At 66.3% G+C, this 115343-nt stretch carries 102 protein-coding genes (2 of these 102 cut by a window edge); 20 read left to right on the forward strand and 82 right to left on the reverse strand.

From position 1 onward, the window contains the following. Nucleotides 1-240 carry the 3' end of a DEAD/DEAH box helicase gene (locus WC815_07610; protein ID MFA5908626.1) on the forward strand. It extends 879 nt beyond the left edge of the window, so 240 of the gene's 1119 nt are visible here — the last part of the coding sequence; its start codon lies beyond the left edge, outside the window; its stop codon occupies nucleotides 238-240. Beyond that, nucleotides 221-472 (forward strand): hypothetical protein, encoded by a 252-nt coding sequence (locus WC815_07615; protein MFA5908627.1) that lies wholly within the window; start codon nucleotides 221-223, stop codon nucleotides 470-472. Before WC815_07610 ends, WC815_07615 begins: the two co-directional genes overlap by 20 nt. A 9-nt stretch (nucleotides 473-481) precedes the next feature. On the opposite strand, the gene WC815_07620 is transcribed toward WC815_07615, so the two are convergent. Genes WC815_07620 through WC815_07630 form a run of 3 tightly spaced genes read right to left on the reverse strand, consistent with a single transcriptional unit; the run spans nucleotide 482 to nucleotide 7153 of the window. Continuing rightward, complete coding sequence (locus tag WC815_07620; GenBank protein MFA5908628.1) at nucleotides 482-1666, reverse strand: tetratricopeptide repeat protein; 1185 nt, start codon at nucleotides 1664-1666, stop codon at nucleotides 482-484. Between the two features lie 60 nt (nucleotides 1667-1726). Beyond that, nucleotides 1727-3487, reverse strand: coding sequence for a serine/threonine-protein kinase (locus WC815_07625; protein MFA5908629.1), 1761 nt, complete (start codon nucleotides 3485-3487; stop codon nucleotides 1727-1729). A gap of 9 nt (nucleotides 3488-3496) precedes the next feature. Beyond that, nucleotides 3497-7153, reverse strand: a complete 3657-nt coding sequence (locus WC815_07630) for an FAD-dependent oxidoreductase (GenBank protein ID MFA5908630.1) — start codon at nucleotides 7151-7153, stop codon at nucleotides 3497-3499. Between the two features lie 55 nt (nucleotides 7154-7208). On the opposite strand from WC815_07630, the gene thiS reads away from it, so the two are divergent. The 3 genes from thiS to WC815_07645 are packed head-to-tail and all read left to right on the forward strand — an operon-like array spanning nucleotide 7209 to nucleotide 9939. Next, nucleotides 7209-7409 carry a sulfur carrier protein ThiS gene (gene thiS, locus WC815_07635; protein MFA5908631.1) on the forward strand — a complete coding sequence of 67 codons (201 nt, stop codon included), beginning with the start codon at nucleotides 7209-7211 and terminating at the stop codon, nucleotides 7407-7409. Then, nucleotides 7409-8182, forward strand: coding sequence for a thiazole synthase (locus tag WC815_07640; GenBank protein ID MFA5908632.1), 774 nt, complete (start codon nucleotides 7409-7411; stop codon nucleotides 8180-8182). The genes thiS and WC815_07640 overlap by 1 nt, the downstream gene beginning before the upstream one ends. After that, nucleotides 8182-9939 (forward strand): hypothetical protein, encoded by a 1758-nt coding sequence (locus WC815_07645; GenBank protein ID MFA5908633.1) that lies wholly within the window; start codon nucleotides 8182-8184, stop codon nucleotides 9937-9939. Before WC815_07640 ends, WC815_07645 begins: the two co-directional genes overlap by 1 nt. Here the strand turns inward: WC815_07645 and rfbC are convergent. From rfbC to WC815_07660, 3 genes are read right to left on the reverse strand one after another with little or no spacing between them, the layout of a single operon-like run. Beyond that, nucleotides 9921-10457 (reverse strand): dTDP-4-dehydrorhamnose 3,5-epimerase, encoded by a 537-nt coding sequence (gene rfbC / locus WC815_07650; GenBank protein MFA5908634.1) that lies wholly within the window; start codon nucleotides 10455-10457, stop codon nucleotides 9921-9923. The two genes, WC815_07645 and rfbC, sit on opposite strands and share 19 nt — an antisense overlap. 38 nt (nucleotides 10458-10495) lie before the next feature. Further along, on the reverse strand, nucleotides 10496-11788 hold the full coding sequence (locus WC815_07655; GenBank protein ID MFA5908635.1) for a nucleotide sugar dehydrogenase: 1293 nt from the start codon (nucleotides 11786-11788) through the stop codon (nucleotides 10496-10498). Nucleotides 11789-11793: 5 nt separating this feature from the next. Then, nucleotides 11794-12906, reverse strand: coding sequence for a DegT/DnrJ/EryC1/StrS family aminotransferase (locus WC815_07660; protein ID MFA5908636.1), 1113 nt, complete (start codon nucleotides 12904-12906; stop codon nucleotides 11794-11796). Nucleotides 12907-12996: 90 nt separating this feature from the next. On the opposite strand from WC815_07660, the gene WC815_07665 reads away from it, so the two are divergent. Next, nucleotides 12997-14094: an FAD-dependent oxidoreductase gene (locus WC815_07665; protein MFA5908637.1), complete on the forward strand. Its 1098-nt coding sequence runs from the start codon at nucleotides 12997-12999 to the stop codon at nucleotides 14092-14094. 65 nt (nucleotides 14095-14159) lie between these two features. Here the strand turns inward: WC815_07665 and gmd are convergent, their stop codons facing one another. The 3 genes from gmd to WC815_07680 are packed head-to-tail and all read right to left on the reverse strand — an operon-like array spanning nucleotide 14160 to nucleotide 18764. After that, entirely contained in the window at nucleotides 14160-15143 is a 984-nt protein-coding gene (gene gmd, locus WC815_07670; GenBank protein MFA5908638.1) for a GDP-mannose 4,6-dehydratase, read from the reverse strand. A gap of 9 nt (nucleotides 15144-15152) precedes the next feature. Continuing rightward, nucleotides 15153-16682 (reverse strand): sodium/solute symporter, encoded by a 1530-nt coding sequence (locus WC815_07675; GenBank protein ID MFA5908639.1) that lies wholly within the window; start codon nucleotides 16680-16682, stop codon nucleotides 15153-15155. Between the two features lie 45 nt (nucleotides 16683-16727). Then, nucleotides 16728-18764 (reverse strand): glycosyltransferase family 39 protein, encoded by a 2037-nt coding sequence (locus WC815_07680; GenBank protein MFA5908640.1) that lies wholly within the window; start codon nucleotides 18762-18764, stop codon nucleotides 16728-16730. A 24-nt stretch (nucleotides 18765-18788) separates the two neighbouring features. On the opposite strand from WC815_07680, the gene WC815_07685 reads away from it, so the two are divergent. Genes WC815_07685 through WC815_07695 form a run of 3 tightly spaced genes read left to right on the forward strand, consistent with a single transcriptional unit; the run spans nucleotide 18789 to nucleotide 21624 of the window. Continuing rightward, the gene (locus WC815_07685; protein ID MFA5908641.1) at nucleotides 18789-20183 is read left to right on the forward strand and encodes a hypothetical protein; all 1395 of its coding nucleotides are present in this window, start codon (nucleotides 18789-18791) and stop codon (nucleotides 20181-20183) included. After that, nucleotides 20180-21238, forward strand: coding sequence for a hypothetical protein (locus tag WC815_07690; protein ID MFA5908642.1), 1059 nt, complete (start codon nucleotides 20180-20182; stop codon nucleotides 21236-21238). The genes WC815_07685 and WC815_07690 overlap by 4 nt, the downstream gene beginning before the upstream one ends. Next, a complete protein-coding gene (locus tag WC815_07695; protein MFA5908643.1) occupies nucleotides 21235-21624 on the forward strand; it encodes a hypothetical protein in 390 nt (129 codons plus the stop codon). The genes WC815_07690 and WC815_07695 overlap by 4 nt, the downstream gene beginning before the upstream one ends. A gap of 23 nt (nucleotides 21625-21647) precedes the next feature. Here WC815_07695 and WC815_07700 read toward each other — a convergent pair whose 3' ends face one another. Then, nucleotides 21648-22910: a hypothetical protein gene (locus WC815_07700; GenBank protein ID MFA5908644.1), complete on the reverse strand. Its 1263-nt coding sequence runs from the start codon at nucleotides 22908-22910 to the stop codon at nucleotides 21648-21650. Nucleotides 22911-23012: 102 nt separating this feature from the next. Here WC815_07700 and WC815_07705 point away from each other — a divergent pair, with 102 nt between their 5' ends. Genes WC815_07705 through WC815_07715 form a run of 3 tightly spaced genes read left to right on the forward strand, consistent with a single transcriptional unit; the run spans nucleotide 23013 to nucleotide 26207 of the window. Then, complete coding sequence (locus WC815_07705; GenBank protein ID MFA5908645.1) at nucleotides 23013-23936, forward strand: methyltransferase domain-containing protein; 924 nt, start codon at nucleotides 23013-23015, stop codon at nucleotides 23934-23936. A gap of 7 nt (nucleotides 23937-23943) precedes the next feature. Then, nucleotides 23944-25053, forward strand: coding sequence for a GDSL-type esterase/lipase family protein (locus tag WC815_07710; protein MFA5908646.1), 1110 nt, complete (start codon nucleotides 23944-23946; stop codon nucleotides 25051-25053). Continuing rightward, nucleotides 25050-26207 (forward strand): SGNH/GDSL hydrolase family protein, encoded by a 1158-nt coding sequence (locus tag WC815_07715; GenBank protein MFA5908647.1) that lies wholly within the window; start codon nucleotides 25050-25052, stop codon nucleotides 26205-26207. Before WC815_07710 ends, WC815_07715 begins: the two co-directional genes overlap by 4 nt. Here WC815_07715 and WC815_07720 read toward each other — a convergent pair. Together WC815_07720 and WC815_07725 are read right to left on the reverse strand one after the other, a co-directional pair. After that, nucleotides 26204-28189: an acyltransferase family protein gene (locus WC815_07720; protein MFA5908648.1), complete on the reverse strand. Its 1986-nt coding sequence runs from the start codon at nucleotides 28187-28189 to the stop codon at nucleotides 26204-26206. The genes WC815_07715 and WC815_07720 overlap by 4 nt on opposite strands. Continuing rightward, nucleotides 28141-29520, reverse strand: coding sequence for a hypothetical protein (locus tag WC815_07725; GenBank protein ID MFA5908649.1), 1380 nt, complete (start codon nucleotides 29518-29520; stop codon nucleotides 28141-28143). Before WC815_07725 ends, WC815_07720 begins: the two co-directional genes overlap by 49 nt. Nucleotides 29521-29539: 19 nt before the next feature. On the opposite strand from WC815_07725, the gene WC815_07730 reads away from it, so the two are divergent. From WC815_07730 to WC815_07745, 4 genes are read left to right on the forward strand one after another with little or no spacing between them, the layout of a single operon-like run. Next, nucleotides 29540-31207, forward strand: a complete 1668-nt coding sequence (locus tag WC815_07730) for a hypothetical protein (GenBank protein ID MFA5908650.1) — start codon at nucleotides 29540-29542, stop codon at nucleotides 31205-31207. 26 nt (nucleotides 31208-31233) lie between these two features. Further along, a complete protein-coding gene (locus WC815_07735; GenBank protein MFA5908651.1) occupies nucleotides 31234-31998 on the forward strand; it encodes a class I SAM-dependent methyltransferase in 765 nt (254 codons plus the stop codon). 1 nt (nucleotide 31999) lies between these two features. After that, on the forward strand, nucleotides 32000-33700 hold the full coding sequence (locus tag WC815_07740; protein ID MFA5908652.1) for a hypothetical protein: 1701 nt from the start codon (nucleotides 32000-32002) through the stop codon (nucleotides 33698-33700). Next, nucleotides 33675-35312, forward strand: coding sequence for a hypothetical protein (locus WC815_07745; protein MFA5908653.1), 1638 nt, complete (start codon nucleotides 33675-33677; stop codon nucleotides 35310-35312). The genes WC815_07740 and WC815_07745 overlap by 26 nt, the downstream gene beginning before the upstream one ends. Here the strand turns inward: WC815_07745 and WC815_07750 are convergent. Both WC815_07750 and WC815_07755 read right to left on the reverse strand, forming a co-directional pair. Further along, nucleotides 35282-36238 carry a hypothetical protein gene (locus WC815_07750; protein ID MFA5908654.1) on the reverse strand — a complete coding sequence of 319 codons (957 nt, stop codon included), beginning with the start codon at nucleotides 36236-36238 and terminating at the stop codon, nucleotides 35282-35284. The genes WC815_07745 and WC815_07750 overlap by 31 nt on opposite strands. A 16-nt stretch (nucleotides 36239-36254) precedes the next feature. After that, nucleotides 36255-37568, reverse strand: coding sequence for a hypothetical protein (locus WC815_07755; protein MFA5908655.1), 1314 nt, complete (start codon nucleotides 37566-37568; stop codon nucleotides 36255-36257). A gap of 126 nt (nucleotides 37569-37694) precedes the next feature. Between WC815_07755 and WC815_07760 the strand changes: the two genes are divergently transcribed. Both WC815_07760 and WC815_07765 read left to right on the forward strand, forming a co-directional pair. Then, nucleotides 37695-39323: a hypothetical protein gene (locus WC815_07760; GenBank protein ID MFA5908656.1), complete on the forward strand. Its 1629-nt coding sequence runs from the start codon at nucleotides 37695-37697 to the stop codon at nucleotides 39321-39323. Nucleotides 39324-39328: 5 nt separating this feature from the next. Next, nucleotides 39329-41302, forward strand: coding sequence for a glycosyltransferase family 39 protein (locus WC815_07765; GenBank protein MFA5908657.1), 1974 nt, complete (start codon nucleotides 39329-39331; stop codon nucleotides 41300-41302). On the opposite strand, the gene WC815_07770 is transcribed toward WC815_07765, so the two are convergent. From WC815_07770 to WC815_07795, 6 genes are read right to left on the reverse strand one after another with little or no spacing between them, the layout of a single operon-like run. After that, entirely contained in the window at nucleotides 41292-42761 is a 1470-nt protein-coding gene (locus WC815_07770; GenBank protein ID MFA5908658.1) for an MraY family glycosyltransferase, read from the reverse strand. The two genes, WC815_07765 and WC815_07770, sit on opposite strands and share 11 nt — an antisense overlap. Next, nucleotides 42758-44680 (reverse strand): asparagine synthase (glutamine-hydrolyzing), encoded by a 1923-nt coding sequence (gene asnB, locus WC815_07775; GenBank protein ID MFA5908659.1) that lies wholly within the window; start codon nucleotides 44678-44680, stop codon nucleotides 42758-42760. The genes WC815_07770 and asnB overlap by 4 nt, the downstream gene beginning before the upstream one ends. A 7-nt stretch (nucleotides 44681-44687) precedes the next feature. Next, nucleotides 44688-45872 (reverse strand): GDSL-type esterase/lipase family protein, encoded by a 1185-nt coding sequence (locus WC815_07780; protein ID MFA5908660.1) that lies wholly within the window; start codon nucleotides 45870-45872, stop codon nucleotides 44688-44690. A gap of 2 nt (nucleotides 45873-45874) precedes the next feature. Further along, a complete protein-coding gene (locus WC815_07785) occupies nucleotides 45875-47716 on the reverse strand; it encodes an ElyC/SanA/YdcF family protein (GenBank protein ID MFA5908661.1) in 1842 nt (613 codons plus the stop codon). A gap of 18 nt (nucleotides 47717-47734) precedes the next feature. Further along, entirely contained in the window at nucleotides 47735-48925 is a 1191-nt protein-coding gene (locus tag WC815_07790) for a glycosyltransferase family 4 protein (protein ID MFA5908662.1), read from the reverse strand. Then, on the reverse strand, nucleotides 48922-50040 hold the full coding sequence (locus tag WC815_07795; GenBank protein ID MFA5908663.1) for a hypothetical protein: 1119 nt from the start codon (nucleotides 50038-50040) through the stop codon (nucleotides 48922-48924). Before WC815_07795 ends, WC815_07790 begins: the two co-directional genes overlap by 4 nt. Before the next feature lie 179 nt (nucleotides 50041-50219). Between WC815_07795 and WC815_07800 the strand changes: the two genes are divergently transcribed. Further along, nucleotides 50220-52544 (forward strand): hypothetical protein, encoded by a 2325-nt coding sequence (locus WC815_07800; GenBank protein ID MFA5908664.1) that lies wholly within the window; start codon nucleotides 50220-50222, stop codon nucleotides 52542-52544. A 36-nt stretch (nucleotides 52545-52580) separates the two neighbouring features. On the opposite strand, the gene WC815_07805 is transcribed toward WC815_07800, so the two are convergent. Genes WC815_07805 through WC815_07855 form a run of 11 tightly spaced genes read right to left on the reverse strand, consistent with a single transcriptional unit; the run spans nucleotide 52581 to nucleotide 63758 of the window. Then, on the reverse strand, nucleotides 52581-54059 hold the full coding sequence (locus WC815_07805; protein ID MFA5908665.1) for a hypothetical protein: 1479 nt from the start codon (nucleotides 54057-54059) through the stop codon (nucleotides 52581-52583). Then, entirely contained in the window at nucleotides 54043-54993 is a 951-nt protein-coding gene (locus WC815_07810) for a glycosyltransferase family 2 protein (GenBank protein MFA5908666.1), read from the reverse strand. The genes WC815_07805 and WC815_07810 overlap by 17 nt, the downstream gene beginning before the upstream one ends. 40 nt (nucleotides 54994-55033) lie before the next feature. Further along, nucleotides 55034-56155 (reverse strand): hypothetical protein, encoded by a 1122-nt coding sequence (locus WC815_07815; protein MFA5908667.1) that lies wholly within the window; start codon nucleotides 56153-56155, stop codon nucleotides 55034-55036. A gap of 16 nt (nucleotides 56156-56171) precedes the next feature. After that, nucleotides 56172-56960 (reverse strand): class I SAM-dependent methyltransferase, encoded by a 789-nt coding sequence (locus WC815_07820; GenBank protein ID MFA5908668.1) that lies wholly within the window; start codon nucleotides 56958-56960, stop codon nucleotides 56172-56174. An 8-nt stretch (nucleotides 56961-56968) separates the two neighbouring features. After that, the gene (locus WC815_07825; protein ID MFA5908669.1) at nucleotides 56969-58069 is read right to left on the reverse strand and encodes a glycosyltransferase family 4 protein; all 1101 of its coding nucleotides are present in this window, start codon (nucleotides 58067-58069) and stop codon (nucleotides 56969-56971) included. Beyond that, entirely contained in the window at nucleotides 58059-59177 is a 1119-nt protein-coding gene (locus tag WC815_07830; protein ID MFA5908670.1) for a glycosyltransferase family 4 protein, read from the reverse strand. Before WC815_07830 ends, WC815_07825 begins: the two co-directional genes overlap by 11 nt. Further along, entirely contained in the window at nucleotides 59174-59989 is an 816-nt protein-coding gene (locus tag WC815_07835) for a methyltransferase domain-containing protein (GenBank protein ID MFA5908671.1), read from the reverse strand. The genes WC815_07830 and WC815_07835 overlap by 4 nt, the downstream gene beginning before the upstream one ends. Then, nucleotides 59989-60783 (reverse strand): methyltransferase domain-containing protein, encoded by a 795-nt coding sequence (locus WC815_07840; protein ID MFA5908672.1) that lies wholly within the window; start codon nucleotides 60781-60783, stop codon nucleotides 59989-59991. The genes WC815_07835 and WC815_07840 overlap by 1 nt, the downstream gene beginning before the upstream one ends. Nucleotides 60784-60790: 7 nt before the next feature. Further along, a complete protein-coding gene (locus WC815_07845; GenBank protein MFA5908673.1) occupies nucleotides 60791-61813 on the reverse strand; it encodes a hypothetical protein in 1023 nt (340 codons plus the stop codon). Further along, entirely contained in the window at nucleotides 61810-62619 is an 810-nt protein-coding gene (locus WC815_07850) for a methyltransferase domain-containing protein (protein MFA5908674.1), read from the reverse strand. The genes WC815_07845 and WC815_07850 overlap by 4 nt, the downstream gene beginning before the upstream one ends. Next, nucleotides 62577-63758, reverse strand: coding sequence for a glycosyltransferase family 4 protein (locus tag WC815_07855; protein ID MFA5908675.1), 1182 nt, complete (start codon nucleotides 63756-63758; stop codon nucleotides 62577-62579). Before WC815_07855 ends, WC815_07850 begins: the two co-directional genes overlap by 43 nt. 38 nt (nucleotides 63759-63796) lie before the next feature. Between WC815_07855 and WC815_07860 the strand changes: the two genes are divergently transcribed. Next, a complete protein-coding gene (locus tag WC815_07860; GenBank protein MFA5908676.1) occupies nucleotides 63797-65197 on the forward strand; it encodes a hypothetical protein in 1401 nt (466 codons plus the stop codon). On the opposite strand, the gene WC815_07865 is transcribed toward WC815_07860, so the two are convergent. From WC815_07865 to WC815_08115, 51 genes are all read right to left on the reverse strand, one after another. Then, nucleotides 65177-65926 (reverse strand): FkbM family methyltransferase, encoded by a 750-nt coding sequence (locus WC815_07865; GenBank protein ID MFA5908677.1) that lies wholly within the window; start codon nucleotides 65924-65926, stop codon nucleotides 65177-65179. The genes WC815_07860 and WC815_07865 overlap by 21 nt on opposite strands. Before the next feature lie 97 nt (nucleotides 65927-66023). Further along, the gene (locus WC815_07870; GenBank protein MFA5908678.1) at nucleotides 66024-67253 is read right to left on the reverse strand and encodes a glycosyltransferase family 4 protein; all 1230 of its coding nucleotides are present in this window, start codon (nucleotides 67251-67253) and stop codon (nucleotides 66024-66026) included. Beyond that, nucleotides 67253-67993, reverse strand: coding sequence for a methyltransferase domain-containing protein (locus WC815_07875; GenBank protein MFA5908679.1), 741 nt, complete (start codon nucleotides 67991-67993; stop codon nucleotides 67253-67255). Before WC815_07875 ends, WC815_07870 begins: the two co-directional genes overlap by 1 nt. A gap of 92 nt (nucleotides 67994-68085) precedes the next feature. Continuing rightward, nucleotides 68086-68790 (reverse strand): TylF/MycF/NovP-related O-methyltransferase, encoded by a 705-nt coding sequence (locus tag WC815_07880; GenBank protein ID MFA5908680.1) that lies wholly within the window; start codon nucleotides 68788-68790, stop codon nucleotides 68086-68088. A gap of 58 nt (nucleotides 68791-68848) precedes the next feature. Beyond that, nucleotides 68849-69580 (reverse strand): acylneuraminate cytidylyltransferase family protein, encoded by a 732-nt coding sequence (locus WC815_07885; protein MFA5908681.1) that lies wholly within the window; start codon nucleotides 69578-69580, stop codon nucleotides 68849-68851. A 34-nt stretch (nucleotides 69581-69614) separates the two neighbouring features. Next, nucleotides 69615-70262 (reverse strand): HAD family hydrolase, encoded by a 648-nt coding sequence (locus WC815_07890; protein ID MFA5908682.1) that lies wholly within the window; start codon nucleotides 70260-70262, stop codon nucleotides 69615-69617. A 67-nt stretch (nucleotides 70263-70329) separates the two neighbouring features. Beyond that, nucleotides 70330-71877, reverse strand: coding sequence for an N-acetylneuraminate synthase family protein (locus WC815_07895; GenBank protein MFA5908683.1), 1548 nt, complete (start codon nucleotides 71875-71877; stop codon nucleotides 70330-70332). A gap of 14 nt (nucleotides 71878-71891) precedes the next feature. Then, nucleotides 71892-72989, reverse strand: coding sequence for a Gfo/Idh/MocA family oxidoreductase (locus tag WC815_07900; GenBank protein MFA5908684.1), 1098 nt, complete (start codon nucleotides 72987-72989; stop codon nucleotides 71892-71894). Nucleotides 72990-73000: 11 nt separating this feature from the next. Next, nucleotides 73001-74659 carry a hypothetical protein gene (locus WC815_07905; protein MFA5908685.1) on the reverse strand — a complete coding sequence of 553 codons (1659 nt, stop codon included), beginning with the start codon at nucleotides 74657-74659 and terminating at the stop codon, nucleotides 73001-73003. Continuing rightward, nucleotides 74656-75345 carry a formyltransferase family protein gene (locus WC815_07910; protein MFA5908686.1) on the reverse strand — a complete coding sequence of 230 codons (690 nt, stop codon included), beginning with the start codon at nucleotides 75343-75345 and terminating at the stop codon, nucleotides 74656-74658. The genes WC815_07905 and WC815_07910 overlap by 4 nt, the downstream gene beginning before the upstream one ends. A gap of 53 nt (nucleotides 75346-75398) precedes the next feature. Further along, nucleotides 75399-75728 (reverse strand): hypothetical protein, encoded by a 330-nt coding sequence (locus tag WC815_07915; GenBank protein MFA5908687.1) that lies wholly within the window; start codon nucleotides 75726-75728, stop codon nucleotides 75399-75401. After that, the gene (locus tag WC815_07920; GenBank protein ID MFA5908688.1) at nucleotides 75713-76813 is read right to left on the reverse strand and encodes a hypothetical protein; all 1101 of its coding nucleotides are present in this window, start codon (nucleotides 76811-76813) and stop codon (nucleotides 75713-75715) included. Before WC815_07920 ends, WC815_07915 begins: the two co-directional genes overlap by 16 nt. After that, a complete protein-coding gene (locus tag WC815_07925; GenBank protein ID MFA5908689.1) occupies nucleotides 76810-77814 on the reverse strand; it encodes a Gfo/Idh/MocA family oxidoreductase in 1005 nt (334 codons plus the stop codon). Before WC815_07925 ends, WC815_07920 begins: the two co-directional genes overlap by 4 nt. Beyond that, nucleotides 77811-78560, reverse strand: a complete 750-nt coding sequence (locus WC815_07930; protein MFA5908690.1) for a glycosyltransferase family protein — start codon at nucleotides 78558-78560, stop codon at nucleotides 77811-77813. Before WC815_07930 ends, WC815_07925 begins: the two co-directional genes overlap by 4 nt. Next, the gene (locus WC815_07935; GenBank protein MFA5908691.1) at nucleotides 78560-79843 is read right to left on the reverse strand and encodes a DegT/DnrJ/EryC1/StrS family aminotransferase; all 1284 of its coding nucleotides are present in this window, start codon (nucleotides 79841-79843) and stop codon (nucleotides 78560-78562) included. The genes WC815_07930 and WC815_07935 overlap by 1 nt, the downstream gene beginning before the upstream one ends. After that, nucleotides 79840-80916 carry a pseudaminic acid synthase gene (gene pseI, locus WC815_07940; protein ID MFA5908692.1) on the reverse strand — a complete coding sequence of 359 codons (1077 nt, stop codon included), beginning with the start codon at nucleotides 80914-80916 and terminating at the stop codon, nucleotides 79840-79842. Before pseI ends, WC815_07935 begins: the two co-directional genes overlap by 4 nt. Then, a complete protein-coding gene (pseG, locus tag WC815_07945; GenBank protein MFA5908693.1) occupies nucleotides 80913-82424 on the reverse strand; it encodes a UDP-2,4-diacetamido-2,4,6-trideoxy-beta-L-altropyranose hydrolase in 1512 nt (503 codons plus the stop codon). The genes pseI and pseG overlap by 4 nt, the downstream gene beginning before the upstream one ends. Beyond that, on the reverse strand, nucleotides 82421-83203 hold the full coding sequence (locus WC815_07950) for an imidazole glycerol phosphate synthase cyclase subunit (protein MFA5908694.1): 783 nt from the start codon (nucleotides 83201-83203) through the stop codon (nucleotides 82421-82423). The genes pseG and WC815_07950 overlap by 4 nt, the downstream gene beginning before the upstream one ends. After that, nucleotides 83197-83820 (reverse strand): imidazole glycerol phosphate synthase subunit HisH, encoded by a 624-nt coding sequence (gene hisH / locus WC815_07955; GenBank protein ID MFA5908695.1) that lies wholly within the window; start codon nucleotides 83818-83820, stop codon nucleotides 83197-83199. The genes WC815_07950 and hisH overlap by 7 nt, the downstream gene beginning before the upstream one ends. Beyond that, on the reverse strand, nucleotides 83817-84965 hold the full coding sequence (locus tag WC815_07960; protein MFA5908696.1) for an N-acetyl sugar amidotransferase: 1149 nt from the start codon (nucleotides 84963-84965) through the stop codon (nucleotides 83817-83819). The genes hisH and WC815_07960 overlap by 4 nt, the downstream gene beginning before the upstream one ends. Nucleotide 84966: 1 nt before the next feature. Continuing rightward, nucleotides 84967-85599, reverse strand: a complete 633-nt coding sequence (locus WC815_07965; protein MFA5908697.1) for a pseudaminic acid biosynthesis-associated methylase — start codon at nucleotides 85597-85599, stop codon at nucleotides 84967-84969. A 2-nt stretch (nucleotides 85600-85601) separates the two neighbouring features. Next, nucleotides 85602-86294 carry a pseudaminic acid cytidylyltransferase gene (gene pseF, locus WC815_07970; protein MFA5908698.1) on the reverse strand — a complete coding sequence of 231 codons (693 nt, stop codon included), beginning with the start codon at nucleotides 86292-86294 and terminating at the stop codon, nucleotides 85602-85604. Continuing rightward, entirely contained in the window at nucleotides 86291-87451 is a 1161-nt protein-coding gene (pseC, locus tag WC815_07975; protein ID MFA5908699.1) for a UDP-4-amino-4,6-dideoxy-N-acetyl-beta-L-altrosamine transaminase, read from the reverse strand. Before pseC ends, pseF begins: the two co-directional genes overlap by 4 nt. Nucleotides 87452-87467: 16 nt before the next feature. Beyond that, a complete protein-coding gene (pseB, locus tag WC815_07980) occupies nucleotides 87468-88472 on the reverse strand; it encodes a UDP-N-acetylglucosamine 4,6-dehydratase (inverting) (GenBank protein MFA5908700.1) in 1005 nt (334 codons plus the stop codon). Further along, a complete protein-coding gene (locus WC815_07985; GenBank protein MFA5908701.1) occupies nucleotides 88465-90219 on the reverse strand; it encodes an ABC transporter ATP-binding protein in 1755 nt (584 codons plus the stop codon). The genes pseB and WC815_07985 overlap by 8 nt, the downstream gene beginning before the upstream one ends. Further along, nucleotides 90216-91208, reverse strand: a complete 993-nt coding sequence (locus WC815_07990) for a GDP-L-fucose synthase (GenBank protein MFA5908702.1) — start codon at nucleotides 91206-91208, stop codon at nucleotides 90216-90218. Before WC815_07990 ends, WC815_07985 begins: the two co-directional genes overlap by 4 nt. Further along, a complete protein-coding gene (locus WC815_07995; protein ID MFA5908703.1) occupies nucleotides 91208-91738 on the reverse strand; it encodes a GNAT family N-acetyltransferase in 531 nt (176 codons plus the stop codon). Before WC815_07995 ends, WC815_07990 begins: the two co-directional genes overlap by 1 nt. After that, nucleotides 91739-92872: a DegT/DnrJ/EryC1/StrS family aminotransferase gene (locus WC815_08000; GenBank protein ID MFA5908704.1), complete on the reverse strand. Its 1134-nt coding sequence runs from the start codon at nucleotides 92870-92872 to the stop codon at nucleotides 91739-91741. It lies immediately after the preceding gene. After that, nucleotides 92869-93636, reverse strand: coding sequence for an ABC transporter ATP-binding protein (locus WC815_08005; GenBank protein ID MFA5908705.1), 768 nt, complete (start codon nucleotides 93634-93636; stop codon nucleotides 92869-92871). Before WC815_08005 ends, WC815_08000 begins: the two co-directional genes overlap by 4 nt. 10 nt (nucleotides 93637-93646) lie before the next feature. Then, complete coding sequence (locus tag WC815_08010) at nucleotides 93647-94450, reverse strand: ABC transporter permease (GenBank protein MFA5908706.1); 804 nt, start codon at nucleotides 94448-94450, stop codon at nucleotides 93647-93649. Beyond that, the gene (locus tag WC815_08015) at nucleotides 94447-95754 is read right to left on the reverse strand and encodes a glycosyltransferase (GenBank protein MFA5908707.1); all 1308 of its coding nucleotides are present in this window, start codon (nucleotides 95752-95754) and stop codon (nucleotides 94447-94449) included. Before WC815_08015 ends, WC815_08010 begins: the two co-directional genes overlap by 4 nt. Then, complete coding sequence (locus tag WC815_08020; GenBank protein MFA5908708.1) at nucleotides 95751-96833, reverse strand: glycosyltransferase family 39 protein; 1083 nt, start codon at nucleotides 96831-96833, stop codon at nucleotides 95751-95753. Before WC815_08020 ends, WC815_08015 begins: the two co-directional genes overlap by 4 nt. A 41-nt stretch (nucleotides 96834-96874) precedes the next feature. Beyond that, nucleotides 96875-97462 (reverse strand): DapH/DapD/GlmU-related protein, encoded by a 588-nt coding sequence (locus WC815_08025; GenBank protein ID MFA5908709.1) that lies wholly within the window; start codon nucleotides 97460-97462, stop codon nucleotides 96875-96877. Nucleotides 97463-97508: 46 nt separating this feature from the next. Next, nucleotides 97509-98465, reverse strand: a complete 957-nt coding sequence (locus WC815_08030) for a Gfo/Idh/MocA family oxidoreductase (protein MFA5908710.1) — start codon at nucleotides 98463-98465, stop codon at nucleotides 97509-97511. Then, entirely contained in the window at nucleotides 98462-99559 is a 1098-nt protein-coding gene (locus tag WC815_08035; GenBank protein ID MFA5908711.1) for a glycosyltransferase family 4 protein, read from the reverse strand. The genes WC815_08030 and WC815_08035 overlap by 4 nt, the downstream gene beginning before the upstream one ends. Nucleotides 99560-99561: 2 nt before the next feature. After that, nucleotides 99562-99912, reverse strand: a complete 351-nt coding sequence (locus WC815_08040) for a hypothetical protein (protein MFA5908712.1) — start codon at nucleotides 99910-99912, stop codon at nucleotides 99562-99564. Next, nucleotides 99909-100961 (reverse strand): DUF4330 family protein, encoded by a 1053-nt coding sequence (locus WC815_08045; GenBank protein MFA5908713.1) that lies wholly within the window; start codon nucleotides 100959-100961, stop codon nucleotides 99909-99911. The genes WC815_08040 and WC815_08045 overlap by 4 nt, the downstream gene beginning before the upstream one ends. Further along, nucleotides 100948-102303 (reverse strand): hypothetical protein, encoded by a 1356-nt coding sequence (locus WC815_08050; GenBank protein MFA5908714.1) that lies wholly within the window; start codon nucleotides 102301-102303, stop codon nucleotides 100948-100950. Before WC815_08050 ends, WC815_08045 begins: the two co-directional genes overlap by 14 nt. 41 nt (nucleotides 102304-102344) lie before the next feature. Then, nucleotides 102345-103451 carry a glycosyltransferase gene (locus WC815_08055; GenBank protein MFA5908715.1) on the reverse strand — a complete coding sequence of 369 codons (1107 nt, stop codon included), beginning with the start codon at nucleotides 103449-103451 and terminating at the stop codon, nucleotides 102345-102347. Then, nucleotides 103448-104770 carry a glycosyltransferase gene (locus tag WC815_08060; GenBank protein MFA5908716.1) on the reverse strand — a complete coding sequence of 441 codons (1323 nt, stop codon included), beginning with the start codon at nucleotides 104768-104770 and terminating at the stop codon, nucleotides 103448-103450. The genes WC815_08055 and WC815_08060 overlap by 4 nt, the downstream gene beginning before the upstream one ends. Beyond that, nucleotides 104767-105894, reverse strand: coding sequence for a glycosyltransferase (locus WC815_08065; protein ID MFA5908717.1), 1128 nt, complete (start codon nucleotides 105892-105894; stop codon nucleotides 104767-104769). Before WC815_08065 ends, WC815_08060 begins: the two co-directional genes overlap by 4 nt. After that, complete coding sequence (locus tag WC815_08070; protein ID MFA5908718.1) at nucleotides 105891-106859, reverse strand: NAD-dependent epimerase/dehydratase family protein; 969 nt, start codon at nucleotides 106857-106859, stop codon at nucleotides 105891-105893. Before WC815_08070 ends, WC815_08065 begins: the two co-directional genes overlap by 4 nt. Next, the gene (locus tag WC815_08075; GenBank protein MFA5908719.1) at nucleotides 106859-107683 is read right to left on the reverse strand and encodes a DUF2334 domain-containing protein; all 825 of its coding nucleotides are present in this window, start codon (nucleotides 107681-107683) and stop codon (nucleotides 106859-106861) included. Before WC815_08075 ends, WC815_08070 begins: the two co-directional genes overlap by 1 nt. After that, on the reverse strand, nucleotides 107680-108831 hold the full coding sequence (locus tag WC815_08080; protein ID MFA5908720.1) for a glycosyltransferase family 4 protein: 1152 nt from the start codon (nucleotides 108829-108831) through the stop codon (nucleotides 107680-107682). The genes WC815_08075 and WC815_08080 overlap by 4 nt, the downstream gene beginning before the upstream one ends. Nucleotides 108832-108842: 11 nt before the next feature. Continuing rightward, entirely contained in the window at nucleotides 108843-110267 is a 1425-nt protein-coding gene (locus tag WC815_08085) for a CDP-glycerol glycerophosphotransferase family protein (GenBank protein MFA5908721.1), read from the reverse strand. Continuing rightward, nucleotides 110264-111538 carry an ABC transporter ATP-binding protein gene (locus WC815_08090; GenBank protein MFA5908722.1) on the reverse strand — a complete coding sequence of 425 codons (1275 nt, stop codon included), beginning with the start codon at nucleotides 111536-111538 and terminating at the stop codon, nucleotides 110264-110266. The genes WC815_08085 and WC815_08090 overlap by 4 nt, the downstream gene beginning before the upstream one ends. Nucleotides 111539-111543: 5 nt before the next feature. Beyond that, a complete protein-coding gene (locus tag WC815_08095) occupies nucleotides 111544-112350 on the reverse strand; it encodes an ABC transporter permease (protein MFA5908723.1) in 807 nt (268 codons plus the stop codon). Further along, nucleotides 112347-114263, reverse strand: coding sequence for a carbamoyltransferase (locus tag WC815_08100; GenBank protein ID MFA5908724.1), 1917 nt, complete (start codon nucleotides 114261-114263; stop codon nucleotides 112347-112349). The genes WC815_08095 and WC815_08100 overlap by 4 nt, the downstream gene beginning before the upstream one ends. 3 nt (nucleotides 114264-114266) lie before the next feature. Further along, nucleotides 114267-114425 carry a DUF5989 family protein gene (locus tag WC815_08105; GenBank protein ID MFA5908725.1) on the reverse strand — a complete coding sequence of 53 codons (159 nt, stop codon included), beginning with the start codon at nucleotides 114423-114425 and terminating at the stop codon, nucleotides 114267-114269. Nucleotides 114426-114434: 9 nt separating this feature from the next. Then, nucleotides 114435-114830: an SxtJ family membrane protein gene (locus WC815_08110; GenBank protein MFA5908726.1), complete on the reverse strand. Its 396-nt coding sequence runs from the start codon at nucleotides 114828-114830 to the stop codon at nucleotides 114435-114437. Then, nucleotides 114827-115343: the 3' portion of a hypothetical protein gene (locus WC815_08115; protein MFA5908727.1), read on the reverse strand. The gene runs 608 nt beyond the window's last position; 517 of the gene's 1125 nt are visible here — the last part of the coding sequence; the start codon falls outside the window, past its right edge; the stop codon is at nucleotides 114827-114829. The genes WC815_08110 and WC815_08115 overlap by 4 nt, the downstream gene beginning before the upstream one ends.

The raw sequence follows: 115343 nt of genomic DNA on the forward strand, positions 1-115343 counted from the left end.
TTCCGCTCGGGCAAGCACCCCGTGCTGGTGGCCACCGACATCGCCGCGCGCGGCCTCGACATCGAGGGCATCGCCCACGTCATCAATTTCGAAGTGCCGGATTCGCCCGACACCTACGTCCATCGCGTGGGCCGCACGGGCCGTTCGGGCGCCTCCGGACACGCGGTGACGCTGGTATCGCCGAACGAGCAGCGCAATTGGAGCGCTGTGGAGGCTGCCATTGGAATCCGGGCCCGATAAATCGCCCGCCGTCCTGCGGTTCCTGTCGTGCCGGTGGCGCAAGCCCGCCGAAGATGGGGTTCCGGATCACTGCACGCATCGCGACGTGCTGCCGATGGCCGGCAAGGAAGGCTTCAGCGCCGACTCGTGGTGCGCCGACTGCGCGCTCTACAAGGCGAAGCGCACGCCGCGGAAGCGTGAAGAGCCAGAGGCGCCGTCGCAACAGCAAGACGACTGGCGCTACCGCTACTAGCGCGCGACCCTAGTCCGAAAATTCCTTCGCCAGCTCCACCCACTCACCCTGGGGCGCCAGCCGCTCGTAGGCGCGCCAGTGCGCGCGCGCGTCAATTGACCGGCCCATCTTCTCCAGCGTCACCGCCAAATAGAAGTGCGCGTCGGCATAGGCGTTGTTGAGGGCGAGCGCCTCCCGGTACGACGTTTCGGCTTCGCCGTAGCGCGCGTGGTCGTGATGGATGTTGCCGAGGTTGAAGTGCGCCTCGAAATACGACGGGTCGAGCACGATGGCCCGCTCGTAGAGCGCCTGCGCTTCGGCGAGCTCGTCGCGCGAGTAGCGGATGTTGGCCAGGTTGATGAGCGCCGCCACCAGGTCGGGATCCTCTTCGAGCGCGCGGCGATAGGCCTTGACCGCTTCCTCCACCCGCTCCGGCGTCCCATCGTCCAACAAGGAGCCCATGAGGAAATACTGTTCGGCGGAGGATAGCTCTCTCACGCCACTGGTGCCTAGGGTGCCTAAGGTGCCTGGGGTGCCTAAGGGGTTGGTGCCAGGGGTGCCAGTGCCGGTGTGGGATTTGAGATCGATGATTCTTGCCGGCTGCGCGTCGAGGCGGAAGTCGAACGCCAACTGGCCGAGGCGCGACGCCTGGAGATTGCGCAGCGCCGCGCGGAAGGTGGCGCCCTGCTGCAGCTCGCCGGCCAACTGGCGCAGGGTGGTCAGGTCGCTGAAGCCGAAGAACGTGTCGGCGTTGTTCTTGAACGCCGGCTTGATCAGGCCGCACTTCTCCAGGTAGCGCAGGTGGTCGAGGCGCAGCGCCGGGTACATGGCCAGGATGTCTTTCTGGCCGTAGTTCTGGGTGCGGCGCTCGGCGACGGCCGGCTGGCCCGACAGGCGGCAGAACTCGTCTTCGCCGAGCACGCGAATGCGGCCAGGTGTTTCGGCGTTGATCTGCGCCACTCGGCGCAGCTTCTGGTTCTGGGTGCTGGTGTCGTCGAGCAGCACGGTCAGGTCGGGCGCGCCATCGGGATGGCTCGCCGCGCCGACGACCAACAAAGTCGTGCGCACCGTCACATCTTCATCGTTGGAGCCGCCGAGCGCTTCGACGAGGCCGCGCGCTTCTTTCCGGCCGAATGACCAGAGCTTGCCGGTAAAGACAACGGTCTCGCCGCGAAGCGGTGGTTCGTTCGGCGGATCGAATGGCAGTTCAGGCATCGATCGGCTTCACCATGAAACAGATTGGGTTGGAAGTCAAACGAAGATCACAGTCCGCGCTCACGATCGCAGCGCCGCCGCGAGGGCTTCGGCCGACTCGAAGCGCGCCGCCGGCGCGCCGTCGATGGCCCGCATGATCGCGTCGCTGACCGCCGCGGGGATGTCCGCGCACAGAGTTGCCGGCGGCGCGGGTTTCGCCTGCAGCATCTGGCCCAAGAGTTCAGGAACCGAGGCGGCGCGAAATGGCTGGCGGCCGGTAACCATTTCGTAGGCGAGTACACCAATTGTGAACACGTCGCCGCGCACGTTGGGCGCGCCTCCCATCAACACTTCCGGCGCCACGTAGGGCAGCTCGTGTTCGCTGGCCTCCTGGCCGCGCAGCTCCTGCTCACGCATGGTCGCAAGCACGTCCTGGACCGAGCGAATGCCGGCGGAAGAGACGACGATCTGTTCAGGCCACCCTTCCCCTGCGGCGGACTTGTCCGCCGTAGCGGGGTTCGCGGCGCCTGAAGTGCCGCCGTCGGCCACGCGAAGGCGGATCATGTCCGGGTTGACGCCGGCAATGAAGCCGCCACGGCGGTGCAGGGCCGACATGGCGTCGAGCGCCTGCGCGAGCAGCGCCGACGCGCGCGGCCACGGGAACGGCCCGCTTTCCGCGAGGGCTTGCCGCAAGCTGGGGCCATCGACGAAGTCGGTGACCAGGAACACGTTCTGGTCGTCTTCGCCGAAATCGCGGACCTGCAGCAGGCCCGGGTGCGGCACCTGGAGGGTGCGCGCCTCGAGCAGGAACCGGGCGCGGACGGCGTCCCAGTGCGGTTGCTCGTCGCGCCTCAGGATGCGGATGGCGACGGGTACGCCAAGGGCCCGGTGGGTGCCGCGATAAATCAGGCTGCCCAACCGGCCGCGGCCCACCAACCCACCCAGTTCGTAGCGGGCGAGCAACCCGGCACCCTCGGCAGGCTCCACGGGCCCGGCGTCGCCGGCGGCCTCCTGCAGGGCACCCACGAAATCAGTCACGCTCGCCCACCGGTCGGCGGGGTTCTTGTCGAGCGCGCGCATCACCGCCCGATCGATCGTCTCGGAGAGGCCGACGCGGTGCACCGCCGGGCTCACCGGCCGGACCGTCAGCATCTGGTTGATCAGGGTCACGCGGTTGCCGGCGTCGAACGGCCGGGCGCCGGTCAGCATCTCGTAGGCGATCACCCCGAGCGCGTAGATGTCGGTGGCCGCCGTCACCGCATCGCCGCGGACCTGTTCGGGCGCCGCGTAGGCGAGGGTGCCCAGGAACATCGCCGGATCGGTCAGCCGCGTTTCGTCGCTGGCCGCCTTCATTGCCGCCAGCCCGAAGTCGATCACCTTGTAGACGCGCTCACCCGACTCGTAGCGGTGCACGACGATGTTGGCGGGTTTGAGGTCGCGGTGGGTGATGCCGCGATCGTGCGCCAGTTGGAGGGCGGCGGCGACCGGTTCGAGAATGGCGGCGACGCGAGCCGGCGCCATCGGCGCTTCCAACTCGATCTCTTCCCGCAGGCTGGGGCCGCTCAGCAGCTCCATCACCATGTAGGGCTGGTTGGACGCGTCGAAGTCGAAGTCGAGGATGCCGACGATGTTCGGGTGGCGCAGCTGGGCGCAGGCGCGGCTCTCGCGCAGAAAGCGCTCGCGCAGCTCTGGCGGCGCGGCGTGCGACGCCTGCATCACCTTGATGGCCACCTCGTCGCCCAGCCTGAGGCGGCGGGCACGGTAAACCTGGCCCATGCCCCCGGAGCCCAACACGTCGATGATTTCGTAGCGGTCGTCGATCCGCGTACCCGGCGCCAGCACGCGAACAGCTTATACGTGAACGAGTTGCGATTCAGCCTGATCCAGCAGGTGCTCGAACCACAGGTTCGAGATCTTCTCCTGGACGCTGTTCTGGCGCAGCCGCGCCCGCAGGTTGTCGAAGTCAACGCGGTCGAGTTCCTGGTCCTGGTTGTAGCAGGAGAAGATGAACTCCTCGCGGCCGGTCTCGGGATCGACGTGGCGCTGCAGGCACTGCGCGCACACTTCCTTCATCATGCACTGCATCGGCGAGTTGATGCTGCCGATGCCGACGTGCTTCGGGTCGAGGTACGGCTGCAGCGCGCCATGGCGCGCCAGGCGCACGGCGTTCATCATGCGGTCCGATCCGATCGCGATGATGCGGGTCACGTCCTTCAGCGGCACCACCGTCGCGCCCAGCTGGCCCTCGGCGTAGGCAACCATCGCCTGCACGATGTTGCCGCGGCAGTGGACGTCCTGCGGGCGATGCGGCTCGATGGCGTTGCCGACGTCGGTGGCCCAGATCACCTGGTCGGTGGCGGCTTCGATGTCTTCGCGCTTGAAGAGGTCGGCGCCGTTCTTGTAGCCGGCGAAGTAGATCACGCGGTTGCCCTGGGCCTTGAGGGCCTTGGCAATCGAGAACAGCACGGCGTTGCCGAGGCCGCCGCCCGCCAGCAGCACCGCGGAGCCCTCGGGAATTTCCGTGGGTGTGCCCGTGGGCCCCATCACCACCACCGGTTCGCCCGGCTTGAGGTAGGCGCAGAGCCGGCTCGACACGCCCATCTCCAGCGTGATGAGGGAGAGCAGCCCCTTCTCGCGATCGACCCACGCCCCGGTGAGCGCAATGCCCTCCATCAGCATCGACGACACGTGATGATCGAGCCGCACGTGGGGGCTCAACCGCTCGAAGTTCTGCAGACGATAGAACTGGCCCGGATGGAAGTGGCGGGCCGCCAGCGGCGCGCGGACGATCACTTCGATGATGGTCGGCGTGAGACGGACGACGCGTTCGACGCGGGCCAGCAGCTGATCGTCGAGCCGCGACACCAGGGACTGCCAGGCGCCTTCGCGCGACGGCTGGCCGGCCGGGTTGAGCGCGGCGATCTCATCCTCAAAGAGCGCCACCACGTGGCGGTAGCCGTCCTTGGCCGAGGCCATGGCCTTCACCACGTTGCCGTTGTAACGCGGGTGGTTGTCGCCGTAGTAGCTGACGAATTTGCCGTTGGTGTCGTGCGACGTGAAGAAGCCGTTCGCGTCTGGCTCGAGGCGGAATTTCGCAGGAACGGCGGAACTGGCGGAACTAAAGTTCCGCCCTTCTGGCACCGTTTCCGGGTTCCGCCCTTCTGGCACCGCCCGAAAGCCCTTGAAGAACTTCCGCTTGCCGTCGAGCTCGAATGACCCCGGGTGTTCCTTCTCGTAGGTGATGTTCGGCACGGTGCCGGCGGCAACCAGCACGGTGCGCGCGGGCAGTTCGACGGTGGCACCGTCCGCCCGGGTGAAGATCATGCCCTTGACGTGTCCGAACTCGTCCGGCACGGCTTCGATCGGGTTCACGTTCTCGGTGACCGAGATGCCCTCCTCGAGGGCCTTGGCCACTTCCTCGTGGTTCAAGCGATAGGCCGGGGCGTCCTGCAGGCGCTTGCGGTAGGCCAGCGTGACGCCGCCCCAGCCGCGGATCATCTCGATGAAGTTCGGCAGTTCGTCCGCGGCGGCGGCGCGGGCGCGCTCGACGCGCACCGCGCGGCCGTGGCCGAGGAACTCATCCAGGATGCCCTGCTCTTCGTGATCGAGCATCCCGCGCACGCGCGCCTCGCCCAGGTCGCGCACCAGGGCTTCGTAGCGATCCAGCGTCTTCTCGACCTGGATGGGGTAATAGGCCATCAGCTCGGTGGCGGTGTCGACGCCGGTCAGGCCGCCGCCGATCACGACCGCGGGGAGCCGCGCCTGCAGGTTCGACAGCGTGTCGCGCTTGAACGCGCCGGTCAGCTGCAGCGCCATCAGGAAGTCGCTGGCCTTGCGGATGCCGCGGATCAGATTGTTCTTGATGTCGATGATGGTCGGGCGACCGGCGCCGGCCGCGATCGCGACGTGGTCGATGCCCATGCCCCACGCTTCGTCGATGGGCAGGGCGCCGCCAAAGCGGACGCCGCCGTAGATCTTGAGCTTGTTGCGCCGCGCCAGCGTCAGGTGGATGAGCGTGAGGAAGTTCTTGTCCCAACGCACCGTGATGCCGTACTCGGACACGCCGCCAAAACCTTCGAGCACGCGCTCGTCGAGCGGGCGATAGATCTCGCTCCAGCTCTGGATCGGCCGCGGACCGACAGCGGGTAGGGCACCCCTTTCAGGGGTGCCGACCACGTCCTCCGGCAGCGGCTCGATTTTGAGGCCGTCGATGGCGACCACGCCGAAGCCTTCGTTCAGCAGGTAGTGCGAGAGCGTGTAGCCGGCGGGCCCGAGGCCGACCACCAGCACGTTGCGGCCGTTGTACGGCAACGCGTACGGCCGCTTCGGGTTCAAGGGGTTCCAGCGCGTGAGCAGGCCGTAGATCTCGACGCCCCACGGCAGCTTCAACACGTCGGTGAGCAAGCCGGTTTCGACCTGCGGAATGTTGACCGGTTCCTGCTTCTGGTAGATGCAGGCCTTCATGCAGTCGTTGCAGATGCGGTGGCCGGTGCCCGGGACCATCGGGTTGTCCACGGTGACGATCGCCAGCGCGCCGATGGCGTCGCCGCGCTTGCGCAGCGTGTGCATCTCCGAGATCTTCTCGTCGAGCGGGCAGCCCGGCATCGGAATGCCCAGTGGGTTGGCCGAGACCGTGCCTTCCTTGTCGCGAATGCCCTTGGAGCAGGTGTCCTTGTCGCGCTCGTGGCACAGCACGCAGTAGTGAATCTCGCTGAGGGTCTCGCGCGGCGTGAAGCGCGGGTCGGTCAGCTCGAAGCCCTGGCGGCGGCGCAGCTTGTCCTCGGGGCCGAAGATCTGTTCCGGCATCGCCGCCACCGGGCGCCGGATCTGGACCAGGTGGTCGTAGTCGAGATTCTCGGGGAATCGGAAGGCGACCCAGCCGCGGTAGCGCGGGTCGTGCAGGTGCGCGGCGCACCAGCGCTTGAGGGCGTCGATCTCGGCGGTGACCGCCGCCTTGTCGGCATCCGAGCCGCCGGCGCGAAGAGCCTCGTCGCGATCGAGGAGCGCGCAGCCAAGCTGCGCCAGCGCCATCTCATCGTCAATCCGGCTAAAGCCGGATGCCACATCACCGGTGGCGTCCGGCTTTAGCCGGACCAATGCCGAGTCCACAAACGCGTGGTCCGCAGCCGTCGCGGTGACGTGCGCGCCGCCCTTGAGGAGCGGCAGCGCCCGGCGGCGCACGAAGTCGATCTTGAAGCGGAACAGGACGTCGTAGGCGCGGGTGGCGGCGACCATGGCATCCGCCTCGGCGCCCACCCCGAACAGCCGCGTGATGAAGCGGCTGACGTGCGGCGCCATGGCCACCACGAGGTTGCCGCGGGCGACGGCGCCGAGCGCTTCAGGGACGGACCGGTACTGCTCCCACTGTGCCCACAGCTCCGGTTCCGACGCCTGGACGTGGCCGACGAACCGGTCGTGGAGGTCGCGCAATCGCGCCGGCTGGTGCAGGTCGGCGAAGGTGAATCCGGGAATTCCGAGGGCTGTTTCAGGAGCGGTGCTGGCTGACATTTCCAACTCTCAATTATATGTGATCAGCTATGGTACGATCGCGATCGGACAGGCCATGACCATCAAGTTGAACGGCGATCCCCACGAGATACCGCAGCCGCTGAGCGTGTCGGCGCTGCTCACCCAACTCGACATCGACGCGCGCCGCGTCGCCGTGGAGCTCAACCTTGCCGTGGTCAAGAAGGCGGCCTACGATTCGTCGGTCATCAAGGACGGCGACGAGGTTGAAATCGTGAATTTCGTGGGTGGCGGCTAATGACTGATTCGCTGGTAATCGCGGGCCGCACCTTCGCCTCCCGCCTGATCGTAGGCACCGGCAAGTACCCGTCGCACGCCATCATGAAGGCCGCGCACGAGGCCTCGGGCGCCGACATGGTGACGGTGGCGGTGCGCCGCGTCGACATCTCGCGCAAGACCGAATCGCTGCTCGACTACATCGACACTGCGAAGATCTTCCTGCTCCCCAACACCGCGGCCTGCTACACCGCGGCCGACGCGATCCGGACCGCGCACCTCGGGCGCGAGGCCGGGATGTCGAACTGGGTGAAACTCGAAGTGATTGGCGACGAGCAGACGCTGTTCCCCGACAACGAAGGGCTGCTCGAGGCCACGCGCGTGCTGGTGAAGGACGGCTTCATCGTGCTGCCCTACACCAACGACGACCCGGTGATGTGCCGCAAGCTGGCCGAGGCGGGCGCGGCGGCGGTGATGCCGCTCGGCGCGCCGATCGGCTCGGGACTCGGGATTCAGAACCCGAATAACATCCGCATCATCCGCGAGCAGGCCAAGGTGCCGGTGATCGTGGATGCCGGCGTGGGCACCGCGTCCGACGCCGCGGTGGCGATGGAGCTGGGCGCCGACGGCGTGCTGATGAACACAGCAATTGCCGGCGCGACCGACCCGGTCATGATGGCGAGGGCGATGCGGTTGGCGGTCGAGGCCGGCCGGCTGGCCTACCTGGCGGGCCGCATCCCCAGGAAGTCGTACGCGACCGCGAGCAGCCCGCTGCAGGGCGTCATCGGATCCTGATGCGCAACGCCTGGCCCCGCCTCGCGATCCTTGCGCTGTACGGGGCCGCCAGCTACGCCTTCTGCTCGCCACTCTTCGCCCAGCCCACCGCGCTCGGCGTCTTCGATTGGGATCAGCATCTCTTCTACTACGGCGCCGTGCTGAAGAACGTCGTCGAGTACGGCCAGATGCCGTTCTGGAATCCCTGGTATTGCGGCGGCAACGTGCTGTGGCAGAACCCGCAGATCGCGTTGCTCAGTCCGGTGTATCCGCTGACCGCCTTCATGCCGATGGCGCTGGCGATGAAGACCAACATCCTGCTGCATTACTGGCTGGGCTTCATCGGCATGCACCTGCTGCTGGCGCGCACCGTCGGCCTGCGATCGCGGCCCCTGGTGTTCTTCCTGGCCACCCTGTTCACCGCGTCGGGCGCACCGGCGATCCACCTGCTGGCTGGCCACAGCGTGTTTCTTCCGGCCTTCTACCTGCCGTTCGTGCTGTATTTCTTCCTCCAATCGCTGAAGACCGGACGGCCGCATGGCGCGCTGCTCGGCGGCGTGCCGATGGCGATGATGGTCTACAACGGCGGCACGCATGTCCTGCCGATGGCCGTGGCCGCGGTCGTGCTGCTCTCGGTGGTGTCGGCGGCCGTGCGCCGGCAATGGCGGCCGCTGCTTCTCGGAGCGGCCTGCTGCGTCGCCGGCCTCAGCTACTCCGCCCCCAAGCTGCTGCCCGTCGTGTCGTTCGTCACCAGCGAGCAGTTCTGGGACACGCGGCCGCCGATCGAACATCCCGATCGAATGACGCTTGAAATGGTCGAGCGCGCCTACCTGGACCCGAATCAGATGAAGGGCACCAGGATTCCTGGGCAACGCCACGGCTGGCACGAGTACGGCAACTACATCGGCGAATTCGCCGCGCTCCTGATGGTGGTCAGCCTGGCCTGGACATTCGGCGCGCGCGGCACTCCCGGCTACTGGCTGGGGCTTGGTTTCGCGGTCGCGACCGCGGCGTTCTTCGTGTGGTCACTCGGGGAATTCAGCCGCTTCGCGCCCGCATCCCTGGCCCACTACGTGCCGTTGTTCTCGAGCTTCCGCATTCCGAGCCGGTACGGCATCGCCTTCGTCTTGTGTGCGGCCCTGACGGTTGGCTGGGCCGCGCGCACGATGGGGATTGACGCGATCACGGGCCGGGCCCGCACGTTCCTCGCCCTGGCCTGCATCCTGGCGGCGATGCAACTCATCGCCAGGAATCGCGTGCTGTTCGAGAACGTGTTCTCCGAGGCGCCGCTGGCGGTTTCGTTCAAGCCGATGGGCGGCCCCACCGAGCTGCGCACGGACGCCGAGTCCAATGCGTATCGGGGCGGGTCGCCGATGTTCACGGCCCTGATGAACGACCGCTCGTTCTACCACTGCTACGAGTCATTGCAGTTGCAGCACACTGCCACCGCCGAGCACCCGCTGGTGTTCTCCGACGGCAAGGCGACGGTCATGGCGACGACGTTCTCGCCAAATCGCATTGAGTTCACGGTGGCCGGCGGCAGCGAGCCGGCACGCATCTCGCTGAACCAGAACTACGCCCAGGGCTGGAGCAGTAGTGCGGGCGACTTCACGCCGACCGCGGCGGCCATGCCGGGCGTGACGCTGACGCCGGGACAGAGCGGCCGGTTCGCGTTCGTCTTCGTGCCGCCGGGCCTGTGGGCGGGCGTCGGCATCCTCGCCGTCGCCCTGGCTCTCACGGCCTTCCTGCTGCGCGGGCCCTACGCGACGCGCGTGTAGTCCGGCCAGCCGGCGTCCTTGCCGGAGATCACTGCGGGCGCAAACGGCCAGGCGATCGCGAACGCCGGATCGTCCCACCGCACGCCCGATTCGGCCTTCGGCTCCCACGGCGTCGAGGCATGGTAGTACGCCTCCACGTCATCGGTCAGCGTCAGGTAACCGTGAGCGATGCCTTCGGGCATGTAGAGCATGCGATGGTTGTCGGCGCTCAGTTCCACCGCTTCCCACTGGCAATAGGCCGGGGACTCGGGGCGCAGGTCGACAATCACGTCGAGCAGGGCGCCGCGGGTGCAGCGGATGATCTTGGCCTGGGCGTGCGGCGCCTTCTGGAAATGCATGCCGCGCAGCGTCCCGCGCTTGTGGTTGAAGGCGAGGTTGCACTGCGCGAGCGCCGGCTCAATCCCGCGCTTGCGGAACTCGTCGGGCAGCCACGTCATCGCGAAGAACCCGCGGTCGTCGTGGATCGCCGTGATGTCGATGATCCAGGCGCCGGGGACGCGTGATTCGGTGAACTTCATTCACATTCCGGCGGCACTGAAGTGCCGCCCTCCTGGCCCTACAGGCGGAAGATCTTCGGTCCAGCCACGCCCTTGAGCGCGTTCCGTGTGTCCACCAGCAGTGGGAAGTTCTGGACCATCTTCGCGTAGTCGAACACCTTGTGGTCGGTGATGATCACGCCGCAGTCGACGCCGACGTGCGCGGTCGCCTCGTCCACGCTCTGGAGGTCGAGCGAGGCATGCTTGAAGGCCGGGACGTAGGGGTCGGTGTAGCTGACCGTGGCTCCCCGGTGCGCCAACAGCTCGAGCACCTCGAGCGCCGGCGACTCGCGCAGGTCGTTGACGTCGCGCTTGTAGGCGACGCCGATAATGTGCACGTGCGAGCCGTTGAGTGACTTCTTCGTCGAGTTCAGCGCGTCGATAATCCGTTGCACGACGAACTCGGGCATGGCGCCGTTGACGCTGCCGGCCAGCTCGATGAACCGCGCCTCGAAGTTGTACTGGCGCGCCTTCCACGACAGGTAGAACGGGTCGATCGGAATGCAGTGGCCGCCCAGGCCGGGACCGGGGTAGAACGGCATGAAGCCGAACGGCTTGGTCTTGGCCGCGTCAATTACTTCCCACACGTCCAGGCCCATGCGGTGGCACATCAGCGCCAGCTCGTTGACGAGGCCGATGTTGACGGCGCGGAAGGTGTTCTCGAGCAGCTTGACCATTTCGGCCACGCTCGGCGAACTCACCGGCACCACCTTGTCCATGACCTGCTCGTAGAACGCGACCGCGGCCCTGGTGCTGTCTTCGTTGATGCCGCCGACCACCTTCGGGATGTTCTTGGTCTGGTACTGCGGATTGCCCGGGTCAACGCGCTCGGGTGAGAACGCCAGGTAGAAGTCCACGCCGGGCTTGAAGCCCTTGGCCGCCAGCGACGGCTGCACCACTTCCACGGTGGTGCCGGGATAGGTCGTGGACTCGAGGATGATGAGCTGGCCCTTCTTGAGAATGGCGGCCACCGCATCGACCGCCTGCACGACGTAGGTCATGTCGGGGTCTTTGGTCTTGCGCAGCGGCGTCGGCACGCAGATGTCGATGATGTCGGCCGCGGCCAGGGCTTTCGAGTCGGTGGTCGCCTTGAACTTGCCGCTCTTGACCACCTCGGCGAGGTGCTCGGACGACACGTCCGGAATGTAGCTCCGGCCCGCCATCAGCTCGGCGACCTTGTGCGCATCCACGTCGTAGCCGACGACCTGGAACCCGGCGCGGGCAAACTCCACCGCGAGCGGCAGGCCGACGTAGCCCAGCCCGATCACGCCCAGCGTTGCCTGCTTCGACTCGATCTTCTTCAACAATTCCATGAAATTTATCCGCGGTAAAAGGTCCGGACGGCGGTGACGACGGCGGCCTGCTGGGCCTCGGTAAGCTCGGGATAGATCGGGAGCGCCAACGACGTGAGAGCGGCGGCCTCGGCGACCGGGAACGCGCCGGCCTGGTAGCCCAGCCCGGCAAAGCATTCCTGCAGGTGGAAGGGCACCGGGTAGTAGACCTCGTTGCCGATGCCGGCGGCGTCGAGGTGCCCGCGCAGACCATCGCGATTCGGCACGCGAATCACGAACTGGTTGTAGATGTGCGTGCGATCCGGCGCTTCCACCGGCAGCGTGACCTGCGTCAGGCCGGCCTCCGCGAACAGGGCGCGGTAACGCGCGGCGTTGGCGCGGCGCGCGGCGCTCCACCCCGCCAGGTGCGGCAGCTTCACGCGCAGCACCGCGGCCTGCAACGCATCAATGCGGAAGTTGGCGCCCACCATCTGGTGGTAATACTTCGGCTCCATGCCGTGATTGCGAATCAGCCTCAGCCGATGCGCGAGCTCGGCGCTGGTCGTCGTGGCCAGCCCGCCGTCGCCAAAGCCGCCGAGATTCTTGCTCGGGAAGAACGAGAAGCAGCCGATGTCGCCCCAGCTGCCGACGCGCTTGCCGTGATACACGCAGCCGATCGCCTGCGCCGCGTCTTCGATGACCGCAATCTTCCTCGCGGCCGCCGCCGCCAGGATGGGCTCGAGCTCGGCCGACTGGCCGAACAGGTGCACCGGGATGATGGCCCTGGTCCGCGGCGTGATGGCGGCGATGGTCGCCGCCGGGTCGAGGTTGAAGGTGTCGGCCTCGACGTCCACGAGCACGGGCGTCGCGCCCAGCCGGGCCACGGCGCCGGCGGTCGCGAAGAACGAATACGTCGGCGTGATGACCTCGTCGCCCGGGCCGATGTTGATCGCCATCAGCGCCGCGACCAGCGCGTCGGTGCCCGACGACATGCCGATGGCATGCGGCGTCTGCAGGTAGTCCGCCAGCTCGCGTTCCAGGCCCTCGACTTCGGGGCCGCCGATGAAGCGCTGGCTGTCGCAGACGCGCGTGACGGTATCGAGCAGGGCCTGCCGGAGCGGGGCGTATTGTGCGTGGAGGTCGAGGAGCGGAACAGTCACAAACACCTAATGTTACATGCCGATGCTGGGTCGACGCAACCAGCGGCGGCGGGAGGAAAGCGCACCCGCCGGCCATGGCAGAATGTCGCCATGGTGGATGTGGATGTGGCCGTCATCGGCGGTGGCGTCACCGGACTGGCGTCGGCACTGGCGCTGGCCAGGCGGGGCGCCTCGGTGTGCCTGCTCGAACGCGAGCCGCGGCCCGGCCGCGCGACCAGCACCCACAACAGCGGGGTGATTCATGCCGGCCTCTACTACCCGACCGGCTCCCTGAAGGCGCAGTTGTGCATCGAGGGCCGCGACCGGCTCTACGAGTTCTGCCCGGCGCACCAGGTGCCGCACGCCCGGTGCGGCAAGCTGGTGGTGGCCGCCGACGAGCACGACGTCGAGGCGCTGGCGACGCTCTTCGCGAAGGCCCGCGCCAACGGCCTCGCCTCCGTCATCGAAGTGGACCCGGCCTTTGTTCACGCCAGGGAACCCAACGTCCGCGCGGTGGCGGCGCTGTGGTCACCCGACACCGGCATTGTCGAAGCGGAAGCCCTGGTAAAGGCCCTCGAGCACCTCTGCCGGGATCACGATGTCGCCGTGGTGGTGGGCGCGCCGCTGATCGGCGCCGAGCCGCATGCCGGCGGCATCGAACTGGTCACGCCGCACGAACGCTTCGTGGCGCGCACGGTGGTCAACGCCGCCGGGCTCTATGCCGACGTGGTGTCGGCGCAGCTGGGCGCGCAGGCGTTCACCATCTACCCGTGCCGCGGTGAGTACGCCGAGCTGGCGCCGGCGCGCCGCGCCATGGTCAACGGCCTGGTCTATCCCCCGCCGCACGCCTCGGGCGCCGGCCTGGGCGTGCACCTGGCCAAGACCACCTGGGGCAGCGTGACACTCGGGCCGACGATCCACTACCAGGATTCGAAAGACGACTACGAAGGCGGCCGCCTGGGGTTGGAGGCGTTCGTGGAGCCCGCGCAGCGGCTGCTGCCCTGGGTGACGCTGAAGGACCTGCAGCCGGGCGGCAGCGGCATTCGCGCCAAGCTGCACGGGCCCGACAAGAAGTTCGCGGACTTCCTGATCGAGCGGGACACGGTGAACCCGCGGGTGATCCAGGCGGCGGGCATCGATTCGCCGGGGCTCACCTCGTGCCTGGCCGTAGGTGAACGCGTGGCGGAGATTTGGGGAAAGTCCGGCTAAAGCCGGACGCCACATTGCGGGATGGTAGTGTCCGGCTTTAGCCGGACCCATCCGATCGGTCGGACCTACGCGATCAGCTGGCCCGACTGGATGCGGGCGATGTCCGCATCCACCATCATCGTCACGAGCTGCTTGAAGCTCACGGTCGGTTCCCAGCCCAGTTCCCGCTTCGCCTTGCTCGGGTCGCCGATGAGGTGATCGACTTCCGCCGGCCGGAGGTAGCGCGGATCGATGCCGACGTGCTTCTCCCAGTCGAGCCCGGCGTGCGCGAACGCCAGCTCCACGAACTCCTGCACCGAATGCGCCTCGCCCGTGGCAATGACGAAGTCGTCCGGCGTGTCCTGCTGCAGCATGAGCCACATGGCGCGGACGTAATCGCCCGAGAAGCCCCAGTCGCGGCAGGCGTCGCGGTTGCCGAGCATCAGCTTGTCGGTCAAGCCCAGCTTGATGCGCGCCACGCCGTCGGTGATCTTGCGGGTGACGAACTCGATGCCGCGCCGCGGCGACTCGTGGTTGAAGAGGATCCCCGAGCACGCATACAGGTCGTAGCTCTCGCGGTAGTTCACGGTGATGTAGTGGCCGAACACCTTGGTCACGCCGTAGGGGCTGCGCGGGTAGAACGGCGTCATCTCGGTCTGCGGCACTTCGCGCACGCGGCCGTACATCTCGCTCGATGAGGCCTGGTAGAAGCGGATCTTGGAGTTGACGCTGCGGACCGCCTCGAGGGCACGGGTCACGCCCTGGGCGTTGTATTCGCCGGTCAGCATCGGCTGGTCCCACGACGCCGGCACGAACGACATCGCGCCCAGGTTGTAGAACTCGTCGGGCTGCGAGCGTTGCACGGCCTTGATCAGCGACAACTGATCGAGGAGGTCGCCCTGCAGCAGCGTGATGCGCTCCAGGATGTGCTGAATGCGCCACATGTTGGGCGCGCTCAGGCGGCGGACGACGCCGAAGACCTCGTAACCCTTGTCGAGCAGCAGTTCCGCCAGGTACGAACCATCCTGACCGGTGATGCCGGTGATCAGCGCACGCTTCTTGTCAGCCACAATCACCAATTATGCCACGGAGCGGTTCATCACCGCGCGCCAGGTCAACTGCCGTCCCGGCGCGCCGGCGGCGGCCGGCCAGACCCGGCTCATGACGGCACCGACGATCAGGGTCGCGGCCAGGCCGAACGTGGAGGGCCAGAGAAATCCGATCGGCGTGTGGTAGGCCACGTAGTACGACGCCAACGCGCCGGCCAGCCCGCCGGCCAGTACCGCCTCGCTGCTCGCGCGCGCGCTGAACATCGCCAGGATGTAGATGCCAAACAGCGGCCCGGTGAACGCGTTGATCAGCTTGTTGGCAATCTCCAGGAGCGACCCGAGCCGCGACACGTTGATCGCCATCAGCGTGCCGACCGTCCCGAAGAACACGGTGAACAGGCGCGACACCCGCAGCTGGATGCGCTCCTCGGCCGGCGTGTGCTGTCCGCGGTGAATCTCCCGCCCCAGCCAGACGCGGTTGTACAAGTCCACGACCGCCACCGAGCTGCAGGAGTTGATCGCGGAGTTGAGGCTGGACATCGAGGCCGCCGCGATCGCGGCAATCACCAGCCCGACGGCGCCGGGAGGAAACGCCAGGGACATGAAATACGGCAGCAGCTTGTCGGTCTGGAACTCCGCCGGCAGGTCGTGGGTCTTGAAATAGGCGAACAGCGCGAGGCCGACGAACGACAGCCCAATCATCCACAGCGCGTCGCCGGCGGCATTGACCACGAAGGCGTGGCGCGCTTCCTGGATAGTGCGGGTCGTCTGCAGGCGCTGCACCATCACCTGATCGCTCGTGTACTGCGCCGCGCGGCCGACCACCAGCGCCACCATCAGCGCGACCAGCGTCATCGGCTGCGTGAAGAAACTGCCGATCTGATCGACCGCGGTCACCGCGGCGGGGTCGGTGAGCGGCACCCACAGCTCGAGCTTGCCGGCCGCGGCGGCGGCGTTCCAGATCGTCAGCAGGCCGCCGTCAACGCTGGTCCAGACGATGCCGACCGTCGCGGCCAGCCCGCCGAACATCACGCAGAACTGCACCACGTCGGTCCAGATCACGCCCTGGATGCCGCCCAGCATGGTCGTGATGGTGACCACGGCGCCAATGATCACGGTCATCGTGTTCATGTTGACCTGCCCGCCGGTCACCGCGTTGATGGCCAGGCTCGGCACGTACATCGCGGTGGCCATCCAGCCGAGCCGCCAGACGATGAAGATGCTCGCCGCGAGGGTCCGCACGCGCACGTCGAAGCGCGCCTCCAGGTACTCGTAGACGGTGTAGAAGTCGAGCCGGTGGTAGAACGGGAAGACGATCCGCGACACCCAGGGATAGAGCGCCACCCACGAGAAGATGCCGAGCACCAGCACGGCCCCGTAGCGGATCGTGGACGACGGCTGCATCAGGTAGTCCATGCCGCTGTTGAGCGCCGCCATCAGCGACAGGCCGACCGGCAGCCAGCCCATGCTGCGATCCGCGAGCAGGTAGCGGTCGAGCGTGGTCTGGCGCCGCGAGAAGTAGAAGCCCATGTACGCCATCAGCACGAGGTACAGGGCCACGACCACCCAATCCGCAAAATGAAAAGACGACTCGATGGTCACATCTCAGCTCCAGGAGGCGAACCACGGCCTGGTGACCCGCTCGAGGGTTACGGCCGCATACGGCAACAGCATGACGTAGATTGGCAGGATTAGCCGGGCGTGCGACGGAAAGATCAGCACCACGGCAGCAAACAGGCTGGCGCTGACCGCGAGGGGCAGCAGCCGCGCGGCCCACGCCTCCGCATCGCGCAGGCCGATGATCACGCCGGCGAGCGCCGCGATCCACGTGACCATCAGCGCCACCGAGACGCCGGCGCCCGTGACGAGCGGCTCGAAGAACCCGAGCGCGTACAACGCCTTGCGCCCGAGATTGCGGGCGAACTCGCGCGGTTCGTGGCGGGCGAACTCCACGGCGATTCGCGTACGGTCGTCGCGGGCAAACCACTCGTAAAACCGATGCTCGGTCACGGCGTGGACCGGCACGGAGCCGGGCGGCGTGTTCCCCAAGTACAGGTTGACGGCGAAACTCGTGGTCAGCGGCACGAACGTCCCCGACGCGACCCAGTTGCGGACCGTCGCCATGGAGACCACCGCACCCGCGGTCACGATCATGAGCGCCACCGGCTGCCACGGATGGCGAAGGCGCCGCCGCGCCGCTGCCAGCAACAGGGGCACGATCGCCAACGCGAGAACGACCGTTGAGCGGCTCAGTACGGCCAGGCCGCCGGCGAGGCCGGCAATCACCCCCGCCCGCAGGCCCGGTGACGCCGCGACCGCCACCACCGCGCATGTCCATGCCGCGATCAGTGGAACGAACACCGTTTCCGTCCACAACCGGCGCGCCCACGGCTCCACGCTCAGTTGATCCACGACCAGGTACAAGAACACCAGTGCCACGGCGAGGCTGCATCGCGCCGTTCGCGCGCCAAACAGCCGATCGCTCAACCACCAGACGCAGATGAGCGTCGCAAACAGCAGCAGGCGCTGCACAAACACGACGCCGAAGAGATCTTCGCCGAAGAGTCCGTGCATCAACGCCAGCACGTAGCTGTAAAGCGGCTGGTAGTAGAACGCCTCCGCGTGCCCGGCCGTCCCGCCCATCAGCATGAGGGGGCCGTTCAGGACAATGTCGCGCGCCTGCGTTTCATAGGTCAGCGGATCGTCGCCACCCAGCTGGATCACCACGCGGCCGGCGAACGGCCACGCGTACCACAGGGCTTCGCCGACCGCGGCGAACCACCCGAGCGCCAGGACGGCGTGCCGTGCCGGGATCGACACCACCAGGTGACGGGCGCGGCGCACGCACAGGCCCGTGAGCAGCAACAGCAGCGCGGCATCCCCGGTGACGCTCAGCACGCGGGCCGCTCGATCGACGCGCATCGCCAGCCGGGTGATCGGCGCGGCGAAGACCGGCACCTGCCCCAACGGCGCGTCCTGCCCGGCGGTCACCATCCCGGCTTCAAAATCGCGGGCCGCGCCTTGCTGACCGGCAACCCGAACCTCGAGCCGGCGCCACCCCTTCGGATAGAACGCCGCTGCCGACACGCTGCCGGCCCCCGGATTGAGTCTCAGCACCGAACTGCCGTCAAGCAGGAGCTCGGCCGCCACCGCCGAGCCTGTCAAATAGAAGGCCTGTTCCCGTTCACCGTCTTCGACCAGGACGAAACCCTGCCACGCCACCGAGAACGGGAGCGAGCGCCGGTCGGGGTCGCCGCGCTGGTAGAAGTTGAAGCGCGTGAAGTCGTTGAAGAAATGCAGCGGCAGGTCCGGCCGGCCAGGCCCGCCGAACGCGAGCAGGGCATCCGTGCGCGTGAGCGTGGAATTCCGGAAGTGCAGGGCGCTCTCATGCGGCGGCGCGAAGGCGGCGTTGGCGTAGTACGTGGCCGCGAACCCGTGCGGCACGATCAGGAACAGGGCCGCCAGCTTGATTGCGACTGCCACAGCTGCCACGCGCGTGCCCGGCAGCAGCTTGAACGCGCCCAGCCACCACACGCCCGCCAGGGCGGCCGCTTCGAGCGGGGCCAGGGGCAGACCGTCGCAGAATCCCCACCCCGCCACCGGCACGACGAGATAGATCGTCCACCACAGCGCGCTCAACACCGGCGTTATGATATGCGAGCGCACGTGACATTCCTGCTTGCGAGTTCTGGCGTGGGCCTGCTGTTGGCCACCGCGTACGCCGCATCCCCGCTCTCCGCCTGGATGCTGCTGGCCGCGCCGCTCCTCATCGTCGTGCTCAGCCGCGGACTGCCGGCCGCGGAGCGACGGGCGTTGATCCTGATCCTCGCGGTGGCCTTCAGCGCGAGAGCGGCGTTTGTCGCCGCCATGTTCCTCGCTGACATACCCCACCTCAATGACCTGAGCATCGGCGGACTGGCGGGCGACGAGGCCTACTATTTGTCGAGAGCGATCCGCGGCCGCGACATCCTGCTCGGTTTCTCGCACGGCAACTACGACTACTTCGTGGCCACTGACGAGTACGGCCGCACCAGTTACCTCAGCCTCCTCACCTGGCTGCAGGTGGTGTTCGGGCCGACGCCTTACAGTATGAGACTGCTCAACGCCGCCCTGTTCGTGGCCGGGGCCGGGATGCTCTACCGTGTGGTCCGCGGCGCCTTTGGATCGGGCGCGGCCCTGCTCGGCCTAGTGGCCTTGCTGTTCTTGCCGTCCCTGTTCGTCTCGTCGGTCTCGCTGCTCAAGGAGCCGCTCTATTTCCTGGTCTCCAGTACCCTGCTCTGCAGCGTCATCCAGATGATCCGACGCCCGAATCTGCGAGAGCGCATCGGCCTGATCGTGCTCGCCGGGGCCGCCCTCTGGTTGCTGGACGACCTGCGGCGGGGCGCGCTGGTGCTCGCCGGCGCCGGGCTGGCCGCCGGCGTCCTGGTGCGCATCACGTTCATAGCCCGATGGCGGTTGGCGACAATGGCGGTGATCGCCGGACTCGCCCTCGCCGTCGTGCTGGCGCAACCCGCGCTGCGGGCACGCGGCGTCGATGCGATCGAGTCCACCGCACGCACGCACGCCGGCCACGTCTTCACCGTGGGACACGCGTATAAGCTCATGGACGAGGGCTTCTACATCACCCCGCAGAGCCCGTCGGATTGGGACCTGGCACTGACCGAACCACAGGCCGCCCGCTTCGTGGTCAGGGCGATGGCGTCATTCCTGCTGACACCGCTGCCATGGGAGGTGCGGACGATCAGCGAGCTGGCGTTCCTGCCTGAGCACATGGCGTGGTACGCCCTGCTGGCGTTGTTGCCGCTCGGCATCGTGACCGGCTGGCGGCGGGACCCGCTCACCACCAGCATGCTGATCGGTTACGCGCTGCCGACGGCGGCGGTGGTGGCCTTGACGAACGGCAACGTCGGCACGCTCCTGCGTCTGCGGGGATTGGTGACGCCATTCCTGCTGTGGATCGGCGTGCTGGGTATGATTGCGATCCTGGAGGCACTCACGACACCGGCCGGCCCCGTGCCGGATGGCGATGTGCGAGCGTCACAGAAAGGGGCGGTAGCGTGAGCGTGATCGACAACCGCGGCCGGCTGTTCGGCCGGTTCAACATCGTTGACGCGGCGGCGCTTGCCGTTCTCGCGTTCCTGCTTCCGCTGGGCTACGGCACGTACCTGTTGTTCCGGCCGGCGACGCCCCGCATCGACAGCGTCGAACCGGCGGAGATTTCGCGGCAGGAACGGCGGCTGGGCGTCGGCGGCGTGATCACGGCAAAGTTCAAGGTCAAGGGAACCGGCTTCAATCCGATGTTGCGCGCCTGGATCGATGGCACACAGGCACTCGCGTTCTCCTTCGAGAACCCAAACTCGGCGGACGTGCTCGTCGGCTCGGTGTCGCCGGGCGCACACGACTTGATCCTGTTCGACGGAGTGCAGGAAGTGGCGCGCGCCCGAGGCGCGATCGCGGTCCAGATCGGCGAGGCGACCTTCATTCGGGCCTCGGGTTTCCTGACCAACCTGGATGCCGACCTGGTCAAAGCACTAACGGTCGGCGCCGCCTTTCCGCAGCCCGTGCCCGCCTTCGAAATCCTGGGGCTCGGTCCCCTGCAACCCGGGCGTGACCGCGTGCACCTGGCGGGCAGCTACGTGGACCGGCCGGTGCCCGGCCAGCAGGAGCGGGCGGCGCTGCTCACCCTCCGTTGCGACCCCTCGCGCGAGGACAACCCGTGCGCGCTCGGGAACCGGCCGGAGGGCCTCCGCACTCCGATGGTGCTCTCGCTGCCCGGACCAGTCCGGTACTTCAATTTCGCCGTCTACGAGCTGCTCCCCACCACCCCCGCGCGGAGAGCGCGAGTCGCAGTGCGCCTGGTTGCGGAGTCGCCTGCGGGACTGGTCCGCGCGGGCGACAAGGACGCGTTCCTCGACACGCGCGCCGCCACCGTGGTGGAACCCGGGGCCACGATCGTCCTGGACATGGGCGTGGATGATTCGCGCGAAGGCTGGCTCTATCGAGGTCAGTTGATCAAGCCGGGAGCGCCGTTCGCCCTCACCACCGACCGCTATCGTGTGTCCGGATACGTGCAGAGCGTCACGCTCACCGAGGGCGCCCGGACGGAGACGCCGTGAACGACAGGCTGCTCGCAATTGCCGGAGAGAGTCTGCTGTGGCGGGCCATCGCGGCGTCGTTACAGGCCGTGAGCGCCGCGTGGGCCGCGTCCCGCCCCGGCCAGGCGGTAGCGCGTGGGACCACCGCATGGGAAACACGAACACCAGCCGAACGGCTTCGCTTTGGCGGCGCGGCGGTCGCGTGGGCCCTCCTGTGGCTGCTGGCCGGCCAATGGTGGCTGCCGGCCTATGTTGGCAGCGGGTTGCCGAAGATATGGTTCGCGGCCGCCGCGGTATTCGCGGCGCTGTTGTCGCTGGCCGCCGATCCGATCGCGTCCGGGTGGGGAGATTCGCGGCTCGCGAGAATGGCGCGATCGATTCGCCAGGCGACCGGCGGGCCGCGCTAATCCCGCAGTTCAGGATTCCGGGATTAGATCAGCCCGCTGTAATTGATCGCGGCGTCCTGCACCCAGATCAGCCACCACGCGATCCATTTGGCGAGCGGCACGCCGGTGCGTGGCCGCGCCAGCCACGCATCATCGAGGTGATTCCGGTCCAGCAACAACACCCGGGAGGGATCCAGCTCAATCGCCTGGGCCGGCGCCGCGCTGTCGAACGCGAATGTCTTGGACGCCGCGCGGCCGTCCCAACGCACGGACACCGACTGGCCGTCAGCAAAGGTCACGCGCAGTTCCAGGGCGTCGCCCGATCCGTACGCGCCGGTTGGCGGGGTGTCGGTGCCGCTGAATGCGGCGGTGCCGCGGTTGATCACCTCCACTTCGGTGCGCCGGCACGGGCCCGCGTCACACGCGCGAGTGGACACCGCGCCCAACGCGTAGATGAAATGGCGCGTGGGATCCAGGGCAGGCGCCAGGAACCACGACAGCGGATAGCCGGTCGCGGCCGACAGGATCCGCCCGGCCTCGGCCGTCGTCATGGCGCCAGACACGGCACGCGTGCCAAGCGTGGCGAGCGCGCCTTCGAGCGCCGGCCACCCGACCAATCGTTCCAGGGTGCCGAACGCGAGCGCGGCGCGCACCGTCATCGGATCGGCATCGGCGGGAATCCGCCGGGGCCGGCCGGGCCATCGACCGGCACTCGTGCCATCGAGGAATTCCGCGCGACCGAGTCCCGCCGTCCAGCGTCCAAGCGCGAGCGAGGGAATCGACCACGCAATGGCGCCGCCGAAATAGCGGACCGCATCGGCACTGTGGGCCGGTCGCTGAAAGGTCAGCTCGTATAGCTCGGGCACAACGCGGCTCTGGAGGTACCACGCCAAGCCGTCCGCCATCGGCTGTGACTGCCGGCCTGCCGCCCAACCCGGCCACCACCGGCGCGCGATTTCGAACGCGACCAGCGATTCGACTTCCATGGCTGGCGGCGGCGCGATCCACGGGAGGCTGACCGTGATCCTCGGTTTCTCGCCGTCCGGCCCGGCACCGGTGGAACCATCGTCAATGTGGAAGGTCGCGCCGGTACGCGGGCCCAGCCATTCGGAATAGCGGGTAACGGACTGGCGGGCCGCCGCCTCGATGCGCGGCCGATAGTGCTCGTGTTCGGGTGCCAGCGTCACGGACACGGTCGGCACCTCCGGCGGTGCCTGCGCGTGGATCGGAGACAGCGCCGGGCCGGCGCCGATGAAGAGTACGGCGGCAACGACGCCATGACGAACGGCACGGAGCCCCCGGAACATTGGGGTAGTATACCTACCGGTGTCACTCTCGCCGATGCGCATCGCGAACTGCGCAAGCGACCTCCCATCCAACTGACGATGCACACCTCTCTCCTGCAACATTTGCGATGCCCCGATTGCGCCAGCGCGCTCAGCGCGGCGGGCAGCGGCCAGTTGTTGTGCACAGGCTGCGCCCGCCGGTATCCGATTCGCGACGGCGCGCCGAGGTTCACCGACGATTCGTCGGAGACGGCGCAGTACTTCGGCTACATCTGGGGCCTGCAAGCAGGCACGATCAAGCCCCCGGACCGTGTGTATCCCTATCACCTGCAGGTGATGTACGACACGGTCGGCGGACCGCGCCTCGAGGGGCTCATCCTCGATGGCGGCTGCGGCGACGGCGAAGACCTCGCAATGGTCGCGCTCGATCCGAAGTGTGAGGTGGTGGGCGTTGAGTTGAGCAGCGGCGGAGTGGCGACGACCCTGGCCCGCACGCGTGGGATGGCGCGCGCCAGCGTGGTCCAGGCCGACCTGCTGCGCCTGCCGCTCGCCTCCGGCACATTCGACGGCGCCTACTCCTACGGCGTGGTCCACCACACCCCCGATCCGGCCGGCGCCGTGCGCGAGATCGCCCGCACGTTGAAGCCCGGCGCGCCGTTGTTGTTGTATGTGTACGAAGATTTCGCCGATCGCGCCTGGCATTGGCGGCTCGCCCTCGCGCTTGCCAACAGCGGCCGGGCCATCACCACGCGCATGCGCCCGTCGCACCTGATGCGCCTGTGCCGGATGCTGTCGCCAGTGGTCTACGTGCTCTGCACGCTGCCGGCGAGGCACTTCTCGTGGGCTGCCCGGTTCCCCTACCGCCATGGCCCGCATGCGTTTGGCATGGTGGGCGACTTGTACGATCGACTGTCGGCGCCGATCGAAGAGCGTTACTCCCGCGACGGCGCCGCGCAACTCGCCGCCGGTGCAGGCCTCACCGTGGTCCGTGTCGGGCAGCAACGCGGTTGGGTCGTGCGGGCTGTCAAACCAACGGCTGTAAGCTAGGACCCGCGTGCCTCTCCGATTCAAACTGGCGGCGCTCGCACTCGGCCTGGTGGCAGCCCTGGCCGGCGCCGAGCTGTTACTCCGGGCCACCGGAATGGGCTTTGGCAATTCGCCCATGGAGCCCGACCCGTTCCTGCACCACGTCCATCCCAGGAACTACCGGTTCGTGCAACAGCATCCGTCCGGCGAGTTGGGTGGATTCGAGATCGAGTACAACGCCGACGGCCGCGTCTTCGCCGGCAGCGGCCGGACGACACCCCAGGCCGCGGGCACGGCCCTGCCCTGCCGGGTGGCGGTGATGGGCGACTCCTTCACCGAGGGCGGCCAGGTGCCCTTCGACCAGACGTTCGCCGGGTTGCTCGAGAAGGCGGCGGGGCCGAAGTGCGAGGTGCGTAACTACGGAGTGCGGTCGTACAGCCCGGCCATCTACCTGGTGCAATGGACCCGGGACGTCCAGCCGTGGAAGCCCGACGTCGTGTTCCTCCTACTGTTCGGCAACGACGTCCGGGAGGACTTCAACTACATGCAGGTCTCGGTTCGCGACGACCGCGGCTTTCCGACCGCCATCCAGGGTCCCCAGGATGGCTGGGTGCTGGCACAACTGCGACGGTCGTACGTGGCCCGGTTCGTCCGCATGGTCACCCTGCGCGCGCAATGGATGTGGGACAACCACGGCCAGGAGCAGTGGACGATTGGCGGCGTGGTCGAAGAGAACCCGGACTGGGGCGGCGAGACGCCGGGCCTGGTCCAGGAGATCGATCGCCGCGTCCGCGCGGCTGGTTCCCGCCTGGTCGTGATGGCCGTGCCGTCACGCTATCGGCTGATGGGCGACGGCAAGATCAACGTGACCGGAGACTTTCACCAGACCGTTCGCGACTTCACGGCCCAACACGGCATCGAGTTCCTCGACCTGTTCGTGCCGTTCGAGCGCGCGTCGAAGGCCGGGATTCCCCTCTTCTTCCTGAAAGACATTCATTTCGCGGCTGATGGCCACCTGCTGACCGCGGCGGTCATCGCGCGAGGCTATTCGAAATACTTCCCAGCGGTGTCATCCCTCACCGGGGCGCCGGTATCGGCCGCATTCGACGGCGTGGCCGGTCAGTTGGCCCCGCCGTGACGAGCCCCTGGGCCAGGCGCGTTCTTGCGGTCTCGGCCGGTACGGTGGCCGGCCTCGTGATCTTCCTGTCCGCCGACTACGCGCTCAGTTCATCGGTCCTCCCCGATCCGACGGCTGACGTCGAATGGGTCCGCGCCGCCGAGCGCCCGTACCTGCGAGGCGACCACGGTTGGTACGAACTCAAGCGCGGCTTCCGCGGCCGCGACTACTGGGGCCGCGACATCTACGACGTCAGGACCGACGAGCATGGGTTCCGCGCCGACGAGGAGCGTCAGGACAAGCCCGGGAAGGCCGGGGTCATCTTCCTCGGCGATTCGTTCACCTACGGCCTGAACGGTCCTTGGGCGCAGACCTTCGCCGGCATGTACGACCGGGCCGTCCCGATGCGCATCGCCAACACCGCGGTGCCATCGTATTCGCCAACGCCTTACCTCTATCGCTATCAGCGGGCCCTGGCGGAGGGCGCCTTGCAGCAGGGGCACACCGTGGTGGTAGCGCTCGACATCAGTGACGTCCACGACGAAGCCGGCGTATGGACCGATGGCGAGACGCACCCGACGAACCTGCGGGCGGTGCCGGCCGATGCCGCGCTGGTTGCGGCGCGGCGACAGGAGGCCGCGGCGTCCCCGCGCGGCCGCATGCGCGATCGCCTGCGGTTCAGCAACGCCGTCTACCAGTACCTCCGCTATTCCCTCCTCGCCATTCCCAATCCCATGGTTTTTGATCAAATGAAGGCGCGGTTCACCTGGGATCGCTGGGATACGCTCGACGCCACGCCGGCGGCGCTCACCGGCTTTCAACCGCTCGGCGTCCGCGCCGGCCTGGACCGCATTGCCACCAAGCTGGATGCCATCGTCGCTCTCGCCCATTCCAACCAGGCGACGGCGCTTGTCCTGATCTACCCGTGGCCGGCGCAACTGCGGTACCCGGACACGTTCAGTTGGAGCGCATTCGTGGAGGAGAGCTGCCGGAAGGCCGGATGTGATGGCGTAATCGATACCATCCCGGCGTTCCGCGACTACGCCCGAGAGAACCCGCGTTGGTACAACAAGCGATTCGTGAAGGGCGACGTGCACTTCAATGCTGAAGGCAACCGCATGATCTTCGACGCGCTCATCCGGCGTCTGCCCCCACCGCCGCCGGACGGCCGCTAAGGCGCGCCGAACACGTCCCGCCGCAGCAGTTGCTCGACGACGAAGACCGAGCCTTTGGGCGAGAGGTGGCCGGCGTCGACGGCGATGAGATCCTGCCAGCCGCCGTCGCCGACCACGGCCCGGCACCCGTCACGGTCGCACAACCCATCGAGCAGGGACACGTGGGTCAGGCCGGCAATCCCCGCGGTGCGCGCCTTCAACATCCGATCGGTCTCGAACACCGCAGGCGCCAGTCCGTAGCTGACGCGCGCATACGAGCGGCCCCAATATTGACTGGCGACCACCTCCGGCAACGACGGCATCCAGATGGGAACCGGCCCGGCGAGCACCACCCGGCCGGCGCCCGTCGCCAGCACCTGGCTCGTCAGCGCGGCCCAGTCGGTCTCGCCGTGCGGCGCCTTCTGCGCAACGATCACGACGGATGGCTTCAGCACGCGCATGCTGGCGATGGCAAAGTCGTTCGCACGGCGGCAACGGCCTTCCGGCACTTGCGGATCCGCGTCGTCGAATGACGGACGGCACAGCGACGTCGTGACCTGCGCCACGCGCGTGCCGCCAGGCGCGGCGGCGCGGAGCCCGGCCGAGAGGGCCTGGGCGTAAGAGTCGCCCCACAGCAGGACCGTGTCGCGAGCGCCGGGTTCGGTGCATGCGGGGTCAATCGATTCGCGGACCTTGCCGGTGGGCCAGTCCATGAAGTCACATTCCTGCCGGTAGGCCGCCGAAATGCCCTGCTTGTGCATGCGGTCGTAGTACTGGACGAACTGGGCGCGGTCCGTGCGGGTGATCGGCCGCGAGAGCCAGCCGTCCGCACGGTCCGTCAGCCAGGCGGCCATCAGGACGGTCACCATCAACCCGCACAGCACGGGGACGACGGCCACGCGGCGCGCACCGAAGCGAACGGGCTTTTCGATGATCTCGAAGGTCAGCCGCGCCAGGACGAGGCTGGCGGCGACCGCGGCGACACGCACCATCACCGATGGCGTCTCGCCGGATGCAATGCGCGCGAACGACAGCAGCGGCCAGTGCCATAGGTACAGGGGATAGCTGATCAGGCCCACCGCCACGAGGGCAGGCCGCGACAGCACGGCACGGTTGAACCACGCGCGCGGTCCCGCGGCGATCAGCAGTAACGCGCCGAGCGAAGGCAAGAGCGCCCACAGCCCCGGAAACAGGCGCGTGCCGTCAAGCAGGACCACGGCTGCGCCGATCATCGCGAACCCGGCCACCGACACCGCGTCGCCGAATCTCCCCACGGGCCAACGCCACTGGCCGTGATTCCATGCCGCCAGGGCCGCCCCGATCAGCAACTCCCAGATTCGCGTGAACGGTGAGTAGAAGGTCCCTACCAGATCGGTCCGCACGCTGTAGACGTTGAAGAGAAACGACGCCCCCAGCAAGACGAAGGTCAGGTGAAGCAGCTTGACGCGCGTTCGCGATGCCGCCACCAGCAGGCACGGCCAGACCAGGTAGAACTGTTCCTCGATGCCGAGCGACCAGAGGTGCTGCAGCGGCTTGAGGTCCGCGGCTGCGTCGAAGTAGCCGGACTCGCTCCGGAGCAGGAAGTTCGACACGAAGGCGACCGCGGCGACGATATGCCGGCTCAGTCGCCGGTAATCGTCCGCGAACAGCAGGAACCAGCCGGCCGCGTAGCACGCAACCAGGACCACCAGCAGCGCCGGGAAGATGCGCTTGATCCGGCGGGCGTAGAAGCGGGAGAACCGGAAGCTGCCGTCGGCAAGCCCGCCCTGGATGATGCCGGTGATCAGGAATCCAGAGATGACAAAGAAGACGTCAACGCCGACGAAGCCGCCGGGCAGCACCGTTGGCCAGGCATGAAATACGACCACCGCCAGCACCGCGATCGCGCGCAGTCCATCGATGTCCGGCCGATAACCGGCGCCAGTCGCGGCGGGGCCGGGCGCGAACGCCGTGCTCACAGCGACGCCCGCGAGGTGATGGCGAAGATCGCAAAGGCGATCCACGCCCAGGCGATGAAGGCGACTATCACCCCGAGCACGCGTCGTTCGCCGGTGCCGAGGCGCAGGAGTGCTGCGCGCGGCGCCATCGCCGCCACCGCCGCCCCAATCAGTAACACCGGATCGAACACGAACGAATAGCGCGGCTTGGAGATCGCGATCAGGCACAACAGCAACGACCCAACGATGGTGGCGACGAAAGGCACACCAAGCTCAGGGCTCTGCCGGCGCAACTGGAAGAGACCGACCACACCGCCGAACAGGACCACGGCCCATTGCGCGTTGACCGCCGACAGCAACGCGAGCGCCGGCAGGGACGTCACGCCGGCGGCGCGCTCGCCGCCGAGCATTTCCAGGACGTCGGTCTTGGGGACCAGGACGCGCGCGAGCCGTCCGAGTGCGCGACGCACGAACGTGCCGGGATGCTCGGCAATCCACGCCCAGGCGAGCCGCTGCAGTTCCGCCGGTGATTGCGTCGGGTAGACCAACTCGCCGCTCCACTGCTGGCGCCGGAACTCGATCTGGCCCGGCGTCGCCCGCGGCGCGAACAGGTTGAGATCCTCGGCGTAGAGATCGCGGTTGCCGATGTAGAAGTTGTAGGCGCTGTTGGTGGAGATGGTGGCCTCGCCGGCGGCCCGCCAGTTGCGGTAGACGTGCGCCGACACAATGGTCAGGGCCACGAGCGCAAAGGCGCCGGCGCGGCGCAGCGCCATCGGGCTTCGCGTCACGACCGCGGCCAGCGGCAGCAGCACGGCCAACGGCAACAGGCTCGGCCGGGTCAGCGCGAGGGTGCCGGCCAGGATGCCCCCGCCGATGAAGGCCCCGGTGCCGGCGCCGGGCCGCGTCAGCAGGACGAGGATGCCGAGCACCTGGAGCAGCGCCGGCGTCTCGGAGGTGACGAACTGCGCGTGGGAGATGGCCGGCAAGTACAGCGCGTAGCCCGCGGTGGCAAGCAACGCGAGCCGGGACGCGCGCGCGGTGTCCGCCGGCCACACGGCCTCGCCGACACGGGCTGCCAGGGTCCGCACCCCGAGAACGCATCCGACATCCATCGCAATCCACGCGAGCCGGAGCGTGCCAACGGAGTCGGTGCCGGACAGGAAGCGGAGGGCGGCGAGCAGCCACCCGGTCATCGGCGGCCAGAACAGGTCCTGGTGGCCGCGCAAGAGCGCGGTGCTGACCTGGAAGTAGCTCTCTTCGTCGGACGCGAAGCGCGTGGATGGGATCACCGACCAGGCAATCAGCCGGACGGCAACGGCCAGTGCGACCGGCCACAGCGGCGTTGTCCGGCGAGGCCCGGGCGCGGAGCGCCCGGCTACACGAGGCCGCCGAGACATTGCGATAGTATACCTGCCGGTGTTGCGGTCACTGAACGGCGTCACGCGACGAGCAATCCTGAAGGCCGCGGTCGCGGGCCTGGCCATTCCCGCCCGGGGCTGGCCGCAGGCGCCGGACGGCGAAACGCTCTACAACGGCATCGTCCTGCCGGCGCCGTGGCCGCCGCCGCGGCGCAGCATCACCACCGTGCCGCAGCGACCGCCCTACCTGGCGTCGCCACCCGCGGTCATCAACATCGACACCGGCCGGCAACTCTTCATCGACGACTTCCTGATCGAAGAGTCGTCGCTCCATCGGCAGTTCTACAGCGCGACGTATCACCCGGCCAATCCCGTGCTGGCGCCCCTGCGCAACTGGGAGCGGCACGATCCGTACGCGGTGACCACGGGGACGGCGCCCAGTCCCTCGGCCATGGTTTTCAGCGACGGCGTGTTCTACGAACCGTCGGAGAAGCTGTTCAAGATGTGGTACATGGCGGGCTATCAGCAGCACACGGCGCTGGCCGTGTCGCGCGATGGCATCAGCTGGGAGCGGCCGTCCCTGGGCGTCGTGCCGGGCACCAACATCGTGTCGGATCAGCCCCGCGATTCGAACACCGTCTGGCTCGACCTGCACGAGACGGATCCGCGGGCGCGATACAAGATGGCCGGCTACGACCTGGAGCTGAAGGCGCTGCGCCTGAGCATCTCCGCGGATGGCGTCCACTGGCGCGAGGTCGGGCGTTCAGGCCCCTGCGGCGATCGCAGCACGTTCTTCCATAATCCGTTTCGACGCGTGTGGAGCTTCAGCCTGCGGGACGACGCACCCAACAGCCTGTACCGCTTCCGGCGCTACGCCGAGTCGCACGACTTTGCTTCCGCGACCTGGACCGAAGCGGCGCCGGTGGCGTGGACCAGTGCCGACACCCTCGACCTCGCCCGCGCTGACCTGCGGACCGCACCGCAGATCTACAACCTGGACGCCGTCGCCTACGAAAGCGTGATGCTGGGGCTCTTCACGATGTACCGCGGCGAACGCCCGGATCGGGAGAAGCCGAACGACCTGTGCGTGGCCTTCAGCCGTGATGGCTTCCACTGGTCGCGTGAATGGCGGCAGCCGTTCATCGGCGTCTCGGACCGCCACGGCGACTGGAACTGGGCGAACGTGCAGTCGGCCGGCGGCGTGTGCCTGGTGGTGGGCGATCTTCTCCACTTCTATGTCAGCGGCCGGGCCGGGGTCCCCGGCACCAGCCTGCCGGGCGAGTGCAGCACCGGACTGGCGACCCTGCGCCGCGACGGCTTCGCATCGGTCGGCGACCTGTGGCCGGCCGGGATGCCGCGGCCGGTCTCACCCGGACCGGCACGGCTGACGACGCGGCCACTGCGCTTTTCCGGGCGGCACCTGTTCGTCAATGCCGACAGCGAGGGCGAGATCCGCATGGAGGTGCTCGACGCCGCCGGCCGCGTGATTGCGCCGTACACGATCGAGCAGTGCGTGCCGGTGACCGGCAACGCCACGCGCCGGCCGGTGCAGTGGCGTGGCCGCGCCTCGCTCGACGAGTTGCGCGGACAAACCGTCCGCTTCCGTTTCACGCTGACCCGCGCGCGGCTGTTCGCTTTCTGGGTCAGCCCTTCGCCGGGCGGCCACAGCGGCGGGTTTCTCGCCGCCGGCGGTCCCGGCTATTCGCGGCCGCACGACGCGGCCTAAGGAATCTAGTGTCGATAGCAGACTTGTTGAAAGCCCCCGTCCGGCGTCTCTTCACCGTGCCGCAGCGGCGCCGCATCAAGGATTTCGTTCCCTCGCTGTGGTACCGGAACGACCTGGTCAAGCTGGCGCTGTACTTCGGGACTGACAAGGAGGGGGCGCACTACTACGCCGGGCACTACCAGCATCACTTCGAATCCCGGCGGAACCGGCCGCTGAAGATCCTCGAGATCGGCGTCGGCGGCCTGGAAGACCCGCGCGCGGGCGGCGAATCGCTGCGGATGTGGAAGGCGTACTTCCGGAAGGCGCAGATCGTCGGCATCGACATCTACGACAAGTCGTTTCACGACGAGTCTCGCATCACGACCATCCTCGGCAGCCAGGCGGACGAGGACTTGCTGCGCCGGATCCACGCCGAACATGGCCCGTTCGATATCATCATCGACGACGGGAGCCATTTCGTGGAGCACGTGCTGGCCACGTTCCGGATCATGTTCCCGTTGCTGGCGCCCGATGGCATCTACGCCGTCGAGGACACCCAGACGTCGTATTGGCCGGAGGCGCGCGGCATTCCGTTCGGCGGCTCGACCGACCTGGCAGACCCGCGCACCAGCATGAACTTCCTCAAGTCGCTGGTTGACGGATTGAACCATGTGGAGTTCCTCGATCCCGCATACGCGCCCACCTACTTCGACCGCCACATCGTCGCGCTGCACTTCTACCACAACCTCGTGTTCGTGTACAAAGGCGTGAACAACGAGGGCAGCGAATTCCTGCGCGTGCTCCGTGAATAGCATGGGCCCCGCGACGAGTGCCGCGCTGCGGATGGCCGGGATCCCCGCCGCGCTGTACCTCGGCATCTTCTTCGCCCTCAATCCCCATCTCGGCGCTGCGTTCTCGACGCACTACTTCTTCGGCGGCGCCGACGGCTACCAGAACATCTGGAACCTGTGGTGGGTGAACAAGGCGCTCACCGAGATCGGGACGCAGCCGTGGTTCACGACGTTCCTGCACTACCCCACCGGATCGACGTTGATTGGGCACACGCTGAACCCCTTCAACGGCGTGCTGGCTATTCCGCTGCTCACCGTCTTCACGCTGGTACAGACCTACAACGCCATCGTCGTCTTCTCGTTCGTGTCGGGAGGCCTCACCGCGTTCTGGCTGTGCCGGGCCATGACCGGCGCGTATGCGGGCAGCCTGGTGGGCGGTGCGATCTTCACGTTTTCCAGCTATCACTTCATGCACGCCGACGGGCACCTGCAGTTGACCGCGATCGAGTGGCTCCCCTTGTTCGTGCTGTGGTGGATTCGCTTCTGCGAGCGCCCGAGCCAGGGCCGTGGCCTGGCCGCGGCGTTGGTCCTCTGGCTCGTCGCCTTGTGCGACCTCTACTACTTTGCCTACTGCGTGTTCGCCGGGGCCATGTTCTACCTGTGGCACGGGCGCAAGACCGGAGATGTGCTGTTTCTGTTTCGTCGGGATACGCTGCGCGCGGCCGCCGGCTTTCTGGTTCCGGCCTCGCTCACCTCAGGCGTGCTGGTCGTGGCGCTGGTCTATCAACACGCCACCGATCCGCTCACCGGCACGCATTCCCCACGCGACCTCTCGATGGACCTGCTGTCCCCGTTCGTCTGGGGTTACTACTGGCGGTTCCGCGATTGGGTGCAACCCTTGTGGTTCCCGTTGGCGAAGTACGTCACCGAGGCCAGCGTTTACCTGGGCCTGTCGGTCATCGTCCTGACGGTCTACGCGTGGCGGCAACGAGCCCGCGTACCGGTGGCCTACCTGGGATTCTGGATGTGCGTGGCGCTGTTCTTCGGCGTCATGAGCCTCGGCCCCAATCTCCGGATTGCAGGCGTCGAGCTGAGCCTCGGTCCGCGCGTGTCGATGATGGGCCACGACGATGTCAACCTGCTCGTGCTGCCCTACGCGGTGCTGTGGCTGGTGTTCCCACCCTGGCGGCTCGCCGGCGTGCCGGTGAGGATGATGATCATGGTCCAGTTGGTGGCCTCGATCATGGCGGCGGGCGGCGTCCAGGCACTGCTGACGTCGACATGGAAATGGCGGCGACCGGCGCTGGCGGTGATCCTGGCCTGGGTCGTGTTCGACTACGTGCCGGCGCCCCTGCGCCTGACCGAGACCGCCATGCCACCGTACGTCGCCGTCCTGCGAGAGCTACCGAGCGGTGCCGTGCTCGACCTCGCATCGAACGGGCCGCTCGCGCTTTACTACCAGACGGTGCATGAGAAGCCCATCGCGTTCGGGTACATCTCGCGCACCCCCACCTCGGTTGACGCCGCCGACCAGGCGCTCGCCGGGATGATCCGGCGCGGCGAGTGGGCGCGAATCGCGGCCGAGCATCATTTCACCTACATCGTGAAGCGCGAGCGGGCCGCCGAGGTGATGGTGCGCGGCCTCGACGGCGCGCCGCTTCCCGACATCGACGACGCACGCCGCATCTATTCGGACCATGGTGTCTCGATCTACCGGTTCTGATACCGGCCTGGCGCCAGCCGACCGGCTGCTGTTGATCGTCACCGCGGCGGCCACCGCGGCGTGGTGTCTCGCGTCGGCCCGCGTGCTCGGCGCCACCTTCGATGAACCGTTCTACCTCGAGGCCGGGCTCGATGCCTGGCGGCGCGGCCACTTCAAGGAGCTCCTCGCCGCCGGCACCATGCCGCTGCCGGCGCACCTGCAGACGCTCCCCCTCTATGCCATCGAAGCGGTCACCGGCAGGCCTTGGGTCGTCGCCAGCGACATCGGCGCCATGCTTCCGGTCGCCCGCAGCGTGACGCTGGTGTTCTGGTGCGTCCTTCTCATCTACGGCATGCGCCTGGCCCACGCGGTGGGCGGACCGTGGGTGGGACGCCTGGCCCTCATGCTGATCGCGCTCGATCCCAGCTTCCTGGCCCACGCCTCGCTGGCCACGAGCGACGTCGCGCTGGCGGGTTCCCTGATGGCCTTTGCCTATGCGTGGAGGGCGGGGCGCGACGGCCGCTGGACACGACGGGTGGGATTACCGGCGGCCGCCTTCGCTGTGGCACTGGCGTCGAAAGCCAGCGCCCTGAGTTTCGGGCCGATGGTGTTCGCCGCGATCGCGATTGACGACTGGCGGCGCGGCCGCCGGTTGTCGGTGCGCGACGCGGCGCAGGTCTTCCTCATCGGCACGGCCGTGGCGGTCGTCTACTGCGGCTCGGGAGGAGAACCGTCGTTTCAAGGCATCCTGTCGCGAATGCCTGCCGACCACGTGCTTCGGCCGGCGCTGGCGTGGTTCGGCGGGCTCCCGCTGTCGCCCAATGCGTTCTACGCGCTGTGGTTCCAGGCCGACCACAACAACATCGGCCAACCCACCTACCTGATTGGACATGAGAGCGCGCGTTCGCTGTGGTTCTACGTCCCCGTGCTGCCGTTGATCAAGCTCCCGCTGCCCACACTGCTGCTAATCCTGCTGGCGTTGGTCGTGCCTAAGCCACGCCTCAAGGCGATCCTCACTCTCTCAACCATCATCTTGATGCTGATGCTGCTGATTCGCGTGCAGACCGGCATCCGGTTCCTGTTGCCGCTGCTGTCGTTCCTGATGATTGCGGTCGCCCTGCGAATCGTACCGGCGATCGATGGGCTGTCGCCGGCGCGGCGGCGCCGGGCGGGCGCCGGTGTGGCGGTGTTGCTCGCCTGGCTCGCTGTCGGTGATGCGCGGGCCTGGCCGGACGCGCTGCGCTACACCAACGAAATCTGGGGCGGACCGTCGGCAGGCTACAAGGTCGTCAGCGATTCCAACTACGACTGGGGACAGGGGCTGCCCGAACTGGCCGTCTGGCGGCAGGAGCACGGCGAGGCGATGATCGTCTGGTACTTCGGGACGGACCCTCGCTTCCCCGAGTTGCAACGGTACGATCCGCGGCGGGACACGCTCGATGCGTCGGGCGAGCGGGCACGGTATCTAGCCGTGAGCACGAGCCTGTTGTATGGCGGCTACCTGACGGCGAGCGGACCGGGCCGTGAGCTGATGTTGCGGCTGCGCGAACGCCAGCCCGCCGCCCGCACTCGCACGTTCCTGATCTTCGACGCGGCGCCGCTCTACAACGCCGGCCCGGCCGCTGTTCGCTGACGCTCGCTATAGAGGCGAACGGACGCCGCCGCCAACGTCAAGCGAATCGCCAGGCGGGCCACGATGTAGCCCTGCCCGACCAGGATGCTCCGCCAGCCGCCAAGACGGGTGCCGCCGTAGACTTCAGCGGTTCCGTAGATCGCCAGCAGGATGATGAACAACAGCCCGGTGAGCAGGTAGAGCGAGACCGCCGGGACGGCATGCGCGCGCAGGAACGCCCACGCCGAGGCGAAGGCGGCGCGCACACCCGGCTGTTGCCGCGCGACCACGCTGATGCGGGCGTAATCGGCCATCAGGCTGACGGCCATCAGGCACGCGCCGAATATCGCGTAGAGCGCCACGCGCCAGGCAAACGCCGCGCGCTCGGTGGCGACCGACGATGAGAGCCAGTTGAACACCGGGCCGAACAGAACGGCGTGCACGGTCAGATACAAGGCCAGGTGCACCACCGCGGCAGCCAGGCTGATCGCCACGAAGGTGACGACGTGCCGCCGCGCGTTGCGCCAGAATGCCCGCGGTCCTGGCCGGCCGCCGGCGGAAAACCGCGTGAGCAGGCCGCCCCATAACCAGGCCCACACGAGAAGCGACAGCAACACGGGGCCAAGCAGCACGAGCGGGCGGGACGACCCGTCGAGCACCGCGCTCAGGTTGCCCAGCGGCGCCGCAAACCCGATGATCGCGGGCGTGAACGTGGCGGCCAGTCCCTCGGCGTGTTCGCGAAATTCCATCCACCACTCGGCATCGATCTCGGCCGTGCCCAGGTACACCGGTTGCCGGTTGGCCAGGGCGTCGCGGAGTTGCGACCCCAGGACGACACCGAACGGCACCGCCGCGAGAGCGGTCACCATCGTCACCATGATCACCAGCAGCGGCGCCATCAGCACCTTGCGGAGACCGCTGCCAAGAGCGCGGAGAGCGTGGATCATGACTGTGGGCCCTTCGTCATAGCAGGGCCGTGGAGGCGAGCATGACATCCTGGAGCCACAGGAACCAGGAGGCGGCCAGGCGCCCACCGGTTGCCGTCATGGCAGCCGTGAGCGTTCGCGAGTTGTTCGATCGGTCTTCATCCAGCAAGAGAACGGCGTCGGGATCGACGCTCGTGGAGATAGCGCGGGACGGCCCCTGATAGGTCAGGTCGAGTTCCGCCGTGCGGCCATCCCACCAGTCCTCGACCACCGAGCCGTCGTCGAAACGGGTGACCACCAGCAGCGAGCGCGCGTTCGCGAAGGCGCCGACCGCCGCATCCGCGGTGCCGGCGAACACGCCGTCGCCGAATCGCCGCAGCGACACGCGCGTTTCATAGGTTCCCGCCGGAGCCGGCCCGGCCGGCTCACTGCTGAAGGCCAGGATCCCGTAGTCGAAGCGGGCCTCGAAACGAAGAGCCTCGTCGAAGAACCATCGCACGTCGCGTCCGCGCTGTTCGCCAATCACCGAGGCGAGATCGCCCGGCCCGGCGGCGCCGCTGCGCCAGCGCGCCTGGAACGCCTCCAAGACCTGCTGCATCGCGGGCCAGCCAAGGTAGCGCTCGAGCGTGTGCAGCGCCAGCGCGACGCGCTGGGCCTCGGCGTGCGGCGCGGCGCTCCAGGATCGCCACGGCGCCTCGGCAGGCTGATCGATCTCGGCAAAGTGGCGAACCTTCGGCCGCGGATCGGTCGGGGTGTGCGACCACTGGAGCGATCGGCTGGTGAACGGAACGAACCCGCCGAAGAGCCGCGCGGTGGCAAAGTGGCGGCCCTCGAGTTCTTCGTGAATGCCGCGGACGCCGGCGTAAAGCGCGAGGCCCTCGCCCAGCCACTGCCGCGCCGGTTCGCTGCCGGCCGGGACCTCCCAGTATTGCCGCGCGATGGCACCAATCAGGGTTCGCTCGAGTGAACGGTCGCTCTCCGGCTCGAACATGCGGGCACCGGTCACGACCACACCGGGATAGGACGCCCCCACCCAAGGGCTGTTCCACGGCGCGTCGATCACCTGGAGGCCGGCCCGCGGAAACGGGCCGTGCCACTCGCCCAGCCGCGCAAGGGCCGACTTGGTGGCGTCGATCAGACGCTGCGCGCGCGCGGCGGTCTCCGGCTTGAGGACAAAGCGCAGGGCGATAGGTGGCTGGCCGGCGGGCGCGAATTGCTCGTCGCGGATCTCGAAGCCGCGCGTGATCTCGCCGAGCCTGGCGGTCACGTCGTCATCGGGAGCGCCACGCACGGGCGGTGCCTGCATCGCAGCCGGCGACGTCGGGCCGCACGCGATCACGATCGCCAGCAAGAGACCTCGTCTGCTCCACACCGAGCGTGTATAGTACAACAGCGAGCACGGGAGATGGCCCGGCGCTTGTCCCTCGACACTGTGATCTCCCGTCGCGACCTACTTCGCATGGCAGCGTCCGGCGCAATGGCGTGGCCCGTCGGCGCCTTCCCCGCGCTTCGTGCAGCTTCGCCGGAAATCCTCTACAACGGCATCAGGCTCGGGTCGCCGTGGCCGCCGCGGCTCAAGTATCCGGATGAACATCCGGTGCTGCCGCCGTACCTGCTCGATCCACCGGCGGTCGTGCCCATCGACGTCGGCCGCCAGTTGTTCGTGGACGACTTCCTGATCGAAGAGACCACGCTGGTCCGCACGTGGCATCGCGCGACCTACCACCCGGCCAATCCCGTGCTGCGCCCGGAAACACCATGGGAGTTGCGGGATGACGCCTCGGAGCGCACCGGCCAGCCGCTCAACCCGTCGGCCATGGTGTTCAGCGACGGCGTGTTCTTTGATCCGAAGGACCGGCTGTTCAAGATGTGGTACATGGCCGGCTACGGCGCCTTCACGTGCCTGGCCGTGTCGAAAGACGGCGTCGTCTGGGAGCGGCCGGCATTCGACGTGGTGCCCGGCTCGAACATCGTCAATACCCACATCCGCGACTCGAGCACCGTGTGGCTGGATCTCGAGGCGGCCGATCCCCGGCAGCGCTTCAAGATGTCAACGTGGTACGACCATGCCGTGGTGCTGTTCACCTCGCCGGATGGCGTGCATTGGACGGAAATCGGCAAGACCGGGCGCACCGCCGATCGATCGACGTTCTTCAGGAACCCGTTCCGCAAGGTGTGGGTGTTCAGCCTGCGCGCCAATCAGCGCGAGTCGGTGCTGAGCGGCCGCTACCGGCAGTATTGGGAAGATGGAGACTTCACCGCCGCGCGCAACTGGAGCGGACGGTCACCGGTGGCGTGGGTCAAGTCCGATTCGAAGGACTTCACACGGCCGGAGCTCGCCAAGGAATCGGAGCTGTACAACCTCGACTGCGTCGCCTACGAAAGCGTGATGCTCGGGCTGTTTTCCGTGTGGCGCGGCGAATCCGAGACCCGCGAGAAGATCAACGAAGTGGCGCTCGGCTTCAGTCGCGACGGATTCCACTGGCACCGGCCCGATCGCGGGTCGTTCATGGGCGTCTCCGACCAGGAAGGCAGTTGGAACTGGGCCAACATGCAATCGGCCGGCGGCGGTTGCACCATTGTCGGCGACCGCCTGCACTTCTACGTCAGCGGCCGGCAAGGGCGCCCGGGCACGAGCGCGCCTGGCGTTTGCAGCACGGGCCTGGCGACCCTGCGTCGCGATGGCTTCGCGTCGATGGATCGGCTGCCGAGTGCGGCGGGTGTGCGCCGCGTCTCCAGCATTCCCGAGGGCACGCTGACCACGCGGCCAATCACGTTCAGCGGCGGCCATCTGTTCGTCAACGCCGATGCGCAAGGCGGTGAATTGCGGGTGGAAGTGCTCGATCGGGCTGGCGTGGTGATTCCGCCGTTCACGCTCGCGGCGTGCGAGCCCGTCGTCACCGACGGCACCCGCCTTCCCGTGCGGTGGCGCCAGGGCGCACTCGCCGGGCTGTCCGGCCAGACCGTGCGCTTCCGGTTTTCGCTGACCCGCGGCCGCCTGTTCGCGTTCTGGGTCAGCCCGTGGCCGACGGGCGAGAGCCGCGGCTTCCCCGCGGCCGGCGGACCGGAGTTCGCCGGCGTAACCGACACCCGGACGTCCAAATGACCGCCATGCGCGAGACCATCGCGCGTGTCCTGGATTCAACCCGGACCGTCTACGCGGCGTGCCTCGTATCGCTCGTCCTCGGCCTCGCCTTCATCTTCGTGTGGGCGCCGCATCCCTGGGGCTGGGCCGGCATCGACGCCTACCATGTGCTGGCGCTCGAACTCGCGCGCGGCGGTTCGTTTTCCACGACCGACGTTCCCTGGGGATACGCCTACTTCGTCGCCTTCTGGTACTGGCTGTCGGGCGAGCGGCTCTGGGTGCCCCTGGTCGCTCAAGTCGTGGCGAACGCCGGCGTACCGTTGCTGCTCTATCACCTGGTGGTACCGCTCGCCGGCCGCCGGACGGCGGTGCTGTCGGCACTGCTGGTTGGCGCGTTCTCGTTCAACACGCTCTACGCCTCCACGCAGGCATCGGATGCGATCTGCACGGTGTTGTTCACCGCCGGCCTCCTCTACTTCGCCCGCGGGTTTCGGAGCGGCCGCGCGCTCGACTTCATGCTCGGCGGTCTGTTCGCCGGGCTGGCGCCCCAGTTCCGTCCCAACTTGATCCTGCTGCCGGCGGTGGCCGCGGCGTTCTACCTCTGGCAATCACCGCGCTCGGGGCGCGCCTGGCGCAACGTGGCCCTCTACCTCGTGGTGGTGATCGCGGTGCTGTCGCCCTGGACCATCCGGAACTACCGCTTGACCGGCATCCTCATGCCCACCAGCACGCACGGCGGCCAGCAACTCTGGTACGGCAGCCTGCAAGTCGGTGCTCATCTGGAAAGCCAGTCCCGCAATCCTCGCCGGGCCTTCGAGTTCGCGGCGTTCGACTACACGAGCCTGATCAACACCTCGCTGATCGTCTCCGCCGACCCGACCACGTGCGTCGGGCGCAGCCAGCCGGTCGTGGACCTGATCTATTGGACCGACCACGATTCTCAACAGCATCGGGCGCCGGCCAGGACCGCGGGCCGGCGACTCGAGTTCGAAATCCCCGGGCAGCCCGCCGACACTGTCGTCTACTACTCCTTCGAAGGGTCGTGGGCCGACACCGCCGAGAAGGTGGCGACGCCGTTGCAGGGCGCCCGTGCCCCGTACGTGACGTTTGTGTCCAGCGATCACCTGGGCGATCTCGATCGCCACAATGACCTGCTGGACATCTTCGACGTCGCGCGCCTGATGCGCGAACTGGCGTGGGGAGATCGCCCAGCGGTGCCGGGCCTGCTGGATCTCAACCAGGACGGGGCCACCGACCAGCAGGACCTCGCCGCCTCTGTGGGCTACCTGCTCCAGCCGTCGCCGCGGCAGGCGCCGCCGGTCGTCAAGTTCGACACGTCGGCGTCACGAGCCACGCTCACGCTGCCCGACGGCTCCACGCTCTCGGTGCCACGCGACTTCGGCGGCCGCCAAACCGACCTCGAAGTCGAGGGCGAGCTGGCCACCAGCCTGGTCGCCAAGAGCCGGTCGTTTGCGGCCATCGCCGCCGCCCGCGTGTCCGCGACGCCGCACCTGTGCCACGTCGTGGACGACGTGCGCGTCAACGACGTCTACTACCGGAAGGAACCACACCGCCTCAACCGCTACACGGCGCTGGCCTTCGACAACATCTCGCGCACGCCCGTGGATTTTGCCCTGGCGTCCGCGTATCGCTTCGTCCGGATGTTCATCATCGTGGGCACCGATGATGTCGCCACCACCCAGCAGTTTTCGTGGTCGCGGCTGGTCTACGGCGCCGGCCAGGCGGCGTCGACCGTCTACCTCCTGGTGTTCATCGCCGGCATCGTCATGGCCGTGAGGCAGCGCTCCGCCGTGCTCGGACTGTTGCTGCCAATCCTCTACGTGCCCGCGACGATCTGTTTTGTGCTGACGAACATGCGCTACACGGTGACCGTGCAGCCGTTGATGTTCGTGTTCGTGGCCGTGGCGCTGGTGGCCTGGCTGAGGCTGGACCCGCCGGGCGGCGGGCTGAGAAACCAGGGAGTGGGGGCTAGGGCATGAACCTGGCGAACAGCCGCATCGAGGCGCGCGATACCACCATCAGCGCAATCAGGATGCCGGCGAAGTACAGGATGACGGTCCGCGAGTCGCTCGACGCGCCGTAGATCACCGCCATTACGGCCAAGGCCGCGACGGCCGCCGCGACGACCCCGCCAATCATCGGCACCGCATCCCGCCATCGGAACAAGTGCCACGCCCCGCGGTAGACCCCGACAACGAAGAACGCCACGAGCTGGAACGCCACCATGATGGGGAGCGAGCCGTAGAACGTCTCGGCGTTGCGCAGGTAGCCTTCCGCGTCGAAATGGATCTGGTTGGCGGCGTAGTACGAGGCACTGATCAATCCGAAATCGAGCAACACCTCCCCCACCCGCTTCTTGTGCTGGAACTCGTCCGGAATCGTTGTCACATCGTCCGCGCGAACGGTCGCCGGCAATTCGTAGACGCGGACACGGGCCAGCAGCAGCGCGAACAGGCACATCGCGATGATGAACAAGCCGCCTACCAGCACCGTGAAACCCTGGGTCGCGCCGCGAATGGTCAGGCCAACGGCGCCGCCAACCGCGGCCAGCGTCCACAGCACGAAAACGGCCGAACGTTCCGAGAGCCCGATTGCCACGAGCCGGTGCGACGAGTGATCGCGGCCGCCCACCGCCGGCGAGCGGCCGGCGAGCAGGCGCAATACGGTCACCAGGGTGGTGTCGAAGATCGGGATCAGTAGAACGAAGACCGGGCCGGCAATCACCGATACCACGTCGGAACGGCTGCCTCGAACGCCGTCGTTGCTCAACGTCAACGCCGCCAGGCTGAACCCAAGCATCAGGGCGCCGCTGTCGCCCATGAAAATCGACGCCGGAGGAAAGTTGTAGACGAGGAAGCCGGCCACCGCGCCGGCCAGCATCGCGAGGTAGGCGATCTCTGGCCCCGCAGACTCCCGGCTGGCGCCGGTCATCAGCCCGAACATCAGCGTCACCGAGACGATTAGCGCCGTTCCGCCGCACAGGCCGTCCATGTTGTCGAGCAGGTTGAAGGCATTGGTCAGGCCGACCACCCACACCATGGTCAACAGGTTGTCCAGCAACCGCGACTCGAGCCAGCCGAGGCTGTAGTCGAAATAGACGAGCGTGGCCGCCAACGCGATTTGCGCGATCAGCTTCGTGAACGGCTTCAGGTGGATGATGTCGTCGGTCAGTCCGACGATGAAGATGATAAAGGCGGTGGCGACCAGCACCGGGACTTCGCGGGCGATGCCGGTGCCGAATGCGGTGAGCAGCGCCGCCACCGCGATGGCGACGCCGCCCAACAGCGGAATGCTCTTGCGGTGCCAGCGGTCATTGCGGGGATGGGCGACGGCGCCGGTGCGGTCCGCCAGCCAGCGGCACGCCGGCACGAGGATCGCCGACAGCGCGAAGGCCACGCCGAAGGCGATGAGCACGGACCTGAGGTCGACGGCGGTCACGCCTGCCTCCAGCCTGGCAGCAGGTCCAGCCAGCGCTCGAACGTCAGCAGAGTCCAGAGGCGATGACCGTGGTTGGCCTTCCGCTCGAGGTGTTCGGTCACCAGTTTCTGCACGTACGCCTGATCGACGTAGGCGCGCAGTTTCGCCGACGGTGCCAGCACCGTGTCACGGAGGCGATCACGAAGCTCGCCGCGGAACCAGCCATCGAGCGGCACGCCGAAGCCTTTCTTGGCGCCCTGCTGCACCTGGGCCGGCACGAGGTCGGCAAACGCCTCGCGCAGGATGGCCTTGGTGGTGTGGCCGTCGAGCTTGTAGTGGTCCGGCAGGCCGGCCACGTACTCCATCAGGTCGCGGTCGAGGAACGGCGCCCGCGCCTCGAGCGAGTTGGCCATCGACATGCGGTCGGCCTTCACCAGGAGATCGTCATGGAGATAGCTGTGAAAGTTCGCGGCCAGCAACTGGTTGAGGGGCGAGGCACCGTCGGCGCCGGCCAGATCGCGAATGTGATGGCAGCAGTCAACCGGCGGTTCGCCCGCCCTGGCGCCGCCGATTCCCAGCAGTTGTCCGAGGTCGTCGTGGAATACGCCGGCCCACGCCACCAGCCGCTCTTGCCGTGACAGGCCCGCGGCGCGCGCGAAGCGCCGGCCGCGCGCAATCCAGTGCCGCTCGTTGCGTGGTGTCGGCAACAGCGCCAGCGCGCCGGCGGCCGCATGGCCCAGCCAGCCGGGCACGCGATCGGCGGCCAGCGCGGCGCCGAAGCGGAGATACCCGGCGAACACCTCGTCGCCACCGTCACCGGTCAACGCAACCGTCACATGTTCGCGCGTCAGTTTCGACACCAGGTAAGTCGGGATCGCGGACGAGTCCGCAAACGGCCCGTCATGATGGTAGACGAGCGTGTCGAGGAGGTCGATCGCCGATGGCCGCACCTTGAACTCGGTATGGCGGGTGCCAAACTGCCCGGCGGTCGCGCGCGCCACCGCCGTCTCATCGAAATCCGCGTCGCCCTCGAAGCCGAGGCTGAACGTCCGCACCGGCTCCTTCATCAGCCGGCTCATCAGGCCGACGATGATCGTGGAGTCGATGCCGCCGCTGAGAAACGCGCCCAGCGGCACATCGGCGACGAGCCGGCGCTCGACCGCGGCGGTGACCAGCTCGCGCACGCGGCCGGCCGCCTCGGCGCGCGATGTCGGCGACTGCGATGTAGCGCCCGGCTTTAGCCGGACCTCAGGGAAGGTTAGCTGCCAATATCGCCTGGCCGACTGCCGCCCCTGCCGATCGAACGTCACCACCGTGCCCGGCTCCACATGCCGGACACCGCGGTAGACCGTCTGCGGATGCGGCACGTAGCCGTAGAGGAAGTAGTAGGGAATCGCGTCAGCGTCGATCTCGATGTCGAGATCAGGATGCGCGAGCAGCGCCTTCGGTTCCGACGCGAACACCACCCGGTCGGCCGAGGTGTGGATGTAGAGCGGCTTCTTGCCGGCGCGGTCCCGCGCCAGCACGAGCCGCCCCTGTCGCGAGTCCCACAGCGCCAGCGCGAACATGCCATCGAGCCGATCGATGGCGCGGTCGCCCAGTTCCTCGTACAAGTGCACGATGACTTCGGAGTCTGAGCTGGACCGGAACGTGTGGCCATTGGCGACCAGGTCCTTCCGCAGATCCTGGAAGTTGTAAATCTCGCCGTTGAACACCAGTTGGACGCTGCCGTCCTCGTTGCCAATCGGCTGGTTCGCCGCCGCCCGCAGATCGATGATGCTCAGCCGCCGGAAGCCGAGGCCCGTCGCGCCATCATCGGAGCGATAGGTGGCGCCGTGATCCGGACCACGGTGGCGTAACGTGTCGGTCATGGCCGACAGGGCGCGGTCGGCCACCGCGCGGCCGGCCGCAAAACTCATTTCTCCACAAATGCCGCACATATGCTGGTCAGTGAGCCGGGGGCAGTAACGAACTGGTGCGCAGGAAGTCGAACAAGGCGTCGGCCTTCACGCGATTCGCGTTGCCGAACGAGTGGTTGTTCGCGCCCGGCATCTGCGATGGCCGGTAGCGGAGAAAGGCCCGGGTGCTGCTGGCCACCGGCGTGCCGTCGCCGAGAATCTCCCTCAGTGCGTCGTCGTCGTCGAGCGACCCGCCGTTGTGGAAGCGGTCCTCGCGCGCACAGATATCGGGCGCCATGTTGATGAAGAACATCACACGGTAGGCTCCCTCCCGGTTCAGCCGTTGGAGGCCCCGGACGGCGGCGATCCAGGCGAGCGTCTCCGGGGACTGTTTGCGGACCGCCGCGGCGAGCCGGTCGCCCCCGCCATCGCGGGGGCCCAGCACCGGGCACGTGAAATCGCGCACCTGCTGATCGTCGAAGGTATCGACGGCACTCAGTTTCTGATCGTCGTCCGCGGAGAGGTCCTCCATGCGGCCGAGCAGCGCCTCTTCGCCGGACAGGTTCTCGATACGTCTGCGGTCGTCCTCGTCCGTCATGAGCCGCCAGCGAACAGTCAGGAAGGTTCGTTTGTAGAACTCGTACGAGTACAAATGCTGCTGCATCAGCCGCTGCACACCGCGGGTCGCGCGGCGGGACAGCGAGGGCGCGGCCGGCAGCGTGTTGTCGGTCAGGTCGTTGGCAAAGAACCCGACGATGGCCAAGTCCGGATCGTAGCGGCTACCCACCTCGGTGAGATAGGCCAGTTCCTGCGAGGTGTTGTATCCGGGCACCCCGAGGTTCCAGACCTCCCATTTCACGTCGGGCCGCCACTGCTGCAATCGCCGCTCGAGCAGGAACGGGTAGGTGGTCTCGTCCAGCGTGCCGTGTCCGAAGGTCACCGAGTCACCCAGGACGAGCATGCGAAAGGTGCCGGGCGATTTCTCGAGGCTGTACTCGCGGCTGTCGCGGAAGCCAAGGGAGTTGATATGAACCGGAACGCCGGCAAAGAACCCGCGATACCCGGGCGCGAGGCGATTGCCGCGCACGGGGTCGGCCAGAAAGAAGCCTGGCGTCCCGCGCTTCTCGTCCCACTGCAGGCGCACCCACGCTTCAACGAGCATCACCGAGACCAGGCCGGCGATGGCAACGGCGGGCAGCGAGAGGGCCAGGAGCTTACGGCCGGCCTTCGACATGCCTAGACCCACCCGCGCCACCAGTAGCTCGCGAGCGCGGCATATTCGTGGAGAATGCCGCGGATCTGCTCGAGAGAGGCGCCCCGCTCGTGGGTGTAGAACTGGCTCTGCGGCACTGGCGTCGGGACGACCGCGACGTCAGGGGCCAGCTTGCTCCACGTCATGGTCGCGCGGCGCATGTGATACGGCGAGCTGACCAGGAGAATCCGGCTCCAGCCGTTGCGGTCGAGCATCTGCTTGGTCAGCCGGACGTTGTCGTAGGTGTTCTTCGCAGCTTCTTCGAGCAGGATGGCGTCGGCCGGCACACCATTATCGATGGCCACCGCTTTCATCACCTCGGCCTCGCGTAACGTGAACACGTAGCCGGACGAGAAGATGAGCTTCGGCGCGTAGCCGGCGCGATAGAGTGCCACCGCCTGCGTGACGCGCTCCTGGAAGCCGCCGCCGGCCTTGCCCGACTCGCCAACGCCGCCGGCGAACACAACGATCGCTTCGGCCGGCTGTGGCGGCGCGGTGACCAGCAGCGGACTCGCGACCCACCACAGCGCCGGGGTCTGGAACAGCAGCAGGTAGATGGCGACGGCGGCAATCAGGCCTTCAGCCGTGCGGCGCCGCGCCCCGGCGTACAGCCGCCTGAGGCGGTCTTCCCAGCCACGGGCGTCTTGGCTACGGGAGGCGATGACCTCGTCGATCAGGGCCGACATGTCTCGCAGCCGTCGTGCCCATCCGTTTCGTTCGGCCGCGGCCATGCGGCGACGCCGCGCCTCGTCGCCAGCCGGCGTGGCCGCTCCGGAGACAGCCGCGGCAAACTCATCGGCCGTGCGCCCGACCGTCACCACGTTGTCGTGTTCACGATTGAAGCGGTGCACTTCCGGCAGGTCAGTCGCGACGACCGGCTTCCCCATCGCGAGATACTCGTTCATCTTCGCGGGATAGACGTTGGCCGTGTAGTCGGCGATCCGGTACGGCACCAGCCCGACGTCGAAGCCTTGAATGTAAGCGGGCACCTCGGCGTGCGGGCGTTGACCGAGCAGGTGCACGTTGGGACACGCCTGCAGGCGCGACACGTCCACCTGCGCCGGGCCGATCAAGGCGAAGCTCGTATCCGGCAAGCGGGTCGCCGCGGCGACGATCAGGTCCTGATCGACCCACTGGTGGATGCCGCCGACGTAGCCGGCGATGGGCCGCGGCAACCGCGCCAGGTCGTCGGGCACCGCCACGCCAGAATCGCGGGCGGCGCCAAAGGCCTCCAGGCTGACGCCCGACGGGAACAGGTGCACATGTTCGCTGAACTTCGCCGCGCGCTCACGCAGCTTCTCCGACGTCACGAACACCAGCTCGGCGTCGCGAAAGAGCTGCTCCTCGCTGGTCACGATGCGGCGGGCGTCGGCGGAACTCGACGCGAACTCGTCGACGCAGTGATAGATCGTCGCGACCGGATCAATCCGCGCGATCACCTCTCGTGCCAGCGGCGTCGGCAGGAAGGTCCAGACGATGGGGCGGGAGAAGCCGGTGGCGCGCATCCAGCGGGTGAGGCTGCGCATCATCACCTGGCGGTTGATCCAGCCGGCGAGGCGCGAGTACGGCAGCGGCAGCACCAGCGGCGAGTGCACGAACAGGTTAGGGCGCTCTTCGCGGAAGCCCTTGGTGCCGCGCCGCCAGTTCTTCAGGCGGGCGCGAATGCGGCCGATGTCGCTGACGCGAACCTGGCGGACGCCGGTGTTCTCGATGAACAGCACGCGGTGCCCCTCGGCGGCGAGGCGCGACATGATCTCCTGGTGGCCCTGCCAGATAAAGTCCCAGTCGATCGACGAGATGCAGAGGATGTCGTGCTGGCGGTTCATGAAGTGTAGGGCGGTCCTTTAGGGCCGCCGTCCAAGCACGTCGTTATAGGCTGCCATCCACTGCTCGGCGACACGCTCAATGGTATAGCGGTCTTCGACCGTGCGTCGCGCCTTAACTCCCATGCCGGCGGCTGCGGCCGGCCGCGACAGCAAGTCCGCCAGGCCGGCGGCAAAGGCGGCGACGTCACCAGGTGGCACGAGCAGGCCATTGACGCCGGACTCGATCATCGTGTCGGTCGACCCCGGTAGCCGTGACGCCACCGCCGGCAGCCCGCACGCCATGGCTTCGAGCAGCACGATCGGCAGGCCTTCGCGCGCCGACGGCATAGCGAACACATCGGCGGCCCGGAAGTAGTCTTCGATGGCCGCTGTCGGCGGCACGAACAACACCTCGCCGCCAAAGCCCGACGCGTCAGCCGCCGCGCGCACCCGCTCGGCAAAGCGGTCGGCCAGTTCATACAACGTGGGATTGCTGGCGCCGACGAAGACCAGCGTGGAGGCGATGCCGGTTTCGCGCCGCATCCGCAGCCATGCGTCGAACAGCACATGGGGCTGCTTGTCCGGCGACATGACCCCGACAAAGAGCACGATCGGGCGATCCTCGGGGAGGTGCAGTCGTCGCCGCAACGCCTGGCGTTCGGCCGGTGACGCCGGTGCAAAGCGCACGGCATCCACGCCGTTGGGGATCTCGCGAATCCGGCCGGCCGGCAGGCCGGCCTCGAGGTAGCAGGCGGTCAGGCCCGGGCTGACGCTCAGGTAGGCATCCGCCCCCGAAAACGCCCACCATGCGAGCGCGCCGTGCGCACGGATGGTCTCGGGTTCGTCATGCCTGGCAGTCTGCAAGTGGATCAACATGGGCCGGCCGAAGAGCCGGGAGACGGCGGCCACAAGAATGTTCTTGGTCGAATACCCTTGGATATGGACCAGTTTCGCACGCGGCATGAGACGAAACAACTCCGCCAGGAGGCGCGCGCTGGCAGTCACAACCGACCAGCGGCTTGCGACGCTGACGATGACTCGCGACACGGACACGCCGTCGACCACCTCACGGAAAGGGATCCCCTGAGTGGTGGCGGTCGTCAGCACCTTCAGGCGGGCACGTCCGTTCAGGACATGCGCCACCGCCTGACACTGTAAGCCCCCGGCGCTGAACTCCGGATAATAGGCGCCCGTGACCCAGAGCACCGACGGCAGAACCGGTGTGCTCATCGCGCGATCAGCCGCGATATCCGACCGCTGACGCGGGCCGCACTGAAGCAAGCGGTTGCCCATGCGTACCTCCACGCACGCGCGGAAGAACTTGGCTCTGGGTGCATCCGGAGCACGTCCGACAGAGTCTGAATGTTGGCCGCACCGCTGAAGTGCGTGGCACAGTACGCCGATAGACGCTCCCGAATTGAGGCTCGCAGAGTGGGGTCCGCCGCCAGCCTCGACAGCGCGGCGTACCAGCTGTCCCGGGTGTTTTCGCACAGCAGCGCCACACCCGCGTCGGCGACCTCCTCGTACGGAGGCTCGTTCGTGAAAATCGGGGCCGCCCCTATTACATCGGCGTTAATCAAGACATGCGGGTTCTTGAAAATGTTGTTGGCAGTGATCGCGCTCGGATGGACCAGGATGTCGACGCCGTATCGGGCGACCAACTGCAGCGCTGCCGTATAGGAGCCGTCATATTTCGGAAACACCATTTCGACGCCTTCAGCCGGTGGCAGCGCTTCCGGGTCGATGCCGGCGGCGATTATTCTGATCGGCCGGCTGCGCGCCAAATCGACGATAGCCGGATAGACATGGCGCACGAACGGCTCCCGCCGATGCTGGCCACCGAAGAAGGCGATGGTCAGCGGCCGGTCAGCGGTTTCGGAGGTCGCATTGAGCGACGGACCGGCCACCGGCGGATATAACCATAGCCGGTTGTGCAGTCGCTGCTCGCGAAAGTAGTCGACCAGGGACGGAGTCGCGAGCAGGACGCCGTCGAACCGCGTGAGCATGGAGCGGACCGCGTCGTTTGTGTAGCGTTCGTAGATCGATCCGTAGGTCTGCACCTCCTCGCGAATCAGCATGAAGTTGTCGTCCTGGAAGTAGTAGAGCGGCACTTTCAGCCACTCAGCACAGGCGATGAGGGGACCGAACTCGAACAGCCCGCGGATGATCACGACGGCGCTGGCGCCGCTGAGGGGGCCGATGGTGTCGTCCGCCGGATACTGCACGATGCGCATCGGCACGCGGCCGGCCAAGTGCGTAAAAAACAGCGTGCACATCGGGTCGCGCTTCGCCAGCGATACCACCAGCACGTACGGGGCGTCCGCGGTTGGGGTAGCACCGGTCATCCGCGATCGGCCGCAAACGGGCTGGTTTGTCGATAGGCGGCATCGCGGCCAACGAACTTTGCGCCGGCCAGGCCGCGAGCCTTCAACGTCGATAAGATCTTGTCAATCACAATGTGAGGCGCGGGAAACAGTAATGGTACACTGAGCGAATGCGCCGGGGGCGGTTACTGTGGGCAGGAGTGGCAACGGCCGCCTTCACCATCCCCCTTATCTGGACGCTGCTCTCTCCCGGCGCGCCCGATCGGCAGTCGACGCCGATCGAGCCCAAGGTTCCCGCCGAGTCCCTCTCGATTTCGTTCTCGCGCATCTCACCGTGGGGCGATGAGCGCATCCACGAGATGTCCCTGTTCTCGCCGGTGCCGGTCGACATCTTGAGGCACGCCGAGATTCACATCACGTTCTCTCAGAGCGACAAGACCTTCCGACATCCGGCGACCGGCCGGCTGGAAGTTGTCGGCACGTCTTGCGTCTACGAAATGCAGGCGGATGCCGAGATCAACAATGGCATTCCTCAACCGTTCGTGCGGACGGGACCGTGCCTGGTACAACAAGGCCGGCCCACCGGCGAGCTGGCGTTGACGGTCAAGATGGGAGGGCCTGGCGATCTGGGCTTGTTCACCCTACCGCTGCCGCCGGAACTCCGCTCCGGCGGCATGATTTATATCGGCGAGCGCAGGGACGGGATTCCAGATCCGCCGCCGACGATTATGGGAGTGTTCGTCGACGACATGCCCGCTCTCGGACTGCGCCGAGTGAACCTGCTCAGCTACATGTGGACGGGGTCGGTGAAGCCGCTGGCGGTTTGGCTCGTCGTGGCCGGCGGCTCGTTCCTCATATTCGTTGGCGCGCTGGTTTTCCCAATCAGCGAGCGCACCGAGACTGGCTGGATCTCGCGAGCGGCGCCGCGGGCGGCAGCCGGCGGGTTCTGCATGGCCACCGGACTGGCGCTGTTGTACGCGGTCGCCATACCGCCCCTGCAGGCCGCCGACGAGACGCCCTTCGCCGGCGCGTACGGCCTCGTGACGGCCCAGCCACGCTTCCTGCCTGAGATCAGGCAACTCGCCCTCGATACACATTTCGAGCGCATCAGATTCCTCGCGACGGAGCGCTTCCGGCCACGAGATGTGGGTAAGCCGTTCGCGTACGTGACCAAGTTTGACGAACTTGATATGGCGACCCGCAGCTCTCTGACCACCTACCTTTGGCAAGGAATGGGCCGGTGGCTCCCCCGCCGATCGGCGGCCGCGACTTTCGCAATGGTGCGCGGTGTCCACGCCGTGCTGTTCGGTCTCGCCGTCGCAGCGGCAGCGGGTCTGCTGACAGCTTCGGCGAGGGTTTCATATCCACAGTTCCTGTGTTTCCCGTTCCTGTTCGTGCCGACCTTGCCGTTCTTCGGCATGCAGTTCTCGGAGACCGCCGTATTAACTTCGGCGGTCGTAATGCTGGCGGCAGGCCTGGCCATACTGGTCGTCGACGACCGGAACTCGCATTACATGGGATTGTCGATCGGCTTGGGTGCCGCCGCAATTCTGCTCACGACCAGAAGCGCTCTTCCCATGTCGGCGTTGGTCGCCGTTATGCTCCTGATGCGTGCCCTGCTCGGCTCGCGGGGTGGGAATCACCCTGTTCGTGAGGCCGCCGTCTTCTGGGGCGGCCTGTCGCTCGCGGCCGCGTGTTTCTTCACCGTTGCCAGTGTGCCGCATTTGACCAGAATTCTGGAAACGGGAGCACAAATCACGGCCCGGTTTCCAGACTTGTGGGCACCGGCGCGGTGGCTCCTGGATCATCCCTGGGTAGTTGGCGTGGCTGGTGTGCCTCTCGCGGGCTGGCTCCTCGAGGCAACCACGGCGCTCGGGCGGCGCCGACTGCAGCGCGTGCTCGCCCCCGCGGCGACCGCGGTCGCGCCAGTGGTCTGCTTCGCAATCGTAGCGGCTATCGCAGCATCGCTGCTCGGTTCCTGGTGGTGGGACTATCCGGACGTTGAGAATATCCAGAGTCCGCTGGCGCCGGGACTGGGAAGATACACGGGACAGGTCGTTATTGGCATGGCTAGCATGTTCAGGCTCCGCCACTCCAGCACTTTCCTGAGTGACTCGTTCTGGGCGGGCTTCGGCTGGCTCGACACGATGCCCGGTGACTGGTTCGTCGCCGTCCTCGTTACGCTGACAGCGGCCTCATTAATGACCTTCCTCGGCATCACGGCCGTGACACGAAACGTTCGCCGGTCCGTCTGGCTGGTGGCCTTTATCGGCGGGTCGCTGGTGACGTTTGCGTTCTACGCCTTTTCGTCCAAACAGATCGTCTCGAACCTGCACGGCCGCTACCTCATGCCCTGGTTCGTCGTCGCGCTTGCCGTGTTCTGGATTCCGGTTGCAATGGCAGGTGACCAGTTGGCAAGTCGGACCATGACGGGCGCAGGACCGGCGCGGCCCGCGGCCCTACTCGCGCTGATCTTGTCCGTTCACGCGTACTGCCTTTGTTTCATCCTGCAGCGGTATTTTTGACGCCAGTCGAGCGCCGCCTCGAGGCGACCGCTCAGCTCAGGATCTGGGCGTTTCGATGGCCAACGGGTCGCGACCAAGCACAAGGACAAGCGTCGCGGCCGCTGACAGTATCAGTGTCAGGAACCCCGCGCCCAACACGAGAAAGGCGATCGTGCGACCACCAATTGTCCGAACAGTCGTAACTTCGGTGGGTCGTTCTACTCGATAGAGGGACGCCTCAGCGGGCGTCTGGCCTTGCGCCAGGACGGCCTGGATCTTCATGAACTCTTCGACGGCGCGCTTGACTTCGCCAACGATCTCCGCGACCACGGCGTTGTCGGCGTCGCGTGTGCCAGACGCGGGACCAGATGCAATCGACTTCGACAGCGCCTCCCGGTAGGCCTGGATAGTCCGTGAGTACTCAACCGCCTCCTCACCAGCTTCCACCATCCGTTGCGACAGATCCCGCCGGTATTTCAGGTTGGTAGCGGACAGCTCAATGAGTCGGTCGAGCACAGCGACGTTTGGGGCGGCCACTATCTCAGAACTGGCGCTAAGGCTGGCCTGCGCACTCGAGTATTCGCGTAGTGCCCCTCGGTAGATCTCAACCCGTTGCCGGGCGGAGTCCAGTTCGCCCTGCGCGTATTGCAGTGCCTCGCGAATCCTCTGGTCGGACAGTTGACCGCGCGTGGCGGCGATGCTCGCCGCCTGCGGATCCAGCTCTGCTGTTAAGAGGAGTTGGAGGCGCAGGCGCAAGTCCACCAGCGAGACCGCCGCGCCTCCCGCCTGCTCCAATTCGGAGAACGATGCCTCGCCGGCAGTCGCCGCCGCGATCAGTCGATTGACCGCGATCCGTACCAAGGCAAGGCGCGCCGACAGCCCCTCGGCGCTGCTGGAGGCCCGGTCAAGGAGCGGCGACATCTCGACGGGCGGGCGAAGCGCCAGCACACCACGCACCTCAACTGCGTCCCTGGCCCACTCAGCAATAATCGCGGGCAACATCTTGGTGAGAATCGTGTCTGGCAAGTCTGAGCATTGCCGGCCGGGTGTGAATCTCAGCTCGTAATCCATTCGCATGCGCGAGCGTTCAGTTGAGAACTCCTGATCGATCCGCTGGAGATCTACCGCGTTCTGGACGACGCGGCTCATCCGCCTCTCATAATTCACAGTCAAGTCGCGCAATGCCGGTGACGTCTGCTGGGCACTAAGGCCGCCCCTGACCATATCCGGCGAACAATATTCTGCAACGCCGCTGGTCTCGATGACGGCGTCGACGATCGCCGGGCCAATGATATCTGCCTCTGAAAACTTGAGCCCGTTGGGATACCGGCCCTGCTGGGCCTGGTCGAAGGTCGTGCGAAAACCAATCACAGCGGACTTGGTGACCGGCTGGAGCCGGTAATAGAGTCCGCCGCCTGCAGCGACCAGCAGCATTACGCCAGCGGTCGCCTGCATGATGCGCCTGCGGTGTTGCTTGAGTGGGCGCAACACGTCGATCAACGCGATGTCGTCAGTTCGGCTATCGGGATTCATCATCGTTGCCTGTTGAGGACGGTCGATGGGCGTCCTCGGACGTAGACCGCGCCGGACTCGCCGCTGGCGCGACACTACTGCTGTCGGCCCACACCTGCTGCCATTTTGTGGTCACCCTGGCATCAAGCGGGTAGAACATCTGCCGTGACCGCCGGCTGACAGTGCCACTAATGTGCAGAGCGATGTCACGACCATACGCGAGGCTGTGGACGAGGATGCCGCGAGCGGCACGTAGTGCCGACGGACCGCTGTGGATCTGCCGAACCAGTTCGCGGCAATAGTTCAGTCGCCCCAGGCCCAGCTTGCCAGCCAGGATCCGGTCCATTCGGTACCCTAAGAGGACGTCAGACAATGCGGCAAACTGGCTGGTGTCGAATGTTCGCAACAGCAGCTCCTGGTCCTCGCACCGGGTGTGTCGTTCTCGATACTGGTGCCTGACAAACCACTCGTGTTTCCCCATCCAGGTCGGGTGCGCCAGGGGGAACCCCCACCATGGACGCCGGCAGATCTCCGCGTGATCGAAAGCCTTGGCGTACAAACCGAACGGCTTGCCTTCGCCCTTGAACAGAAGCGCGCGGGTTCCGAGTAGATCGACCTCGGGATGCTCATCGAGGAACTTCACCTGCCGCTCCAGCCGCTCCGGATAGGCCACGTCATCCGCATCCATTCGTGCGAAGTACCGGCCTCGGGCAAGGGTGATGCACTGGTTCAGACGCGTCGCCAACCCCCGGTTGCCGTCCGGAATCTGGATGAACCGGATACGCGGATCCGAAAAGTGCCGCATCACGTCCGCGATGCCATCGGTCGAGCCGTCATCGATGACCAGCAGTTCCCAGTCCGTGAACGTCTGGTGACAAATTGAGCGAACAGCGGTCGCCGCCGTGTCCGCGGCGTTAAAAACAGGCATGCCTATGGTGACCAGGGGGGGGGCTGCCATCAGCCTCTCGCGGGCAGGAGGTGCGCCATGTCAGGTTTGATCACTCGAACAGCTGCAAAAACGACGCCCGGTCAGCAAAGGGTCTGCTAATCATCGCATGCCAGGAGAAGTTGAACACGGCAAACAGCACAAACAGGACGTTGACCACCTGCCAGCGCGGGTCCGTTGTTCGTTTATCTAGAACATAGAGAAAGGCGAAATAGGTCGCGGGGAGCACCAGCATGCGCATACGCTCCATCGCTGGCACCATGCCAGAAGCGGCGACTGCGAAGTACATTGCCGCGGTGCTGATCATGAACGTACGGGCAAACCCGGCACCGAGCTGGCGGCTGATCGCATAAGCAAACAGCAGGACTGCTAAGGTGATTGGCGACACCAGGCCACGAACGGTAGGTTCGATGCCAAACCCCGCAAACCGCCGGGGGTTAGACAGAATTGTCTGGATGCGTGGCAACAAGTAGCTTACCGAAAGGACGTACGCGGTCGCTGCCAGCACGCCCAAGACTACCAGGGCTATCAGGACCACGACCAACGATGAGGCCGAGCGCTTCAACCGAATGCGTGAAACGCGGGGCCATTCGACCACCATGACCGAGATCACTCCCATGAGCAACAGCGCCCAGGCGCTCCAATGGACAAGCGCCGGCACGGCGAGGGCGGCAACGAACCACCGCGGCTGAATTCGGTCTCGGAGCATCAAAGAGACCAATGCCAGGACCATGATCACGGCAACGAACTGCCGGATCAGATTGAACGGCATCATCAGCAGCGCCGTATCCAGACAAAAAACCAGATGAAAGCTCAAGGCACCCACGCCAAGGCTCCGGACAATGTAAATCTGGAGCACGACCAGCACGGCGACGGCAGTGATTACCAGCCAGAAGATGTTGAGGCGAGGATCGGCACAGTACTCAGCGGCGCCGGGTCCAAATAGCACCGCCCAGACCTTGGCGAGTGCCCACCAGACGGCCACGAAGACGGGCTCAAATTGATAGTTGGCCCAAACGCGCCTCCCATCGCCACAGAGCAACTGTATTCCAGATGATCCGTAGCGAGCCAAGTCCCCATTAAGACCAACTATGGTTGGGAAGACGGCGTACAGGGGCAGGCAAATGGCGGAAACGGCCGCCGATACCACCGCGCTGCGACTGACGCTGATCATCTCGAAGTCTGCTCGATCACTTCTTGACCGCCGCTGGTGACGATTTTGCGTTCGGCCGGCACCGGGTCCAGATCTCTCCCCAAACGAGAACGGTTTCGACCTGCTCGAGGCCGGCGAGGGTGAGCTCACTGGTCAGAACCTGCGGACTATGTTCGATGTAATGCGTGGGATCGGAGAAATAGTCGACCCCGAGGTCCTTACCCAACGCGACCTTCCAGTCACGTTCGAACAGCGGCACGCGAATCAGCACCTGGTCGGGGTGCACCTGCGCGACAATGCTCTTCAGGAACGACACTCGATCCTCGATGTGCTCGAGCACATTGGACAACACCACGGCGTTCCAGGCGCCTGCTGGCAGATCGCGAGTCGCGTCGGCCTCGACAAAACTGAGGTTGGGTGGCACCTCGCCGGAGCGTGCCTGCGCGAGCCGGCCCTTATCGAGTTCCACGCCAACCACCGTGCTGTGGGGGACGCGGGTCGCGATGCTGCGGGCCACGGCGCCGTAGCCGCAGCCGATGTCGAGCACCCTTGAACCAGGCGCGATGCGATCGACAAAGAAGTCGTGATACCGCATCAGCCGGTGCTTCGGATGGACACCACCTCCGTACGCCAGGGCGCGCTCGTTGATGACCAGATCGAGCCGTTTCTGCAGCCGCAGCAGCCTCCGCAACGCTTGCGCGGGGTCTCCTGGACGCGATTCGAGCATGAACAGGCCCATCACCACGGTCTCCCGAACCCTGGCAGGCAGCAGCCGCCACACCAGGCCGAGGACGTCCACGCAGCCAAGCACGGCCTTTCTGATCACAGATGACATCAGCGGGCAGCCTGCAATTGGTGAAATACCTCGCGGTGGCGGGCGATCCAGTGGGCAATGTCGAATTTCTCGACGGCACGCCTGCGGGCCGCGGCCGCGAAACCCGCGCGGCCCTCAGCAATGCGCAGCATGCCTTCACCGACCGCCTGTGCGTCGGGTGCGTGGGGCACCTCCCAATCCTCGGCGCACGGCAAGGCGACGCCAGCCGACGTGCCAACGAGTTCTGGCGTCCCGCCGCTGTCCGAATACAGCACTGGAAGGCCCGAGGCCAGGGCCTCAATGACGGTATTCGGACAGGGGTCGTTGTGTTTGGTCATGACGTAGGCGTCAGCGGCCCGGTAGATGTCCGGCGCCTGCTGCTGCCCGTAGGGCCCGGTGAACGTCACGCTGTCGGCGACGCCGAGGCTGGCGGCCAGCGCCTCGGCCCGGCCGCGGGCCTCGAGCTCGATCCACCCGGCGATGGTGAGGCGCGCATCAAGCCCGCGCGCGCGGGCAACACGCAGACCGGCGATCGTGCTTTCTAAACGGTAATACAGATGATTTCCTATCTTACCCGTGACGAGGAAACGATAGCCGTCGCTGCCCGGAGCGCCCCCAGGCGACGGGGAAAAGCGGCCGGTATCGACAGCATTGTAGAGGATCTCGCCCGCTCCCTCGCGCGGCCCCAGGAACAGATCGGCCGCGCGCCGGCAAAACTCGCTCTGGTAGAACACCCAGTCGGCGGCGTGGTACGGCTGCGCCATCTGCCGGTTCTGGGCCTGCCAGTCGCCCGCATACCAGGCTTTGTAGAAGACCCCATTCTGGTTGTGAACAATTGGTATGCCCCGGCGCTTCAGCAATCGCAGGGCCGGGGCAGGCAGATAGGGCGCGTTGCTCAGGACGTACACCAGGTTGTAGCCCCACCGCACCTCTGGAAAGTACTCCCGCAGGCGGCGCACCTTGACCAGCGGGCCGCCGACGTCACCCGACCGGGCGCCGCCGTAATAGACCGCCAGCTCGTTGCGCCGAGGCGCCACGAGATTGGCGGCCGCGGCCGCGCCGCAGAAGGCGACGTAGCCCCGGCGGAGAATGGCGCGGGCGGCGGTGTCCTTAAAGCCCATCGGCCACCAGCGGTCGATAAACTTCGTCCAGATGGCGACGCGCGACCACCTTCCAGTCGCACACTTTCACGGTCTCCGTGGCGAGCGTTCGCAGGCGCGAGGCGTCACTACTCGTCAACGACAGGATGCTGAGCGCGCGCTCGGCCAGGCCTGCGGCATCGGCAGGCTCGGCAAGCCCGCCGGTCACGCCGTCGGTCAGCAGGTCCGGCGACATCCCGACGCGCGTCGACACCACCGGCACGCCGCTCGCCATGCCCTCCATCAGCGCCATCGGACCGCCCTCTTCCCGTGATGTGATCAGGTAGAGATCGAGGGCGTGATAACAATCGACGAGTTCGACTGGAGTCCCGGTGTAGCGGTGGACGTACGGAATGCCGGCCCGTTCAAGGCCATGCTTCACGAAGCCCCGCGCCGGCCCCGTCAACAGCACGTGGACCGGCACGACACGATGCAAACGCGTGACGACGTCAAGCAGCACATCGGGGCCTTTGATCAGTTTCGGGGTCATCCCGTTGCCCCACCCCACACCATCCTTCTGGAACGACCCAACGACCACCGCGTCTTCGGGAATCGCCAGGCGCGCGCGGGCCACAGCGCGTTGCTTGGCCGTGGGCGGATGAAAGACGGCGGTGTCCACGCCAATCGGAATCTGCACCACCTTGTCGGCGGGCACGCCCCACGCCAGCAGGCGGCGTTCGATCATCCGGGCCCCGGTCACGATCCGGCTCAGGCGCGGCACGCTAGCCAGGAACTCATCGATGTGCCGGGACACGTCCGGGCCGTCCTCGCGCTTGCCATGGAAAAAAGACACGACGTGGCGATTCGACCTTGCCAGGTGCGGTCCCCACGCCGTCCACATGTATTGAGAACCAAAGTGAGCCACGCGCCTGACCAACCGTTGCGGCGTTGTGGTGGTCCCCATCGTGCCCGGCACGACGGTATTAATCTCATCACGCAGCCGTTCGCCGATCCAGCGAATGACCCAGTCGGCATTCTCCGCGACATACTGCACGGGCGGGCCGGCGCCGGCATAGAGCCCGGCCGAAGCCGCCAGGCGCCACGGCGCGGCCGTGACCGCCGGACGCCACCGCCGCAACACATCTTTCACTCGGCGTCACCGGCGCGACGGCAGACCGCGTAGGTCGTGGCACACACTGGGACAAACCGGTCCAGGCGCAGGCAGGCATCGAGCAATGGGCGGTAGAGGCCGGTCGCCTGGCGGCGAACGCGCCAGCCAAACACGAACTCGGCGACGCTGATGAACACGAAGTGCAGCGCGAAGCTCGCCGCGCCCCCCATCGCAAACAGGGTCGTCGCGCGTGGATCGAATCGCTCGGCGAGCAGCGCCGAAGTGTACTGTCGGTAGCCGTGCCACAAGTAGACCGGGAGTCCCCACCCACTGGGGACACAGTGCACCTGCAGCCCGCCCGGTGCGACCAGGCGCCCGAGCTTCCCGATCACCTTACGATCGTCGGCGATGTGTTCGAGCGCGGAGATCGACATCACCAGGTCGAACTGGCCCTCGGGCTCGAACGTCTGCATGTCGCCTTCGACAAATGTCCGGATGAATGCGGCTTCAGGCTCATGGCGGAACCTGTCCTGGATGTCGACACCAAGGTAACTGCCGGTATAGCCAGCCGCCGCGAGCTGGGCCGTGAGGCTGCCGCTGCCGCAGCCGATCTCGAGTACGCGAATTGGCCCTGGCGGCAGCAGCGTCGGCAGGCCTCGTTGAATGAATGCCTCGGTCAATGCCCGCCCGGGCGAGGCCGCGGCACGGGTTGTCTCGAGGCGGGGCTCGCAAAACGATCGGCGCGTGAACCGCCGGTCCGGCAGGCGCAGGTTGCGGACCAGGTTGAGGCCGAGGTACCGCAACCGGTCGGTGGCGCTCAGGCGCGCGTCACCGCTGATCTCTCTGGTCATCAACGGGGCCCGGCTGCCGGCTTGCGCGCGACCGCCAGCACCATATGCGCGATAAACGAACCGGGCACGATCGGCGCGAGCAGCACGCTCAGCACTCGCGTGAGCAGCCAGCCATAGGGCAAGCCGAACTGGTGATGCAGCAGGCGCAGCACGCCCTGCCGCTTGTGGATCGGGTGCGTCGCCAGCACCTCGAAGCCGCCGATCTCGAGCTCGCGCGCGATCTCGGCGCGGGTGAGGCGCCACTGGTAGAACCGCAGGGAGGCTGCGCTGGGGACGGTGCGCGCCAGCGAGCCGAGCACTCCGTGGCGCAGGTTGTCGAGAGGCGTCGAGATGAAGAGGTAACCGCCCGGCCTCAGCACTCGGAAGGCCTCGACGATGCAGGGCTGCAGACCCGCCTCGAAATGCTCGAACACGCCCCATGAGAAGTAGGCGTCGAACTGGCCGGCCGGAAATTCCGTGTGCCGGATATCGCCGGCAATGAACTCCGCCTCCGGGAACCGGGCCTTCAACTGTCCGATCGTCTCGCGGCTGAGGTCGAGTCCTGCCACCGAGAAGCCCTGCCGCGCCAGGCACATGGTCCAATCGCCGAGCCCGCAGCCGCCGTCGAGAATGCGGCTCCCCGCCGGTAACCGCCGCAAGTAGGGGTCCATGATCCGGTACTCTTCCTTGGCGGGAATTTGATCGATCCGCCCCTGCGGTCCACCTTCGCGTTCCCAAATCGCGGTCCAATGCTTTTCGACGAACGCCGTTTCATCGTCGGTCGGCGCCGCCGACTCCATGTAATCCTTGCGCATGCTTGTCCTATAGGGCCAGTTGGTTGCGCAGCACCAGCCACGGGCTGCGCCAGAGGCGGCGAGCGGCAGCGATCTGGTCGCGCGACCGAATCAGATCGTCAAAACAGGCGAGGTAGCGTTCGCACATGCGCTCCGCCGTGTGAGGATACCCGGGTATGACGGCGGCCAGTGTGTCGTAGCGCCGGATCAACTCGTCGAGCCGCGCTTCGAAATCGCCTTCGTCGAACGACACGCCAAAGCCGTCGCAGTACTCTGGTAGGCACCCGCTCCGCCGGTATAGCAGCGGCAAGCCACAGAGGGCGCCTTCGTTCTGGTGATTTCCGCCGGGCTCGTTGATTGAGGCAGTGAGATAGGCGTGATGCGAGCGAAGTTCGGAGGCCAGCTCCACGCCATCCAGCGCGGCGATATGGCGCGCGTGACGAAACGTGAACCCGGCCGGCACGTTGCCGACGTAGGTGAAGGCCAGGCGGTTCTGCCAACGGGGCTCGGCAAGCATCTCATCGAGCCGTTGATAGATGTCGAAGCCCTTCATCCAGTTGCCGCCCCAGTGGTGCGTGACCAGCTTGAGCGGGCCCGTGCCCGTCCACGGCTGCCAGCCGTGGGCATGAAAGGTGCGGGAATCGGCGCCGTTAGTGATCACGCTGCTACGCGCCTCGGGTCCGCCTTGCCACAGGGGAAGGTGCTTCAACCAACTGCCGACAAATACCGTGTGGTCAGCGCAATAGTTGGCCCGTCGCAACAGCAGATTCATGTGCCGCGTCTTTTTACGTTCGTCGCATTCATTGATGCGATGCACCACGACGGTGCGAGGGTGACGGATCAAGTAGCGCAAGACGGCACCGGCGGTAAAGGTCACGTCGGGATGGCGCCAACGTGGGTCCAGCAAGACGATTACGTCGACGTCCGGTGCGGCCAGCGAATCGACTACGACGTCACCGCGTGCGCGCAGGGCGCCGGTCACGGCCGAGACGAACCGATTGCCGCCGCCCCACGGGCCAGAGCGCGGCTTGAAGTTCAGGGCCACCTTCACTGCGCGGCCCAAGGCGGCGTGACGCGTTTCTGCAAGACCAGCGTCTGCGTTGTGTAGCAGCGCCACGCGCCGCCGGTCTGGAGAAACGGGTTGTGCCCCAGCATCGTCAACAGGTTGGCGGCGAGCCGCCCCGCGCGTCCGGTCCAGCGTCGAGACGATGTCACCAGTTCGTACCAGAGGACGGGGTGTGAGCGGATGACCTGGACCGGCGCGCCGAAGACGGCGCTGCACAGCGCGGTGAAGTCGCCGACGAACCACTCCTGCACGTGCATGGGATCGACCGGCAACTCCGAAAAGCGAATCGGCGTCGTAATTACCAGGTGGCCGCCTGGCGACAGCAGCCGGTAGATCTCGTCGAGCATCGCACGCGGGTCGTCGACATGCTCGATCACCTCAGAACAGACTACGGCCGCGAAGCGGCCGCCGGCCAAGCCGGTATCGTAGCCGCTGATGAGCCGAAACTCCCCGCGCAGGCCCTTCTTGCCGAACATCTCGGCGGCCAGTGCGAGCCCGCGCTCGCTGGTATCGGCGCCGACCACGGGCCGGCAGAGCTCACGGGACAGGGCACCGGCGAGCGCGCCGTCACCGCAGCCCAGGTCAAGAATCTCACCGGAGCCTCCATCCGGGAGAGCGGCGCGGACGCAACGGCAGACCAGGTCGTATCGGGCCCGGGTGTAGGCGCTCATCCTCAGGAGCCCACCCTCATATTCGATCCAGTGGTAGGCGCCCTTGCGGTCGTACTTATCGAAATGAATGCTGGTCATCAATTTGCCCGAGGCGAGTGCGGCGCCGCGCTGGTGATGCACTCGGCGACTTCCCTGGCTACGGCGGCGGCCATGTGCTCGACACTCAACGCCGACTCGACCATTCGCCTGGCATTGGCGCCAATGCGAGCAGACTCGGAACTGTCTGCCGCCAGTCGATCGACCGCGCGGCGAATGCCGTCGTGGTCGCCGGGGGCGCCGCTGAATAGGCAGGTGTCGCCGTCTCGCAGCAACTCGCGATTCCAGAGGCCGCTGAAGTCAGTGATCACGACGGTCTTGGCGCACGCCATCGCCTGGAGACAGGCACTCTGGCCGGATGGCTGAATGGTTTCGCGGATTGGCAGAATCACGAACCGGGCGTTCTGAACCAGCGTGCGGATGGCTTCGTCGGTCAACACCTGGTGATGCCACCCACCTCGAATGATCTCGACGTTGGCGGCCGTGCTCGAAATCGGATGGCTGGTCACGACCCTCAGGCGCGGGTCGGACGGACGCCATGCCCTGAGCAGGGTGGCGTAGTCCCGGTGTGAGTCGTTGCCAATGCTCAACACGTAGTCGCCGGCCGGCGCGGCGCCGGCTGGCGTCCAGAAGCTGGTGTCGACCCCAAATGGGATGTGACCGATCGGGGCATCGAGCTTCGATGACAGCAGCCGCGCGTTTCCCTCGGTCAAGGCGCACACCGAGACGCGCTTGCCGAAGATCCATCGATAGATCCGCACGACCCGTGCCGGGGTTGTGGGCTCGATCAGGCCGATCGCCAGGAACAACACCGGTGTCTGGATCACGTTGAGGCGGCACAACAGGCCCAGGCACACCCCGAAGGTGTTGGTCGAGACGACCAGGCAGTCGAAGGCATTGAGGCGCGCAACCGTCGTCGAGCGCGCGAGCCTGGCGATCGGCCACAACGGCACGCCGGTCGCGGCATAGAACATGTGACTGACGCTCCGCCAGACCCGCGCCGGCAGGGTGTCCAGATCCAGCTCGCGGTCGGTGACGATCTCGGCGTCGTAGCCCTTCTGGCGCAGCTGCACGTAGCCGTAGAAGAACTCGGTCGGCCCGCCGTCGGCGACCCTGGCTTCGCGGCCAGCCTTGAACAAGAAGGCAATCCGGCCCTTCAGGACGTGAATCTCCTGGCTCACGCCCATTGACTGGAACTTGGCCGGCTGGAACACGGCAAGCATTGAGCTATCGTAGAGACGACACGCACCGCGGGATTGATATGGCCAGAATTTCGATTTTCATCGACCACGACATCGTCATTCGACACTTTCTGGCCACTGGCATCCTGCAGACCCTGCAAGCCAGTCACGAGGTCACCTTCGTGGTTCCAGAGGGTCACCGGCGTGTTCGCTCGGATGTCACATCGCTTGGCCTGAAGAAGGTCAGGCTGTTCAAAGTCGACGAGCGTAGAGCCTATCTTTGGAGGAGACTGTATCAGCATGAGGTGCTTCGTCGCGCCAGGCGCGGAGATGCCGAGAACCAGGCCCAGATCTACGGCTTTTGGAAGGAGACCCTCCGGCCCCGAGCGTTCTGGCAAACATGGTTGATGTCCCTGCCAGGGCTGTACAGCATCTATCGCCACTACGCGCTCCGTAACATCGGCAACAGCTCGACCTTTGAGCAGCTCATGAGCGAGCTCGCCCCCGACGTCATAGTGCACCCAACGGTGCTCGAAGGTCTCTTTGTTTCCGATCTGATTCGATGGGGCCGCGAACACTCCGTGCCGACCATCTTCCTGATGAACTCCTGGGACAACCCGGCCGTCAAGGCCATGACCTGCGGCCAACCGGACTGGTTGGTGGTCTGGGGCGAACAGACGCGGCGCCTGGCTCACCGACATCTCGGGATGCCGCTCGACAGGATTATGCCGTACGGCGCCGCGCAGTTCGATCTCTATCGCGACCGCCCTCAAAGCTCACGTTCGGAAGTCTGCCGAGGTTGCGGGATAAGCGAAGACAAGAAGCTGGTGCTGTACGCGGGATCTAGCAAGGGCGTCAAGGAGGTGCAGCACCTAATCGCACTTGAGCAGGCCATCGAGAGGGGCGACTTGCCAGAATGCCATATCTTGTTTCGTCCACACCCGTGGCGAGGCGTCATTTCCGGTGAGTCCGACTTCTTCGCTCAGACGTGGAAGCACACGACGATGGATCCGGAGATGGCCGATTACTACCGAAGCTCCCGCGTGAATTCGACCATCATCTACACTCCGGACACGGAATATACGCACTCCATCTTGTCTGCTTGCGATCTCCTGATCTCGCCAATCTCAACGATCTTGCTCGAAGCGGTCATGCACAGCAAACCCGTGATTGCCTACTTGCCCGAGGAAGACATCGACAGGAATTTCTTTCTGAGAACAATGGCGAACATGAGTTTCATGCAAGAGTTCTTCGACCGGACGCGCTGCGGGCCGGTTCGGACCATGCCAGACCTCATCGCCGCAACCCGCGAGTGCCTCCTCGACCCAGCTGGTGGGGAGCGCGCCTCAGTAGCTCAGGCGGCAGCGGCCTATTTCGTCCAGTCGACACCAGATGGTTACGCGTCCGCAGTCGACGGCTTGGTCCGGCACGCGCTGGGCGAGCGGACCCGGAACAGCGGGTCACCCGAGCAGGAGACCTGAGAGCGCTTCGTTCAACCGGGCATTCGCGAGAGGCTCGACCGGCGCCGCCAGGTAGTTGACGCAGTCCCCTGGCTTGGTGACCTGGCGGACCTGTGCCTTGCCTTCATCAATCGCGAACCACCGGTAGCCACGAACGGCCAGATAGTCCCAAATCTGGCTGGGGGTCGATCGCTCAGACGCACGCGCGGCATTGACCTCGATCAGGACTACTGGTCGGAATCTACGGATCAGGTCGTCGGCGCCCATCAAGACCGGCAACTCATGCCCTTCAACGTCGATCTTGAGAAGATCAACCGTGATTCCGGGATGTAAGCCGGCCCAGGTGTCGAGAGTGAGCATGGGGACCTCAACTTGCTCCCACTGGCCCGATGACTTGGCTGCGCGATCAAGACGGTTGAGAGCGCCCGCACCCGACAAACTCTGATGAATCGTCGCCCTGCCGTCTTTGTCGCTGGCTGCGGCTGCGACCGCCTGGACGTTCGCCAACTGGTTCCGGTGAATTGTCCAAGCCAGCTTCGCGTACTCAATCGGCGAGGCCTCAAAGGCCGCGATCGGCGCATTCGGCGGCATCAGGCGAGACGCCAGCAACGCGTACAATCCAAGGTTGGCGCCAACGTCCACCATGCCTCGACAGTATGGCAGGAGGGTGCGCATGAGGTGTTGCTCTTCCGGTTCAAACGTGCCACGAAGGAGCCCGGCAACGACAAGGTCGTTCTTGTGGTACGGCAACACTCCAAATTCCGTCCTTACTGCGAGACGGTGAGTCGGCCAAAACCGATCCCGGAGTCGAACCAGAACCTGGGACGGCGCCTGTACGCTGATCGCTCTAATCATTCGTCCTCTTGGCGAGAACTTCGTGCGAGAACTCAAGGATTCGCTGGGCCGTTGCTGCTCCATTGAGACCGGCTTCGAACTGCTCATACGCGGCTCGCGCAAGCTGCACCGCATCCGCGGGCGCCTGCCTCAACTGCATCATCGCACTGGCAAACTCATCGGGTGTCGCTGCGAGCAGTGCATTGCGCCCGTGCTCCAGTTCCGGCATGCCGGCGGAGTTGGCCCGGTGCGCCACCACTGTCACGCGGTGGCGGAATGCGTCAAGGATCCGCGTGCGGAAACCCAGCGGGATTGGCGTTGGCACCAGCAGTGCGGTGACCCCTCTCATCTCCTCTTTCAAGTCGTCGACGTAGCCGCGGCGCACGACCCGAGGCATCAGCTTGTCAAGCGACGGCTCAAGTTGGCCGCGACCCACCAAGTACACCTCGATCTCTCCGCCTGCAATAGCGGCCTCAATCAGCGGGTAAACCCGTTTCGCAAACCACGCCAGTCCAGTCAGGGTCGCAATCCCACCGATGCCACCAACAAGGAGAAACCGAGCTGGAGTCTTCGGGACATCCTGGCACAACCCTCCGGACACCGGGGCCATCGGGTTGGGCGTGTACAGTGTCGGCCGGCCATGATGAGCGCGGTGCCAATTGGCGTGATTGGCAGCGTGATTGACGACCAGATCAGCTTTGGGATAGTCACGGCCCATCTCGTATCGCAACTGCAAGGCCGTCGCAACGACCAATGGCGTCTGCAGAAGCGACTTGAGCCTCTGCTTGGCCCTCCCGAACCGCAGGTTATAGACATAACGATGAAGCCCACCTATGTGCTCGAGGTCAATCGACATCACACCGACCAGCCCGACGAAGCCGGTCGCACGGACCAGTCTTAGCGGCTCAAGTCCATAGGCAAGAACAAGGTCAGGCTGAAAAGTCTTGAGGGCGTTGCTCAGCGCCGCCACACTGTCGCTCGATACCACCGGGCCTGGCTGGTCCAGCCAAAACCGCGCTCCGTTCTGACTGAAATGAGCGTTTGCGGAATCGAAATCTGCCGCGTGCCGCCCGGGCGCCGCCGCCACATAGAATCCGACGTCCACGTGGCAGCGAATCAACCCGTCCAGCAACCCCCAACGAATCGCCCGATTGCCGCTTCCGGTCGGATTGGGAGCAATGCCATCCGCCGACACGAGTAGGACTCGGCGAATGCGATGTGGTTTGGTCGTGTCGCGTACCATCAATTGCCGCGGAGCTTCCTGACGAGGCGCGTCACGATGCCCTGCGGCTTTTCCTGGAAGCCTTTACCCTCTTTCTTGGAGTTCAGCAACCTGAGATCAGGGATTGCCAAGGGCTCACGAGAAGCGACAAATACCGAACGAAGCCTATGGTGTCGACGCGTCTCGTGAAACTGCCAATGATCGGGATGGCCAGGCACAAGGTATACGTGCTTCCAGCCGAAGAGGTGCAAAAGCCGGACGAGCGTGACTTGCGAGGGCACGAGAGCCAAATGATCAAGGCCTTGTGTATCTGAGGCGCCTTCCTCCACCAATCGCAGGAAGGGGCCCTTATCTGGTATCAACTGCGTTTCGATGATCATCACGCGGGCGGCAACTGCTCCCAAGCTTCTTAATGCCGCCACAGGATTGTCGAGGTGGTACAAGAGTCCCGCACAGAAGACCATGTCCGCATCTTGAAACGGCTCCAGAGCCTGTGGCTTCTGGATGTCGACAACCTCCGTCCGCAATCCTGGGTAGCGTCTGGCTATCTCAGCCACGTTATCAGCTCTGCCATCAGTTGCGGTCACACTCAGCCCGAGCGCCGCCAGCTTCTCCGAAAAATAGCCTGCTCCCGCGCCAACATCGATGACATGTCGTAAACCAGCCGTCTCCACGAGGCGCCGGATCCATGGTTCAAAGAAGCGCCAGCGCGCCTCGTTGATCTCTCGGTAACTCGCCGCGTCAAATCCGGTGTTATTCATTCTAATGCTCAGTATCTCGGGGAATGCCAAGGGTGAGATCGGCTGTTCCCGGGCCTGCCCCCCTTGCCGAGCCGACGCCCTTGCCGAATTGTTCAACAGCGTCGCTTGATCGCGTAGTACTTCCCTGAGCCGGGATCTCTTCGCAGATCGGCGCGTTCGAGGAACAGCTCGTCGATCGCCATCTTGGCCCCTGGCCATTTCGCGTGCTCGAACGTATTCATGTATTCGTCAAACATGATAATGCCGTTGGGCACCACTCGTTCGAAGAGTGAATCGTAGATGCTCTTGTAGGACTCGTAGAGGTCGGCGTCCGCGTGAAGCAGGGCAATCTGATCGCCGGAATACTTCGGCAGAGACTCATTGAAAAAGCCTTTGACCAATGTCACCTGCGATCGGACAAAGACCTCGTCAAGGCCTGAATTGGCGAGGAGTGACTGGACGGAGAGGAGGTCCGACTTCCATTCTCCCTTCTTTGGATTCCGCGGACTACGGTCGTGCTCGCCGGGCTCAGGAAAGCCCTCGAACGAATCAAACCCCCAGAGCCGACGTCCCTTGTTCTCGATTCGCGTCAAGAGAGCAAGATAGAGCAGGCTGCGCCCCCAACCGACACCACATTCGACGATGTCTCCATCCAGGTCCCTGACCTGCCTGAAGATGTCACTGAAATAGTGAAATCGTACTGCTTCGGTCAGATTCAATTCGGGCACGAGCGATGCCGCTTGCGTGTGGCCAACCGCCGATGGCTTCTTGTCTTCGAATACGCTGCCCGTGGCCGCCTTCGCGTCGCCTTGATCCACTTGTGCTCCTTAGATGAGTTTCTTGCCGGTGACTAAACGCCCAGCGCCACGGCGAGGCTCAACTGGCCGAGGTCGAGCCTTCGCGCCAGCCGAGGCGGCGCATCACAAATTCCGCGAGTGCGATGTCCCATTCCGTATCGATGCTGATGAAGGTTCCATCCAGGACCAGCCCCCCCGAACGTGCTCCCATGATGCTGGCTTGATTCAGCAGGCAGTCGCGAGTGATCGCGTAGGCGACGCCATTGCGGTGATACACCGGCGCCAGTTGCTGCCGCGCGACCACTTGCTTCCCCGCTTCGTCATAGTAGCCCAATCGACCGTCCGTAATCGTCAGCTGCTTCAGCGGATGGGCCTTCGAATCGGTTTCAGAGAGCGTCCAAACGGAGTCCCAACCTCCCTCAACCAGCATGTCAATGGCCGCCTCGACGTGCTCAGGGCGGCGAAGGGGCGATGTCGGCTGGAGCATCACGACGATGTCGAAACGGACACCGTCGATCCGCTCGGTCTCCTGGAGAGCGTGGGCGAGAACATCCCAATCGCCGATCGTCGGTCCCGAAAGGTGTTCTGGCCGCCGAAAGGGCGCCGCCAATCCCGAGGCCTCCGCGGCGGCGGCGATACCCTCATGGTCGGTAGAGACCACGGCGCGGTCGATGATTGGCAGGGCTCGCACGACATCGCCGACCCGCGCGACCATGGAGAGGCCCAGCACCGGACGAAGGTTCTTCAGCGGTATGCCTTGGCTGCCTCCGCGGGCAGGGACCACTGCCAAGATGCGCCGTTTGCGGATCAATACTGCCTCCCTCGGCCTTGCTCGAAAACCACCATCAGCGGTCCTCCAGTCCGATGAGCCGCATGACCCCGCCCAGATCCGTCACGGACCACGTCGGTGGCTCTGTGAAATCGCTGTCCGGGCGCGTCACCCCGACGAACGCGCAGCCGAATGACGCGGCGCCGGCCTTGTCCACTTGCCGGTCACCCACCATCACGATTTCGTGCGGCCCGAGGCCGGCCTTGGCGGCCAGCTGCCGAAGGGACACAGCCTTGTCCGCGGCATCGCCCAGGACATAGGCAAACCGCGGTTGCCATCCTCGCCGGGCGATCACCGACTCCAAGGGGACGGTGGGCGTCGCCGAAACCACGGCCGCCATGACCCGCTGGCTGCGCAGGCCGTCGAGGAGACGCTCGGCTCCGGGAATCGTGGCACAGACCGCGATTGCGCATTCACACCGGCGGGTGTACTCGGCGGCCAGCGCCGCCGCCGGATCGGCCGCATTTGGTATCAGGAGCTCCGGTGAACGTTCGATGAATCGCCGGAAGATCTCAAAGCGGTCACCACGAGTCTCCCGAAGCACATCGCCCATCGCCGACACGCTGCCGGAGAAGGCCGCGGCGACCTCGAAGAAGAGCTCCTGCTTGATGCGATTGGAGTCGACGAGCGTGCCGTCGAAGTCGAACGCGACGCAGCGAATCATGCAAGGTCTTCAGGACACCGCGTGCGCTGGTCCACCCGACCAGCGCGGCCGTCATCAAGAGTTCGACTCACGCGGTTGGCGCCCGGTGAAGCTTCCCAGGCAACTGGAATCGTCCCCAATGGTCGACGACCGTCTTGCGCTCATGTCGCTGGAGCTTGTTGATTGCGGCATCCTTATAGACCGAGTCGTTGTTGAAATGCGTAGTCGAGACCTCCTCGAACACGCACCCGTCCTCGGTCCAGAAGCTGTGCCACACGCCTGGCATCACGAGCAGGGTCTCTCCCGGCGTCAAAGCGCGGATCCGGCCTTCCACGCTCACGGTGAGGTCACCGTGCAGCAGCTGGAATGTCTCTTCCTTCAACTTGTGGTAGTGGGCTGGGTGCCTCTGCCCGGGAAGCTGGACGATGATCTTCTTGCAGTACTCGCGGTTGATGCAGTTGATGATCACCGCGCCGTATTCGCGAAACCGCAGGATCCCATAATGATGGGAGTACTCAACCTCGAACTCGGTGTTGAGCTCGACCCGCGCTTCGTTCAAAAGCGCCTTCACTTCGTGCACGGCTTCCTTGATGACGAGGGCGTCAGAGTTCTCGGGAATCGATAGCTGACTCAGCAGCAGCGGTCCGTCAGGCGCGACATCAGCGCCGGCCACGATGCCGGCTTTCCACTGGCCGCTCTCGAGCTGCCCCGGCTCGTAGGGCATCGCGAAGTACACGTGCTCCCGTTCGATGATCTCGCCCTGCCTGATCGGCGCGGCCGCATAGACGCCGCGGCGCAGTGAGTCGAGCGACTCCTGCTCGACGGCGCTGATCTTCCGCTGGGTCCCGCCGCACAGAAGCGCGGCGGTGTTGCAGGCCTCGATCCAGCGATTGACCTGCTCTGGCGTCGAAGAATAGGCGTTCAACTTGATATCGCCGTCGGCAATGCCCACGTGGCGCTCGAAGATGCGCGCCCCCTTGGCCACGGCAATCTGCACGGGCACCGTGTCAGCGGGATCCTCGTGGGTCGACCAACCGATCACGTGATTCCGGTAACGCTCCCGGAGCACGTCGATCTGCTGCAAGTTGCACTGGTCGCGCGGCGTCGGATAGATCGAGACACAGTGCATAATCGCGAAGTCGGCACCTCGGTGGTCGAGGAAGCTGACCAGGCTGTCGATGTCCCCAATCTGCAGGCCACCGGTGGAAACGATTACCGGCAAGTTGGCGCCGGTCACCTTCTCGAGCAACGGCCAGTCCTTGGCCGAGCAACTGGCCACTTTAATGATGTCGAAGCCCATCTCTCTGATGACGTCGACCGAGGCTTCGTCAAATGGCGTGGACATCGTCAGCATGCCCTCCGCGCGCGCGGCTTCAAACAGCGTCTGGAACTGCGAACGACCAAGCTGTGTCGAGAGGAACCGCGGAATGTGCTTGTTGCTGCTGCCCTGCTTGTGCGCGGGATGCACCAGCGTGTCGAGATCTCGGAACTGGAACTTGAACGCCGCGCGCACCTGCTGGCGACGGACCACCTCGCCACACTCGCGGATGATGCGCAGGGCGTGTTCGACGCTACCCTGGTGGTTGTTCGCCAGGTCGAGGACGAACAGGTCGCTGAAATTGAAGTCGTCTCTCATGGCTTGTCCTGGCGTCACAGGGTCTTGAGCGAGGCCGGCGTGTAGCCGGCGGTGTAGTCGATGGCCACCGTGCGACGCTCGTTGACTGACTTGTGCGCGGCCGCGACCACCAGCATCGTGTCAAGGCCGCGGGTTCCTGAGATCGGCGATGCCGCCGGGTCACCTGCCAGGCTGGCGGCGATGTGCTGCAGCTCCTGGATGAAATCGGCCGGCCGCGTCTTCTCGAACAACTTCTCGTCGTTCTGGCCCTTGCCGTTGCCACGAAGCACGGCGTCGACGCCTGGCTTGAACGCGCAATGCCATTCCGCATAGCCATCGCGGCCCTGGGCACGCGCCCACTTCCGCGGCGGACTGGTCACAACGTCCTGCACGATCCGGCCGACCAGCCCACTCTCTGTCCGCACCTGCAGCACGCACAGCTTGTCATAGTTGACCTGGCCATCGTCGACGAAATCCATCATCGCGGCGACCTCGATGATGCGGCCGGCGCCGAGGGCATGAGCAAAATGCTGCCAGAGGTTGGCGGCATGGGAGTGCTCGCCGCTCGCCCCGCCACCACGCCGCCAGAATCCCAGATAGGTGTCGGCCGGTCCGTTGAGCCAGGGATGGGCCGCAAAAATGCCGCCCCAGTACTCGCGGAACTCCACGTCCAGTGTTTCGATGGGGCCGAGCGCACCCGCGGCCACCGCACGGCCAAATTCCTCGCTGGCCTTTCCGACCACGTGGTCGTAACCGGTGAAGATGGCGACACCGTGCTCGCGGGCAGTCTCGACAAGCGCCTGGGCTCCGTCCAGGTCGGGTGTGCAAAAGGGTTTCTCGACGAGGATGGCCTTCGGCCGCTCGCGCACCGCCGCCACGGCCAAGGCCAGGTGGCTGTCGGGAGGCGTGCCGACAAAGATCAGGTCGTAGCCACCGGTCGGCGCGTCCTTGGACTCGAAGAGACGGATGGCTTCGTCCCACTTGCCGTAGCGGGCGGGGTAGATCTGGTCGCGCGTGCGAGCGAGGGCCGCCGGATCGATGTCGCACAGGTCCACCGACCAGCCGAGGCTGCGCGAAGCATTGGAAAGGTGATTGCCGATGGAGCCGGCGCCGAAGACTTTGACTTTATACATGTATCGTCCGTTCAATCGTGCACGTTCGTGAGCGTGTAAGAATCCGTCGTACGCATTTTATATGTATGGTAGAAACGCTCGCCCGATGCCATCCACGCGGCAATCGTTTCGAGCTCCCTGGCGAGCGCCGGCGGCCGCTCGGCCAGCCACGCGATGAGGCGCTGGTACAGGCCGCCTTGTTCGGAGTCGTCGCCAGAGACCAGCGGCGGCTGCCACGCCGGCGCGCCGAAGTAGATGCCCGCAAAGGCTGCTGCCCGGCTGCTCGCGGTGGCCGTATCGACATCGCGCCACCAAGGCGACTGCGCCAGCGCGGCATACGCGGCTGCAGTCTTCGGCCACACCGTGAACCCGCAATCGTGATACCAGCCGACGTCGGCGACCATCACCGGCTTGCCGATCATGGCGGCCTCGATGCCGACGGTGCCGTGGACGGTAATCACCGCATCGCTGGCCGCCATGACGTGCGCGCCGTGCCACGCCGTCGGGCACAGGCGCACGTGCGGCGGTGCCTCAGTCGGCATCACATCGGACAGGGTTTCGCCGCCGTACCATTGATCGCAAGGATGGGCGCGAAATAGCCAGCTGGCGCCTTTATACGCGCAGGCCGCGGCGAGCGTGACCTGCGTCCAGTCGAGGAAGTCGCGATACTGCGTCATCCCGGCGGCGTGAGGAAAGTCAAACCAGTTGGACGCGTAGACTGTCACGATCGGCCGATCGAGCGGCCACGCCATAGCCGACGCAATCGCGGCGCGGTCGACAACCTGGTTGTTGCGCTGAAACGCGTAGATCGAGCCGATGTCATCGGTCAGCCCCGCGAGGCGGCGGCGGAGATACTCTGCACCTGTCGCGGTGAGCGCGCCGGCGCGCGCCGCCGGCAGCGCATCGAGCACCGCCCCCGTCGGCCGGTCGACACTGTCGAAGACGTCGGCCGGCGAGTCGACCCGCCAATAGCGAGGCGTGCCGTAGTTGCCGAAACAGACGACTACCGGAATGCCGTGACGGGCAGCCGTCCAGGCCAGCGCGCCGTATCGGAAATTGATCGCGTGGCTCAACGCGAACAGCGACCACGGTCGCGACGCGACGAGGCGCGCGGCGAAATCAAGCTCCCCAAGCGCCTCCGCGACATGGTCGAGAAGGTGTGGGTGCCCAAGGCTCACGCTGGCGGCCCGCTGGCGCTTGAGCAAGCCGTCGTAGAGGATGCTGCCCGGCAAGCCTTCGGGCAACTGCCAGTCCATGATGGCGCGGGCGTCGGTGGTGCCGGCGAGCAGCGCCTGGGCCGCGGCGCGAAATGGCCCCACGTCGATGCGGCCGTCGGCGAGCGCGGAAATGCCGAGGCGCTGAAAAGTCCGCGCGGCTTCGCGGCGGCGCCAGGGGCCGGTCAGGCCCACCTCCTGCCGTGATGCCAGGCCACAGGCCGCGCGCAACAGGCTATACCGCATCCAGTAGTTGGGGTTGTCGAACGTGCCGTCGACCAGAACCGGTCCGGGGCCGATGGCTGCCGGTTCGACGAGACTATTCGCGGTCAGGCGGGCCAGCTGCGCTTCGAAGGAGCTGCGCTGCCGGTCGGTCTTGATGCGCCGCACGGCTGCGGCCGGCGACAGCTGTCTGGCTCCAGAAACGAGCCGGCGCAGGCCGCGATCGAAGGGGCGCGGGAGGGATGGGGTGGTCACTTTGGCGTGTAGCTGCCCTGTTCCAGTTTACGCACCACTTCATCCATGGCTGCGCGATCGAGAGGCTTGCGATAGACGCCTTCGGCTTGGGCGACGAAGTCCGCGGCGCCGAGGCGGCCTTCTTGCAGGCCACGCGCCGCGCGCGCCAACAGGTGCATGCCCTGCTGGTAGACCGCGACGCGCATGTCCTGGTAGCGGCACGGCCGAGAGAACGACGCCGGCTCGATCAGGAGTACCGGGCCCTCGTCGATCCCGATTGACATGCGGTGAACCGTGTTGCAGACGGGATCATCGTTCAGCACCGCCCACTCGGGGCAGTTGCAGCCTCGATAGTCGGGCAGCCGCCCTGGGTGGCAGTTCAACACGCCCAGGCTCGTGCTCGACAGGATCGGCGCATCGAGGATGCGAGGCGTTCCACAGTTCACCATGAAATCCAGCGCGAGCAAGGCGACCAGGTTCCGCGTCGTCTCGTCCTTGTGCGACTCCACGAAGTAGACGGGAATGCCGGCGGCCACGTCGTGAAGGGGCCGCCAAGGCAAGCGGCCGCCGGTCCGCTCGTCGTGGAAGCGCCGGTCTTTCTCGCTCATCTGCACGCTGTCGAGAATGATCGCGGTTGGGACGGCCGCCTGCGCGTGCAGGCCATCCAGCAGCGGCCCCAGTAGCGGCGCATCGTAGGTCGCCAACACGGCGAACCGCCGATCAGCGCCTGCAGGGGCCGCCGGAGATTGTCGAGGCTCGTTCAAGATGCAAGTTCCGCCGGCAGCGCGCCGGTGTTCGCCGCCCGGAAGCGGCAGCAGGTATCGTGCGCCAGTGGCGACGTGCTCGGGCAAACGTGAAAGACGCTCACGTAACGAACGCGCGTGGCGGCGGGAAAGCCACCCTTGTGGATGGTGTTGTTCCGAAAGGCCAGCACCAGGCCCGTCTCGCCGGTGGGCTGCTCCACCGAAACGCGACGGTCGGCAAAGATCATCCGGGAGTCTTTCCAGCTGACCACTTCCAGGCGCCGTCGCTGCTCGATGCTGTGGCGGAAGCGGCGATCGGTAATGACGTTCTTCAAGGCGGCGAGCATGTAGCTCTCCTCTGGGACAGACAATGAACGACAGCTTGGACCACACGTTCGGTGCTGTGGTCGGGCACCGCCGCGTCGCCGGCGCCTGACGGTGGGGCAGCAAGAAAAGCCGACAGCTGTTCGCGCGTCGACACCGACGGTGTCAGGACCGCCGCCAACGCCGGCAACCAGTGCCGCTCTTCGACTCGCGGCACGACCGCAACGTGTGGCCGGCCCAACAGGCCGGCTTCGAACAAAAGCATGCTCGTCATCCCGATCACGAGGTCGGCCGCCCAGACGAGCGGAAGCGGATCCCCGCCAGTACTGACGGCGTCGATCTCGGCACGGCAGACATCGAAATCTTCAAGCCGGCTTTTCGGATGTAACCGCAGGACGATCCACGGCCGCGGCGACAGGTCCCTTGCCGCGTCGAGCACCTCTTCGAGCACAATCGCCGCGCGAAAATCGGTGTCACCCCGGCCAGCAAGCGTATAGCGCTCGGATCGGAACGACGCCGACGGATTCAACTGGTCAACCCCTTCCGCTACGAACAGCCACACCGGCCGATCGGCCGGGGCCCCGGGGAAGCACTGGCGACGAAGCTGGTCACGGTCCTGCGCCAGGAACTCAATCCGGCGCTCGCGGACACGGTCGAAGTGCGGGTGCCCGCAGACATAGATCTGACTTGCGGGAAAGCCGAGGCCGGCAAACGCGTCGCGCGTGCCGGCGTCCGGTACTGCCAGCGCATCGGGCGCGTGCGTCAGCGGCATGTCGCTGGCACCGCGGAATCGGCGGCCAGCGTTGACCTCCATGTCGATCACGCCCAGTGACGGGATGCCCAGACGCCGCGCACCGGCCGTGAGCTGGTGTCCGAAGCAATCGGGATTCTCGGACGTTCCGACGACCAGCAGCGACACCCCCGCGAGCAACTGCTCGGGCGTCGCGTCCATCTTGCGGTCAATGGCCAGCATCGCGCGATCGCGGGCGTAGGCGGCGAGCGCCGGATCGACGACGAAGCGGGAGGGCAAGCCCGTGCCGGCGAGCGCGGCGGGCAGCGGTGCGAGAAAGTTGGCGCCGCCCGGGTCATCCGCATACAGCAGGATCATGATCGACCGGCCGGCGAAACCGCCGCCACCAGGCCCTCCACGACCCGCATGGTCTCCAGCCCCTCGTCGCCCGAACAATGCAGCGCGGCTCGGCCGTCCAGCACCTCGGCAAGGTTCTCGTACAGGCCGTACAACGCACGGCCGACGGAGGAGGTGGCGACGGTCGGCTGGTCGTGGGCGATTTCCTGGGCGCCGCTCAATTGCCGATTGGCTGCCACCGGCGCCTGAATCACCGTCAGGCCTTCATGCACAAGCTGCAGCCGCCCTCGTTCGGCCCAGATGTCCAGGCTCACTTCGCGGTAGTGGGCGAATCGCAGCGGCTGGACCATGACCGCCAGGCCGCTTGTCATCACCAGTGAAAATGGAAAGTTCAGATCGCCGGCAATCGGCCCTTCGTGGAACGGCGTGGTTCCACTCACGACGCCGGCCGACGCCACGGTCCCGAACAGCATCCGGACCAGATCGACCAGGTGGGTGCCGTTGTTGCGAATCCCGTTGCCATAGGTGCCAAACACCGCCATGGGCGAACCGACGCGCTCCTGCATGCCGCCAGCGGCCCAACCCCGCAAGTCGGCATCATAGCGCCGCGGCAGGTTGACGGCGACCAGTACCTGCCGGCGCCGGCACTCGGCGACGAACTCCTCTGCCTCACGGAGATTGCTACCCAGCGGCTTCTCGGTGATCACGGCCCGCAACCGGGGGAAGCGGTCGAGAACGCCCTGCCGCGCATCCGGCGGTGTCGCCAACACGAGCACCTCGATGTCGCCGGCGTTCGCGAGATCATCAACCGATGCCGCAACCTCGGTGATCCCCCATCGGGTGGTGGCCGACGACAAGGCGGCCCTGGCAGGATCGACCACGGCCACCCAGTCAAACGCGGGGTGTGCGCGCAGCGCCTGTGCATGCGACGCAAAGGGATACCACCGAGACTGCGCCGGGTCGTCGGCGTAACCGGCGGCAATGCGGCCGAAACCCACGACGGCAGTCCGCCAGCGCTTCACCGCGCGGCCTTCTCCTCGCAGTGCAGGTTGATCTGCACCAACTCGGGATGCGCACGCAGCAGGACCATGAGGGGCTCGATGCCGAAGGCGTCGCCGTGCGTCGCCGTCAGCCGCCGGTGCACCTCTTCCTGAAACTGCAGATCTTCTGGATAGTCGAGCTGCATTCGCCACTGTGGCGCCTCCCACCCGCTCGGTGCCACCAGGTTGAGGATGCGATAGCGCTCAGGATGCTCGTAGAAATACAACGACACGTGTTCGTGGACGGCTGGGTCGGCGCTGGTCCGGTTGATTTCATCCAGCAGCGCCAACGGAAAGACCTGCACGTACTGGCCCATGGGCCAGGTCAGGATCGAACCGCAATTGGTGACGACATCCACGTCGTTCGCCAGAAACGTCTCGACGCCGAGATCCACGATTGCCGGGTCCGTGAGCGGACAGTCCCCCGTGATCTCGACGATGAGGTCGGAACCGGCCGACTGGTGCGCGCCAACCACGCGGCCGAGCACATCGTCTTCACTGCCGCGAAAACAGCGCACACCGTTGCCGGCACACCACGCCGCGATGGGGTCGTCACCAGCCGCCGTCGACGTGGCGACGATGACGTCGTTGAGGCTCCGGCACTGGCGCAGCCGATGCACGAGGCGGCCGAGCGCCGGTTTGCCGTCGATGTCGTGCAGCACCTTCCCCGGCAGGCGGGTTGAGCCCATCCGGGCTTCGATGCTGGCGACGACTTTCGGACCGGCCATCAGGGCGTGGCGGCGGCGTGCGCCGCCAACGCGTCGAGACGCGCAAAGACTTTGTGGAACGCGGCAATCACCCGGTCGAGATCCGGGGCCGCCAGCGCATGCGAGCAAATCGCAAACTCGAGGATTTCCCGCTCGTACAGCCGTTCGGCCACCGGGCACAGGCCACGAGCGTAGCTGCGGTCGGTGAGGGTGAACGGCCAGCCGTCGCGGCCAATGGCGATGCGGCGCTGGAACGCCGGCAGCATGTAGAGGGGCTCCAGGTATCCTTCCCACACCGGCACGCCCTCCGCGTTGAGCGCCTCGGCGATCGTCGAACGCGGCACGCCGGTGGCGTCGGCATCGTAGCGCGCCGCCCAGACGTAATAGACGTGACGGCAGCCCTCGCGCACCAGCGGGGGCGTCAGACCGGACAGGCCGCGCGTGGCGGTCGAGAGCGCGTCGGCGATGCGGACGCGATCGTCGACGAGCCGATCGGCCTTCTTCAGCTGCTCGATGCCGATCGCCGCGCCGAGCTCGGTAAGCCGGAAGTTGAAGCCGATGAGGTTCGTGGCATCGGCGATCTTCAGCGGATCGACGACGTTCTCGCCGTGATTGCGAATCGCGCGCAGCCGCAGCGCCAGGTCGTCGTCATCGGTGACGCAGACGCCGCCTTCACCGGTGTGAATGTGCTTGTGATAGTTGAGGCTGAAGATGCCGATGTGCGCGATGGTGCCGGCATAGCGTCCGTGCTCGCTGGCGAGCGGGGCCTGCGCGGCGTCTTCAATCAGGTAGATGCCGTGACGGTCGGCCAGCGCCCGCAGTTCGTGCAACGCCGCCGGGTGGCCGAACAGGTCGGTCACCATGATGGCGCGGGTCTTCGGCGTAATCGCCGCGGCCACGAGCCGCGGGTCGAGACAGAACGTCTCGGGCTCCATGTCGACGAACACCGGAATGCCGCCGTAGAACAGCGGCGCCACGACGGTCGCCGACATGGTCATGGGCGGGACGATCACCTCGTCGCCGGGGCTGAGGCCGATGGCACCCAGTGCGGCAATCAGGCCGGAGGTGTTCGAGTTGACCGTGATTGCGTGACGCGTCCGATATGTCTCCGCCCATGCGCGCTCGAACGCCTTGATCTCAGGGCCGCCGTCGAAGTCATCGCACCAGGCGCCGATGAAGCACGACAGCTTGCCGGTCCGCGCGACCCGCGTGACGGCGGCGACTTCCTCGTCGCCAATGCTGCTGTAAGGGGCCAGCGGGACATCGACGGCCCGCGGTCCGCCAAACAAGGCCAATTCGTTCACGATGTTGTCTCCTCGGAAGCGCCGGTGGCGACGTCCTCCAGCGACAGTGGGGTGCCCCGCTTGAGCGCACGCCTGGCGACGCGTCCGAGCACGGCCGGCAGCGACTTCGGCGGCGCGCCGAAGCCAGGGCGAATGGAGCGGACGTTGGCGGGCGTCAGGCGCTCGCCGGCCGCGATGTCGGCGACCACATACAGGGAGCGGCGGAACACGCGGCTGGCGGTTTCGCACGGCGGCTGCTCGTAGCTGACCTGCCCGAGCGCGACGTATGCCGTGCGGCAATCGTCCACCAGCCGTCGCAGTTCGTCGGGTTCGAGCGAAAACGAGGCATCGGGCCCGCCATCGGCGCGCCTCAGGGTGAAATGCTTTTCGACAATCGCCGCGCCCAGCGCCACCGCGGCGGTCGACACGGCGGTGCTGAGTGTGTGATCCGACAGGCCGGTGACGGTGCCAAAGCGCGCCGCCAGGTCAACCATGGTCCGCAGGTTACTGGCGTCGGCGGGTGTCGGATAGCCGCTGATGCAGTGCAGCAGCGCCAGTTCGCGGCAGCCGCCGCGCCGAGCCGCCGACACGGCCTCGGCGATCTCGTCCTGATCGGCCATGCCGGTCGAGATGATCATCGGCTTGCCGGTCGCGGCCACGTACTCGATGAGCGGCAGGTCGATATTCTCGAACGAGGCGATCTTATAGGCCGGCGCGTTGAGCGATTCCAGGAAGTCGACGGCAGTCGGATCAAACGGCGACGAGAAGACGGTAATCCCCAGCTCTCGCCCTCTCTCGAACAGCGCCTGGTGCCAACTCCAGGGCGTATGCGCCTCCTGGTACAGCTCGTACAAGCGGCGTCCGGCCCAGGTGCCTTCCCGGATCGTGAACTCCGGGCCATCGTGATCGAGCGTCAGGGTGTCGGCCGTGTAGGTCTGCAGCTTGACCGCGTCGGCGCCGGCTGCCTTCGCCGACGCCATCAAGGCGAAGGCGCGCGTGATGTCGCCGTTATGGTTGCCGGACATCTCGGCGATGACGTAGGGCGGCTCACCGCCGCCGATGGCGCGCCCGGCAATGTGAATGCGATCGCTCATGGTGTCGGTACCGCCTTGACGAACTGCGTCGATTGCACGTCGTAGCCGCAACCGGCGAACAGGCGCTGCGACCGCTCGTTGCCGCCCAGCACTTCCGCCGTAATCATGCGCACCTCGGGTCGCACCGCCGCCAGCCGCCGCTCGGCGGCGAGCAACAACCCGGGACCGAGGCCCGAGCCCTGATGCTCGGGAGCCAGGTAGATCGAGGCCTCGGCCGTTTCCGCGGCAACGTCGAATCGGACGACGCCAACCGCGACACGGTCGATCTCCCCAACCAGCAGCACGCGATCACGATTACGAAGCGCGGCAGCGAACCACTCATGGTGATCGTGCGGGTCAATCAGGGCGCGGTTGCGTGACAACAGCCGGACCGATGGATCGTTGCGCCAGGCCAGCAGGGCGCCGGAGTCCGAAGGCGTGGCCCCACGCACCGTCACGGCGCCTGCTGCGAGGCGGCGGATCACTCGCGCCACGCCCCGGCCGTCGACGGCGGCCTGCCCCTGGCGCGCAATCAACTGCAGCAGGCGAGGGTTGCGAACGAGTGCGGCGAGGTGCACGGCAATTGGCATTGGCTCGCCTTCAACCGCGGCCGGCGCATAGAGCAAGCCGGCCACCGCGGCGTCATCCACTTGCTGCCGCTGGTTGTCGGCCACCGCAAACGTCAGTGCCGGCAAACCCATGCAGCAACGTTCCCAAATCGCCGTGCCACCGGCGCCAATCGCCAGGTCAGCGGCTGCCATCAGCTCGGCCATCGCTGTGGTCTGCACATGCACGGCGAAGCCGTGGCGGCTGCACTGAGCCTCGATGTCGTGGCGAAATGGATGCTCGCGTCCAATCACCACGTCCACGGCCACCTTGGTCTCGCCGGTCGCGATCAACGCGTCGATGGCCCGCAACGTCGCGTTGCCGGCGTCGACGCCACCGAAGTTGACCAGCACCCTGCCAATGGCGCCGGTCCGCGGCGCCAACTGCTCGCGGCCCCGGCGAAACTCGTCGCGCAAGAGCGCGTAGCGGGGACCGAGCAACACCTGGCACGGCCGCGGCACTTTGCCGTGATAGCGCGCGTCGGCGTTGGTGTAGAGATTCTGGTCGAGCAGGACGTCACAGTCGTGGATGCGATCGGCCAGGTCGTCGACCGCAAGAATTCGGGGAGCCAGCTGGCGCAGGGGCGACTCCCATCGGTGATCCAGGGCGTAGTGGTCGACCGCGATCCAATCCCACCTCCGATCGGCGAGGGCGCGCGCGGTGCGTTCGGCGTCGCCCGCCTGGCTGCCGTCCAACCACCGGGCATGAGCAAGCTCGTCGCCGCACTCGCCCGCCGCCGGCGCGTCCAGCCCGGTGTATTCGCACTGTTGATCGGACAGCAACTGGCGCAGGTAATCCGGCACGCGACCAACGAAGCGGACCTGGTCGCCACGCTGGCGCAACCCGGTGGCCAGCGTCAGGCACCGCATCAGGTGCCCGGTGCCCATCGCCGGAGTCACGTCGACACGAAACGCGATGTTCATGACGCGCGCACGCCCGCGTAGTTCTTGCGCGCCGGAATGCCGGCCGCGGCAAGGGCCGCCTTGGCGGCCGCGGGGGTCTGCTCAGTGAAATGAAACATGCTCGCCGCGGCCACCGCCGAGGCGCCGGCCTTGAGGACGGCGTCGACCAGGTGCTGGGTGTTGCCGGCGCCGCCGGAGGCGATTACCGGAATACTCACGGCCGCCGCCACGCGCGCGATCAACTCAAGGTCGTAGCCTTGCATCGTGCCATCGCGTTCGATCGAGGTCAGGAGGATCTCGCCGGCGCCTCGCGACGCCAACTCTTGCGCCCAGGCCACCGGCTCGCGTCCGGTGTCGACCGTGCCGCAATGGCTATAGCACCGATACTCCGCATCGGCGTGCCGGCGGACATCAATGCTGGCGACCACGCACTGCGCGCCAAAGCGGCCCGCGGCGGCGTCAACCAGTCCGGGGTCCCGGTAGGCCGCCGTGTTGATCGCAGTCTTGTCGGCGCCGGCGTGCAACAGCGAGACGATGTGCTCCAGGCGCGTGATGCCGCCGCCGACGGTCATGGGTACCGAGCAGGCTTCGGAGAAGTCGGCAATCGCGTCGTAGTCCGGCGCCCGGCCGCCGCCAGTCGCGGTGATATCAACCAGGATCAACTCATCGACGTCGCGCGCGTTGTAGACCTTGATCGCGGGCAGCACCGGGCCGACGCGGCGCCAGCTGTCGAACCCGACGCCCTTGACCAGTCCGGCGTCCTTCCACAGCAACGTCGGGATGATGCGGGTCTTCAGCACGGGCGATAGTCCAGGAAGTTACGCAACAGTTGCCGGCCGGCTTTCGAGCTCTTCTCCGGATGAAACTGCGTGCCGAAGACGTTGCCGTTCCGCACCGCCGCCGAGACCTCGCAGCCGTACGGCGTGGTCGCGAGCAAGTGCGCGGCCATCGCCGGCACCACGGCGTAACTGTGGACGAAATAGAAGTCAGACCCGTCCGGAATTCCCGCGAACAGCTCGTCGTCGGCGCGATAGCGCACTTCGTTCCAACCGACGTGAGGCACGCGCAACCGGCAGCCGATGGTATCGAGCCGCTTCACCTGACCGGGCACGAACCCCAACCCTGGGACCGCTTCGCCTTCGTCACTGCCCGACGCCAGCATCTGCATGCCCAAGCAGATGCCGAGCAGGGGCTTGCGCTGCTGCCCAACGGCATCGTGCAACGCCGCTAGCCAGCCACCGGCGGCGAGCCCTTTCATCCCCTCGGAATACGCGCCAACGCCCGGGAGAACAATGCGATTGGCGTCGGCCAGCGACGCCGGGGCGGCGGCGACAAATGCGTCGGCGCCCAGGTCCTCGAGCGCACGCCGCACCGAGGCCAGGTTACCCATTCCGTAGTTGACGATCGCGACTCTCATGGGTTGTCGTCGTTCACCTTCGACAGGTTGCCGTGGCGATCTTTGACAAGCGCGCCGGAGCCGTCTCGCTTGAACAGCTTCTTGTTGGTGAAGCGGTCGCAGATGCGGATGAACTCTTCGACCGACATCTCCAGCGGCTCGAGGATGTCCTTCAGCGGCTTGCCCAGATAGGTCCAGGGAAACCGTCCGTCCCGCGCCTTGACCATGGCCAGCGCGTCTTGGCGCGTGATGCGACCACGGCGGACGTGCAGGCAGGCGATGTCGGTCGCCCGCGAGAAGCCGAACTTGAGGAACTTGAAGTAGTCGTGGATGCCGGTCTGGTGGTTGTCGAGGTTCTCGTAGTTGACGATCGAGCCTTCGACCGGTCCCTCGAATGTCGCGAAGCTGTTGGCCTGCGCGATCAGTGCGTTGGAGAGGCCGTCCCAGGGCAGGTAATAGCCGAGAAAGAGCCCGGTCACGCCTACGCGCTGCAGGTCTTGCTCGCTCGGATATTGGTACGGCAGTAGATGGCGCGGCTCAATGCCGTAGGCCTCGGACAGGTCGGAGACCCGCATCCCGAGGAGCCCGCCGAACTCCTCGAGCCAGCGCCGGCTGAGGACGTTGTTGGCCGAGTCCGCGGCCGGCCCGCCGTATTCATTCTGCGAGTTCTCGCCCCAGATGATGAGCGGCACCTGATACTGCACCGCGGCGCGGACCGGGATCGTGAAGATGCCGACATGCTCGGGCCACGAGATGTCACCGACCTCGGTCAGGCCGATGCGATTGAGCTTGGCCCGCACCAGCGGGTTGGGCGAAAACTGCACGTGGTCGACACCGAGGCGCTTCAGCGATTCGATGTTGCGCCGGCCCAGCTCCGACAAGTCACAGGTCGTCGCCGTGACACACAGCGGGTTGAGCCCGAACTGCAGCATCCGGATGACCTGGTAAGTGCTGTCCTTGCCGCCGCTTACCGGGACAATGCAGTCCCAATTGGCGCCGTAGCGGCGGTAGCCGTTCAGCAGGTCCATGAGTTCCTGTTGGCGCCGATTCCAGTCGATCGCGTGCCTCTGCTCGATGAAACGGCAGGCGCTGCAGACCCCCTCTTCATCAATATGAAGATCGGGCTTGGTGTGCGGCATCACGCAACGAACGCAGTAAGTCAGCATGCTAGGCGTTCTTCTCCAACAGAAACCAAGTGATGTCGTCTTGCGGAAAGGCCGGATCGCGACGATAGGAAAAGCCGTAGTCGACGAGCTTCAGCGCCGGATAGGCGTCGAGCATCTCACCGGCGAAGTCGCGCTTGAACAACCGGTCGCTGTGGCCGCGGTACGGAATCGCCACCGGCGACGGGTTGTAGTACTCGCACACCAGGACGTAGCGGTGCGAGGCGAGGTACAGCTTGTCGTACGCGGTCGCGAGCTTGTCGGGGTGGAGGTGGATCAACACGCCCTTGCTCAGCGTGAGGTCCACCGTGCCGTCGATGGGATAGTCATACAGGGAGCCCGCGAACACGTTGGCCGGCCCTATGAACTCGGCCAGCTGCCGGGCGGCTTCGGGGTTCACCTCGGCCGCGGCCATCGCCATCGACGGATAGAGTAGCTTGAGTGCCCGCAGGTTCATCCCGATGTTGGCGCCGAGCTCGAGGCAGGAGGTTATGGCGCCCGCTTGCTGCAAGGCCCGTGAGAAGAATTGGAGATTTGACGCCAGCAGTTGCTCGCTCCGGTTCCGGGCGATGTAGTCGGTGCCGAAGTTTCCGGCCCAGAACTCCTCCTGGGGCGTGCCGTGATTGGATTTGGCCATCGCTATTGATTGTCCTTCAGTAACCTGAATAAGAGTTCGGCCCGCCGCCAGTCGTCGAGTGTGTCGATGTCCTGCACGCGCCAGCGCGGCACGAGGATCGGGACCGAATGTCGATCGAAGATCGGCCGGTGCTCCAGCCACGCGGCCACGGTTCCCCAGTAGAACTGCCCGGCGTCATGCAGCGCCACCGGCAGGTCTTGTGAGCGGGTGGCGAAGTGCTCGGGAAAGAACATCTCGACGCCGCCACCGGGTAGGGCTTTGAATGATCGGAAGATCGGCGCCGGGTACTCGGTGGCAACGAACGCGTAGGCCCACGTCCCCGAATCGAGGAGGTCGGCGCCGCTCGTGAGATCCTCGACCTGCACGAGCGGCGCGGCCGGGTACAGGCAACACACCGCCGTGACGGGCCATCCCTGGTCCAGCGCCCATTGGGTGGCGTGCGCGATCACCTCGGTGGTGCCGGCAAAGTCGCCGGAGAGTTCCGCCGGTCGCACGAACGGGACCTCGGCTCCCCAGTCGGCCGCCACCTGGCCGATCTCGGCGGCGTCCGTGGACACGAGGATGTGGTCGAACAGGCCCGAGGCTCTCGCCGCCTCGATGGACCAGGCGAGCATCGGCTTTCCGCAGAAGGTCCGGATGTTCTTGCGCGGAATGCGCTTGCTCCCGCCACGGGCCGGAATGACGGCAAGCTTCACGCGCCGACGGCTCCCGCCAGTGCCGCAATGACGCGCCGTTGATCCGGCTCGGTCAACGTGGCGTACATCGGCAGACTGATCGCGGCGGCGTAGTAGGCCTCGGCCTGTGGGCAATAGCCGGACTTGAATCCGATCGCCTCGTAGTAGGGCTGCAAGTAGACGGGAATGTAGTGCAGGTTCACGCCGATGCCGGCCGCGCGCATCGCGTCGAACACCTGCCGATGGCTGGCACCAATTTCCGACAATCGCAGGCGCACTACGTAGAGGTGGAGGCCCGACCGGGTGTCAGGCACCTTTGCAGGAATATCAACCGGCAGGCGGGCGAGGTCGGCATCGTAAAGGTCGGCGACCGCGTGCCGCCTGGCCACGAAGGTCTCCAGCCGCTGCATCTGGCTGAGGCCCAGGGCGGCGTGGATGTCCGTCAAGCGATAGTTGAAGCCGAGTTCCAGCTGCTGGTAGTACCACGGCCCATCGGGTTCGCGCGTCATGTCGGCGGGCTCGCGTGTGATCCCATGACTTCTGAGCCGTCGCATGTGCGCGGCCAGCGCCCCGTCGTTGGTCAGCGCCATCCCGCCTTCCCCAGTGGTGACCACCTTGACCGGATGGAAGCTGAACACCGTGATGTCGCTGAAGCGGCCGCTGCCAATCGGTTCACCCTGATACCGGCCGCCTATGGCATGGCTGGCGTCTTCGATGATTCGGAAGCCGTACCGTTTGCCCAATGCCAGGATCGCCGCCATGTCACACGGTTGGCCGCTCAGGTGCACGGGGATCACAACCTTTGGCAGCCGGCCCTCGGTCTCGGCCTGCCGGAGCTTCTCCTCCAGCCGGTGCACGCTCATGTTGCAGGTCGTGGGATCGATGTCCACGAAATCCACCAGCGCGCCGCAGTACCTCGCACAGTTGGCGCTGGCGACGAAGGTGATGGGGCTGGTCCACACCCAATCGCCGGGCCCCACTCCCAGGGCCAGACACGCAATGTGCAGGGCGCTCGTCGCGCTGTTGACGGCGACCGCATGGTGCGCGCCGCAGTAACGGGCGACCGCGGCCTCGAACGCCGGAACAACCGTCCCCTGGGTGAGGAAGTCGGAGCGCAAGACCGCCACCACGGCCTCGATGTCCGCTTCGGAGATATCCTGGCGACCGTAGGGAATCATGCTCGGGGTTCCGTGGCTATACGCGAACACCGACATGCGTGTGGATCAACTGCCGCAACTCTTCCACAGTCAAGAATCTCGGGTTGTTGCCGCTCTGATAGCTGAACCCCGGCTCCACCGGCTTGGCGCCGGTTGCGGCGCAGTATTCGGCAACGCTGTAAGTGGCCCCGGAAGGCAGGATGGCGTAGTAGGCGCCCATATCGACGGTGTTGAGGCTGTCGCTCGCCGTGATCATCTCCTCATCGACCTTTTCGCCGGCTCGCACACCCACGACCGGATGGTCGCACTCCGGGCCGATCGCCATGGCCAGGTCGGTGATGCGATAGGACGGAATCTTCGGCACCAGCACTTCGCCGCCCCAGGCATTCTCGAGCGACCACAACACCATGTCGACCCCTTCCTCCAGGCTGATGTTGAAGCGCGTCATCGCCGGGTCGGTGATCGGAAGCACGCCGCTCGATCGCCGTTCGAGGAAGAAGGGAATCACGGATCCACGGCTCCCCATGACGTTGCCGTAACGGACGACGCTGAAGCGAATATCCCGATGTCCCTTGATGTTGTTGGCGGCCACGAACAGCTTGTCCGAGCAGAGCTTCGTCGCGCCATACAGATTGATCGGTGCGGCTGCCTTGTCCGTGGAGAGCGCCACGACACGTTGCACATTGGTGTCGAGGCACGCCTCGATCACGTTCTGGGCACCCAGGACGTTGGTCTTGATGCACTCGAATGGGTTGTACTCGGCCGTCGGCACCTGCTTGAGCGCAGCGGCGTGAATCACGACGTCGATGCCTTCCATCGCCCGCCGCAAGCGATCCTCATCGCGGACGTCGCCGATGAAATATCGAAGACCCTGGTAGCGGCTGTCCGGAAACTGCTGGGCCATTTCGAACTGCTTGAGCTCGTCGCGGGAATAGACGACGAGGCGCCTGATGTCGGGGTGGCGAGCAAGGACGGTCTTGACGAAGGCCTTGCCGAACGAGCCCGTGCCGCCGGTGATGAGAATGGACTTGTTGCTAAGCATGTGGTTCCGCCGTCATGGAGCCGGGCACCTGTTGTTCTTCCGCCCGCCCTTGCTCGAGTCGATACTGGCGGTCGCAATGCGCGACCGTGGACAGCCGGTGCGCCACGATCAGAATAGTCTTGCGGCCGTGAAGCGCCTCGACCGCCTGCATGACGTCACGCTCCGTCTCCACGTCCAGCGCGCTCGTGGCCTCGTCTAGAACCAGGACGGCCGGGTCGTGGTAGAGCGCGCGGGCAATGCCTATGCGCTGTCGCTGTCCCCCGGACAATCGCACGCCGCGTTCGCCCACCGGCGTCTCTAGTCCGTCGGGAAGCCCGGCCACGAACTCCTTCAATTGCGCCGCTTCGAGGGCGCGCTCCACCGCCGCATCGTCGATCTGATCTTCGGCCAAGCCGAAGGCGACGTTACGCCTAAGGGTGTCGTCGGTCAGAAAGATTGACTGCGGTACATATCCGATTTGGCTCTGCCAGTTCCGCAGCGCGTGTTGGATCTCCTGCCCGTCGACGGCGACTTGTCCGGCGTCCGGCGTCAGCAGGCCCAGGACGATGTCAACCAGCGTGCTCTTTCCTGCCCCGCTCGACCCGACGAAGCCCACTGACTCCCCTTTTCCGACGGTAAGGGTCACCCCCATCAGGGCCGGCGATGCGGCACCCGGGTAGGTATAGGTGACGTCGGTTAGTCGGATGTCTCGCTCAAACGTCGCTGAGTTTTCACGCTTGACGGGCTCAGGGTGCTGCAACGGGCGCTGCAGTTCGTCATATAAGGTGTCAATGGCTGGCAGCCCGTAGCGTAGCGCCTGCGCCGCTCCCAACACCCGGCCGACCGACGGCATGGTTCGAAATGCCGCGGCGCCAAATAGGCCGAGCATAGGCAAGATGTTCGCGAGCTCACGCCGCTGAGCCAGCATGCTGATGGCCAGTGTGGCAAGGCCGGTCACTGCCAGCAATTCCAACCAGAGTCGCGGAAATTGGCTCAATGTGGCGTGCAGTTCGCTAGCGCGCGTGGCCTGAATGTTGTGCACGCGGAACTGCGCCAAGAAGGCCGCCTCCCGACCCAACAGTTTCATCTCTTTGACGCCTCCCAACCCCTGCTGCAAATGCTGAATGAGGAGGCCTTCGTGATAGTGCCGTAATTGTCCCCACCGACCGATGCGAATCCGAGCCCAGTGGTAAAAACCCCAAGCGGAGCCACCGAGAATGGTTACAACAACTAATGTGCCGACGGGCTCCACTACCAGCAGCAACGCGGCCACGCTTGTGAGCACCACACCCTCGGTGACAAAGTTGAGCGCGTGAGTGAGCGTCCCCGAAAAGGTGCTCGCCTCTCCGATGACGTTGCGTATGAGCAGCGCGGAATTGTTCCGCAGGTGGAACGTGTACGGTTGCCGCAAATAGATGGTGAACAGGCGTTGGGATAGCTCCGCTTTCACGTCACTGGTGAACCGATTCTGCCGCCACGCGAAGTAGCCCAGGAATACGTTCTTGACGAGATACAGCGCGACGAGTGCCACCATGCCCATCGCGATGAGCTGGGGCTGGCTGGGCTCCCCGAGCGCACGCAGGATGGGGCGAAAAAGCGGGTAGGAAGGCCCCAGGTCTCTCCGGATCAGCACCGCGATCGTCGGAATGACCAGGCCGATGCCGAGGGTCTCGAGCACCATGCCGACCACCGTCAGACCGAGCAAGGCGCCGGCCTTTTTCCGCTCGGAGTGGGTCAGAATCGCGTAAATGCGCTTGAAGGTGCTCACGCCGTTGTCCTGGTTTTGCGCGAAGACATCTGCTTGAAGTCCTCGTATGCCAGCGCCAAGCCCCGTTGCAGCTCCGTGCGGGCCGCCCACCCGAGGCTGTGCAACCGGCCGGAATCCATCAGCTTGCGCGGGGTGCCATCGGGCCTGCTGACGTCGAACTCGATGCGACCTTCAAACCCGACAGTGCGCGCGACCATTGCCGCGATCTCCGCGATCGTGACGTCGGATCCTGTACCGATGTTCACGACGGGCGCGAGACCGTCGTGGCGATCGGCAGCCAGCAGCGGCTGGAACTGCTCGCCTGGCAGCGTCATCAAGTGGACGCATGCGTCCGCCATGTCGTCGACGAACATGAACTCGCGCCGCGGACTACCAGTTCCCCAGATCGTGACGCTCGGCAATCGGCCAACCGTCGCCTCATGAAAACGGCGAATTAGGGCGGGGATCACGTGACTGTTCTCCGGGTGGTAGTTGTCACCGGGCCCATAGAGGTTTGTCGGCATCACCGCCAAGTACTTCGTGCCGTACTGCCGGTTGTAACTCCAGCACATCTCGATCCCGGCAATCTTGGCGACGGCATAGGGGCGGTTGGTCGGCTCGAGCGGCCCCGTGAGCAGCGACGACTCCGCCAAGGGCTGCGGTGCGAGTCTCGGATAGATGCAACTCGATCCCAGGAACAACAGCCGCTTCACGTGTTGGAGATAGGCCGCATGAATCACGTTGGACTGAACCACCAGGTTTTCGCGGATGAAGTCCGCCGGATACGTGTCGTTGGCATGGATGCCGCCGACCTTTGCGGCCGCGAGGTAGACGAACTCCGGTCGCTCGGCAGCAAAGAACTGGTTGACGGCCTCGGCGTCCAGCAAGTCGAGTTCCTGCCGGGTCCGCGTGATCAGGTCGCTCGGTGCGTGGCCACGGGCCCGCAGATTGCGCACGACGGCGCTACCAACCATGCCCAGATGGCCGGCAACAAAGATCCTCGGGGACATCAGCTCGCCTCGCTCCTTGGTTCGATCAATCGTCGTCGCATGGCTATGGTTCCATCCCGCCGCGCCGTCTCTTGGAATCCACAGTCGGCATACACACGAAGTGCCGCCGCGTTGGCCTCGAACACCTCAAGATACACCTCGCTGAGGCCCCAGGACCCCAGGGCCTCGTCGACCAGGCGGGAGGTGGCGGAGCGCGCCAACCCGACGCCCTTGGCGTCAGCGTCGCCAATCATCAGGCGGCCGAATTCGCCGCGGCCCGCGGACCAGTCGATGTTGTAGAGGGCCACCTGCCCCACCGGCCGGCGCAGGGTGTCGGTCTCTTCGATCATAAACACGAAGTCGTCGTCTCGCGTCCGGTAGCGTTCCCACCATGCCCGGTGCTGCTCGGGTGTGATCACGTCGGAGTCGAAGAACCACTTGCGAATGTGATCCTGATTGCGCCACGCGAGGGTCATCGCCAAGTCCGCCTCCTCCAGCAGCCGCAGGCGGACGCGGCCGTGAACCAGCGGTTCGATGTGGCGCTTCGACATCTATCGTGCGGCGGCCACAGCCCGCAACGTCTCGCACACGCGATCGACGTCGGACCGATCGAGCTGCATGTGCATCGGCAGCGAAATCACCCGATCGCTCGCCCGCCGCGCTCGCGGGCACGGCGGCTGGTCGGCATACATGCCGTACATCGTGTTGTCGCGGTAATGCACGCCCGGATAGATCTGAGCCGCGTTGAGCGCCACCATCACGTCGTCCCGGCGATCGACGAGGACCTGGTAGAGATGGCGGGCCGATTCGCAGCCAGGCGCCACCGCCACGCGTTCGATGCCGTCCGCTCCCTCAAGCCCTTCGTCGTACCACGCCGCCAGCTGGCGGCGATAGGTGTTGTCGGCTTCGAGGTACTTCAGCGAGACCATGCCAATGCCGGCCATGATCGAGTTACCGTGGTACTTGAAGCCGACGTGCTCGACGTCGTAGTACCACTTGTAGGTGCTGTCGCTGTTGGTGCGCGCGAACGTGTCCTTGTCGATCCCCAGCCACGTCCAATGCCGGACGGCGGCGTCGGAGTCGGCATCCGGGAAGCAGATCATCCCGCCATCCGCCGTCGGCAGGTTCTTGACGGCGTGGAAGCTGAACACGCTGACGTCGCCCTCACCGCCGACGTGGCGGCCGCCGAGCCGGGTGCCCGACATGTGGGCGGCGTCGAGGATCAGCTTGAGACCGCGATCGCGGCAGAGCCGCACCACGTCGGCGAGCCGTCCGCTATTGCCGCCCAGGCCGACGAAGATCACCGCGCGCGTCCGCGGCGTGATCCGTGCGGCGATGGATTCCGGATCGAGACAGAGGTACTCGTCCACATCCGCGAACACCGGCTTCAGGCGCTCGTAGAGGATGGCGTGGTTGCTGGAGACAAAGGTCAGCGGCGTGCTGATGACCTCGTCGCCTTCCTGCCACCGGTACCGCTCCTTGAGCAACCGCACCGCGAGGTGCAGGCCCGAGGTGGCCGAGTTGAGAAAGTGCGCATGCGGCAGCGCCGTATAGGCCTTCCACGCGGTCTCGAACTCGTTGGTCTTGTAGCCAAGACCGGTCCAGCCCCGCTCGAGACACTCGCGGACCTCGGCCAGGCACTCGTCCACCCGGAAGGTCGGCACGAACAGTTGAATGGGTTTCATGATTCGGTGGTGGCCTCGGCGCCCGGCGCGGTCACGGTTCCATGGTTGTAGAGATCGACCACTTCGGCGGTCGGGCCGTCGGCAACAATCCGCCCCTTGCGCAACAGCAGCGTCCGCTCACAGAAGCGCGGCAGCATGTCCAGGCTGTGCGTGGCGAAGACGACAATGCTGGCCCGCTCCATCAGTTCGTTCATGCGCAGGCGCGCGGTCTCCTGGAAGGCGGCATCGCCGGCCGCCATCACTTCATCGAGTAACAGGATCTGCGGATCGACCGCGGTGGAGGTGGCAAACGCCAGCCGCACGCACATGCCCGACGAGTAGTGCCGCAGCGGGATGTCGAGAAACTCGCCGAGATTGGAGAACGCGCCGATGCTCTCGATCTTACGCTCGATCTCCTTCGGCGCCATCCCGAGCAGCAGCGCCCTGGTGCGGATGTTCTCCCACCCGGTCGCTTCCATCTCGAAGCCGGTGATGAACTCGAACAACGGACAGACGTGCCCGTCGATCGCCACTTTACCGCGCTGGGGGGGATAAATGCCGGCCATCACCTTCAACAGTGTGCTCTTGCCGGCGCCATTGTGGCCAATCAACCCAACCCGCTCGCCCGACCGAATCGACAGCGTGACGTCCTGCAGCGCCTTGACGGTGCGCGACTCGACGTGGTGACGCCGCAGGCCGCGCTTCACCGCGGATTGCAGCGTCGTGTGGCGCTCGGCGCCGACGTGGAACTCGAGGTCAACGTGCTCGAGGGTGATTTGTGCCAAGTGAAACGCTCTACAGGGCGTAAACGATGCGACGCTGGTTCAAGGCAATGACGATGGCGGCGGCCGCGGTCAGCAGCACCAGCACCAGCGCGGTGGCGACGTAGCTTTGGAGCTCGGCTGGCCCGTTGGCCAGGAGCGGCCGCCGGACCACCTCGATCAGGTGGTACATGGGGTTGAGGTCGACGACGTAGGCAAGGTCCGTGCGCTGGCGCAACAACCGGGCCGGGAAGATCACCGGTGTCACGTAGAACAGCACCTGCATCCCCACCGACGCCAGGTGGGCAATGTCGCGGTAGCGGGCGTTCAGATGCGCGAAGATGGTGATGAACAGCAGCGACGCGGTCATCACCATCAGCATCCCCGGGACCGCGTAAAACGTCCCGGCGCCGAGCGGAACGCTGTAGAGCAGCGCCACCGCGACATAGGCGACCATGGAGATCAGGGCCGTGGCGCTGATGCTGACGAAGTAGCGCAGCACATAGACGTAGATCGGCAGGCTGATCTGCCGGATGTAGCCCTCGGAATGCACGAACGCGTTCCCGCCCTCGACGATCGAGCTGGTCAGGTAGGCCCAGAGGATCATGCCGATCGTGAGGTACGGAATGAACTCACGCGTGTCCTGGCCCAGCAGGTTGGCGTAGATGAAGCCGATCGACGAGACCAGGACGGCGAGATTCACGAAGATCCAGCCGACACCAACCGCCGATCGCCGGAACTTCAACCGCACGTCCTGCAGGCCCAGCCGCACCCAGATGTGCCAGAGTCCGAGCGCCTTGACGACGTCGCGGATGGTGCGCGCGGTTTCCGCCTTCACGAGCGACCTCGGGGCCGGGTGACGCGCTGCTGCAGGCGCCACCGGCTGATTTCCCATGCCATCACCTGGCCGAACCCCGCCAGGTGCGTCCCCACTCGCCGTAACACCGACGCCGCACCGTGGGTGCGGAACACCGGCCCCAATTTGGTGCTGAGCCGGGCCGCGTATTTCGCCACGCCGAACGCAGTGGCCAGCGGCCGCGGCGCCGCAGCCGGGCGATCCGCCCCCGCAATCGCGGGACGGTCCGCCGCGAGCGGCCCGATACGGGCCATCCATTCCTCGTCTGTGATGCGCTCGTTGAAATGCGCGGCCGCGTAGGCCTTGGCGTTGCGGCCGATCGCGGCCCGCAGCGACGCATCGCTCACCAGCCGGCCGATCGCCTCCACCCAGGCGGCGCCGGTGTTGGCAACCAGCAGACCGGTTTGCCCATGCGTCACAAAGGTGTTGTAGACCGGCATGTCGGAATAGACGCCGGCCACGCCGCACGCCGCATACTCGCGGAACTTGTTGTTGCTCTTGCAGCGGTGGAACTCATCGTCCGGGAGCGGCGCCAGGCCGATGGCGAATTGCTCGGCGGCAAACCGCGCGAAGAAGGTGTCGTAGTCGCGAATCAGCGGCAGCGATCGCACCTGGGGATGCTGCGCGAGCGCCTCGTGGCGAGGCCCCCACACGGTCAGCTCAGCTTCGGGATGGGCATCGAGCACCTGCCGGAGCGGCTCGATCAGCATCCGCCCGATCTGGTCCTCCATCCGGCCGGTGGCATACACGATCTTCACCGGTGGCGTGTTGAGGCCGGTCGAAGACCCTGAGCGAGACCGCCCCCGCGAAGCGGAGCCGGTCGAGTCGAAGGGCATCAGGCTCCAATCGAGCGGGCCGCTGACCATCACGACGTGCTCGTTGTAGTCGGCCAGGATCCGCAGCAGTTCGGGTGAGTAGACGCGCACCACGTCGGCTTGTTTCAGGCAGGCGACCAGCGTGTCACGCCGCACCGGCTCACGCAGGTAGTCGAGGCCGGGGATGTCGGCCGGAATCCGCAGCAAGTTGTCGTCAATCTCGTAGATCAGCGGCCGGCGCAACTCACGAATCCAGTCGAGGATTTGCGCATGCTGTGGATCGATGGTGTGGCACATCACCACGACATCGGCGCGTGCGACAGCCTTGCGCGTGACCAGGAACTGCAGCGTGAGGTCGAGGTAAATGCGCTGGTCCTGGTGCAAGCGCAGCAGCGGCTTGGCGACGCCGATCACGGTTGACGGAAAGAGCGCCGGCAGCACCGCCAGCACGCGCGGACGCTGGTTGCTCACAGGGTCGCCAACTTGTCGTGAACCGTCGGCACGGCCCGATGCAACAGCGCCGCCAGCCCACACGCGGCACATGGATAAATGAGCGGCATGACATGGCCAAGGTAGCGCCCGTCCCAATCGGCGTGCGTCAGTGCGACGACCAGCGCTTGTGTGGCGACGGCGATGCCGCACCACCACACCAGCGCTTGGCGCCGCGCGCGCCACACGCCCGCGGCGGCGAAGGCATACACGGGCAGGAGCCAGGCCGCGATCATGATGTTGTGGGCGGCGGAATAGAACGGGCGCACGTGCGCGAGGTGCACCACCAGCCGCGCGCTCATCAGGGTCGCGGTGCTGAGAGGGTGGCAAACGGCATACATCACCGCGGCGGCACTGCCCTTCCGCGATGACCCCGCGGCGTCATCGGGCATCGGCACGCGCCAGCCGTCGTAGTCCCAGATGGTCTGTCCGCGCCGCAGCATCTCGGCCGGGCCCACCGCCTCGAGGTTGCCGCCCAGCCTGGGCGCGATCACCACGTAGAGGGCCGCGCAGGCCAGGGCGCCGCCCGCCAGCATGGTGAGGCGCCGGCCCGCCGATCCGTCGAGCTTCGCCACCCAATAGGCGATCGCGGCCGGTACGACGAACCACCCCTCCGGCCGAATCAAACCGGCCACCACGAGCGCGACCGATGCCCACAGGTAGCGGCGCCAAGGTCCGCCTGCCGCGGCCGCGCGGTAGACCAGCCAGACGGCCACGGTGAGGAATGACATGAACAAGGAGTCGCTGAGAATGTACGCGTGCCAGCGGTTGGTGTTGACGTCAACGGCAAACAACAGTACCGCCAGTCCGCCGGCGAGCCGTCCGCCGATCTCGACCGCCATGCGGTAGACCGCCCAAGCCGCCGCGGTAGCGGCCGCGAGCTGGCCGACGACCACCCCGGTGAGGCCGGCGCCGGCGGCCTGGAATGCGGCGACCACGGCGATGTAACCAAGGTACGACGGCTGCCGTTCCGTCAACGCCTGGCCGCTCAAGAGAGCGGTAGCGCCGTCCAGGTAGATCCCGGTGTCGCCCCCGGCCTTGATGCCCGACCAGAGCAGCAATGCAAGGTTCCCGGCGACAAACGCCGCGAAGGCGATCCGGGTCAGCTGTTCTCCCGCGCGAGGCCGCTACCAGCCGCGACGTAACGGCGATCGCAGGCGCTGCACGTCGCCTTCGCCGGAACCGTGGCGCCGGCGGCGAGCTTGACGCCACACTCGCAGACCCATCCCACCACGCGCCCGGGATTGCCGACCACCAGCGCGTAATCGGGGATGTCCCTGGTGATGACCGCGCCCGCGCCCACGAACGCATAGACCCCGACCGTGTGCCCGCAGACGATGGTGCAATTGGCGCCGAGGCTGGCGCCGCGCTTGACCAGCGTCTGCCGGTACTCGTCCTTCCGCGACACATGGCTGCGGGGGTTCACCACGTTGGTGAACACCATCGACGGCCCGCAGAACACGTCGTCTTCGAGAATGACACCGGTGTAGACCGACACGTTGTTCTGGATCTTGACGTTATTGCCGATCACCACCGCCGGCGAGATGACGACGTTCTGGCCGATGTTGCAGCGCTCGCCGAGGCGGGACCCTGCCATCACGTGCGAGAAGTGCCAGATCTTGGTGCCGGCGCCGATCTCGCAGCCGTCATCGACGTACGACGATTCGTGCACGAAATATTTGAGATTCATGGGTCCTCGGTCGGGCTAAAGCCCGACGCCACGATTGCTGCTTACGTTATCCACGGGCGATCACCTTGGGGTGCGCGTCCGCGTTCGGCGCCACGACCGGCGCCGAGCGGATCTGCGCCGTCAACTCCACTGACGGGCGGGCCTCGGCAATCCCGAAGCCGCGGCCGGCCAGCACTTCCTCGTAGACGCGCGTGTGGAGGTCGGTGAAGCCCTCGCTGAACTCGACCTCGTGATCATCCACGGTGATGGAGCGGAAGGTCGTTTTCACGCCCGGCTCGGGCGCGAACGGCAGATCCGAACTCTCCGTGGACAGGTACCACTGCACGTCCGCGCGCTCGAGGTCCAGCACGCCGGCGGCCCGCTGCGGCTCGCGCAGGTGCACCACCGATTGACGGACCGGGCCAAACAGCCAGGTGATGAGGTCGAAGAAGTGAATCCCGATGTTGGTGACGATGCCGCCGGAGCGGTCTTCGTGGCCCTTCCACGACACGTGGTACCACCCGCCGCGAGCGGTGATGTAGGTGAGACGCACGCTGTGGCGTTTGCCCGATTCGGCCTTCAGCTGGTCTCGCAGCGCCATCAACTGGGGATGGACGCGCAACTGCAGGATGGTCGAGATCCGGCAGCCGGTCTCCTGCTCGAGTTCCTCGAGCGCATCGAGGTTCCACGGATTGATCACGAGCGGCTTCTCGCAAATGACGTTGGCGCCGACGCGGAGGGCGAGGCGCATGTGGGCATCGTGCAGGTAATTGGGCGAGCACACGCTCACGTAATGCACGCGCGCTTCTTCCGGACCGCGGCGCAGCTTCTCGAGATGCCGATCGAAGCGCTCGAACTCGGTGAAGAACCGGCAATCGAACGCAAAGCGATCGAGGATGCCCACCGCGTCGTGGGGATCGGTCGCCGCCACGAGGCGGTTGCCGGTGTCCTGAATGGCCTTGAGGTGCCGGGGCGCGATGTAGCCGGCAACGCCCGTGACCGCGAAATTTCGAGGCTGGGTCATGTGTGTACCGAGGCGGCTTGCTTCAGGATTCGCGCCAACTGCGGAGCAGTGACGCGCAGGGAGTAGCGCTCTTCGATCGTCTCACGGCCGGCGCGGGAAAACCGGTCGCGGAGTGCCTTGTCGGTCAACAGGCGGTCGAGCTTGTCGCGCCATTCGGCAGGCGTCGAGGCGAGAAATCCGTTCTCGCCATCGCGAATGATCTCCCGGTTCACGCCGACGGCCGCCGCCACCACCGGCACGCCGCAGGCCATGAACTGAATGGCCTTGAAGCCGCACTTGCCGCGCTCCCAATCGTGGTCCTGGAGTGGATAGACGCCGACGTCGCACGAATTGAAGAGCTCGACTTCGCGGTCGAGTGACCACGGCACTTCCTGTACCGTGACGCCGTCAAAGTGGACGGGCTTGCCGGCGCCGCTGACCTTCAGCGTGAACGGATGCCGCGCCGCAGCATCCTTGAGCAGCGGACCCATCTTCTCGAGGTAGTGATAGGTGGTCGGGCTGCCGATCCAGCCCACCACGGGACCGCTGGCCGGCACGCGCTCGCGATCCGGACGCGGCACGAATCGCGTCGTGTCAACGGCGGTCGGAATGACCGTGACCGCCGGGTTGAACTGCCGCGCATAGTCGGCCAGGAACTCGTTGCCGACCACGACGTGCGAACTGAAAGCGATAATCTTCGCCGGCCGGCTCGTGTCTTTCAGAAACCCGAGGCTCTTGTTCGCCTCACTCACGTTCGGCAGAAAAATCGCATCGTCGAAATCGAAAACGATGGGCAGACCGCGGCGGGCGATTCGTCGCTCGATCCAGGGCGGGCCCGCCGGCACGGCTTCGCGATACAGGAACACCACGTCGTAGTCGTCCAGCTCCTGCAACAGGCGCAGCCTGCGGATGAGCAGCCCGAGAAAGCCGAAGCTCTTTCGCAGGAAGTGCCCGTGCTTGTAGACCATCCGGAAGAACTCGCGCGTGTAGAACGGCCGAATGGTGACCTTGAAGCCCTGTGATTCCAGGTAGGGCACGTACTGGGAGACGCGAAAGCGGCACCCGGCGCCCTCCTCTGGAATCGGCGAAATCGCCAGAACGCGAATCGGTGCCACGCTCACGTCAGTCCCTGGCCATTCCTCGTGCTCGATGAGGCGAGAACGATCGCGCCGGTCCCCAGGCAGAGTGCCGGAACGATTAGCCATAACCAGCCCGACGGCATCGCCGTGGCGATCGTGAAGGCCAGGTGCACCACGGCGGCCACGACCAGCATCAGCCCGACAGCGAAGCGCTGCGCTGACGTGCCGAGCTCGCGCCAGGTCCCGGCCAGCCGGCTGGCGGCCGCGACCGCGGCAGAATCCCCGGCGCCTCGCCAAATCCGCTCGAGCGTCCGATCGATCGCGCCGAAGATGACGCCGGACTCGATCACCATCGCGGCCTGGCGATCCTCGCGGCGGTCGTCGCTCATTGTGCGCTTCCCGGTGCCGGCGCCAACCGGACGACGGTTCCTTGTAGTTCGTAGAGCGGCGTCCTCAGCGTAAATGGTCCACCGATGCGCAGGGGCCTGTTGGCGTAAATCCAGCCCGAGGTCCCCTGCTGTGCGCTCACCACGATGCGCGCATCACGCGAAGACGGACCCGCCGCCGCGACGCTGGCGACGCTTCCGCCAGCGGATAACTCGTTGGTGACTTCTCCCCGGTCGACGTCGCCGGCCTTCAACTGCGCCAGTGCCTCGAGCGCCCCGGTGAACCTGACGGTGATGTCGAGCGGCACGATCGGTTGGGTGCCGCGCACCTGGTCGATCTGGAACGGCAGCGTCCCGGCCGGCGTGGGAAGAAACATCAGCGTCGTGGGGTGCACACCGGTGCCGTCGGCGACGCATTCAGGCTGGCCCTGCGAGGCGCGTACCCAGCACCCCATGCGGATGATCGCCGGCACCATGAGCCCGTTCGGAATCGGAACCTCCACCCGGTCGGACCTGGCAAAGACCCTCGCCACCTGAGGGACGGGCCGGCCCACCGCGATCACCTCGCCGACTTGCGGGATGGTCATCCCCACAGTCAGGCTGGCGGTCTGGCCGGCCTTGAGGTTGCCGAACATGCCGACGACGATCACCTTCGCGTCTGGCAACGCCGAGGGATGGATCGTCAGTGCCTTGGGCAAGCGCGATCGCTCCTGCGCGAAGTCGAAGAGCACGACGTCGTAGACGCCCGGCGGCACGTCGACCAGGTCAATTTCGGCTTCGCTGGTGTCCCTGAACAAAAACGTCTGCCCCTGATGACTGCCCACCGAGACGCGCATGTACGGCCGGAGGTTCTCGCCGCGGACGCTGAACCGCATGTTCGGCGCGTGGATGATCTCGGCGGGCGCCACCCGGGTCAGGGTCGGCATCGGCGACCGGAAGAGCGCGTAGGCGCCGTATCCCAGTGGAATCAATCCAACCACCAGCAACACGACGAGGGCGTCGAGCAGATTCAGGCGCCCGAACAGTTTCCCCTGCTCGTCAACAATCGCCATGCGGGTTCACTCCTTCAGTGGCCGGGGACGCCGGGGTGAGATAGCCGACGACGTGGCACAGACCCAGGCCCGACAGCCAGGCCAGGTACGGTAGCGCCAGTCCGCGGTGGCGAATCAGGGTACCGATGTTCCCACTGGTCAGCGCCACCATCATGATCAAGGCGCCCGCGTGCGACGCCAACAGGCTGGTGAGCAGCGGGTCGCGCCGCAGACCGGCCACAAGGCCGAACGGCACAAACGCGAGCAGCACGTACCACAACATCTGTTCCGGCAGATACGCGCGCAGGCCCAGCGACTCGGAGCGCCACGGCACCGGTTCGGTCACGTAGCTGACCACCGCCCGCACCACAAACCGGCCGGCCTCGCGGCCCTGCATCTCAACCAGCAGGCGCCGGTCGTGGTAGTAGCGGGGATCGAGGATCTTGTAAGAGTAGCCTTCCGAGACGATGTGCCCGCCATGATAGGACGCCGACGAGCGCACGACTTGCGTGACCCGCTCTTGAATCGAGGGCGTGACCAGGAGGACCGCTCCGAGCACGGGCGCCGCGACGAGGGACGCCCACGCCAGCCGCGGCCGGCTGACGACCAGCGCCAGCGCCAGGCCGCCGGCCGAGCCGACCAGGCCCACGATCATGCCCCCGCGACGCAGGCTCTCGAGTGCGAAGATTCCGGCAATCAATCCGAGCGCCGCGAGGGCGCGGTGCCACCAGCGGGCGCCGCCCCGCACCAGATACAGGCAACACAGCAACTCTCCGACCGCCACGAGCGTGTAACCCGGTTCCTTGAGCGCGGAGATCGACCACACGAACAGGCTTGGAAAGAACAGCAGCAGCGCCAGGCCAGCCAGCGCCGCCACTTCGCCGAAGGCCGGCCGCACGTAGCGATACACGAGCACGACACCGACGATGTAGGCCGTGGCATTCATGACGTGAATGCCATAAGGGAATGCGCCGACCAGCGCCTGCAGATAGGCCAGCACATACAGGTAGCTGGATTGCCCGACGTCTTCGAAGGCGTAGATGATATCGGCGGGTGAAATCGGCACGCCCAACCCGATGTTGCGCAGCCACAGCGTCCGGTTCTTGAAGAACTGTTCGTCGCCAAACAGCGTCGCAAACGGCTGCGACGGATCGGCGCTGAGAAACAGCAGGCCGATGGCGGCCAGGCGGGCAACCACGGCGACAACCAGCAGCGACACGAACCAGCGCCGTTCGCCCTCCGACAATCCGCGACTGGCCCAGACACCTACCAGGACAAGCACCGGCAGGCAGAGGATGGTCATCGGCGACAGGGTGTAGGCCATCCCCAGAGCGAGACCGGCGCCGATCGCGGCAACGGTCATTACCCGTGGCGCCGGGGCGGACGCGCCCGCGAATTGGCCCATCAAGCCGCCAGCTCCTGAAACAGGCGGTCGTAGCGCTCGATCACATTCGGCAACGCATAGTGTTCGACGTCGCGTCTCGCCCGCGCGACCAGGCGGTCGCGCAACGGGCGATCGCTCAGGATCTGCGAGATCGCCGCGGCGACCGCGGCCGGCTCGTGCGCGACCAGCAAACCGTTCACGCCGTGTTCGATGATCTCCACGGTCCCCGGCGAGCGCGTCGCCACCACCGGCGTGCCGCAGGCCATGGCCTCGATGAGGACATTGCCGAACCCCTCGTAAGACGAGGTGAGCACGAACACATCGGCGTGCGCGATCGCGGCCCACGGGTTCTGCCGGAACCCCAGGAACCGCACCCGCCCGGCCAGCGGCGGCTGCGCGGCGATCTGCTCCAGCCGCTCGCGCTCGTCGCCGTCGCCCAGGATCCAGGCGCGAACGGGAGTGCCCCGATTGAGCTGCTCGAGCGCCGCCAGGAACAACGGATAGTTCTTGACGCCGGCCAGCCGGCCCGCGGCCACCACCACCGGCCCCTCGCCGGCGGGATCGTCGAGCGCTTCCGCGGCGCAAGCCGCGATCGCCTCGAGGTCCACGGGGTTGTGCAGCACGCGCAGCTTCGCCCGCGGCACGCCGTAGCGCGTGGCGAGATCGTCCGCCACTCCCTGTGAGGTGACCACCACGGCGTCCGCCCGGCGATAGAACCACCGCGTCATCCACGCAAACACCCGCCGGCGCAGCGGCTGCTGCCACGAGAAGTCCGGATCCTCCAGGAACCCGGTGGTCGGCGTGCCCTGGTTGAAGACGACGCGCGCGCCCGTGCCCGCCATCCACGCCGCGATGGCGGTGATGAAGTAGCTGAGAAACGGCATGACGATGTCGGGCTTCGCGGTCCGCAGAAAGCGCGCCAGCTCGAAGAGCCGCGCCAGCCACGAGCGCTGGGAGGCCACCACGACCCGCACGCCGGGGGCGATGCGATCGAAGTAGACGCCGTCGGCGCCGCTGAAGAGATAGAGCATGCGTTCGTGCCGCGGGTCGAGCGCGCTCAACACCGTCACCGCCACCCGCTCGGCGCCGCCGCTGGTCAGCGTGGGAATCACGAAGCAGATCTTCACGCGACCTGCAACTCAGATGACACGATGCGCATCATCTCGGCGGCCTGATTTTCCAGCGTGTGCGCTCGCGCGGTCTGGTAGCCGCCGCTGATGAGGCGCCGCCTCAACGCGGAATCCTCGATGACACGGAGCAGCGCCGCCGATAATTCCAGGGCCACAGATGACGCAGATGACACAGAACCTAGGGCCGCAGACTTGTCCGCCGAAGCGCGCAGCGCGGAGGTGGATGACACAGATGACGCAGAATTAGTCATGCTGACCAGGAGCCCGTTGCGCTCGTGCTCAATCAGGCTGGCGATGCCCGAAACGTTGGTTGTGATCACAGGCAGCCCAGCCGCCATTGCCTCCAGCAGGACGCGCGGGATGCCCTCGCCGGGCTGGGTGGGGAGCACAAACATGTCGTACTGCTGGTAGAGCGGCATCAACTGGTCCAGCGGCACCGCGCCCTTGAGCGTCACGCGCTCGCCGACGCCGAGGCGCACGGCCTCCGAGGCGATGCGATCGCTCTCCAGATCGCCGATCTGCCCGATCGTGGGCCCGACGATGTCGATGGTGACGTCGTGGCCGTCGGCGACGAGCGCGGCCACCGCCTCTGGCAGGACGCGCAGGCCCTTGCGGGGGTCGATGCGGCTCACTGTGAGCAGCCGGATCGGCGTCGACCCGCAAGTGTCGCCGCGCGACGCGATGTCCTGCAGGCTCAGTGTCGTGGTTTTGGTTTCGAACACCGTGGCGCCCTGCCGCTCGTGCTTCTCGCGCAGGGCCGCACCGTTGGCAAAGGTCAGCGCCCGCGTCGTCATGTAGCGCAGCGCCCACTCTTCAAACGCGACATAGGCGCCGAACAGCGCCTTCTTGGCGCCGCGATACGGCAGGTATGGCAACAGCGCTCCGTAGTCGCCCACCACCAGCAGGAACACCGGTTTGCGCGCCGCCCGCGCGAGGCGGAAGGCAAAGATGGCCGCCGGTGTCGGCACGCGAAGGTGAATCACGTCGCACTGCCGGACCCATTTGCGCAGCCGGCCGTGGAGGAACGGCAGCATCGGGTAGAACTGCCGCGGACCGGGGAAATACGGCAACGGCGCCAGCCGCACGTTTGACGCCCGCAACCGCGACCCCGACGCCGGCGGCACGTCGAAGACGGGCACCGACAGGACAATCTCGTCGAAGTACGGCGCCAGCGAATCAACGTAGCGCCCGAACGATCCTTCGGACTCCCACAGGCTGCCATCAGCGGCCTGCCAGAACGGCATGTGGTAGAGGATTCCTAAGGTGCCTGAGGTGCCTGAGGTGCCTGAGGTGCCTGAGGTGCCTGGGGTGCTCATGCCACCCCCTTCGCAACCAGCAGCCGATTGTAGAGACTGGTGATCGCGTTCACGTAGCCGTCCACGCCGAACCGCGGCCGCACGAACGCCCGCGCGGCCTGCCCCAGCAGCACGCGGGTGGTGTCGTCGTTGACGACCCGCGACAACGCGGCCGCGAGCTCGGCGCTGTCGCCCGGGGTCACGAGCAGGCCGCTGACGCCGTCCTGCACCACTTCCGGAATGCCGGCCACGCGGGTCGCGACCACCGGAAGCCCGGCGCCCATGGCGAGCACCATGGCCAGCGGCAGGCCCTCCCAGAAGGACGGCAACACGAACGCATCGACGGCCGCCAGGATGTTGCCAAGGTCACGACGCGCACCGAGAAACCGCACCCGGCTCGAGAGACCCAGGTCGGCGGCCTGGCGCTGCAGCCCTGCGCTCAAGGGGCCGTCGCCGACAATCACCAGATACGCCTGGCCAAGGTCGGGCCGTTGCGCCAGCGCGTCGAGCAGGACCCGGTGCCCTTTCTGCTCGGTGAGCCGGGCAATGATGCCCAGCAGCGGCGCGCCCGCCGGCACGTTCATCGCCGCGCGCATCTCGTCGCGGCCGACCGTCGTGTCCAGCTGCGTCCAGTCCACGGCGTTGTAGATCACCTCGACTTTTGACGGGTCCGCGTGCACCTGCTTGAGGTAGAAGTCGCGAACCGACTCGGCGGACGCCACCACCGCATCGGTACCCCGCATCAGCCAGCGCTCGGCCAACGCATGCAGCGCCTGCTTCCTCTCGTAGACGTTGACCTCGGTCCCGATCACCACGGGCACGCGCGCCATCATCGCGGCAAACCGGCCGTAGAGGCTTCCCGTCAGGAGGAAGGTGTGCACGATGTCGGGCTGGCACTCGTCGAGGAAATCCCGGAGCCGCAGCACGTCGAACGGATGACGCAGGCCCGGCGTGAGTCCCAGCACCTTGAACGGCACGCCAGTGCGTTGGATCTCGAGGCCGATCGGTCCCGCCTCGTGAATGCACGCGACCGCAGGCTCATAAGCCGGCGGCAGGTGGCGCACAAGGTTGAGCACCATCTCCTCAGCGCCGCCGACCGCAAAGGCGTGCGACAAGTACAGCACCCGGATCGGCGAACCGCTCACGACGCCTGCCCCCGATAGAACGACACGGTCTGCGCCAGCCCGTCGCGCAAGTCGATGGCCGGGGCCCAGCCGATGTCGCGGCCGATCCGGGCGATGCTGGCGACGAAGTCGCCCGCCTCCACCTGTGCCGCCAGCGGCGGCCATTCGACGTGCGCGATGCGCCCGGCCCCGGCGATGTCGATCACCATCGCGGCGAGGTCGGCCATCGCGGTGCCGGTGCCGCTGGCAACGTTGTAGGCGCCCCCGTCCGACGCCGGCGAGGCCGCCAGCGCCAGCAGCGCCGACACCACATCGTCCACATGGATGTAGTCGCGCAACTGCCGGCCATCGCCGTACAACGTGAGTGTCTGATCGGCGATGGCGAGGTGAATGAACCGGTTGATGATCCCGTAGGCGGTGCGCCCGGCCGGCTGGCCTGGCCCGTACGGGTTGGTGACACGCGCGATGGCAAAGCGCAACCCGAACAGCCGCCGATACAGCCGCAGGTACTGCTCCACCGTGCGCTTGTGGATGGCGTGAACGGAGAGCGGTTCGCCCATCGCCAGTTCGTCGGCCGGCATCGACTCGGGCCGGCCGTACTCGAGGCGCGAGCCGACGGCGATCACCTTCGCGGTCGGATTGACGTGACGCAAGGCATCCAACAGCACGAGGGTGCCGCGGCAGTTGACGTCGAGGTCGGTCCAGGGCTCTTCCATGCTGCGCAGCGCGCCTGACTGCCCCGACAGGTTGAACACCACGCTCTGCCCGGCCACCAGCCGCGACACCAGGCTGTGATCGCGCAGATCACCCTCGATGACGTCGACGCCGTGGGATTCAAGTTCGCTGACCAGGGCGGCGTGGCGCTCGCGTGACGGCGTGAGGACGCTGACGCGCGCGCCAAGCAAGACGAGGCGGCGGGTCAGGTTGCTGCCGATGAACCCGAGGCCGCCAATCACGAGCACGGGCATGCGCTGGAAGGCACTCATCAAGATCCCGCCGGCTCGAACAACCGATCCGCCGATACCAACTCGACGTCGGAGTAAGTGGTCACGTGATCGAGAACGCGGCGCAAGACGTCCTTGAGCACCGCATCCACCTCCCAGTAGTGGGTCGCGATGCAGAAGTGTCCGCCGGCGCGGCGCGCCTCTTCAAAACCCGCCACCAGTTCGGCGACCGTGGTGCCCGGAATCAGGCTGTGGCAGCCAAATTCCGCGTGGTTGGCGTAGCGAAGCACGTGGGGATAAATCAGGCGATCGGCCTTCGTCCGGCCGGTCCGGGAACGATACTGGCGAATGCGCCACCAGTTGACCGGCGTGTAGCGGTCCCACGGCCGCATCGACGGCCTGAAGGAGAGAAAGGTACCGAGCAGGTTCAGCCCCGCCCGGCTGATCGCCTCGAATCCCCGCTTCGACAGCGCGTTGTGCGGCGGCACGAACATGGTCAGGCGCGTGTCGAGGACCCGCTCCAGATACGAACGGCCCTCGGCGAGCCGGCGCTCGAGATCGGGCGCGACCTGGAACTCGTAGCCGTCCGGAAAATCCTCGTGCGTGAAACCGTGCTGGACGATGGTCACGCGCCCGGCCGCGACGTGAGTGCGCAACCGCTCCACGAGCTCGGGGTTCTCTTCAAGGGGAAACGTCCGACCCGCCTGCCAGTACTGCTGCGGAATGGCCTTGTCGGCGAAGCCCGCGGCATGCGGGACCACGGCCAGGGCGACCGGCAACCGATCCCAGATGTCGTGGTAGACGGCCTCGAGACGATCCGGATCCGTGAAGAACGAGGTGTCGTCGTCTCGCAGGGCGACCTTCACGCCGGGGCTCCCGGCGCGAGCACGGCGTCGGCGTAGACGCGCTCCAGTTCCGCGGCAATGGTGTCCCACGAAAACTTCTGCATCGCCCAGTGACGCGCCGCCGTCGCCATGGTGGCCCGGCGCGGTTCCGATTCCAACAGGCTGAGCACGGCGTCGGCCAACTGGTCGGCGTTGCCGTTCTCGAACACGAGACCGCTCACGCCGGGCGACACCGTCTCGGGCAAGCCACCCGCATCGGACACGACCACCGGGGTGCCGGACGCCTGCGCCTCGATCGAGGTGAGCCCCAGCGCCTCGGGGAACGTCGATGGCACCACGCTCACGGCCGCATCGCGATACACCTCCGCAAGCTCGGCATCGACGTAGGTGGGCCCGCGCAGCTCGATGCGATCGTTGGCGTCACAGCGAGCCTTGATCTCCGCGTAGTACCCGGACGGCTGCGCGTCCCAGTACGAATGCGGCCCCACGATTCGCAGCCGCGCTTCGGGCGCGCGCTTGCTGATGAACTGCTCGAACGCATCCACCAGCACCTTCACGCCCTTTCGAGCTTCGACGCGGCCGACGTAGAGAATTCTGGGCGCTGGCTCACCGGCTCCCGGTTTGAAGAGATCGCAGTCGACGCCGTTGTAGACGGTCGTCACCGACGCGCGCACCCCGGGATACCGCTCCACCGTGTGCCGCTCGATGAACTGCGACACGCACAACACGCGGGAGGCCATGGCGAGCCCACGCGCGAACAGGCGACGGTCCCAGGCGCGATAGCCGAATCCCCAGCCGTAGTCCATGCTGTGCAGCGAGATGATCAACCGCGCCCGCGACCCGGCGGGGTGGCTCAGCCACAAGCCCGCTGGCCGGCTGTGGTGATGCACGACGTCCACTGACAGCCGTGCCAGCACGCGGCGCACCGCCAGGTAGTACCAGAGGCCGCGAAAGAGCGCCGCCGTGCGGCCGCGATCCAGCCACGCCGGAATGGTCAGGTAGTGATAGTGCACGCCGTCGATCGTGTCTTCGGTCACGGCGTCCCCGCGGTCCCGCGAGATGACGTGCACCTCGTGACCGCGAGCAGACAGGCGGACGGCGGCATCGCGGATCCAGCGCTCGATCGCGCCACCCTTGATCGGCGGCACCGGTAGCAGTTCAGGCGCCACGTGACAGATTCTCATGCGGTACGGCGGGACTGAAGTCCCGCCCTTCTGGTGGCCCCTATCGACCCGCCCAGCTCGTCGATCACCGCCGCCGTGACGCGGGCGGCCGAGTGGCCGTCCGTGAACTGGCACTGATCGCGCACCACTTGCCGCCGGCCTTCCGCGTCGAGTGACGGATCGCCGAGATACCGGGCCACCGCCGCCACCATCTCGGCGGCCGACGTCGCCACCCGCACGGCGTGGCGGTTGGTGATGTTCACGTAGTGGGTGAACTTGTAGTACCGCGTGGCGGAGCTGACATAGGGCTCCACCTCGGGACCATCGAAACAGATGTTCACCACGGGAGTGTCGAAGATGCACGCCTCAATGGTGATGGTTGACGCCACGTTCACCACCGCATCGGCGTGGCACAGCGTATCGCCGAGGTGACGCTGGTGCTCGGGCATCACGTCGATGGCGAGTCCGTCGGCGACGGTCACGGTGCTGCGGAACGGCTTCTCGATGATCACGTGCGGCACGCCCGCAAACTCGCGGTAGGCCGCCACCTCGTCGCGCGGGTGCAGCCGCACCAGCACCTGCGCGCCCGCGAGCGGCCCGTGCTCGATTGCCACCGCCAGCTCGCGCAGGACGTAGTCGTGGTGCCGGTACAGGGACCGCGGTGTGGTGGTGAGCACGATGAGCTTGCGGGCCGGGTCGGCGCCGATGCGCGCGAAGAACTCGGCGCGGGTGCTTCGGGCCTGCGGGCGAAAGTGCACGTCGAACTGCGGCGCGCCGGCCACGCGCACCGCCTCGGGACGGTAGCCGTGCAGCCGCACCGCCTGGTCCTTCATGATGTCGTTCCACACCACGAGACGGTCGGCTTGCCGCACGGGCAGGAGCTTGTTGGTGAAGTTGTCCCAGCTCGCGTCGATCACCATGCAGGGCACGCCACGACGCCGCGCGGTTCGCATCAAGGGGACCTCGGAGAAGACCAGCCCCGGGTTGGCGCACACCACCAGGGCCGGACGATGCTGATCGAACAGGCGTTCCGTCTCCGGGTGCGATACCAGGCGGTCCGACAGGGCGTAGGGCGCAGCGGCGCGCGAGACGAGGCGGCCCAGCAGCGACTTCAGCCCGAGCCAGCGGATGATGCCGTTGGCCCGCGCCTCCATCATGCGGATGCGCACCGACTCGGTGCGGCCGCGGCTCAGGAAGCTGGCCTGCACCAGCGACAGCAGGCGCGCTTCGAGACCGGAGGGCACATGCGCCGGCTGATCCAGCAGTAACACGCCCGGGCGCTCGAACTCCTTCACGAATGCCGCATCGCGCGCCATCGGCGACAGCAGCACCACCGGCAAGGTGGCATCGAACTCCCGCAGCCGGTCGAGCAGGCCGCCGGCCCGCAGCATGTTGCCGGCACTGGTGCCGTGCGGCACCGACACGAAGATCGACCGCGTCACGCCCGCGCACTCCCGGGCCCGAAGTGGCGGACCTCAAACGGCACGGTGACCAGCCCGTCCTGTTCGTCGGCCAGGCTGTCGACGCCGCCACCCGCGCCGACCACCGCGAACCGCGGCCCCGCCACGATCTCATCGTAGGACCCGAGCTGGTGGGCGTCGGTAATCGACAGGCGCAGCACGTACTGCCGGGGCCGCAGCGGCAGCCGGCCAAAGCGCATCTCGATGGCGCCGGATCCCGACACCGTGGCGGGCATGTCGGCGCGGACGCTGCTGGCGGTGGTGACAATGACGCCGGTGTCGACGTCGACAATGGCCACCTGGAACACCGGACGCTCCACCGGCCTGGTCGCGGTGTAGCCGCCCCGCACCACCAGGGTGTCTTCGGCGGCAAACGTCGTCGCCGGCGCCATGGACTGGTTGAACAGCTCCACGGATTCGAAGCGCACTTCGCCGGTGCCGCCACGATGGCTTTGCAGCGACGTCTCCTGGTTCGCGAGCGCCTGCAGGTTGACCTCGTTCATGTAGCGCTCGGCGATCTCGCCCGCGGGACCGTGCGCACGCACGGCGCCTTCCTCCATCCAGAGGATCTGACTGCACAACCGCCGCACGTTCCACATGTCATGCGAGATGAACAGCACCGTCTTGCCGGCCGCGATCAGGCCGCGCAGCGCCTCGAGCGCGCGGCGCCGGAACGCGGCGTCGCCGACCGACAGCACTTCGTCAACGAGGACGATGTCGGGCCGGCTGTGGATCGCGACCGCGAAGCCAAGCCGCGCATAGAGGCCGGACGAGTAGCGTTTCATGGGCGTGTCGATCAGGCGCTCGACGTCGGCGAAGTGGACGATCTCGTCGAATTGCCGATCGATTTCCTTGCGCGTCAGCCCGAACAGGCCGGCCCCGAGGTACACGTTCTCGCGCCCGGTGAGCTCGGGGTGAAAGCCAGCGCCCAGCTCGATCAGCGACACCACGTGGCCGGCAACCCGGACCTTGCCGCTGGTCGGCCAGGTCACCCGCGAAATCAGCTTCAGCAGCGTCGTCTTTCCCGCGCCGTTGCGGCCGATGATGCCGAGCCCGGCGCCCTGGGACACCTCGAACGACACGTCCTTCAGGGCGTGGATCGTCGAGCTGATTTTCCCGCGCGTCGCGCTGTGCACGTCGCCGTTGTTGCCGCGCCAGCCGTCGATGCTGGACGCCACGAGGTCAACCACCGTCCGGGAGCGGCCGGTGCGGTAGCGCTTGCTGGCGTGTTCGAGTTGGATGGCGAGGGACACGGGGCTTAGATCACGTCGGCGAAGTACTTGTCGGTCTTCTTGAACAGGACCGCGGAACACAGCAGCAGCCCCAGAATCAGCGCCGCCGAGATGCCGACCACGTCCCACTCGGGCGCGCGGTTGAAGATCAGCACCGCCCGCAGCCCCTCGACCACGCCGGTAAGCGGGTTGAGCAGGAAGAACGGCCGGTACGCCGGCGGCACCGCCGACAGCGGATACGCCACCGGCGTGAGATAGAGCCACAACTGCAGGCCAATCTGCACCACCGGGTTGACGTCGCGGTAGAAGACGTTGAGGGCCGAGGTCGCCAGCGTCACGCCCAGCGTGAACAGCAGGAGCAACAGGGCGAACACCGGGACCAGCGCCATCCACCGGCCGACGCCGACCTGGTAATAGACCATCAACAGCGCGAACAGGCTGGAGGCGGCCGCCAGATCGACCAGCCGCGAGCCGACCTGCGCGAGCGGAACGATCTCCCTGGGGAAGTAGGTCTTGGTCACGATGTTGCGGTAGGTGACCAGGCTCATCGTGCCCGAGTTGACCGAGTTCGAGAAGAAGAACCACGGCACCAGCGCGGCGAACGCAAACAGCGGATACGGCGCGCCGCCCGACGGCATCTGGCCCAAGCGCGAGAACACCAGCGTGAACACCGCCATCATCGCCAGCGGCTGCGCGATCGCCCAGCCGGCGCCGAACAGCGACTGGCTGTAGCGCCCCTTGACCTCACGCCGCGTGAGGTTCATGAGCAGCTCGAGGTACGCCGCCATCGAGATCCGCTCGGGCTTGTCGCTCAGTTGATGGCTGGTCGTCAATCGAGGACAAACTCCGACTTCCAGTTCTCGTCTTCCGCCCGCTTCGGCTGGTCGGCCTTCTCGAGCAGGAAATTCTCGAGCACGAGCACATCCATGTCGCTGCGCATGAAGCAGCGGTAGGCGTCTTCCGGCGAGCAGACGATCGGCTCGCCGCGGACGTTGAAGGACGTGTTGATGATGACCGGACACCCCGTGCGCCGATTGAAGGCCTCGAGGATGTCGTAGTAAAGGGCGTTGGTCTCGCGGCGCACCGTCTGGATGCGCGCCGAGTTGTCGACGTGGGTGATCGCCGGCACGGTCGAGCGCGGCACGTTCAGCTTCTCGATGCCCCACAATGCATCGGCCTCGGGCGGCACCGGAATGCGGCGTTCCTGGTTGACGTCGGCGACGAGGAGCATGTACGGACTGTCACCGTCGAGCTCGAACCAGTCGGCGGCGTGCTCGCGCAGCACCGACGGCGCGAAGGGCCGGAACGACTCGCGGAACTTGATCTTCAGGTTCATCTGCGCCTGCATCTTGGGCGACCGCGGGTCGCCGATGATGGACCGTCCGCCCAGCGCCCGCGGCCCGAACTCCATGCGGCCCTGCATCAAGCCGACGACCTTCTCCGAGGCAAGCGCTGCCGCCACTTCGTCGGCCACCGCCGACGGTTCGACCCGGCGCGCCACCCACCCACCGCGCTCGATCGCCAACGCGATCTCGCTCTCCGAGAAGGACGGCCCTAGGTACGAGCCACTCATGCCATCGGAATACTTCAAGGGGCCTAAGGTGCCTAAGGTGCCTGGGGTGCCTAGGGTGCCAGGGCCAGGGGTGCCAAGAGGGCGTTCCCAGGTACCGGCCGCCTCGGGGCTGACGCGCGGCTGATCCAAATGCCGATGCCACAGGCTGAGCGCCACGCCGAGGGCGCCGCCGGCATCGCCGGCCGCCGGCTGGATCCACACCTGGTCGAACGGTCCTTCGCGCAGAATGCGGCCGTTGCCCACGCAGTTGAGCGCGACGCCCCCCGCGAGACACAGGTCGCGCATGCCGGTCTCACGATGCGCGAAGGCCGTCATCTTCAACATCACCTCTTCGGTGATCTCCTGGATCGAGCGGGCGAGGTCCATCTCGCGCTGCGTCAAGGGGCTTTCCGGCTTGCGCGCCGGACCACCCAGCAGCTGCTCCATCCGCGAACCGGTCATGGTCAGCCCGTGCGCGTAGGTGAAGTAGTCCTGGTTCATCCACACACTGCCATCGTCCTTGATGTCGATGACGTGGTCCTTGATGGCCTTGACGTACTTGGGCTCGCCGTACGGCGCGAGTCCCATCACCTTGTACTCGCCGGAGTTGACGCGAAAGCCGGTGAAATAGGTGAACGCGGAATACAGCAGGCCAAGCGAGTGCGGGAACCGGAGTTCGTGCAGGATCTCGAGGTCGTGGCCCCGGCCGACACCGATCGACGAGGTCGCCCATTCACCGACGCCGTCGATGGTGACCACGGCGGCCTGCTCGAACGGTGACGGATAGAACGCCGAAGCCGCGTGCGATTCATGATGCTCGCCGAACAGGATCGGTCCCTCGTAGCCGTCCAGCTGATCGGCAATGTCATCCGACATCCAGAGCTTCTCGGTCAGCCACAGCGGCATCGCCATCAGATACGAACGCAGGCCCAGGGGCGCCGACGCGACGTAGGTCTCGAGCAACCGCGAGAACTTGACGAGCGGCTTCTCGTAGAAGCCGACCAGATCGAGTTGCGCCGCGGTGATGCCCGCCTCGCGCAGGCAGTAGGCGACGGCCTGCGCCGGAAACGACGCATCGTGCTTCTTGCGGGTGAAGCGTTCTTCCTGCGCGGCCGCGACGACCCGGCCATCCACCACCAGGCAGGCGGCCGAGTCGTGGTAATACGCAGAGATGCCGAGAATGAACTTGGGCAAGCGCTAGAACAACGTGTAGATGAACGGCGCGACGGCGCTCGACTGCGCGAACACGATCAGCAGGCCGAACAGCAGGAAGACAATCACGATCGGCATCAGCCAATACTTCTTTTCCTGCTTGAGGAACTGGAAGAACTCGGACAGCACTCGACTTTTGGCCATGTCATTACCTCAGTACATCTTCTTGTAGTGATCGGGGAGGCGATACCGGGCCGGGTACGGCGACCAGCCCGGCCAATTGCGCCGTTTCCTGGCGAGAGGATCCTTGCCGGTGAGCCGCCACAACAGCCCCAGGGGACTCAAGACCACCGCGAAGATGACGGTCAGGATGATCCGGGCGTTGATGTAGCCGAGAATCATCGCGAAGCGCCACCACACCGCGCTTGGCCACTTCAACAGCCGGGGCTGCACCAGCCCGAGCACCAGGAGGACGGCGCCGATCGGGCCGACGATCTGCGCCGTGAGCATGCGCTCGCGCCAGACCATCGCCGCGGCAATGAGCAGGAGGACGATGCCGACCGAGACGCCGAACGACTTCTCGGGGTTGGCCGGACCTTTGGATGTCATGTTGTCGCTACCGTGAGGGGTGGGGCCAGGCGTGGCGCGCGCAGAGCTCGTATCACCGCCAGGATCGCGATGACGATCGAGACGGCGAGCGCGTAACGCGAGGCCGGGACTTCAGAGATCTGGGCACCGATGCGAAAGTTCGCCAGGGTGTAGGCGGCGACGAAGGCCCAGGTAAGGGCCGCGGGCAACTGCGCCAGCACGATGGCGGCAACCGGGACCGCCAGGAAATAGAAGTTCCACAGTGCGCGTTCCGGGGTCGCCACGTAGACGAACGCCAGCAACGCCGGAATCGCTCCGGCACACAGATCCTTGAGGATCTGCGGCGCCTGCTTCCAGCCCACCGGCAGCATCAGGTTGAGCGCGCCAAAGGCCCCGAACAGGCCGAACGCAGCCGTCGCCGGCGTGACATGTTCAAGCCACAGCCGGAGATATCCACCGGCAAGGGGCTTGGACGATGGGTTGTCGTTGTAGCTGTAGTTGAAGGCCGACATCAGCACGAGTTGCAGCGCCACC

This window comes from Vicinamibacterales bacterium (assembly GCA_041659285.1).
Lineage (GTDB): Bacteria > Acidobacteriota > Vicinamibacteria > Vicinamibacterales > UBA2999 > 12-FULL-67-14b.

Excerpts from the sequence above, each read along its gene's own strand:
- WC815_07900 (MFA5908684.1), bottom strand. The coding sequence starts at position 72,989 with ATGTATAAAGTCAAAGTCTTCGGCGCCGGCTCCATCGGCAATCACCTT.
- WC815_07815 (MFA5908667.1), bottom strand. The coding sequence starts at position 56,155 with ATGATCAGCGTCAGTCGCAGCGCGGTGGTATCGGCGGCCGTTTCCGCC.
- rfbC (MFA5908634.1), bottom strand. The coding sequence starts at position 10,457 with ATGAAGTTCACCGAATCACGCGTCCCCGGCGCCTGGATCATCGACATC.
- pseG (MFA5908693.1), bottom strand. The coding sequence starts at position 82,424 with ATGAACATCGCGTTTCGTGTCGACGTGACTCCGGCGATGGGCACCGGG.
- WC815_07930 (MFA5908690.1), bottom strand. The coding sequence starts at position 78,560 with ATGGCCGGTCCGAAAGTCGTCGCCAGCATCGAAGCCCGGATGGGCTCA.
- WC815_08050 (MFA5908714.1), bottom strand. The coding sequence starts at position 102,303 with ATGACCGTTGCCGCGATCGGCGCCGGTCTCGCTCTGGGGATGGCCTAC.
- WC815_07620 (MFA5908628.1), bottom strand. The coding sequence starts at position 1,666 with ATGCCTGAACTGCCATTCGATCCGCCGAACGAACCACCGCTTCGCGGC.
- WC815_07765 (MFA5908657.1), top strand. The coding sequence starts at position 39,329 with ATGCGCGAGACCATCGCGCGTGTCCTGGATTCAACCCGGACCGTCTAC.
- WC815_08045 (MFA5908713.1), bottom strand. The coding sequence starts at position 100,961 with ATGGCGATTGTTGACGAGCAGGGGAAACTGTTCGGGCGCCTGAATCTG.
- WC815_07725 (MFA5908649.1), bottom strand. The coding sequence starts at position 29,520 with ATGTCTCGGCGGCCTCGTGTAGCCGGGCGCTCCGCGCCCGGGCCTCGC.
- WC815_07890 (MFA5908682.1), bottom strand. The coding sequence starts at position 70,262 with ATGATTCGCTGCGTCGCGTTCGACTTCGACGGCACGCTCGTCGACTCC.
- WC815_07825 (MFA5908669.1), bottom strand. The coding sequence starts at position 58,069 with ATGGGCTTTAAGGACACCGCCGCCCGCGCCATTCTCCGCCGGGGCTAC.
- WC815_07700 (MFA5908644.1), bottom strand. The coding sequence starts at position 22,910 with ATGTTCCGGGGGCTCCGTGCCGTTCGTCATGGCGTCGTTGCCGCCGTA.
- WC815_07790 (MFA5908662.1), bottom strand. The coding sequence starts at position 48,925 with ATGAGCACACCGGTTCTGCCGTCGGTGCTCTGGGTCACGGGCGCCTAT.
- WC815_07785 (MFA5908661.1), bottom strand. The coding sequence starts at position 47,716 with ATGAACCGCCAGCACGACATCCTCTGCATCTCGTCGATCGACTGGGAC.
- WC815_07745 (MFA5908653.1), top strand. The coding sequence starts at position 33,675 with ATGGTGTCTCGATCTACCGGTTCTGATACCGGCCTGGCGCCAGCCGAC.
- WC815_07750 (MFA5908654.1), bottom strand. The coding sequence starts at position 36,238 with ATGATCCACGCTCTCCGCGCTCTTGGCAGCGGTCTCCGCAAGGTGCTG.
- WC815_07915 (MFA5908687.1), bottom strand. The coding sequence starts at position 75,728 with ATGCTCGCCGCCTTGAAGAACGTCATTACCGATCGCCGCTTCCGCCAC.
- WC815_07920 (MFA5908688.1), bottom strand. The coding sequence starts at position 76,813 with ATGATCCTGCTGTATGCGGATGACCCGGGCGGCGCCAACTTTCTCGCA.
- WC815_07760 (MFA5908656.1), top strand. The coding sequence starts at position 37,695 with ATGGCGTGGCCCGTCGGCGCCTTCCCCGCGCTTCGTGCAGCTTCGCCG.
- WC815_07630 (MFA5908630.1), bottom strand. The coding sequence starts at position 7,153 with ATGTCAGCCAGCACCGCTCCTGAAACAGCCCTCGGAATTCCCGGATTC.
- WC815_08040 (MFA5908712.1), bottom strand. The coding sequence starts at position 99,912 with ATGAGCGACGACCGCCGCGAGGATCGCCAGGCCGCGATGGTGATCGAG.
- hisH (MFA5908695.1), bottom strand. The coding sequence starts at position 83,820 with ATGAGAGTCGCGATCGTCAACTACGGAATGGGTAACCTGGCCTCGGTG.
- WC815_07665 (MFA5908637.1), top strand. The coding sequence starts at position 12,997 with ATGGTGGATGTGGATGTGGCCGTCATCGGCGGTGGCGTCACCGGACTG.
- WC815_07990 (MFA5908702.1), bottom strand. The coding sequence starts at position 91,208 with ATGTCCCCGAGGATCTTTGTTGCCGGCCATCTGGGCATGGTTGGTAGC.
- pseI (MFA5908692.1), bottom strand. The coding sequence starts at position 80,916 with ATGAGCGATCGCATTCACATTGCCGGGCGCGCCATCGGCGGCGGTGAG.
- WC815_07860 (MFA5908676.1), top strand. The coding sequence starts at position 63,797 with ATGGCCAGAATTTCGATTTTCATCGACCACGACATCGTCATTCGACAC.
- WC815_07870 (MFA5908678.1), bottom strand. The coding sequence starts at position 67,253 with ATGGTACGCGACACGACCAAACCACATCGCATTCGCCGAGTCCTACTC.
- WC815_08060 (MFA5908716.1), bottom strand. The coding sequence starts at position 104,770 with ATGAGCACCCCAGGCACCTCAGGCACCTCAGGCACCTCAGGCACCTCA.
- WC815_08110 (MFA5908726.1), bottom strand. The coding sequence starts at position 114,830 with ATGACATCCAAAGGTCCGGCCAACCCCGAGAAGTCGTTCGGCGTCTCG.
- WC815_07810 (MFA5908666.1), bottom strand. The coding sequence starts at position 54,993 with ATGGCAGCCCCCCCCCTGGTCACCATAGGCATGCCTGTTTTTAACGCC.
- WC815_07965 (MFA5908697.1), bottom strand. The coding sequence starts at position 85,599 with ATGGCCAAATCCAATCACGGCACGCCCCAGGAGGAGTTCTGGGCCGGA.
- WC815_08105 (MFA5908725.1), bottom strand. The coding sequence starts at position 114,425 with ATGGCCAAAAGTCGAGTGCTGTCCGAGTTCTTCCAGTTCCTCAAGCAG.
- WC815_07960 (MFA5908696.1), bottom strand. The coding sequence starts at position 84,965 with ATGCTGACTTACTGCGTTCGTTGCGTGATGCCGCACACCAAGCCCGAT.
- WC815_07740 (MFA5908652.1), top strand. The coding sequence starts at position 32,000 with ATGGGCCCCGCGACGAGTGCCGCGCTGCGGATGGCCGGGATCCCCGCC.
- WC815_07875 (MFA5908679.1), bottom strand. The coding sequence starts at position 67,993 with ATGAATAACACCGGATTTGACGCGGCGAGTTACCGAGAGATCAACGAG.
- WC815_07995 (MFA5908703.1), bottom strand. The coding sequence starts at position 91,738 with ATGTCGAAGCGCCACATCGAACCGCTGGTTCACGGCCGCGTCCGCCTG.
- WC815_07895 (MFA5908683.1), bottom strand. The coding sequence starts at position 71,877 with ATGAGAGACGACTTCAATTTCAGCGACCTGTTCGTCCTCGACCTGGCG.
- WC815_07805 (MFA5908665.1), bottom strand. The coding sequence starts at position 54,059 with ATGATGAATCCCGATAGCCGAACTGACGACATCGCGTTGATCGACGTG.
- WC815_08030 (MFA5908710.1), bottom strand. The coding sequence starts at position 98,465 with ATGACCCAGCCTCGAAATTTCGCGGTCACGGGCGTTGCCGGCTACATC.
- WC815_07645 (MFA5908633.1), top strand. The coding sequence starts at position 8,182 with ATGCGCAACGCCTGGCCCCGCCTCGCGATCCTTGCGCTGTACGGGGCC.
- WC815_07655 (MFA5908635.1), bottom strand. The coding sequence starts at position 11,788 with ATGGAATTGTTGAAGAAGATCGAGTCGAAGCAGGCAACGCTGGGCGTG.
- WC815_08070 (MFA5908718.1), bottom strand. The coding sequence starts at position 106,859 with ATGAGTGCCTTCCAGCGCATGCCCGTGCTCGTGATTGGCGGCCTCGGG.
- WC815_07795 (MFA5908663.1), bottom strand. The coding sequence starts at position 50,040 with ATGACCGGTGCTACCCCAACCGCGGACGCCCCGTACGTGCTGGTGGTA.
- WC815_07840 (MFA5908672.1), bottom strand. The coding sequence starts at position 60,783 with ATGCGCAAGGATTACATGGAGTCGGCGGCGCCGACCGACGATGAAACG.
- WC815_08025 (MFA5908709.1), bottom strand. The coding sequence starts at position 97,462 with ATGAATCTCAAATATTTCGTGCACGAATCGTCGTACGTCGATGACGGC.
- pseB (MFA5908700.1), bottom strand. The coding sequence starts at position 88,472 with ATGCTTAGCAACAAGTCCATTCTCATCACCGGCGGCACGGGCTCGTTC.
- asnB (MFA5908659.1), bottom strand. The coding sequence starts at position 44,680 with ATGTGCGGCATTTGTGGAGAAATGAGTTTTGCGGCCGGCCGCGCGGTG.
- WC815_08000 (MFA5908704.1), bottom strand. The coding sequence starts at position 92,872 with ATGAAACCCATTCAACTGTTCGTGCCGACCTTCCGGGTGGACGAGTGC.
- WC815_07640 (MFA5908632.1), top strand. The coding sequence starts at position 7,409 with ATGACTGATTCGCTGGTAATCGCGGGCCGCACCTTCGCCTCCCGCCTG.
- thiS (MFA5908631.1), top strand. The coding sequence starts at position 7,209 with ATGACCATCAAGTTGAACGGCGATCCCCACGAGATACCGCAGCCGCTG.
- WC815_07855 (MFA5908675.1), bottom strand. The coding sequence starts at position 63,758 with ATGCTTGCCGTGTTCCAGCCGGCCAAGTTCCAGTCAATGGGCGTGAGC.
- pseC (MFA5908699.1), bottom strand. The coding sequence starts at position 87,451 with ATGATTCCCTACGGTCGCCAGGATATCTCCGAAGCGGACATCGAGGCC.
- WC815_07835 (MFA5908671.1), bottom strand. The coding sequence starts at position 59,989 with ATGACCAGAGAGATCAGCGGTGACGCGCGCCTGAGCGCCACCGACCGG.
- WC815_07780 (MFA5908660.1), bottom strand. The coding sequence starts at position 45,872 with ATGTCGAAGGCCGGCCGTAAGCTCCTGGCCCTCTCGCTGCCCGCCGTT.